Raw genomic sequence first — 80,928 nt, forward strand, 5'->3', positions numbered from 1 at the left:
GGTTGATACCACCACAAGTACGGACTATCGGTGCTGGCAGGTTGTAAAGGCGTTTCAGGCTGTTTCGACTTGTTCATCGCCTTATTCCTTGGTGAAAGAGTATTCAGTATAGAAGGTTTTTTCTTGCGGCGTTATCTGGTGGCCTTGATGTTGATGGGGATCATTCATATATGAGGCTGGATTGAATCTTGAATTAAAAATGGTTTTATTATTTTGTTATTGATGATGGGCGATGCCAGCCTTGGTCTGATTCTGTTGGCAGGCTGACAGCAGAATCTAGTCTTTATGGCTTTGCATAACTGGTTGATCGTGCTGGAAAGCCAGGAGCCTGCACCATTCTGGATCGCTTTGGTGTCCTGTCACAGCCAAGTCTAGATGCAGTCAGAGGTTCATGACAATTTTTTATAGCGCTTGGTTGATATGGGTCAATGTTTTTATCAATTTTCACATGAGGATTTTTGACAAGAGATATCATGCTATAACCATCAAGGTTCTGGTTCTTGTCGGGGGAGTGGAGCAGTCTCGACCAGGTGGGCACACGGTCGAGACTGTTCAGTGATATCAAGGCTCAGGAATGAACCACATGAAGGCCATGGTACTCGAGAGAAGAGGTGGGCCACTTCAAGAGCGGGAGCGACCTGTTCCTGTACCTGGCCCTGGGCAGGTGTTGCTCAAGGTTGAAGCCTGTGGAGTATGCCGCACCGACCTGCATTTGTTGGATGGTGAGCTACCGGACATTCTCTATCCTATCGTCCCTGGACACGAAATCATTGGCCGCGTTGCGGGTTGTGGCCCCGGCGTCACGCTCTCTCATGGGGTACGCCTGGGCGTTCCATGGCTGGGGTACAGCTGTGGTGAGTGCTGGTATTGTCTGCACGAGCAAGAAAACCTATGTGACCGGGCCCGCTTTACCGGTTATCAAATTGATGGTGGCTTTGCGGACTATACCCTGGCGGATCACCGCTTCTGCTTTCCTGTCAATCCTGATTGCGATGCAGCTGAAGCGGCACCGTTAATGTGTGCTGGCCTGATCGGCTACCGTGCTTTAAACATGTGCGGCAGTGGCCTGCAACGCCTGGGCATCTATGGCTTTGGTGCTGCAGCTCATATCGTGGCTCAAGTTGTTCTATGGCAGGGCGTCGAATTGTATGCCTTTACTCGACCGGGAGACGAGGAAGGGCAAGAATTTGCGCGCCACATGGGGGCAACCTGGGCAGGGGATTCCCACCAACTGCCCGATCTGCCATTGGATGCAGCGATCATATTTGCACCCGTAGGTGAGCTTGTACCCGCTGCGCTGCGCGCCGTGCGTAAAGGCGGGGTGGTCGTTTGTGGTGGCATTCATATGAGTGACATTCCCACCTTTCCCTATGCGTTGCTCTGGGGCGAGCGTCAGTTGCGCTCGGTCGCCAACCTGACCCGTAAGGACGGTGAAAACTTCCTTGGCCTGATCTCAAAAGTCGCAATCGACACCCATATAGAGCGGTATCCGCTTCATGCCGCCAACCAGGCACTCAGAGACCTCAAGGAGGGCAGGTTGCAGGGGGCTGCCGTGCTGGAAATGGCGGGAACTGCTGATTGAACAATCAGATAGTAACGACACTGTATTTCTTGATGATTTGCCATGGCGGTCAAGCTGAATGACGCAGCCTGCCGTGTGCCTGGCTGGCTCCATCTGCCACAGGGCGCGTCGTTGTGGGTCATTCGAGCTTCAGGCCGGCCGCGCGAAGGCGTCCTCTCAGATGGTCCACTTCCTCGAACAGGTCGGCCACCAGGGCGGCGAGTTCCGGTTCGGCGTCGAAGTCGAACTCCATCTGGCGTAGACGGCGGGCGCGGGTCAGGTCATGGCTGGTAAAGCGCCACTGGGAGAGGTAGCGTGTGCCGCCGCCAAGCATGCCGCTTTCCACGCGTTCCACGACCCATTGCCGCTCGACGGCGCAGGCACGCGCGAATTCTTCCAGCGTCAGGCGGGCGTCGTCGAGCACCTCGGCCTCGATTGCATTGTATTCAGCCATTGGCTTGTCTCGTCTGGCGTGGGTTGAACGGCATGTCGCGTGCCATGCTTTCGTAGAGGCGGCGGGCCTTGTCGGTATGGGCCGGCGGCAGCACGACCTCCAGCACGAAGTAGAGATCACCGGGTTCGTCGCCGGGGAGGCCACGTCCCTTCAAGCGTAGCTTGCGCCCGCCCTGCGAGCCCTTGGGGATCTTGAGGTGGACCTGACCCGAGGGCGTGGGCACGTCGATGGCGGCGCCGAGCGCCGCTTCCCAGGGAGCCACCCGCAACGTCGCGAAGACATCCCGACCTTCGACGCGGTAGTCCGGGTTCGGTGTGAAGTGCACTTCGAGATAGAGGTTGCCGGGCTCGCCGCCGCCAATGCCGGGTTGCCCCTGGCCTGCCAGCCGAATGTGCTGACCTTCCTTGATGCCTTTGGGAATGCGTACCTTGAGGTTGTGTTCGCGCACCGAGACGTGCCCCTGGGCATCGGTTTGCGGCACGTGCAGCGTCACGGTACGTACCGCGCCGCGGTAGGCATCCTCCAGGTCGACATAGATTCTGGCATGGCGGTCGCCGCCCTGCATGCGATGGCCACGATGCGTCCGCTGGCCTCCTCGACCGAACAAGTTGGCGAAGAAGTCACTGAACTCGCCCAGGTCGATATCCTCGAAACCGCCGCCCGAGAACTCGAAACCCGCATCCCAATCCGGCGGCGGCCGGAAGTCCTGCCCGGCATGATAGCGCTCGCCAAGCTGGTCGTAGGCGGCGCGTTTTTCGGGATCGGTGAGCACCGCCTTGGCCTCGTTGATCTCCTGCATGCGCAGGGCGGCATCGGGCTCCTTGCTGATGTCGGGATGGTACTTGCGCGCCAGCTTGCGATAGGCCTTCTTGATGTCGGGGATGGCCGCGTCCCGGTCGACTCCCAACGTCTGGTAGTAGTCTTTGAATTCCACGGAATCGTTCCACTCGATCAACGCTGCATGGGTGACATCGTCAAGAATAGTCCCCGTTGCCTTATCGGGTGACGCTTTCTTGCGCTCGATGTCATGTCGGTGACGTCGTCGGGGTGTTTTGGCGCCGGCGTCTGACCGGTATCAACCTTTCCGAACCCGCTGGTAACGGTGTTTTGTGGGGGATAGGTGAAGGCATGTATCGCTCTTGTCACGGGTTGCGACAAGTGCGCTGCGCTTGACCTGGGTCAACTTAGAAGAATGCGGATGAGCTATTTTTTTACAGCGCCAAGGGGCGCGTTTGTTGGGGCACATTCCACGGCTGGTTGACAGCAAGAGAGGTAAGTCATGTCTGATAAAAAGTTCAAGGAAGCCGCAACGAGTGTTCAGAGTACGCCGGCCGTCTCCGACGATCAGGTCGTCAGGTCTCGCGCCATGAGTCCGTTCGGCGAGCTGGATCGCATGTTCGATAGCCTGTTTGCTCGGGACTGGATGCTTCCCCATCGTTGGGAGCGTCTGACGGGACTGAAATCGACCATGCCCAGGGTCGATATACTCGACAAGGACGCGGAAGTGATATTGCGGGCGGAAATACCCGGGATCGAGCCGCAGGACGTCGATGTGTCGGTCACCGACAGGACGGTGACGATCAAGGGAGAAAGCCACCGGGAAAGCCGCAAGGAAGAAGGCGATTACTATCGTTGCGAAATATCGCAAGGCAGCGTGATGCGTACGGTGGATCTACCTTGTGACATCGATGCCGACAAGGCCGAAGCCACTTTCAAGAACGGCATTCTCGAGGTGACCTTGCCCAAGCTCAAGGAAGCCCACCGCAGAAAGCTGCATATCAAGGCTTGAGGCGTTCGCACGGCAAGGCAATGCCTTGCCGCGCTTTCATGGGGCCATCAGTCGCTTGCCGATTCGCGATGGCGGCAGGGCGACCTCAGCGGTCGGCGCACGCCTTGCAGCGCGTCGTGTAGGGCAGAGCCTCGAGTCGCTCGGGCGCGATCAAACCGCCACATATCTCGCAATGATCTCCGACGCCGGTATCGAGCCGTGCCAGGGCGCGTTCCACCTGGGCCAGCTCCGTCCTGGCCTCGTCTTCCAGTCGCGCGATGACTTCGTCGTTGCGGACCTCCAGCGCCTGGTCATCGAGATCCTTGTCCAAGGCACCACTCGTGCGGTGCTGGTGGGCCTCGTAGTGACGAATGCGCTCCAGCAACTCCAGTCGCAGCGTTTCCAGTCTCGTTTTTCGTTCTTGCATGGTCGTCAGGCACCTGGGGTATCTCTTGACAGGATAGTCGCGTTGAGTGGCATTCGGCTGGGTATTTCTTGATGTCGATCACGATCGGTGCCTGCCTGCTCATCCCAGCGACTTCCGCAGCCGGGAAAGGGCGAAGGTGAAAAATAGCGTGCCGATCGCCATCAGGGCTGCGAACTGGGGCCAGACGACCGATAACCCCGCGCCGCGAAAAAGGATGCCTTGACTCAGCATCACGAAATGGGTCGTCGGCGCGACTAGCATGATGTCCTGGATGAACGCCGGCATGCTCTCCCGGGGCGTGGTACCTCCGGAGAGCATCTGCAACGGGATCAGGGTGAGGATGATCAACAACCCGAGCTGCGGCATGGAGCGCGCCACGGTGCCGAAGAAGATGCCCATCGAGGTGGTGGCGAACAAATGCAGCATGGTGCCGAGCAGGAACAGGGCGAACGAGCCGGCCAGCGGCACCCCCAGCCAGCGATGGACCACGAGATGCAAGGCCAGCGTCGAGGCCACCAGTACCACCAGTCCCATCGACCAGACCTTGGCCAGCATGATCTCGAAGGGCGTGACCGGCATCACGAGCAGATGCTCGATGGTGCCATGCTCACGCTCGCGGATCAGCGCCGCGCCGGTGAGAATGATCGAGAGCATGGTGACATGATTGATGACGTCGTTCACTGCACCGAACCAGGACTCGATCAGGTTGGGGTTGTAGGCCGCGCGTATCACCGCCTGCACTGCCGGCTCGCCCGTGGCGCCCGGCCCATCGAGGAAGGCGGCGACCTCGCTGTGAATGATCTGCTGCAGGTGGCCGGCACCGGTGAATGCCTGGCTGATCTGGGTGGCATCGACGTTGAGCTGCAGCGTGACCGTTTCACCGTCGAGCAGGTCGCGCTGGAAGCCGGGCGGAATGTCGAGGGTGAAGGTGTAGCGACCCGCGTCCATGCCGGCGTCCATTTCCTCGTGCGCGACCCGTTGCGGGGCGAGGAAATAAGGGGCTTGCAACGCATCCAGGAGGCGCTCGGAGGCGGGCGAGCGGTCCTCGTCGACCACGGCGATGGCCGCCCGGTGTGGAATCTCCGGTACGCTGGTGGCGCTGGCATAGATGCTGAGGGTGAAGGCATAGACGATGAGCGTCATCATCGCCGGATCGCGCAACAGCGCGCGCAGTTCCTTGATGCCAAGATGCAGGACGTTGGCAGGCCTTGGCATGTCACTTCTCCTGTTTGCCGAGGGCAACGAGGCTGAGTCCGCCGAGCACGGGGAGCGTTGCCAGCAAGGCCAGAAAGTAGGGATACAAGTCAGCCAATCCCAGGGCCTTGGAGAACACGCCCCGGCAGATCAGCAGAAAATGGGTGGTGGGGTAGAGCTGTCCGATCACGGCAGAGGCGCCTTCCAGAGAGGCCACGGGGTTGAACATGCCCGAGAACTGCAGCGCCGGCACCAGGGTGCCGATCGTGGTGCCGAAGATGGCGGCGATCTGGCTGTTGAACAGCGTCGAGAACAAGAATCCCAGCCCCGTGGCGCACATCACGTACAACAATGCGCCCAGGGTCAGGGTCAGCAGGTTGCCCTTGAGGGGCACATCGAACACGAGGATCGACAGCAGCACCAGCAGCAGGAAATTGACCAGGCCCAGCGTCACGTAGGGCAGTTGCTTGCCGATCAGGAATTCCAGGCGTGTCACCGGCGTGACGTAGAAGTTGGTGATGGAGCCGAGCTCCTTCTCGCGCACCACCCCCAGCGCGGTCAGCATGGCCGGAATCATCATCAGCAACAGCGACATGATCGTCGGCACCATGGCCGGCAAGCTCTGCACGTCGGGGTTGTAGCGATAGCGCAGCGCAATGTCGACCTGCCCGCTATCGGCGCGCGTGCCCATGCCGTGCGCCAGCTCCTGCAGATAGGCATCGTGGATGCCCACCACGTACCCCCGGATGGTATTGGCGCGACTCGGCATGGCACCGTCGATCCAGTACGCCACCTGGGGCGAGTCGCCGCGTTTGAGCCGCCTCCCGAAATCGGGCGGTATTTCCACCGCGAGGCTGATGTCACCGCTGCGCAGGCGTGTTTCCAGATCCGCATAGCTCTGCAGCGGTGCCTTTTCCTGGAAGTAGCGCGAGCCGGACAGGTTGAGCGCATAGTGCTGGCTGGTCGTGGTCTGGTCACGGTCGAGCACGGCGAAGGCGAGACGATCGACGTCCATGTTGATGCCGTACCCCATGATGAACATCAACACGAGGGTGCCGATCATCGCCATGGTGGCCCGCACCGGGTCGCGGCGTAGCTCGATGCTCTCGCGCCGGGCGTAACTGAGCAGTCGCCGGCCACTGAAACGCGGTGGCGGCGTATCGTTCGTGGCCGAGTCGGGGGCGGAAAGCGCCATGGGGGCGGCGCCGGTCGAAGCGCCAGGCGAGGCGGCGTCGCGTAGATAGCCGATGAAGGCCTGTTCCAGTGTATCGCTGCCTCGGTTTGCGATCAGCGCCTGCGGGGTGTCGGTGGCGAGCACCCGGCCGGCATGCATCAGCGCGACGCGATCGCAGCGCATGGCCTCGTTCATGAAATGGGTGGAAATGAAAATGGTGACGCCGTCCTCCCGCGACATCTGCACCAACTGATGCCAGAAGTTGTCGCGGTTGATCGGGTCGACGCCGGAGGTGGGTTCGTCGAGAATCAGGATTTCCGGACGATGGAGCACCGCCACCGCCAGCGACAAACGCTGGCGGACGCCCAGTGGCAGGCGTCCGGGCAACCGGTCGACGACGTGCTCGAGGTCGAAACGGGTCAGCAGCGCAGGGCGGCGCTGGCGGTAGTCGTCTTCCGACAGCTGAAAGAGCCGAGCATGCAGGTCGAGGTTCTGGCCCACGCTGAGTTCGCTGTACAGCGAGAAGGCCTGCGACATGTAACCGATGCGCCGCCGGGGCGCGATGTCGTCGGGGGCCACCGGTTGGCCGAACAGCCGGGCCTGGCCTGCCTCGAAAGGCAGCAGTCCGGTGAGCATCTTCATGGTGGTCGACTTGCCGCAGCCGTTGGAACCCACAAAGCCGAAGATCTCGCCGCGGGCGATGCGAAAGTCGACGTGATCCACGGCGGTGAAATCGCCGAATCGCTTGGTCAGTCCATGGGCCTCGATGGCGGTCTCGTCGTTGGTGCGTCGCGGGGGAATGTCCAGCTGCTGATGCGTGCGGCGCTGGTCCTCGGGCAGCAACTGGATGAAGGCCGCTTCCAGCGTCGTGCAGCGGGTGCGTTCGAGCAGGGTCCGGGGCGTGCCGGTATCCAGTAGTCGGCCCTCGTTCATGACCACCAGCCAGTCGAAGCGCTGGGCCTCGTCCATGTAGGCGGTGGCGACGAGCACGCTCATGTGAGGACGTTGCTGGCGGAGACGGGCGATGAGCTCCCAGAACTGGCTGCGCGAGAGCGGATCGACCCCGGTCGTGGGTTCATCGAGGATCAGCAGGTCGGGATCGTGAATCAGCGCGCAGCACAGGCCCAGCTTCTGTTTCATGCCGCCGGAGAGCTTGCCGGCGGGGCGCTCGAGGAACTCGGCCAGTCCCGTGCTGCGGGTCAGGTCGAGAATGCGGCCTTCTCGCTCGACCTGGTTCTGGCCGAAGAGACGTGCGAAGAACTCGAGATTCTCGCGCACCGTCAGGGTCGCATACAGGTTCTTGCCGAGGCCCTGTGGCATGTAGGCGATACGCGGTCCCGTCAGGCGACGATGCCTGGCGTTCGCCATGTCGCCGCCGAGCACCTCGACGTTGCCTCGCTGGCGGCGTCGGGCACCGGCCACCAGCGCCAGCAGGCTCGACTTGCCGACGCCGTCGGGACCGATCAGGCCGACCATGCGCCGGGCCGGAACGTCCAGGTCCACGTCGGCCAGGGCCGTGGTCGCGGCATACCGCAGGCTGACGCCGCGCAGCCGGGCGATGAGGTCTTCACTCATGGCGGCAGGTTCACCTGCAAGGACGCGGGCCACGCGGCGTCGGGCGCCAGCTTGAGATAGGCCATGCCGGGAAGGCCGGTCTTGACCTGTTCGAGATGCTCCTTCAACAACTGCGGATCGACGCGTGCGCGAATCCGGAACATGAGCTTGTCCCGCTCGCTGGCGGTTTCCACCGTCTTGGGTGTGAACTGGGCGGCGCTGGCGACGAAGCTGACACGGGCGGGAATCACGTATTCCGGAGCGGCATCCAGCACCAGGCGCACGTCATCGCCCAGCGCCACGCGGCCGGCCTGCGAGGTGGGCAAAAAGAACGTCATGTAGACATCGGTCAGGTCGATCAGGTTGAGCACCTTGCCCCCGGGGGCGAGGACTTCGCCAGGTTCCGCCACGCGATATTGCACCCGGGCCAGCCGATCGGCCTGCAACCGACTGTCATCGAGATCCGCCTGGATTCTCGCCACATTGGCGTCGGCGGCGTCGATGGCGGACTGCGCCTCGATGACCTGGGAGCGGGCCGCGACGATGGCCGCCTGGGCCGCCGCGACCTGGGCCCGGGCCGCTGCCAGCGCGGCTTCCGCGCTTTGCATGACCGCCAGATCATCGTCGGCCTGCTGGCGGGAGATGGAATGACGCTGCACCAGCGCCTGGGAGCGTTCATGGCGCTTGCGTGCCGCCGTCAGCTCCGCCTGGCGTTGATGCACGACGGCTTCCGCGGCGGCCTTGGTGCTTTCGCTCTGAGCCACCTGAGCGTGGGCGGTCTGCAAGGCGTTGCGCATGCGCTGCAGTTCGGCCCGAGCCTGGCGCGATTCCGCCTCGAGCGCTCGCGTGTCCATGCGGGCCAGTATCTGGCCGGGGACGACGAATTCACCCTCGCCGACCCGTATCTCGGCGACCCTGCCACCCAGTTTGGTGGCGATGTCGATTTCGGTCGCCTCCATGCGGCCGTTGCCACGTGCGATGACGTTCTCATCGTCGCCGGGTCGCAGCGTCTGCCAGGCGGCAATCCCGGCGATGCCCGCCAGGGCGGCGAGCACCAGGGCTGAAAAAAGACGCTTGCGGTAGGGCATGTTCATGAGGCTCGCGGCTCCGTTCGCCAGGGCATGATTCGTGACGCCGTTGATGCGCATGCCGCTGCCGGAGGCGCGTCGAATCTGCAGCTAGTATAGGCGAGGGGGATCACGGCAATGACACGCGACCGTGTGGCGTGACAGCGCACCCCGGAAAGGCGCGCCAAGCCGGGGCTCGCTGCTCATCCGCTGCATGCAGACTCTGAATGCCAATAGCCTTGGCTAACGGATGTCTCAGGAGCTGCGATCAGAGTCATGCGGCTTATCGGTCATGCAGGTGGGCGACCAAAGCCTCGGCAAAGGTATCGGTAGTCCCGGTTCCGCCCATGTCAGGTGTCACTCGATCTCGAGCCGTTTCCAGCACCGTCCGGATCGTTCGACGAATCCGGGCTCCTTTATCCACCATGCCCAAGTGATCGAGCATATCCGCAGCGGCCAATAGCAGTGCACATGGATTGGCGAGCTTTTGCCCGGCGATATCCGGCGCCGAGCCATGCACTGCCTCGAAAATAGCGGCTTCTGTGCCAATGTTCGCGCCCGGTGCCAGCCCCAGGCCGCCGATCAGCCCGGCACAGAGATCCGAGAGGATGTCGCCAAAAAGGTTGGTCGTGACGATAACGTCGAACTGGTGAGGGTTCATCACCAGCTGCATACAGGCGTTATCGACAATCATTTCCTGGAACTCGATGTCCGGATATTCTTTCGCTACCTCACGGGCGACATCGAGGAAAAGTCCGGAACTGGTCTTGATGATGTTGGCCTTGTGAACGGCCGTGACTTTTTTCCGATTGCGTTGATGTGCCAGTTCGAAGGCATGGCGCACGATGCGCTCCGATCCCCGGCGAGTCACTCGGATGCTGGAGAGTGCCGTCTCGCCATCATCGGAGAGGCTCTGCCCGTCGGAGAGATACGCACCCTCGGTATTCTCGCGTACCGTGATCAGGTCAATATTGTCATAGCGTGAGCGAGTACCAGGGAAACTGATCGCAGGGCGAACATTGGCATAAAGATCGAATTCACGGCGCAGCTGGACATTCAGGGACGATATCCCGCTACCGATCGGCGTCGTCAAGGGGCCTTTCAGTGCTATGCGATGTTTTCTGATCGCTGCGATCGTGTCAGCGGGCATTGGCTGTCCATGCGTTTCCTGCGCAGTCAGGCCGGCATCCAGAAATTCATATTGCAGGCCACAGTCCAGTGCATTCAGGACGCTGAGGGTAGCCTCCATGATTTCGGGGCCTATGCCATCCCCCTTCAATACTGCAATCGTCTGACTCATTGTCATGCCTCAGTCGGTGTTGCGATCCATTTCGTGTCGCTCGTGATGCCAACGTAGCGCGACGGTTCTGGCCGATTGCAAGTCGCTACGGTAGGTCAGCATTCCAGCGACTTTTCGAATACCTGCACGGCGCAGCTTGACGATAATGCGTGTGGGTAACCCTACCAGGATCAGAGCCACTCCCTCGCGATGCATTTCGCCGATGAGCGACTGGAGGGCGACGATGGCCGTGCCATCCATGCTGGGAACCTTGCGCATGTCTATCAAGACGGTCTGGACCTGACGGTCCACTCGATGAAGGGATGTGAGGGCCTTCTCGGCCACTCCGAAGAACAAGGGACCATTGATTTCGTACACCGCCATTTCTGGAGGCAGCCCGGTGACGGCAGGGTGCCGTTCTGCCTCGAGGCGATCGGTCGTGGTCAGCAAGGCCATGCGGCGGATAAAGAGTGCTGCGGCCAACCCCATGCCGACTGCGACGGCCAGGACCATGTCAAACAGAACGGTCAGGCCGAAACAGGTGACAAGGATGGCGGCGTCGCCGGGAGGCGCCGAGCGCAAGGTGTGCAGGAAATGACGCGCTTCGCTCATGTTCCAGGCAATGATGAACAGCAGCGCCGCCAGTGCGGCCATGGGAACGAGGCCCAGCAATCCGGCGAGCGCGATGACGGCCAACAGTACCACGACGGAGTGCACCACCGCGGCGATGGGGGAGCGCCCGCCGCTGCGGATGTTGGTCGCCGTCCGGGCAATAGCCGCCGTGGCCGTTATGCCACCGAAGAGTGGCGCCACGATGTTGCCCAGCCCTTGGCCAACCAGCTCGGCGTTGGGGTCATGCTTGGTCTTGGTCAGTCCATCCGATACCACCGCGCATAGCAGTGATTCGATGGCGCCTAGCATGGCGATGGCGAAGGCGGGCCCCAGCAGCGCTCGAATCAGCTCGAAACTCAGCTCCAATGGAGCGCCATCGGGACCTGGTAGCAGCCAGGGAGCCGTGAAGGACGGCGCTATCGGGGGAATCCCCGTTCCCGTCTCGCCATTGGCCTCCCAGGTAAAGCGGGAGGCAATCGTCTCGACGGCCGGTGCGCTTTCGCTGGCGAACCACTGATTGGCTGCGTAAGCCGCGATAGCGCCCACGATCAACCCGACAAGAGGCGCGGGAATGGGGACATGCAAGCGTGGCCATAGCAACATGACAACCAGAGCCAATACCCCAATGCCGAATTCGAGAGGATCGAGCGTGGGCAGCGAGGCGACGATCCGTCCCAGGTTTTCGACGAAATGTTCACCGAGCTGTCCGACGCTCAACCCCAGGAAATCGGGAATCTGCAGGACCGCGATGACGACTGCAATCCCTGCCGTGAAGCCAAGGACCACAGGGTAAGGCACGAACTCGATCAGGCGGCCCATTCGGGTAATCCCCAGGACCACCAGGATGATGCCGGCCATCATCGAGGCGATGAGCAATCCGCCGAGACCGTATTGCTGGACAATCGGGAACAGAATGACGACGAAAGCGGCGGTCGGGCCTGACACATTGAAACGCGAGCCGCCGGTCAACGCGATGATGGCCCCGGCCACAATGGCTGTGTAAAGGCCGTGCTGAGGAGGAACACCTGTCGCGATCGCCAATGCCATCGAGAGTGGCACGGCCACGGTGCCGATGGTGAGGCCAGCCATCACATCTTTGCGTAAATCGGCGAGGCCGTACCCGCTCCGCCATGCCGTGCGAAGTCCTGAAGAGATGCTGGGCAAGTCCACGTAAAACCTTTGGCGTGACATACGATGCCCCTCGCTGTCATGCCCCTCACCATGGTGGTGTCGAGCGGAGCATTGGGTATGAGGAAGGATGATTATGTTAATGACATTAACATGCAATTATAATCAGGTGCAAACGTAGACGCATACCTGCTCTCGGAATAGCGCAGGGCATTGCGACATGAAGGCCATGGCATTAACATTTGATGTTAATAAAAGAGGAGAATGCTCATGGAAAAGAAAACGGCTCGCCTCACATTGCTGATAGACCCACAGAAGAAACGCGCCTTCGAGGAGTTGTGTGCCTTACAGGACCTGACGCCATCGCAAGTCGTGCGGCAGCTGATACGTGATTATCTACACAAGCATGGGGTGGAGTACGGCTCTCAGCTGCAGGAAGACGAAAAAAATCCCTCGACCTGATCCTCGAGCTTCTAGCAAGGCCCCGTTTGTCCTCCGCCACTCGGCATCTGTGGTCGAAAAGCTATGCCATGACGCCAGGTTCTACGCCTTTAACGGACACTGCTATGCACAATCTATGGATTCCAGTGGTTGCCATTCTCGCCGTTGCCGGCTTGATCTTCGGTGGTCAGGCCTATTCCGAGGCGCAACGTGATACTCACATCGCCACGGCCATAGCGGAAGAACACCAAAGTCAGACGCCTGCCGAGCTTTCACACTCGATTCGCGTCAACAAGGGCTATGGCGTATGCGGTGACTACACGCTTGCCAACGGCGAGTCCGGATCCTTCTATTACAACAGTGCCACCAAGCGATTGGCGTTGGACGCGAATGCCGATCTGTATCGCGACAATTGCGCGGGCGTCTCTGACTCGTGAGATGTTGATAAGACAGGATCGGCTCCTGAGGGCGGCGGTCTTGGGGGCATGGCGCGTCAGCCTGTGGCTTGGCGCCAGGAAAGCGGACACGTTCCGGTGTGGGATGACAGCGCACCCCGGGAAGGCGTTCTCTTGCTAAGCTGGGGCTCTGTCATCCCGGTCGTCGACCGGTCGTGTTCTTTTTGCGTACAAGGATTTCTCCATGCCGAACATGTTGTCTTTGCTCGAGGAAGTCGCGTCGCCGATCATCGGGCTCGGTTGCATGAATCTGTCCCATGGTTACGGGGCGCCGGTGCCGGAAGCCGAAGGCGTACGAGCGTTGCAGGCGGCGTTCGAGATGGGCTATCGGCATTTCGACACCGCGACCCTCTATGGCGCGACCGCCAACGAGTCGCTGGTGGGCAAGGCGCTCGAGGGGCGACGCGATCAGTTGCTGCTGGCCAGCAAATGCGGCATGGCGATCGACCCGGCGCTCGGCCGCAAGGTGATCGACGGTCGCCCCGAGACGCTGCGTCGCCAGTGCGAGGCGAGCCTGCAGCGTCTGCGGACCGATCGACTGGATCTCTATTACCTGCATCGCATGGACCGCCAGGTCCCCATCGAGGAGAGCGTCGGGGCACTGGGACGGCTGGTCGAAGAGGGCAAGCTTCGAGCCGTGGGGTTGTCCGAGGTCTCCGCCGAGACGCTGCGTCGTGCCCATGCCGAATATCCGGTGACAGCGGTGCAGTCGGAATATTCGCTGTGGACGCGCAATCCCGAGATCGCCCTGCTCGCGGCGTGTCGTGAACTGGGCACCACGCTGGTGGCGTTCAGCCCGTTGGGGCGCGGCTTTCTGGCAGGCGCGGTCGCGGATCCTGCGGACCTGGAAGAAGGTGACATGCGCCGTGACATGCCACGTTTCAGTGCCGAGCATTACCCGCATAACCAGCGCTTGCTGACGGATTTCACCGCGCTCGCCGAGGCGCTGTCGATGACGCCGGGGCAATTGGCGCTGGCGTGGGTGACGGCGCAGGGGGCCGATATCGTGCCCATTCCCGGCACGCGCGACATCGCGCACATGCGTGAGAACCTGGCGGCGGAAACGCGGCATCTGGACGACGCGTCGCTCGACCGGCTGAACGCGATGATGACCCCCGATCAGGTCAGGGGTGGGCGCTACAGCGAGGCCCAGCAGGCGGACATCGATACCGAGGAGTTCGTCTGACGGCCATTCTGCGCGTGCCGCGTTTCGCGCACAGTGCGTGTCGGCGATCTCTGACAGGCAAATGACCGAGCAGGCCCTAGTATGAAAGTGCGGCGAGGGATGCGCCGTGCAAACTCCCGGCTAGGATGGCCGGGGTTTTATTTCCCCCGACGTGTTCCGAATTTTTCCGTTGTCTGCTGGTCATGCCGCCGATGCTGTCGGCGGCATTTTTTTGTCACGACGTTCCTCTCATCACGACGTTCCTTCCATCTCGCGTGTCAGGCGCCGGCTGACATCGCTGGGCGAGCCGGTACGTCGGGCCAGAATGTCGTAGGCGACGGGTACCACCAGCAGCGTGAACAATGTGGCGGCGGCCACGCCGCTGAAGATGACCGTGCCGATGACGAGCCGCGTCTCGGCACCGGGACCGCTGGCGAAGATCAGCGGCACGGCGCCGGCCATGGTGGTGACGGCGGTCATCAGGATCGGACGCAGGCGCGTCACCGAGGCATCGATCAGGGCATCGCGGAAGGCGCGGCCCTCGTCGCGTAGCTGATTGGCGAACTCGACGATGAGAATGCCGTTCTTGGCGGCCAGCCCCACCAGCATCACCATGCCCACCTGACTGTAGATGTTCAGCGACTGGCCGGTCAGCCACAGGCCGAACAGGGCGCCGCTGATCGCCAGGGGCACGGTCAGCATGATGACCAGCGGATGCACGAAGCTTTCGAACTGCGCCGCGAGGACCAGGAAGACCACCAGCAGTCCCATGATCATCAAGAAGGTGGTGGCGCCGCTGGAATCCTGGTAATCCCGCGAGGGGCCCTTGTAGTCGATCATGGCATCGGCGGGCAGCACCTCGTCGGCGAGCGTGTTGAGATAGCCCAGGGCCTCGCCCATGGACGCGCCGTCGGCCAGGTTGGCTTCCAGGGTGATCGCGCGAACGCGGTTGAAACGATTGAGCTCGCTGGCGTCGGCGTAGTCGCTGAGCGTCACCAGGCTCGCCAGGGGGATGAGTTCGCCGCTGCGGTCGGAGCGGACCTGGATGTTGTCCAGCGCGCGGGGACTTCGTTGCGTGTCGCGCTCGCCCTCGAGGATGACGTCGTATTCCTCGCCGTCATCGACATAGCTGGTGACGCTGCGACCGCCGAGGAGCGTCTGCAGCGTGCGGCCGATGGTGTCGACGTTCACGCCCAGGGCGGCGGCGCGCTGGTAGTCGATCTCGATGCGCAACTGCGGCTGGGTTTCCTTGTAGTCGCTGTCCAGGGCGGTCAGGCCCGAGTCCTCGTCTGCGCGAATGCGTTCCAGCAGCTGGTCGCGCCAGGTGACCAGCGATTCGTAGGTACCACCGCCGATCACGAATTGCACCGGTTTTTGTATGCGCCCACCGAAGCCCTGCCGCATCACCGGTGCCGCCTCGACGCCGGGCAGGTCCGCGAGACGCCGGCGCACGTCGGCCATGATGTCCCAGGCCGAGCGCCGCTCGCCCCACGCCGCGAGGCTGACGATCACGATGCCGTCGTTGAAGTTCTCGATGTTGCCGTAGCCGCGCGGTGCGCGCACCGAGATGTTGCGAATCTCGCCTTCGTCGACCAGCGGCAGCAGGCGCGCCTCTATCTCGTCCATGTAATCCTGCATGTAGTCGAAGGTGGCGCCTTCGGGACCGTTGACGAGGATGAAGAAGTTGCCGCGGTCCTCCTGCGGGGTGTACTCGTTGGGCAGTTCGCCGAACAGCCACACGGTGGCGCCGAGCAGCGCGGCGAACGTCACCAGACATGCCCAGCGCCAGCGCAGCAGGGTGACCAGCACATGGCGATACAGACGCTGGGTGGCGTCGAGCAGGGTGTGCACGGCATGACTGATGCGGCTTTCATGCATGCGGGGGTCGAGCACCTTGGAGCACATCATCGGGGCCAGGGACAGCGCCAGCAGGCACGAGATCGCCACGGCGGCGGCCAGGGTCAGCGCGAATTCGGTGAACAGCCGGCCGATGTCGCCGCGCAGAAAGCTCAACGGCACGAACACCGCGATCAATACCAGCGTGGTGGCGATGACCGCGAAGCCGATCTGGCGCGTACCGCGAAACGCCGCGACGAGTGGCGTTTCGCCGTAGAGCTGCATGCGCCGGTGGACGTTCTCGAGCACCACGATGGCGTCATCGACGACCAGGCCGATCGCCAGCACCAGCGCCAGCAGCGTGAGCAGATTGAGGGTGAAGCCGAAGGCGTTCAGGGCGATGAAGGTGCCGATGATCGAGATCGGGACGGTGACCGCGGGTACCAGGGTGGTGCGCACATTGCCCAGGAACAGGAAGATCACCACGACGACCAGTCCCATGGCGATGAACAGCGTGGCCACGACCTCCGTCAACGCCCCGGAGACGAACACCGAGGAGTCGAAGTTGAGCCGCATCTGCATGCCGTCGGGCAGGGTCGACTCGAGGCGCGCCATCTCCGCCTTGACGCCCTGGGACACCTCCAGAATGTTGGCGGTGGACTGCTTCATGATGCCCAGGCCGACCATGGGCACGCCGTTGCCGCGAAACAGTGAGCGCTCCTCCACCGAGCCGACCTCGACGCCGGCCACATCGCTCAAGCGCGTGAGGTAGCCGTCGTCACCCTGGTCGATGACCAGGTCACGGAAGTCGGCGGCGGTTTCGAAGCTGCGCGGCAGGCGCAAGGTGAACTGCCGCGAGTCGGACTCCAGGAAGCCGGCGGGCAGTTCCACGTTCTCGGCGCGCAGCGCATCTTCCACATCGGTGACGGTGAGCCCGCGAGCGGCCAGGGCATTGCGCTTCAGCCAGACGCGCATGGCGTATTCCTTGCCGCCGCCGACGCGCACGCGTGACACCCCGGTTTGCGTGGCGAAACGATCGACCAGGTAGCGATTGGCGTAGTCGGTCAGCTCGGGCACCGTGTAGCCCTCCGCCGTGAGGCTCAGCCACATGATGACGTCGTCGCTGCTGTCGGCCTTTTCCACCTCCGGGGGCTCGGCTTCCTCGGGCAGATTGTCGCTCACGCCGGAGACGCGATCGCGAATGTCGTTGGCCGCTGCCTCGATATCGCGATCGAGGTTGAAGGTGATGTCGATTTCCGACTCGCCGTCGCTGCTGGTCGATTCGATGAGGTCGATGCCCTCGATGCCGGCGATGCGGTCCTCGAGCACCTGCGTGATGCGGGTTTCCACCACATCCGCCGAGGCCCCGGGGTAGTTCGTTTCGATGCTCACCACGGGCGGATCGATGGCCGGGTATTCCTGTACCGGGAGTCGTTCGAGGGCGATCAGGCCGAAGGCGATCAACAGCAGGGCGAAGACGGTCGCCAGCACCGGACGCTGAATGGCGGTATCGGAAAGACGCATCAGTCGCTTTCTCCGCCACGTGAGTCGTCGTCGCGGGCGGCTTCGAGGATGTCGCTGATCTCGCGGCTGCCATCGTCGAGGGCGAGGATATCGACGCGGTCGCCGTCGCGCACCTTGGTGGTGCCGTGACTGACGACCCAGTCGCCCGCCTGGAGTCCGCTGCGTATCTCGACCTCGCCGGCGCGACGCTCGCCGATTTCCACGCGGCGCCGTTGGATTCGATTGTCCGCGTCACGCGCGATGCGCATCACGTATTGACGCTCGCCGTTGGGCACGAGCACCGATTCCGGGACCACCAGCGTGTCGCGGGGGCGGCGTTCCAGGGTCACGATCATCAGCATGCCGGGGCGCAGCGTGCGTTCGGGATTGGGCAGCTGGGCGCGTACGCTGACGCTGCGCGACACAGGGTCGATGCGGGTGCCGATGCTGGTGACCTCACCGCGAAAGACCTGTTCGGGGTAACTGGCCGTGGTGGCGCTCAGCGACATGCCGGGCGCGAGCGCGCCGAGAAACGTCGCCGGGACGGTGAAATCGAGTTTCATGCGGTCGAGCTTGTCGAGGGTGACCAGCTCGGTGCCCGGGGTGACCAGGGCGCCGACGCTGAGGTCGCGCTGCCCCACGGTGCCGGCGAAGGGCGCGCGCAGCTGGTGGTCGGCGAGGCGCGACTGTATCTCGTCGATCTGGGCATTGACCTGCGCCAGCTGGGCCTGGGCATCTTCGACGTCGGCGCGGATACCGACGTTGCGATCCTGGAGTTGCCGGGCACGGCGCACGGCGTTCTCGCGTTCCTGGCGCAAGGCCCTGGCGGCACGCAGCTCGGCCTGCTCCGCACTATCGTCGAGACGGATCAGCAGGTCGCCCGCCGCGACGCGCTGACCATCGTCGAAGCTGAGCTCGGCGATGGTCTCGGTCACGGTGGCGGACAGCGTCACGCTCTCGTCGGCACGCAGCGTCCCCAGCGCTTCCAGCGGATCGCTCCACTCGGTGGTGGTGACGGGCGCGGCGATGACCGACGTACGGGCATCGGGGTCCTGTGCGTTGGCACTGCCCAGCATCGAAAGGCCAAGCAGCGCCACACCCAGGCGACGACGGCCGCGGGCGGCCACGGCAAGAAGCGAAAGTACGGGCATAATGTCTCGTTATTGTCTCGGTGCGATGATGACCGCGCGGCCAGCGCCTGCGTAACGCCTGACGTCTCTCGCCATTGAAGTGGCACGCTGGCATGTTTCGGAATGTCTCTCGTTGTATCCGACCCGGGCGCCGGATAAAAGTGCGCATTGGCTCGAGCGCCATGATGCACGCTTTTTACACGTTTGCGGATCCGGCGGCGTGGCCTGCGTTCAACGCGTTGCACCGGTGTCGGTGCGCCACGCTCGTCGAGGTGTCGCATAACGCTTAGAATGCCACCCTTTGCCTGGAACGAGACGCAACGATGGCACAGACGTATGACGTAGTGGTGATCGGTGCCGGCGCGGCGGGACTGATGTGCGCGTCGACCGCGGGATACGCGGGGCGCCGCGTCCTGGTGCTCGACCATGCCAACAAGGCGGGCAAGAAGATCCTCATGTCCGGCGGGGGGCGCTGCAACTTCACCAACCTGGCGACGGGGCCGGCGAATTTCTTCTCGGCCAACCCGCACTTCTGCATCTCCGCGCTCAAGCGGTATACGCCGGGTCACTTCGTCGAGCTCGTCGAGCGCCACGCCATCGAGTATGTCGAGAAGGCGCCGGGCCAGTTGTTCTGTGCCGACTCGGCCAAGCAGGTGGTGGCCATGCTGCTGACCGAGTGCGAGTGGGCCGGGGCGGAGGTGCGCCTCAAGACCCGGGTCGACTCGCTCGAACGCCATGGCGAAGGCATGCGTCTGGCCACGTCCAGTGGCCCGATCGACGCCGGCACGGTGGTCATCGCCACGGGTGGCCTGTCGATTCCCACCATGGGCGCGACCGGCTTCGGCTATGACGTGGCGCGCCAGTTCGGTCTATCGGTGTCCGAGACCCGGGCCGCGCTGGTGCCGTTCACGCTCACCTCGCAATGGCGCGAGCGTGCCGCGTCGCTGGCGGGAGTGAGTTGTCCGGTGACGGTCGAGGCCGGCGAAGGGCGCTATCACGAACCGATGCTGTTCACGCATCGCGGCGTCTCCGGGCCGGCCATGCTGCAAGCCTCCAGTCATTGGCAACCGGGCATGGCGTTGTCCATCGATCTGCTGCCGGAGGTCGATGTCGCCGGGGAACTGACCGCCATGCGACACGACGCGCCCAAGCGGCGGGTGGCGACGTGGCTGGGGGAGCGGCTGCCCAAGCGCCTGGCACAGGCCTGGTGCGAATGGCACGGCCTGGCGGATGTGCCGCTGGGGACGTTGTCCAACCGTGAGGTGGCGCGCCTGGAGGACGAGTTGAAGCGCTGGCAGCTCAAGCCCGCCGGCACCGAGGGCTGGCGCACCGCCGAGGTGACGCTGGGCGGCGTCGACACGCGAGCGATTTCCTCCAAGACCTTCGAGGTGGAGGGGCTGCCGGCTTTGCGTTTCATCGGCGAGGTGCTGGATGTCACCGGCCAGTTGGGCGGCTTCAATTTTCAGTGGGCCTGGGCGTCGGGCGTGGCCTGTGGGCAGGCGGTCTAGCACGGGCGGACGATAAGGGCGAGCGAGGAGGAGGGGAGGATGTCGCGACACCTCGGGGACAGAGTCGTCCAGGCGCTGCGTCGATGGCGTTGGCCTGGGCGCTCGCGCCAGGCGGAGCAGCGTCTGCCGGTGATCGTGTGCGGGCTCGATTATGCGCATTATCGTCTGCTCACGCGGCTTGCCCGGTCGCGCCGCTATGACGCGCTGGCGGCGGTCGATGACTATCCGTGGCATCACGGGACGCAAGTGGAGGGCGTGCGGGTCTACTACCCGAGCGAGGTGCCGTCGCTGGCGCGCCGTCATGGCGCGGTGGCGGTCGTCTACTGCCATGACGACGACCTGGCCGTCTTCGACGCGCAGACACGCGAGGCCCTGGACCAGGCCGGGGTGCCGTGCGTGCATGTCTCGCCGGGCGACGAGGATGTCGAGGACATTCTGGCACGTCAGCTGGCCTCGTGAGTGCCTGGCGTGACACGCTGCCAACGCAAAAAGCCCCCATGTCGGGGGCTTTTGACGGGCATGGCGAAAGGCGCTAGCGGCGTGCCAGCCGATACAGGGCGCGCGCGCGATTGGCCAGCAATACCGCCGAAAGGCCGCGTCGCAGCCAGGAGCGTGCGGTCTTCGGGCGTCGCGCGCCCTGGGCCGCGAGCAGGCCGAAGGTGCCGATCAACGGCACTTTCCATTGCATCACGCGCTGCCAGGCATGATCGATGGGCGCCGTGGCATCGCGCCATTCGTGCAGGGCGTGCCCCATGTCGAGCCGCTGCTGCAGAATGCGTGCCTCGAGATAGTCGAGTTCAGCGGCACGTTCACGACGATTCACGAGAACCCCCCAGCGCTTGGCGGTCTTGTGCCAAATGACTCAAGGTGGACTGCATCAGGCGCCGGCGCTTGGCGATACGCTTGGCGCCGTACAGGCAGAGGGCAGCAATCACGAAAAGCGCTGCCGAGCACAGCCCGATGGCCAGCAGGCGATGGTCTTCCCAGTACATGACCACCAGCAGCAGCAACAGCATGCCGATGGCGAACGAAAAGGTGATCAACGCCGCGCCGGCCATCAACAACAGGCTGAGCATGCGGTCGCGTTCGGCTTCCAGCTCGAGAACGGCGAGGCGCAAGCGCGTCTCGCCGGTCGCTACGAGAGTGGCAAGCAATCGACGCACCGAGGTGATGACGCGCTCCGCCGGTCCCTGGCGATCAGCCATTAGCGACGCCCGATGAGCATGCCGACGACGACCCCGAGCGCAGTGCCGATGCCGATGCTGGTCCAGGGGTTGTCGCGTACGTAGCGGTCGCAGTGATCGATCTGATCGCGTGCGTTGTCGTATACCTTCTCGCCGCGGGCTTCGAGCTTGGCGCGCGTCTCGGTGAGGCGCTGCTGGGCACGCTCACGCGCTTGCGTGATATGGCCGCGAGAATCGTCCGCTGTCGCCTTGACCAGCTCCTCCACGGTTTGCGACAGGTGGCGCAGATCGTCTTTGAGCTGCTCGGTGGAAGCGTCGCGTTCACGCTGGCCGGTGGGCTGCATGGTCATGTGTGTCTTCCTCTGACAAGTTAATGGCGTCCTAAGCATAGCAGGCAACGGCGCTGCATCAACAGCGCGCAACCGTATGCATTGTCAATCCAGTCCGGGAATGCCCGCCAGGAAGGTGTTGATGCTGAAGCCGAGCCCCAGGCGACGGTTGATGTGATCGTAGTCGATCAGGCTCTCGCCGTAGCCGTGGTAGTACTGAACGTAACCGCGCACCTTGCCGAATAGCGGAAACGAGTAGTCCAGTTGCGCCCCGTAATGACTCTTGCCGGGATTGCCGCGCATCAGCAGCGAAACTTCCTGGTCGCCGAAGGCGCGGACCAGCGTGACGTCGCCGTAGCCGATGTAGTCCTCGAGGTCCGGGTTATCGTCGTCTTCCTCGTTCTCGGGGACTCGCCAGTGGGGCGCCACGCTCACCGCCCATTCGCCGCGCTGGAACACCATGTCGGCGTAGACGCGGTTCCAGCTGCGCGATAACGGATCGGAACGGCCGTTGGACTGGTGCGCAAAGCCGAGACGATTGATGGTGTTGGTCCAGCCCAGCGCGCTCATGCTGTTGTCGAAACTGATGAACGCCTCGGGCTCGTAATTGGTCTCGCGGAAGGGGGCCGAGGCCTCGGAGTTGTAAGCCTGCCACCAGCTGCGCTGCGTGTAGGCGAAGTACACGTCGCCGTTGTCGTCGAAGAGATCTTCGATCAGGTTGACCTTGAAGCTCAGCTGATACTTGACTTCGGTGTTGTCGGCATCGGTGGCGTCGGTGACTTCGGCGAAGCGATCCTGGTCGGGGTTGGCGTTATAGGCCCACGGCAGCAGATAGTTGCGCCGGTAGGTGGTCACCGCCAGGGGATTGCGCGAAGACTCGCGCTCGAGCTCGCGACGCTTGTCGACGCGGGTTTCCAGATTCTGCGCCTCGCGTTCCGCCGGGCTGGCATCGGCTTCTGTCGCGCTGGCATCCTCGGCCAGCGTCTGACGCAGGTCGCGCAGTTCCGTCTCCAGCGTCTGCACGCGCGCCTCGATGGCCTGGCGCTCGCTGGCGCTCAGCTCGGTGGCGGCATGCACGGAGCTGGAAAGCGCCAGGGTGAGCAGCGCAATCATCGGCAAGAAGGGGCGTGGTGACTCCATGTCATTGAATACCTTGTCGATAGTGTAAAACGCTGTGGCCCAACCGCATGTCATGTCGAGGCGAGCGGAAAGACGCGTCGAGCCTGGCCGACCGGGCACATGGGTGATCGTGAATGTTTCTATCACGTCGAAAGGGCGAAGCAAATATCGGTGCGCAACATTGCCAAGGTCCTGTCACGCGCCGACAATCGGCGCATCGCTAGGTGACGAGGAAACAGCATGGCGTGCCGACGCAGGTGTCGTTTTTTGACGTGGCAAGGATTTCCCCGGCGATGCATGATCAGGGGCGCCAGGACACGTGTGGCCCATTATATCGCATTCGTGATGGTTTGCCTGCTGTGGGCGGTGGGCGACGCTGCCGCGCAGACGTCGTTGCCCGAGCGCGACGCCTTGCAGGCACGTCTGGAACGCCTGCAGGCCATCGAGCAGCCGGATGGCGATCAGCGCGCGGCACTGGAGGATACCCGGGCCGCGCTGGAAGGACTCAAGGAGCTCCGAACGCTCGACGACAAGCTGCGCGAACTCGAGCAGCGCGCGGCGCGGGCACCGCAGGAGTCGCAGGCATTGGCCGGCGAGCTGCAGCGCCTGGAGGGCGATACGGCGACACCGAGCGCGGACGACTTCGACGAGCTGTCGCTGACTGCCCTGCAGACCCGCACCGGCGACGCCCTGGAAGCCCTCGAGGCATTGCAGGGGCGTCTGGCCGACGTCAACGCGCAGTTGATCAGCGCCCAGACCTTGCCCGAACGCGCTCAGGCGGCGATCAGCGAGGCGCGCGAGCGCGCCGAGACCCGCAAGGCGCAGCTTGCCGCGCTCGACGCGGAGGGCGAGTCGGAGGCCGCCCAGGCCAAGCGTGACCGCTACCGGGTCGAGGTGGCGCTCGCCGAGCAGCGTGCGCAATGGAACCAGAGCGAACTCTCCCACAATACCCGCCTGCGTGAACTGGCGATGCAGCAGCGCGACGTGCTGGAAAAGCGCATCGCGCTCAAGGAACAGCAGCTGGCGGCACTGCAGGCGGCGCTCGACCGCCAGCGCCGTGCCGAGTCGGAAAAAGCCATTGCCGAGGTCGGCCGCGATGACGCCGAGGCCATCGCCGGGCATCCGGTGCTGTCCCAGGTGCAGCAGGTCAATCGTGACTTGAGTCGCGAACTTCTCGATATCACCGATCGCGCCAATGCCATGGTGCGCGAAGGCATCGAGACGCGCACCCAGCTCGACCGCGTGCGCCAGGTTCAGCGCACGCTCAACGAGCAGATCGAGGCGATTCGCGGCAGCCTGCTGTTGTCGCGCATCCTGCGCGAGCAGCGCGAATCCTTGCCTGAGGTGGAAGCGCTCGGCGGTCTTCAGGACGACATTGCCGACCTGCGCTTGCGCCAGTTCGACCTGTCCCAGCAGCGCGATGCCCTGCGCCGTCCCCAGCAGCTGGCCGACGACAGCCTCGCCGAGGCCGATATCGACGATGCGCCGGGACTGCGCGAGGCGCTGGTCAAGCTGTTCGAGTCGCGTCGCGAGCTGCTCGACCAGCTCGACGAGGAATATGGCAACCTGCTGACGATTGCCATCAACCTGCAGCTCAACCAGCAGCAGTTGCTGAAAATCAGCAAGGAGCTGCGCGCCACCATCGAAGAGCAATTGTTCTGGGTCGCCAACGGGCGTCCGCTGGATCTGGCATGGCTGCAGCAATTCCCCGCCACCCTGGGGCAACGCATGGCGGCCGCCGACTGGCGCACGGCGCTGGCTTCCTTGTGGCAACGCCCCGATGCCGGGGCGCTGGCCGTGCTGCCGCTGCTGCTGCTGGCCGGCGCGCTGCTGCTGTGGCGTCGGCGCATCAAGGCTTCGCTGTTGCGTCTGCACGAGGAAATCGGGCGACTGAAACGCGATACCCAGATGCACACGCCACGGGCGATCGGGCTCAACGCACTGCTCGCCGCCCACGGCCCCCTGACGATGGCGGCCGCCGGCGGGGCGCTCAATCTCGGCGGGCAGGGGTTCGCCGTCGTTCTCGGCGATGCGTTGCTGCAACTGGCACTGGCCTGGGGCGTCGTGGCCTGGGCGCGTCGCCTGCTGGTCTCCGACGGCGTGGCCGCACGCCACTTCCACTGGTCGCCGGCCTATGTACTGCGCCTGCGTCGTTTGCTGCTGTGGCTGGGCATGGCATTGATTCCGGTCATCCTGGTCAGCAATGTGGCGCCGTTCAACGAAGCCCGTCTGGCGGAGCGACCGCTGTCGCTGTCGTTTCTGCTGCTGGGACTGGTGGCGATGAGCGTGGTGCTGGTGCGTCTGATCCTCGCCCATGTGCCGTTTTTCGGCCTCAAGCTGTTCCGCTTGCTGCTGGGACTGGCGCTGGCGGCGGTGCCGCTGGTGCTGGCGGGACTGATCATCATGGGCTTCGAATACACCGCGTTGAGCCTGATCGGCCGCTTCATCACCTCGATCTACATTCTCGGCCTGTGGATTCTCGTCGAGGCGGCGGTGGTGCGCGGCCTGGCGGTGGCGGCACGGCGCCTGGCGTATCGGCGCGCGGTGGCCCGGCGTCGTGCCCAGGCCAAGGAGGACACCGAAAGCGGCCTCGAGGTGGTCGAGGAGCCGCCGCTGGACATGGAACAGGTCAATCAGCAGTCGCTGCGGCTTTCCAAGCTGATCCTGTTCTTGGGCTTCACGCTGGTGCTGTACGTCGTCTGGGCGGACCTGCTCGGCGTGTTGTCCTATCTCGACAACGTCACCGTGTGGCAGATCGAGCGTGGTCAGGGCGAGGCGATGACCACCAGCCCGATCACCGTGGCCGATGTGCTCATGGCACTGGCACTGGTGGCGCTGACCCTGGTGATGGCGCGCAACCTGCCGGGGCTGCTGGAAGTCATGGTGCTGTCGCGGCTGAGCCTCAAGCAGGGCAGTGCCTATGCCATTTCGTCGCTGCTTTCCTATACCATCGTGGGCACGGGAGTCGTGGTGTCGCTGGGCACACTGGGGGTGTCGTGGGACAAGCTGCAATGGCTGGTCGCGGCGCTCGGCGTGGGGCTGGGCTTCGGGCTGCAGGAAATCTTCGCCAATTTCATTTCCGGCCTGATCATCCTCTTCGAGCGGCCGGTGCGCATCGGCGACACCATCACGCTGGGCAACCTGCACGGTACGGTCAGCCGCATCCGCATTCGTGCCACCACGGTGACGGACTTCGACCGCAAGGAAATCATCATCCCCAACAAGACCTTCGTCACCGATCAACTGATCAACTGGTCGCTATCCGACAACATCACCCGGGTCGTGCTGACCTACGGCGTCTCGCACGGCTCCGATCTCGAGCTGGTGCATCGTCTGCTGCGCCAGGCCGCCGTGGAAAACCCGCGCGTCCTCAAGGACCCCGAGCCCCAGGTGTTCTGTCTCGAGTACGGGGCGACCGCGTTCAGCTTCGAGTTGCGCATCTTCGTCAACGACTTGATGGACCGACTGTACGCCAGCGACGAGATCAACCGGCGTCTCGATGCCCTGTTCCATCAGCATGGCATTCGCATTGCCTTCAACCAGATGGACGTCTGGCTGCACGATGCCTCGGGGCGGCAGGCCTGGGTGAGCTCCCGGCCCCAGGAGACGGCCACTCTGGGCGATGGTGCCGTATCGGCGAGGCCGGCACGGCGCGACGGCATCGAGGACGTCGATGTCGGACGCAGCCCGAGCGGCGACGGGACGGATGCCGACGGAGGCGGAGGTGACGGCGGCCGCTAGGGGCGGGGGATGACCGCGTGAAGCAGGAACTCGCGGTTGCCGTCGCCGCCGCGCAGAGGGCTTTCCTGCCAGTGACGAATCGCGAAGCCGGCATCGGCACAGCAGGTGCGAATGCGCGCCTCGACGTCCGCGAAGAGCGCCGGATCGCGGACGACGCCATGGGCGTCGACCTTGCCCGGGCCGACCTCGAACTGTGGCTTGACCAGCGAGATCAACTGGCCCCCGGGCGCCAGCACGGCGGCCAGCTCGGGCAGGATCAGCGTCTGCGAGATGAACGAGACATCCATGACCGCGGCGTGCAGTCCTTCGGGGGCGAGCGCGTCGAGCCGCTCGCGGGGCAGGGCGCGGGCGTTGACGCCTTCCAGGCAGGTGACGCGGGCATCCTCGCGCAGTGTCGGGGCGAGCTGGTCGTGTCCGACCTCGATACCGACCACGCGCGCGGCGCCGAAGCGCAACGCGCAGTCCGTGAAGCCGCCGGTGGACTGGCCCACGTCGAGTACCGTCATGCCGTCGAAACGCACGTTGAGCGCCTCCAGAACGCCTTCCAGCTTGAGCCCCGCTCGCGAGACATAGCGTTCCTCCGGGTCCTCGGCGACCGCGAAACGACTGGTGTCGGGCAACGTTTCGCCGGGCTTGGTCAGTACGCGTGGCGTCTGCGTGGACACCAGCGTGACACGGCCGTGGCGAATCAAGCGCTGCGCCCGGGTACGTGAACGCGCCCATCCTTGGGTGACCAGCAGTTGATCGAGGCGTGGCATGTCGGCTCCGGTGCGTCAGTCGGCAAAGGCGTCGCAGTATATCGCGAAGGCAGGCCCGCGTTCAGGGCGCATTGTCGCTCAAGCGCGTGTACTCGCGTTGCCAGCGCTCGAGCAGAGAGTGGCGCTTGAGAGCGTCGAGCGTTGCCAGCAGGCCGGGATCGATGGCGATCGGATGGATCGCGTCGCCCAGCGTGCGGCGCAGTCCATGGGCGGTCTCCGGCCCTTCGAGGTCGGGATGTACCGCGCCGAGCGGTGTCTTGTCGCGTATTGCCTGCTGTCCCTGGCGACTCAGCAGGTAATCGAGGAAGCGCCTGGCGGTCTCCGGATGCGGCGCCCGTTTGGGGATCAACGCCAGCCGCTGCATCACCAGGGCGTAATCGTCGGGAATGACCATCTCCAGCTGCGGGTGGCGCGCCACGACATCGCGGGCATAGGAACCGAGCAGGTTGTAGCCGATGTCGTAGCGTCCCGCGATCAGGCCGTCGAGCATGTCGCCGGTGGTATCGGCCAAGGCGGCCTTCACGCCGCCCAGCGCGGCCACCAGCTCCCAGTAGCGCGGCGACATGTGCGAATCCGCGGTGGCGTAGGTATAGCCCGCGCCGCTACGCCACGGATCGTAGGTGACGACACGTCCCGTGAGGCGCTGGCGCTGTTCGGTGAGCAGTCGCAGCAGTGCCTCGTGGCTGTCCGGCGACGCGTCGGACGCGATGGCGTCGCGCCGGTAGACGATGACCACCGGCTCGAAGGTGATGCCGAACAGCTCGCGTCGCCAGCGGGAGGCCTGAGGCCAGGCTCGAGCCTCGGCGGTGTCGAGCGATTGGGCGTAGCCGCGGTTGGCGAGCTGATATTGCCACGGCATCGCCGACGACATGACGACATCCGCCGAGGTGGCGTCCGCGGACATGAAGCGGCGGTAAAGCGCCAGTGTGGTCAGGTTGCGATAGACCAGTTCGATCTCGGGATGACGCGCCTGGAAGTCGGCCAGCAGCGGTGCCATCAGGTCGCTGTCCAGCGCACCGTGAATCTCCAGGGGCTGCGCGGGGGCCTGCGTGGCGGGGTAGTGCAGGACCTGCGGATCGGCATGGCAGGCCAGGGAGGCCGTGAGTCCGGCCCAGGCGAGCACGGCCAGTCCGCACAGACGGCGTAACGGCGTCATGATGTTCCCTCCTCGCTGAACTGCAGTCGCACGCACAGCCCGGGCGGCTCGGCGTGGGGATGGGCCGGCGCCAGGCTGAGCCGTGCCCCGTGCGTGCGGGCGATGCCGTCGACGATGGCCAGGCCGAGCCCCGAGCCCTGGCCGCCCTCGATGCCGCGATGGAAGGGCCGCAGCACCAGCAGACGCTGACTCTCGGGAATGCCGGGGCCGTCGTCCTCGACCTCGAGCCGCGTGGGACCTTCGGTCACGCGCACCGTGATGCGCCTGGCACCATAGCGTCGGGCGTTGTCGATCAAATTGGCCAGGGCCTCGGCGAGCTGCCATTCCACTGCCTGCTGCATCACCGGATGCGCGGGCACTTCCACGCCCAGGTCGATACCGTCGCGATGGCACTGGGTCCAGGCATCACGAACCGCCTGCCGGGCGGTGTGACAGAGGTCGATGGCCACCGCTTCGGGGGTCGCTTCGGGATTGTTGAGGCGTGTCAGCGAGAGCAGTTGCGATGCCAGGCGCGCGGTCTTGTCGGCACTGCCGCGCATGACGTCCAGGGCGGCATGCCAGGCGCGCGGGTCGTCCTGACGCAGGGCCAGCTCGGCGCGTGCCGAGAGCCCGGCCAGCGGAGTGCGCAGCTGGTGAGAGGCGTCGCCGATGAAGCGTTCCTGGTTGGCGCGGACACGACGCATGCGGGCCAGCAAGTCGTTGAGGGTTTCGCGCAGCTCGGCCAGCTCGCGGGGCAGTGCCAGATCGAGCGGCGCCAGGGTGCGCGGGTCGCGGGCCCGGATGGCGCGCCGCAGGCGGGTCAGCGGCATCAGCGCCATGCGAATCCCCAGCAGCACCACGCCGATGGCGAGCAGGGCCATGGCGACCAGACGCAGCATGCTGCCCTGGAACAGCGATTGGGTTAATGCCTCGCGTCCCTCACGGGTGTGGGCCACGCGCACCTCGAAGGGCTGGCGATTACGCCAGCCCTCGAGCTGCGACCGCCGTATGCCCAGGCGCAGGGCCATGTCATGCCACTCGATGTCGGCGAAGCGCATGTCGGCGGCGGTGTCGTCGAGCGCCGGCAACTCGGCGTTGCCGCTGATGAAATTGCCGTTGGCATCGTAGAGCGCGTAGAAGACGCGTTCCTCGGCCTGGGAAGCCAGCATCTTCAGGGCTGCCGGCGGCAGGTCCATCCACAGCTGGCCTTGCTGACGCTTGACCTGCTCGGCGATGGCCAGCGATGCCGCTTCCAGCAGGCGGTCGAATGCCCGATCGGCGGTATCGCGAGAGGCCATGTAGGCCTGGGCCAGCACCAGACTGCCGAGCAGCAGCATCGGCACCAGCAGCCAGACCAGCAGGCGGCGGTAGAGGCTCGGCAGGGTGGCCGACTCATTCACCGTCGCGCTCCTGCGTGTCGCTTTCCAGCACGTAGCCCAGGCCGCGTACGGTGCGCAATGTGAGCGGGGAGGCCGCCAGGCGGCGACGCAGGCGGTGGATATAGACCTCGATGGCGTTGTCGCCCAGCGTGTCGCCGCTGAAGACTTGCGTGAGCAGATGCCCCTTTTCCACCGGCTCGCCCGCGTGGCGCATCAGATAGACCAGCAGCCGTTGTTCGCGGGGTGGCAGCTCCAGGGGGGTGCCGTCGAGGGTGAAGCGTTGCGTCAGGCCATCGAAATGCAGCGGGCCGACGTGCAACTGGGGGCTGTCATCGTGCTGGCGCCGGCGCAGCAAAGCGCGAACCCGGGCTTCCAGCTCGTCCAGGGCGAAGGGCTTGGCCAGGTAGTCGTCGGCGCCGAGGTCGAGCCCCTTGACGCGATCCTCGATGGCTCCCCGCGCGGTGAGAATCAGCACCGGCGTATCGCGGTCGTGACGGCGCATGGCCTCGAGGATCTCCAGGCCGCCGCGCCCCGGCAGATTGAGGTCGAGCAAGACGAGCGCCTGGCCGTGTCCCGGGGCGGCCAGGCGCGCGTGGGCGCGGTCGCCGTCCTCGAGTGACTCGACGCGATAGCCGGCCAGGGCCAGCGCATCGTGCAGCGTGCCGGCGAGCAGGGCGTCGTCCTCGACGAGCAGCAGGGCAGGCATGGTATCGGATGTCATGGCGGATAATCCTGCAGTTCATGGCGGTGCAGCTGCGCCACGGCATCCTGCAATGCGCGACGCGCCTCGCGCGCGGGCAAGCGCCCCTGGGGGCCGGAAAGGCTCAACCAGTAAGCGGTGTCGGGCAGCGCCTGACACAGCATGCGCCCGCCGGGGAGCGTCAGGGAAGGCGTGTCGCCTTGACGTTGCCAATGCTGGCCGGGGCGCAGCGTGTGGCGCAGATCGCTTTCCGGCAGCACGCTCAGACGGCACTCGACGTCGTTTCCGACGAGCGCCAGCAGCGCGGCGGTCTCGCCGGTTTGCCGGCACAAGGCATCGAGCGTGGGCATGACCAGGTCGGCGAGCTGACGCGAGGGAGCATGACGTCTGCCCAGCCGCGCCGGTGTCGTGCCCAGGCGGTAGCGTCCTCGTCCGTCGCGTTGCACGTAGTCGAAGCGTTCCAGCGATCCCAGAAGACGCAGCAAGGTGCTCTTGTAGAGAGCCGTCGCGTCGGCCAGCTCGGCCAGGGATAGACTGTCGCGCGGTGTATCGAAGGCTTCCATGACCGTCAGCGCGCGTTCGACGGCTTCCACCCGATCCTGCGCCATGGCGGGACTCTCCAGCGATTCGTGCCGCCTGCACGGCAGCATTCAACTTTAGTCGCGAACGGCGTCTTGAGCGTTGACGCTCGTGTCCGACATGCCTAGTTTTCCGCTCAAGGGAACGATGTTCTGCCTTACAGAACTGTAAGGTAAATGTCAGGTTGCCCGCAACCCATTTCAATCTCGTGCAAGGGAGATAACAACAATGGCTTTCAAGACGCCGCTCAAACTGGTCATGGCCGCTGCGCTGACATTGGGTGCCAGCAGCGCCATGGCATTCGAACCGTCCGGCAAGGTCGAGTGCATCGCGCCCTCCGATCCGGGCGGCGGCTGGGATTTCACCTGCCGCAGCGTGGGTAACGTGATGGAAGAGCTCGACATGGTGCCGGGCAGCGTGCAGACCCTCAACATGGCGGGGGCAGGCGGCGGTGTCGCTTACGCGCACACCGTCAGCAAGCGTGCCGGCGACGACCATCTGCTGGTGGCGGCCTCCACGGCGACCACCACGCGCCTGGCGCAAGGTCAGTTCCAGGGGCTGGACGCCGACATGGTCAACTGGATCGGTGCTCTCGGCGCCGACTACGGTGTGATCGCCGTCTCCAAGGACTCGCCGTACCAGAACCTCAACGAGCTGATGGAAGCCCTGAAAGAAGACCCGCGCTCGGTGAAGTTCGCCGGTGGCAGCGCCAAGGGCGGCTGGGACCATCTCAAGGTGCTGATCGCGGCGCAGGCGGCGGATGTCGATAACCTGCCCCGGATTCCGTATCTGTCCTACAACAACGGTGGCGAGGCCATGACTCAAGTGGTCGGCGGTCATGTCGATGCCTTCACGGGCGACATCACCGAGGCTCAGGGCTTCATGGAATCCGGCGACCTGCGTGTGCTGGCCGTGCTGGCCGATGAGCGCCTGCCCGGCGAGTTCAGCGACATCCCCACCGCCAAGGAACAGGGCATCGATGCCGTAGGCCCGAACTGGCGCGGTTTCTACATGCCGGCGGACATCTCCGACGAGGCCAAGCAGTACTGGGTCGATGCCGTCGATGAGCTCTACGCCAGCGACGAATGGAAGAAGGTCATGAAGAACAATGGCCTGATGCCGTTCCATGTCAGCGGTGCCGAGTTCGAAGAATTCGTCCATCAGCAGATCCAGGACATTCAGTCGCTCTCCAAGGAAATCGGGCTGATCAAGCAATGACCCAACGCAACGACCGTATCTGCGGTGTGCTGCTGCTCGTCCTGGCCGTCGCGTACGGCTGGGGCGCCACGCAGTTTCCGGAACCGTTCGGTGGGGCCGAGTCGGTCGGCCCCGAGACTTTTCCCAAGGTACTCGCGGTAGTGCTGGCGCTTTCCAGTCTTTATCTGATCGTCAAGCCGGACCCGGACAACGCCTGGCCCAAGGGGCGTATCGTGCTGGAGCTGGTCATCGCCGTGGCCGTGCTGATCGCCTACACGCTGCTGCTCCAGCCGCTCGGGTTCATCATCGCGACGCTGCTGGCGGTGGGCACCTTGTGCTGGCGCATGGGGGCGGCACCGATGCGTGCCTACATGACCGGCGCGGTTGCCGGCGTGGTGGTCTACCTGCTTTTCACCTACGCCCTCAACCTGGCCTTGCCATTGGGCGTGTTTAGCGTCCTGGAGGGAAGCTGATGGAAACTCTGGGCTATCTGATCGACGGGTTCGGCGTCGCCCTGGCGCCGCACAACCTGATGTTCGCCCTGATCGGGGCCTTTCTCGGGACCCTGATCGGCGCATTGCCGGGGCTGGGGCCCGCCAACGGCGTGGCGATCCTGATTCCGCTGGCCTTCACGCTGGGGCTGCCGCCGGAAACCGCGCTGATCATGCTGACGTCGGTCTACGCCGGTGCCATGTACGGGGGGCGCATCTCGTCGATACTGCTCAACATTCCCGGCGACGAACCGGCGATGATGACCTGTCTCGACGGCTACCCGATGGCCCAGAAGGGCAAGGCCGCCGAGGCATTGGCGATTTCGGCGATCGCGTCGTTCATGGGCAGCTTGATCGCCACGATCGGCCTCATCCTGCTGGCGCCGCTGCTGGCCAAGTTCGCCCTGACCTTCGGGGCGGCGGAATATTTCGCGTTGTTCGTGCTGGCCTTCGCCACCCTGGGCGGCATCACCGGCAAGAATCCGATCAAGACGGTACTGGCCGCGGCCCTGGGCCTGATGATCGCCACGGTGGGCATCGACTCCACCGGCACGCAGCGCTACACCTTCGGCGTGCTGGAACTCTATGAAGGCGTCGACTTCATCATCGCCATCGTCGGTCTGTTCGCGATCTCCGAGTTGCTGTTCTTCATCGAGGACCGTGCCGGTGGCGGCAAGGGACCGATGAAGGTCAACAAGCTCACGCTGTCCTTCAAGGAAGTCCGCGAGATCATGCCGTCCAGCATCCGCGGCGGCATTCTCGGCTTCATTGCCGGTGTCCTGCCCGGCGCGGGCGCCTCGCTGGGCAGCTTCATCGGCTACACTCTCGAAAAGAAGGTGGTCGGCAAGAAGGGCTACTTCGGCGAGGGGGATCCGCGCGGCGTGGCCGGTCCCGAGGCCGGTAACAACGGGGCCTCGAGCGGTGCGCTGGTGCCCATGCTGACTCTCGGCGTGCCGGGCAGCGGCACGACCGCCGTGCTGCTGGCGCTGCTGATCTCGATGAACATCACGCCGGGCCCGCTGATGTTCACCCAGAATGCCGACATCGTCTGGGGCGTGATCGCGGCGCTGTTGATCGGCAACTTCCTGCTGCTGCTGCTCAACATTCCCCTGGTGGGCATCTTCGTCAAGCTGCTGTCGGTACCGCCCAAGTACCTGCTGCCGATCGTCACCATGGTGGCGTTCGTGGGCATCTACTCGATCAGCAACTCCGCGTTCGATCTGTACTTCATGGTGGCCTTCGGCGTGTTCGGCTACTTCCTGCGCAAGCTGGAAATTCCCATGGTGCCGATCATCCTCGGGTTGCTGCTGGGCCCGGAGATGGAGAAGAACCTGCGTCACACCCTGGACATCGCCGATGGCGACTGGACCGCGCTGTGGGGCAGTGGTCTGGCGATCGGTCTGTGGGTCGTGGCCTTCGTCGGCCTGGTGCTGCCGTACATCGTCGGCCCGATTCTGCGGCGGCGCATGAATGCCGCACAGCAAGGCGCCGAGTAAGCGCACAGCCGCGCGCATCACACCGCAAGCGAGATGTCAGCCGCCCCGGACGGATCCCCGTTCGGGGCGGCTGTCGTTGGTGGGGTCAGGACGGCGAGCAATGCGCCTGCAGTTCGGTGGCGGGGACCCGGTCGGCGCCCCAGCTGCGGTAGACGTGACCGATCACCCGGTCGAGTTCGGCCTGGGAGACGTTGGCCAGCTCGCCGTGTTCCAGCGGATCGTAGTGAAAGATGTACAGTCGCGAGGCGAATTGCTCGAAAGGTAGCGAGGCCTCGCCGAAGCGCTCGCCGCAACCGGCGGTACTGACCTTGACGCCGTCTCCCCAGTCCTGGCCGCTGTCGTTGTTGGGGTTGAAGAAATAGGCGCGCATCACGTCCTGGGGGTCCAGGTTGACTCGCAGCAGGGTGATGGCATGCCAGCCGATGAAGCGTGCCGCGCTGTCGGTCACCGCGATACCGGCGGGTTGCGGATGGATCAACGGCTGGTTGCCGTTGTAGTAGGGGTGATAGCTGGCATAGAAATGACGCAGGAACGCGTCGAGCTCGTGGAGCTGGCCGGTTTCCACGTCGACGTTGATGCGAAAGCCGCGCCCGGCCCACCAGCCATGGAACTCCGGATTGACCCAGCGGTGGGGATCGCCTTCGCGGCCCGCGCAGCGCCGCCCCATCTCGGCATAGATGCGATCGAGGTGCGGTACCACGATCAGCGAAACCGGATCGAGGTCCAGGGGCAGGGTCGTGGCCACGCCCGACAGGCTGGCCATCGACGACAGCGGCATGCCCTCGAAATGCATGACGATCTCGTCGTCGCGGGCCGCCCAGGTCACCATCTGCAACAGGTAGTCGGGATCGTTGTAGGCCCATATCGACAGCGCGCGCGCCGACTGGCAGGTCGGGTTGTTGCCCTGACCGACCCCCAGCGGGAGTCCGAGCATGCACAGCACTCCCTCCAGCAGGCGCGCGCGGGGCGACGCGGTGTCGCCATAGGCCATGCGGATGCGTTCCTGCGACCAGGACGAGATCGGCAGGCTGATCTGCCGCCACAGCGCGGGCGCGAGCGGCTGCTGATAAAGGATGCCCCGTTCGAGCATCAGCGCCAGCCCGTACACTGCCTGGGGCGTCTCGGGAAAGACGCTTTCCTCGATGAGCGCCTGCACCAGCTGCCGGTAGCAGAGCAGGCAGTCGCGCCCGGTGGCCGACAGCCCCAGCGCCTCGGCCAGCAGGTGGTCCCCCTGGTCGAGCAGGTGGCGCAGCAGTACCGCATGATAGGCCGAGACCAGCCCGGTATCGTGCATGGCGCGAGCGAAGCCGGTGGCTTCGTATTGGAGAGCGCCGCTGTCCATCGCTTGCAGGCGCTCCAGGTAGACCGCGACGCCGGGATCCTCGCGGGATGCCTGGGTCGCCCCGAACAGGCTGCTGACCAGGCGGTCGGCGCCCTGACCGCTGGCTCCGAGGTCGATGTCGGGGTCGGCCTGGCAGATGGCGATCTGCGTGATCATGCGCTTGATCGCATCGACCTGGATCGGGCGTTGCTGCAGGATGCGCCAGATCTCGTCGATCAACTGGTCGATCACATGTTCGTAGCCGATGGTCTCGGCCAGATGTGCGAACAGCGAGCGGGTCAACTGTGCCAGACGGCCCTGGGTTTCGCGCTCGGCCTCGCTGGGCGTGCTGAACAACAGCTCGAGATTGAGCGCCAGCACCTGGGTGAGGTAGTGGTGTGCCTGTTCCGCGGAGATCAGCGCATGGGCGTAACGGCCCTGGGCCACGGCGAGCAGGCGTAGTTCGCTGAGCGCCTCGAGCACCACGATGTCGCTCTCCGCGCTCTTCAGCGAATATACGGTCAGCGAGGGCACCAGGATCTGCGGCTTGGCCCAGTCGGAGCCGTCGAAGGTGCCGGCGGCCTCGATCGCCTGGGCGCGGGGCTCGATGGCCGCGGCACCGCCGGGTTGCAGCAGCACCTTGCGGGCGCCGTCGAAGACCCGGCGCAGCTTGCCGGGCTTGGCGAAATCGGGGGCATGGGCGAGAATCTCGACCGCTTCGTCGAGCTTGGCCAAGGCGGCCTCCAGCCTGGCGCCATCCGGTGCTTGTTCGTCGTGGCTCGTCACAAGGGCTCCTTTTGCCCAGGAGTACAGGCGCGATTATACATAGAAGTCCAGGTCTTCCTGACGCTTGAGCAGATCGCGCATGGTGTGGGGATCGTCGCCGAAGAAGTACAGAAGCCCCCAGTGCGTACCGAAGGCCGTCCGCTTGGTGACGGTTTCCTCGAGCGGCGCGGTCAATTCATGGGACTCGAAGTAGGGATGATCCTCGGTTTCCTCGGGCATCTGCAGGCGGCTGACCACGCGCCGGCGCGGATAGACCCCGAAACAGCCGGCGACCCCCTTGGCGTCGACCACTTCGCGGGGGAAGAAGTCGGTGATCTCCTGCTCGGTGGTCTTGGGGTCGAAGGCCAGGATCAGGCCCTGGTAGGCATTGAAGCCGTAGGCGCGCTCGAGCAGTTCGAAGACCTTGAAGCCGGGCGGGCGATAGGCGACCTCGCCGAAGTACATTTCCCCGTCGCTGGTGACGAAGTATTCCGGATGGACGAACCCGAAATCGATATCGAAGGTCTTGATCAGCTTCTCGATCTGACGGGTGATCGACTCGCGATACTGCTCGAGTTCCGGTGTCGCCGGGACGAACACCGAGTAGCCGAGGGTCACGTATTCGGAAATGTTGAGAAAGCGGATCTTGCCGTCATGGATCCAGGCCTCGACGGCGAACTCCCAACCATCGAGGTGGGATTCCATGAGCACCGGAAATTCTTCCTCGGGGATGGTATCGACTTCGTCCGGGGTGCGGATCACGCGATGCCCCAGGCACCCCGCCTTGTCGAAGGCCTTGAGGTGAATCGGGTCGTTGGGATCGCCGTCGAGCTTGAGCAGGGTCTGGTTGACGCGCTTGAGGAAGCGGATCACATCTTCCTTGTCGTGGGCTTCCTCGAAGATGCCCACGCGGATGCCGCCCAACTGGGCACGGCGCTTCATCAGCGCCTTGTCGCGCAGCAGCAGGGCCTGGCCGTAGAGGCGCGGATTGTCGAGCAGTACCGAGTTGATCGCCCCGGCCCACTCGACGGTTTCCTCGTACAGGGGAATGGCGACGTCGACGCCCATGTCCTTGAGCGTTTCGGCGATTTCCATCGAACGGTCGTTGAGGCGCTCGAAATTCCAGGGCACGTAGGGGATTGCGTGTTCCTTGCAGTAGTCTTCCGCCCACTCGGGGGCCACGACCACATAGCGGCGGTCGAAGTTCTCGGCGGCTTCGACGGCGTTGAGGCTCCAGCCCAGTAGCGCGATATGTCCCTTGTCGGGGGATTTTTCCATGGTCATTCTCCTTGAACGCGGGAAGGGGCCGTGCCTTTCCAGCCTAGCCTATAATGTCGAGTGGGCGTTGGATTGTTTGATGCCTTGCCGACCGGCGGACACGCTGTTATAGTGCTGCGGCGTTCGAGGCAAGTCATTGAAAGCGCATGGCGTTTTCCTCATGTTCGAACGTTTCGGTGGCGACCTTTGGCAAGACGCTCGTCAACCGGATGCACTGTGGTGGCCCCGTCGGTCCTCCCGCAACGCTAAGCCGCGAACCCCGCCAGGCCCGGAAGGGAGCAACGGTAGTGGTGGATGCGTGTGCCGGGATGTGGCTGGCGGGGCTGCCTCCATTCTGGGCCCGTGCCGGGTCATCTCCCGTCTCGCCTCCCGCCGTGTCGCCGCCAGTGATCCCATCTTGGCTCGCCCCTCGTCGAAGTCTCCGCTAGCCGCTAGAATGGACGTTTCAATGGGTTCCCTCCGTACCGAGCGTTCGGTGCTGCACGTGGGAATCGGCCCGATCTGCAAGGACATCCTCACGGTATGAGTTACCAGGTTCTGGCCCGTAAATGGCGCCCGCGCACGTTTCATGAACTGGTCGGCCAGGAGCACGTCTCGCGCGCGCTGGTCAACGCGCTCGATCAGGGGCGTCTTCACCATGCCTATCTGTTCACCGGCACGCGCGGCGTCGGCAAGACGACGCTGGCGCGGATTCTCGCCAAGTGCCTGAACTGCCGGCAGGGCGTGACCTCGGTGCCGTGCGGTGAGTGCGAAACCTGCCGGGAGATCGACGAGGGGCGTTTCGTCGACCTGATCGAGGTCGATGCCGCCTCCCGCACCAAGGTCGAGGATACCCGCGAGCTGCTCGACAACGTGCAGTACGCGCCGACCCAGGGGCGCTACAAGGTGTACCTCATCGACGAGGTGCACATGCTTTCCACGCACAGTTTCAACGCACTGCTCAAGACGCTCGAAGAGCCGCCGCCCCACGTCAAGTTCCTGCTGGCGACCACCGATCCGCAGAAACTGCCGGTGACGGTGCTTTCGCGTTGCCTGCAGTTCACGCTCAAGAACATGCCGCCCGAGCGCGTGGTGGGGCATCTGTCGCATATTCTGCAGGCCGAGTCGGTGGCCTACGACGAGCAGGCCTTGTGGCTGCTCGGCAAGGCGGCCGATGGGTCGATGCGCGATGCCATGAGCCTGACCGACCAGGCCATCGCCTTCGGGCAGGGCGAGGTGCGTCATGCCGATGTCGCCGCGATGCTGGGCACGCTCGATCACCGCCATCTGCTGGCGCTGGCCGAGGCGCTGGCCGAGGTCGATGCCGCGCGCGTGCTGCAGGAGGTCGCCAGCCTGGCCGAACAAGGGCCGGATTTCGGCGGCATTCTCGATGACCTGGCGGGCATCTTCCACCGCCTGGCGATCGCCCAGATGGTGCCGGATGCGCTGGACAACGGCCACGGCGACCGCGATACCCTGCTGCCCCTTGCCGCGCGCTTCACCGCGGAGGACGTGCAGCTCTACTACCAGATTGCCCTGCAGGGACGCGGCGACATGGAAAGCGCGCCGGACCCGCGCACCGCGCTGGAAATGACGCTGCTGCGCATGCTGGCGTTCCGCCCCCAGGGCGTGCCCAAGCCGCCGCAGACGCCGTTGCCGATTCGTGGCGCGGCGGAAGGCCAGGCCACAGCGAGCACCCCGACGGCGGACGCGCCCGGCCAGCCCGCGGCGGCGCCGAGCCAGCCGTCGCCTGCCGACACGCCGCCGCCCGCTGCCGATGCCGCGCCGGCCCACCCGCCGTCGCGTCCCGATACCCAGGCTCCCGTCGCCGAGGAAGAACATGGCGCCGCGGCAGGCGCCGATGCATCGTCTGCGTCGCCCGCAGACGAGCCAGCTGCCCCGGGGACGTTGGAATCCGAGTCGTTCGCAACGCAGGCATTTGACAACGAGCCGCTGGAAAGCGCACCGCCTGACATCGAATCGGCCGTTGCCGCTCCCCCCGAGCCTGCCGCGCCGGTGACGGAGGCGGTGCCGCCCGTGGCCGACGCCCAGGCGACCGCCGCCGAGGACGCGCTCGAGGACGCGCTCGAGGACGAGGCGCAGCGCCAGGCGGATGCCGATGGCGCCGTCGACGTGGACGACGCGCCCCCCTGGGTGCTCGACGATGCCCAGATGCCCGCCGACGAAATATCGGCTCCTCCCGAGCCGCCGAGCGCGCCCGACGCGCCGGCCACGGAGGTTGCCGAGGATGCCGACGCCCCGGCGCCCACGGCACAGGCGCCTGCCGTCGCCACGCCCGACACCGGGGCGTTCGATCATGCCCGCTGGCTGGCCAGCTTCGCGTCGCTGGGACTGGGCGGGCTGACACGCAACCTGGCGGCGCATTGCATCGTCGAGGAGGACGACGGCGATACCTTGACGTTGCGTCTGGACCCGTCGCAGTCGGCGATGCTGGCGGACGTGCACGTCGAGCGCATGACCAAGGCGCTGGCCGAGCAGGGCGTGGCCCGACGCTTGAACGTCACGGTGGCGGCGATTCCCGAGGGCTGGGAAACGCCGCGTGCGCAAGGCGAGCGGCTGGCGCAGGCACGTCATGCCCAGGCGGTTGAAGCCCTGCGCCGCGACCCGCATATTCAGATGCTGGAACAGGATTTCGGCGCTCAGCTGCTCGAGCGCAGCGTCACCCCGAGCGACGAGGCCGCCGCCCGGCGGTAGGCCGTGCCAGGCGTCATCGGCGACCTGGATATTGTCAAACCCCTTGAGGATACGATCATGATGAAGGGCGGAATGGGCAACTTGATGAAGCAAGCCCAGGAAATGCAGGAAAAGATGCAGAAGATCCAGGAGGAGATCGCCGAGACCGAGGTGACCGGCGAAGCCGGTGCCGGCATGATCAAGGTCACCATGAACGGCCGTCATGACGTCAGCCGCGTGAACGTCGATCCCTCGGTCATGGAAGAAGACAAGGAACTGCTCGAGGACTTGCTGGCCGCCGCCGTCAACGACGCGGTGCGCAAGGTCGAGGAAACCTCCAGGGGACGCATGGAAGAAGCCACCGAAGGCATGAACTTGCCGCCGGGCTTCAAGATGCCGTTCTAAGCGATGGCGTTTTCTCCTCTCGTCGATCAGTTGTTGGAGACGCTGCGCGTGTTGCCCGGGGTCGGCCCCAAGACCGCGCAGCGCATGGCATTGCATCTTCTGGAACGCGACCGTGACGGCGGTCGCCGCCTGGTCGCCGCGCTGGGCGAGGCACTGGAACACGTCGGCTATTGCCAGCGTTGCCGGACGCTGGCCGAGACGCCGCTATGCAGCATCTGCGAGGATGCGCGCCGCGATGAAGGCCTGCTGTGCGTGGTCGAGTCGCCCGCCGACATGCTGGCCATCGAGCAGGCCGGCGGGTTTCGCGGTCTCTATTTCGTCCTGCATGGCCACTTGTCGCCGCTGGACGGCATCGGCCCCGAGGACATCGGACTCGATCAGCTCGATGAGCGACTCGCGGGCGGCAGTGTCGAGGAAGTGATCCTGGCCACCAATCCGACCGTGGAAGGCGAAGCGACGGCGCATTACATCGCCGAGCAGCTGCGGGGCACCGGCGTACGGCTGTCGCGCCTGGCATACGGCGTGCCCATGGGGGGCGAGCTCGAATACGTGGATGGCGGCACCTTGAGCCGTGCCTTCAACGGCCGCCTGCCGTTTGCGCAAGAGTCGAGCTGATCGCGCCGTCGATAACCTTACCGTCAATAAAGGAAACGGGATGACCCCGAACTTCGAGATTCGCTGGGTGGCAACGCCCGGCGCGCTGGATGACGCGTGCGACGCACTGGCCGGCGCCGAGTGGCTGGCGGTGGACACCGAGTTTCACCGCGAATCGACCTTCTTTCCCATTGCCGCGCTCGTGCAGCTGTACGCAGGGGGCGATGCGGTCTACATGGTCGATCCACGGGCCGTTTCGGCCAGCCCGGCGCTGCAAGCGCTGCTGAGCGCATCCGGTCCTCTCAAGCTGCTGCACGCCAGCGGCGAGGATCTCGAAGTACTGGAAAGCTGGGCCGAGGTCGGTGTCGCACCTATCGCCGACACCCAGGTTGCGCAGAGCTTGCTGGGCACCCAGGCGTCACTGGGTTATCAGCGCTTGGTCGAGCATTGGACGGGCGATGTCCTGCCCAAGGAAGAAACGCGCTCGGACTGGTTGCAACGCCCGCTGTCGGACGCGCAGTTGCAATACGCCGCGCTGGACGTGGTCTACCTGCCGCGTATCTGGGAGGCGCAGCGTGACGCCCTGATGAGCGAGGGACGTCTGGCCTGGCTGGAAGAAGAATGCGCACGTCTTTGCGATGCCAATCGTCGCGACGTGAACGCCGACGAGCACTGGTACCGTCGCCACCGCCAGTTGTGGCGTCTCGAGCCGCGTCAGCTGGCGCTGTATCAGTCGCTGACGCGCTGGCGCGAAGGCGAGGTGCGTCGGCGCGACGTGCCACGTGGCTGGCTGGCGAGCGACAAGGTGCTGTTCGCGATCGCCATGGCGATGCCGCGCAACCGGCATCAACTGGCAGCCGTCGAAGGCGTCCGGCCGACCTTGATCAAGCATGACGGCGATGCCCTGCTGGAGATGGTGCAGACCGCCGCTCACCTGGAGGAAGATGCCTTGCCGCGTGCCTTGCCGGCACCGCAGTCGCCGGCCTTCAAGTCACGGCTCAAGGCGCTCAAGAGCGTCGTCAACCGCGAGGCCGAGCGTCTGGATATCGCCCCGGAAATGCTCGCCAATCGCCGTGATCTCGAGGCGCTGGTGATGGCCGACCTCGACGGGGTGCCGCTGTCGCTGCCCCAGGGATGGCGCGGCACGCTGCTCGGCGACGCATTCACCCAGGCCCTGGCGGACCACTGAGAGGCTGCGACGATGACGAGACGTCTGTGTGAAATCTTCAAGAGCCCGCGCCGCGACGAGATGTACCTGTATGTGGACCGTGCGCGTGGGCTGGCGGATGTGCCCGAGGCGCTGCTCGAGCGGTTCGGGAAGCCGGTGCCGGTGACCGTGTTGATGCTCAGCGAGGACAAGCCCCTGGCGCGTGCCAAGGCGAGCGACGTGCTGGCCGCCATCGAGGCGCAGGGGTTCTATCTGCAGATGCCGCCGGCGCGCGAGTCCTACCTGCTGGACCTGTATCGGGCGCCCACCGAGGGATGGTACTGATCGCCATGCGTGAACGTTTCTGGGAACGCCATACCCTCGACGAACTGGACGACGAAGAGTGGGAAGCGCTCTGCGACGGCTGCGGATTCTGCTGCCTGCTCAAGCTCGAGGATGACGAAAGCGGTGACATCGCCACGCTCAACGTCGCCTGTCAGCTGCTGGATACCGACACCTGCCGGTGCAGTGATTACGACAATCGCTTCCAGCACGTGCCCGGGTGCACCAAGCTGACGCGCGACAACCTGTCGGCATTTCGCTGGTTGCCGGCGTCATGCGCCTATCGTCGGCTGGCCGAAGGACGCAAGCTCGCCGCCTGGCATCCCTTGATCGCCGGGGACGCCACGCGCATGCATCGCAAGCAGAAGAGCGTGCGGCATTTCGCGGTCAGCGAGCGTGACGTGTCGGACGACGACCTCGAGGATCACATCATCGATATCATCCCCTGTCAGTAGGGCGCTCCGTGTCAAGGCACGAGCGTCCGTGCGCCAACGCCTTGCAAGAAAGTTGCCGGCCCCGCCTCCGCGGGGCCGGCGTCGTTCTGGCGTCAGGTGGCGGCAGTCTCGGCGAGGCCCAGTGCCCAGAGGATGAAGGCATCCTGGCGGGCATTGTCGTGCCAGGCCTTGAATCGGCCCGAAGCGCCGCCGTGCCCGGCCGCCATGTCGGTGCGCAGCATGATGGGACGGCGCTCGGCGGCGGGGAGCTGGGCGACGAGCTCGGTCAAGCGTGCGTACAGCTTGGCCGGCTCCCAGTAGGGAACGCGGGAATCGTGCCAGCTGCCCTGGAGGAAGAGAGTGGGGTAGGGCCGCGCGACGAGGTTGTCGAGCGGCGAGTAATCGCGAATGCGCCGGTGCGCCTCGGGCTCGCTGGGATTGCCCCACTCGCTGTACTCCGCCGTGGTCAAGGGCAGGTCCGGGTTTTCCATGGTGCGCAGCACGTCGACGAAGGGCACGTCGAGCACGGCGGCGCAGAACGCCGTGGGGTCGAGATTGAGGCTGGCGCTGACCAGCAGGCCGCCGGCGCTGGCGCCGTAGGCGGCGATGCGTTCGCCATCCGCGATGCCGTGTTCGACCAGTGCATGCCGTGCGGCCAGGAAATCGCGGAAGCTGTTTTCCTTGTGCTCCAGCTTGCCGGCGAGATACCAGGGTTCGCCGCGATCGCCGCCGCCGCGAACATGGGCGACGGCGAAGGCCACGCCGCGTGACAGCAACTCGAGACGTGCCACCGAGAACCACGGATCGAGCACTTCCCCGTAGGCGCCATAGCCGTAAAGCAGCGTGGGCATGGGCCCCTGTTCCCAGAGATCGTCTCGCGCCACCACGGAGACCGGAATTCGCTCGCCGTCGTGCGCCTCTGCCCACACGCGCCGGCAGACCAGCCGTTCGGGGGGCAGGTCGCCGTAGACCGGCTGAACCTTGAGCAGTCGGCGGGCGTCGCTGTCGAGATCGTGCTCGATCCAGCGTGACGGCAGGGTGAACGACTCTTCGTGCAGCCGCAGCAGGCGGGTATGGAAATCCGGTGTGTCGCCCAGCATCAGGCTGCACGGGGCCTCGGGCAGGGGCAGCCGGCGTCGGGTCGGCACCGGCGCGTCGAGGTCGAGCACGCTGAGATGGACCTGGGCTTCGCGATGATCGCGCTCGGTGATGACCAGTCCCCAGGCGAAGGCGTCGATGCTTTCCAGAGTCAACTGCGCATCGTGCGCCACCAGCGGATGCCAGGTATCGGGCGCCGTTTCGTCGGCGACATCGAGCCGGAAGTGCGGTGCGTCCTGGTTGTGCAGGATGTAAAAGTGCCCGGGACGGTGCTCGAGGGCGTATTCGATGCCCTTGATGCGCTCGCGAACGCAGCGCGGTGGCACATGCGGGTGCGCGGCAGGCACCAGATGGCATTCCGAGGTGTCCTTGGAGGCGGTTTCCAGCACCAGCCATTCACGCGAACGCGTCTTGCCCACGCCGACCCAGAACTCGGGGTCCGTCTCGCGGAAGACGCACGTAGTCTCGCCGCTTTCGATGTCCAGGCGCCAGACGCTGTCAGGGCGTTGGGTATCATCGTAGCGGGTGAAGAACAGGGTGCGATTGTCCTCGGCGCAGCACAGCTCGGGGCCGATGTCGGTCAGCAGGCGCCGTGGCGTGCCATCGGGCAGCGCACGATGAAAGAGCGTGAAATACTCGTCGCCACTGGTGTCCTCGGTCCAGGCGAGCCAGTGTTCATCGGGGGCGATGGCGATATCGCCTAGTTCCATGAAGGCCTGCTCGCTGGCGCGTGCCTGGAGGTCGAGCACGCATTCGCGGCGTGACGGTACCTGATTGGGGTGACGCCACCAGACGGGGTAGTCGGCGTCGCGGGCCGTCTCGCTCCAGTAGGTGTAATGGTCGAGCGGCGTGCCGAGTCCTTCGACGGCCAGTTCGCGTCGCGCGAGATGGCCGGAATAGAGCGCCTCGACCAGGGGCGCGAGGGGGGCGGACCATTGCGAAAATTCCTGGTTGGCCTGTTCGAGAAAGGCCACGACCTCGGGGTCGTCACGGTTTTCCAGCCAGTGCCAGTCCGGATCTTCCTTGCGTTGGAAGCGTGCCACCGGCGAGAGTTGTGTCGCGTCGTGAAGCGCAGGGATGTGCGGCTGTGCTTTCATGTGCAGCGGTGTACCATGTCGAGGAAAGATCGAACGCGAGAGGACGCGATGCTGATTTCTGATTCCCTGCCACAATTGTGGCTGAGTTACCTTGTATTATCGCTGCTGGTGCTGGTCACCGGCTACCTTGGCGTGGGCTTTTTGCCGCGCCTGCCGCGCTGGGTCGTCACCGGCGTGGTCGCGGGCATGCTGTGGGCCGTGGCGCCGTTCACGTCGCCCTTGCTGGAGGAAGGCGAGCATTATTCCGGCCTGGCGCCGGCCGTCGTCGTGACCGCCGTGGGCGTCTTGCAGGGCGATGGCGGCCAGCTCGCGGTGGCCACGCCGCTCCTGTTGATCGGCATGGCGCTGGGCGGCGTGCTGGGCGCATTGCTGTGGGTCTGGCGCCGGCGTCGCGACAACGGCGACAGCGGTGGCACCTCGCATGGCGGCGGGCGCGAGGCCTCGCGTGGCGACGACGCGCCGCAGCGTCGCGAGCCAGTGCTCAACTGAGGCAGGCACCGACAACGCCGTAGCTGACAACATAGCATCACCAAAAAAAGCGGTATTGAATAAGGAAGGGTCATGCGAGCGCTGTTCGCCTTATTGCTGGTATGCGTCGGCGGTCTGATGTCGTCGCCGGGATGGACGCAAGACGCGACGCCCCCGGATGTGCGCATGATTTTCGACGTCTCGGGCAGCATGAAGGCCAACGATCCCGCCAACCTGCGTGCCTCGGCGCTGCAGCTGGCGGCGGCGCTGCTGCCGTCTCAGGCGCGCGGTTCGGTCTGGACGTTCGGTACGCAGGTGCGCAACCCCTTGCCCGACGGCAAGGTGGATGCCGAGTGGCGGCGGCGTGCGCGCTCGCTGTCGCCGCAACTGGTCGATTACCAGCAGTTCACCGATATCGAGCAGGCGCTGCGCGAGGCCAGCCAGGCAGCGGGCGGCAAGCGCCACGTGATCCTGCTGACCGATGGCATGGTCGACCTGCCCGGAAGCGGCGAGGTGAAGCGCAAGCGTGATGCGGCCTCGCGCGAGACCTTGATTGCCTCGCTGGCGCCCGAGCTGGCCACTCAGGACGTGGTGGTGCATACCATTGCACTCTCGCGCAATGTGGACCGCGACCTGCTCGAGCGCATGTCGCAGTCCACCGACGGCCTGGCAGCAGTGGCCGAGACGCCGGAAGAACTGCTGCGCGCCTTTCTCGATGTCCTCGAGCGCATCGTGCCCAGCGACCGGGTGCCGCTGGAGGACGGCCGCTTCGACATCGACCCCGAGGTCGACGGTTTCAACGCCTTGCTGTTCCACGACCAGGACGCGCCCGGTGCCACGCTGGTGGGCCCGGATGGCGAGCGTTACACCCGCGACGATCATCCCGACGACATTCTCTGGCAGAGCATGCCGCGTTACGACCTGATCCGGGTGCCCGATCCCGCTGCGGGGGAATGGCATGTCGAAGGCCAGGTGGGCGGCGACAGTCGGGTCACCGTCGAGTCGCCGCTGACGTTGCGCACCGAGACCATGCCGACGTCCTTGTACCTCGGCTTCGACACGCCGCTCGAGGCCTGGTTGTCACGCGAGGGCGAGACACTCGTGGGCGATGCCATGCCCGAGGGCATGCGGATGCGCGCCGAGCTGCGCGATCTGGACGACGCGACGCTGTCGTCGACGACGCTGACCGCGGGAGAGGACGGCCATTTCACCGGGACCCTGCCGGCGCCCGAGCAGGAGGGCAACGCGCGTCTGGTGGTGACCGCCGAAGGCCCCACGCGCGTGCGCGAGCGCGTTCAGGGGGTCAATGTCATCCCTCCCTTGGCGGCTTCCCTGAACGACGATGCCACCACGGTCATCCTCGAGGCTCAGCACCCGCGACTCGACGCCGATAACACCCGGGTGTCGTCGAGCGTGCTGGGCGAGTCGCTGGACGTGGAACCGGTCGGGCCGAAGACATGGCACATTGCATTGCCCGACCTCGATCCGCATCAGTCGGTCCCGCTGGAACTTACGCTCGAGGTGACGCTGGATGGTCGTACCTGGTCGATTCGCCTTCCCGCGCTGCGCCTCAATCCCGATGCGCGCATCGGGCTTTCCGGCGCCGATGTCGGTGCCGCCCCGTCAGCGGAGGCCTTGCCGGACACCGGCGAGGAACGCACGGAAAGCGCCGAGGAGGGCGAGCGCAACCTGAGCGAGATGGCGGGTGCTTTATGGCACAAGGCCGGTGATGAATGGCAGGCGTTGAAGCCGCATGTCGCCCCTTATGCCAAGCGTCCGGCGACCTGGGCGGCGTTGGCCGCGCTGTTGCTGGCGGTAGTGGTACTGTCGGTCATGCGCCGGCGTGCCCGGCGCCGTCGGCGGCGTCGCCGCGAACCGCACGTCTAGGGCATGATGCACGTACCGCTGGTGACCCTCTCATGGCCCCGGTGACGATACCGGGGCGCATGCGTGCTGCACGAGCCATGCGGGGGCGTCAGGGGGTGAGCTCCTGCTCGGTGAACACGTTCTCGAACAGCGGGCCGCTCAGGTAGCGCTCGCCGCTGTCGGGCAGCACCACGGCGATGGCCTTGTCGGCGAAGGCGGGGTCGTCGGCCAGCCGCAGTGCCGCGACCATCGCGGCCCCGCAGGAAATGCCGCACAGAATCCCTTCCTCGCGCATCAGGCGTTGCGCCATGGCCATGGCGTCTTCGCTGGTGACGCCCTCGACCCGGTCGACGAGCCCCAGATCCAGATTGGCGGGAATGAAGTTGGCGCCGATGCCTTGGATCTTGTGCGGTGCGGGCTGGATTATCTCGCCGCGAAGCGCCTGGGCGATGATCGGTGACTCGGCGGGTTCCACCGCCACCGACAGCAACGGTCGGGCGCGGGTTTCCTCGAAGTAGCGCGATACACCGGTCAGCGTGCCGCCCGTGCCGACGCCGGCCACCAGGACGTCGAGCTTGCCGTCGGTGTCGTTCCACAGCTCGGGACCGGTGGTGTCCTCGTGAATGCTCGGGTTGGCAGGATTCTCGAACTGCTGTGGCATGTAATAACGCTCGGGCGCGGCGGCGAGCATGTCATTGGCCTTGTCGACGGCGCCCTGCATGCCTTTGGCGGGCTCGGTCAGGACGATCGTGGCGCCCAGTGCCTTGAGGACCTTGCGCCGCTCGAGGCTCATCGAGGCCGGCATGGTCAATGTCACCGGATAGCCTCGCGCCGCGCCGGCGAACGCCAGGGCGATGCCGGTATTGCCCGAGGTGGGCTCGAGAATTTCCTTGCCGGGCGTGAGCAAGCCGCGATGCTCGGCGTCCCAGATCAAGTTGGCGCCGACGCGGCATTTGACCGAAAACGCCGGATTGCGGGCCTCGATCTTGGCGTACAGACGCGGATGCGACGTGAGACGACGAATCCGTACCAGTGGCGTCTTGCCGATGCTGGCGCTGTTGTCTTCGAAAATGGCGGCCATGAGTGCTCCTGTGGCGCGGCGCCTTCTCACGAGGCACCTTGGTATTGAACGATAGTTTTAATCGTCTGTTTTAATGCGGGGCGTCCTGTTATAACGGGAACGTCCCGTCGAATACGATTGTCCGAATATTGTCGAACGGTCTTTCATGATGCACGTCAAGGGGCCTGGTGGATATGTCGACGTGGCCCTATCTTGTAAAGAGACGGATCGCGAACAGCGGTGAGGTTTCGATATCACCGCGGCTCGAGCATCAATAATAAATGTCGGCACCATGAAGTCGACCCCTGGTCAGCGGAGATACACGATGAGTCACGCCATGTCGCCGGTCGTTTCCGGTCCGCCTCTCGAAGGAATGGATGAGTTCTCCTCCGTCAACGAGGTATTCGCCGAGGCGTGCCGGCGCTTTGCCGACAAGCCGGCCTTCACGTGCATGGGGCGAACGCTGCGCTATGCGGAACTCGAGCGTTTGTCGCGGGATTTCGCGGCCTGGCTCAGTCACGAGACCGATCTCGAGCCGGGCGACCGGATCGCCATTCAGTTGCCCAACGTACTGCAATTTCCGGTGGCGATATTCGGCGCCATGCGTGCGGGGCTGGTGGTGGTCAACACCAATCCGCTGTATACCGAACGGGAAATGGCGCACCAATTTCAGGATGCGGGCGTCAAGGCCATTCTGATTCTCGCCAACATGGCCGACAAGCTCGAGCGCATTCTTCCCCGGACCGATATTCGTCATGTCCTGGTCACCGAGCTCGGCGACATGCACGGCTTCCCCAAGGGCGCGCTGATCAATGCCGCCGTCAAACACGTCAAGAAGATGGTACCGCGGTATTCATTGCCCGATGCCATCGGATTCCGCACGGCCTTGTCGCAGGGCCATGGCCGGACCAGCGAGGCCGTGACGTGCCACGGCGACGACATTGCCGTGTTGCAGTACACCGGCGGCACCACGGGGGTGGCCAAGGGCAGCATGCTCACGCATCGCAACTTGATCGCCAACATGCTGCAGACCCGGCAGATGATCGCCGGACTGATCGAGGAAGGCCGCGAGACGATCATCGCACCGTTGCCCGTCTACCATATCTATACGTTCACGGTGAATTGCCTGTTCACCATGGTGACGGGGAACCATACCGTACTGATTCCCAATCCCCGCGATATCGACGGCTTCATCAAGACGTTGCGCAAGACCGAGTACACCGGTTTCGTGGGGCTCAACACGCTCTTCAACGCGCTCTGTCAGCGCGAGGATTTCCGAGCGCTGGATTTCTCGCGCCTCAAGCTGACCATTTCCGGCGGCATGGCGCTGACCAAGGCCGTCGCCAAGCGCTGGGAGGAAGTCACCGGCTGCGCGGTGCTGGAAGGCTACGGGATGACCGAAACCTCGCCCATCGTGTGCGTCAACCCGCCGGACGGCATCCAGCTGGGCACCATCGGCAAGCCCGTGCCCGGCACCTCGATCAAGGTGATCGGCCCCGAGGGCGAGGACGTGCCGCGGGGTGAGCCGGGCGAGCTTTGCGTCAAGGGGCCTCAGGTGATGAAGGGCTATTGGCAGCGTCCCGAAGACACCGCCAGGGCGATGGATGACGAGGGCTGGATTCGTACCGGCGATATCGCCGTGATCCAGGAGGACGATTACGTGCGTATCGTCGATCGCAAGAAGGACATGATCATCGTCTCCGGCTTCAACGTCTATCCCAACGAAGTCGAGGATGTGGTGGCCGCCCACGAGGACGTGGTCGAAGTCGCGGCCATCGGTGTGCCCGATGACGCCACGGGCGAGGCGATCAAGCTCTTCGTGGTGAGCCGCAACGAGGCGCTGGACGCCGAAACGCTGCGCGGCTGGTGCAAGCGCGAACTGTCGGCCTACAAGGTGCCCAAGCTCATCGAGTTCCGCGACGAGTTGCCCAAGACCAACGTCGGCAAGGTGCTGCGTCGCGAATTGCGCGACTCGCAAGGTGCCCAGGCGCAGGTATCCGAGCAGGATACGACATAGGCGCGAGGTCGGCCTTGGCGTTACAATCATCGGCTCGCCTTCCCCGAGGGCGAGCCGTTTTGCTGATTCCATGAGGCGCCCTTGAGCACGACACCGACGAGCGATTCCCGCGATCAACTGGCGCGTCTGCGCGCGCAACTCGACGACTGCCTGCTGCGCGATGCCCACGAACAGGGGCGCCGCCTGGCCAAGCTGAACGGGCGCGCGCGCAGCGGTAAACCCATCGACCGCTCGTTGCGCGACATCGAAGCCCGTCTGGCGCGTTCGCGCGAGCAGCTGGCGGCGCGGCGCGCGCAACCGCTGACGTTGCGCTATCCCGATGACCTGCCCGTGGTCGAACGCCGTGAGGATCTGCTGGCGGCGCTCGACGCTCACCAGGTGGTCGTGGTCGCTGGCGAGACCGGCTCGGGCAAGACCACCCAGCTCCCCAAGCTGTGTCTCGAGCTGGGGCTGGGGCGCCGAGGGCTGATTGGCCACACCCAGCCACGGCGGCTGGCGGCGCGCACCGTCGCCACACGCCTCGCCGAGGAGCTGGACGTGCCGCTGGGGGCGCAGGTCGGCTACCAGGTGCGCTTCACCGATCAGACCGACGAGCGCACCCTGGTCAAGCTGATGACCGATGGCATCCTGCTCGCCGAGACGCAGAACGACCCGGATCTGATGCGCTACGAGGCGATCATCATCGACGAGGCGCACGAGCGCAGCCTCAACATCGATTTCCTGCTCGGCTATCTCAAGCGCCTCACCGAGCGGCGGCCCGACCTCAAGATCATCATTACCTCGGCGACCATCGACGTCGAGCGTTTCAGCCACCACTTCGGGCGCGACGGCAAGCCGGCGCCGGTGGTGGAAGTCTCGGGGCGCACCTATCCGGTGGACGTGTTCTATCGACCGCTGGTGCGCGATGCGGACGACGAGGAAGACCGCACCTTGCAGGAGGGCATTCTGCATGCGGTGGAAGAAGTCGAGACCATCGAGCGCGAGCGACGCTGGTACAGCGGGCCCCGCGACGTGCTGATCTTCCTGCCCGGCGAGCGGGAAATTCGCGAAACCGCGGACACGCTGCGCCGCGCCGACCTCAAGGGCACCGAGATCCTGCCGCTTTATGCGCGGCTCTCCAATGCCGAGCAGAATCGCGTGTTCCAGCCGCATGCCGGACGCCGCATCGTGCTGGCCACCAACGTGGCGGAAACCTCGCTGACCGTGCCGGGCATCCGCTACGTGATCGACCCCGGCCTGGTCCGCATGAGCCGCTACAGTTATCGCGCCAAGGTGCAGCGCCTGCCCATCGAGCCGATCAGTCAGGCCAGCGCCGACCAGCGCAAGGGGCGTTGCGGGCGCATCAGCGAGGGCGTGTGCATCCGCCTCTACAGCGAAGAGGACTTCCTGGCGCGGCCGACGTATACCGAGCCGGAGATTCAGCGTACCAACCTGGCCTCGGTGATTCTCTCCATGCTGGCGCTGAAGCTCGGCGACATCGAGGCTTTCCCCTTCGTCGACGTGCCGGATTCGCGCTTCATCAAGGACGGTTATCGTCTGCTCTATGAACTGGGGGCCGTGGGCGCCGACAATCGCCTGAGCGAGCTCGGGCGTCGCGTGGCCCGCCTGCCGATCGACCCGCGCCTGGCACGCATGGCACTCGCCGGTGCCGAGCAGGGCAGCCTGCGCGAGACACTGATCGTGGTCAGCGCCTTGTCGACGCAGGACCCGCGCGACCGTCCGGCGGACAAGCGCCAGGCGGCGGACGAGAAGCATCGCCAGTGGCAGGACCCCGAGTCGGACTTCATGGCCTGGCTCAATCTCTGGCATGGGGTCGAGCAGGCCCGCGAGACCCTCTCCGGCAACCAGCTGCGGCGCTGGTGCCGTGACAACTATCTCAGCTACCTGAGGCTGCGGGAGTGGCATGACACCTTCCGCCAGCTCAAGCAGCTGACGCGTGACATGGGACTCGAGCCCTCCAGCGCGGTATTGCCGCCCAAGGAGGACGATGCTGCGTCGGCGCGTCCGCGCGTCGATGGCGAGCGCTTGCACAAGGCGCTGTTGTCGGGGCTGCTCTCGCACCTGGGCACGCTGCAGGAAAACCGCGAATACCTCGGCGCGCGCAACCGCAAGTTCATGATTCATCCCGGCTCGGGGCTGGCCAAAAAGACGCCCAAGTGGGTCATGGCCGGCGAGCTGGTGGAAACCTCGCGCCTTTATGCGCGCGACGTGGCGCGCATCCAGCCGGCATGGGTAGAGCCCATGGCGTCGCACCTGGTCAAGCGCAGCTACAGCGAACCGCATTGGGAGATGAAGCGTGGCCAGGTCGTGGCGTTCGAGCAGGTGACGTTGTTCGGTCTGCCGATCGTCACCGGGCGGCGCATCGACTACGCCAAGGTGGCGCCGGAAGAAGCCCGGGAGCTTTTCATCCGGCGTGCGCTGGTGGAAGGGGAGTACCGCACCCAGGCGGCCTTCTTCCAGCACAATCGTGCCCTGATCGACGACGTGGAAGAACTCGAGGATCGTGCCCGCAAGCGCGATATCCTGGTCGACGAGGAGACGCTGTTCGCCTTCTACGATGCCCGGCTGCCGGCGGACGTGGCCGGCGCGCGCAGCTTCGAGCGCTGGCGCAAGCAAGCCGAACGGGAAGCGCCCGAGGTGCTCAAGCTCGAGCGTGCCACCCTGATGGCGCGCGATGCCGAGGAAGTCACCCAGCAGGCCTATCCCGACGAGCTGGTGCACAACGGCGTGCGCTATCCGCTGGATTATCATTTCGCACCGGGCGAGTCCGACGATGGCGTGACGCTGACGGTACCGGCCGCCATGCTGTCGCAGCTGCCCGAAGGACGGCTCGAGTGGCTGGTGCCGGGGCTGTTGCGAGAGAAGTGCATCGCACTGCTCAAGACGTTGCCCAAGGCGATCCGTCGGCAGGTGGTGCCGATTCCCGACTGGGTGGATGCGGCCCTGGCCACCCTGGTGCCCGACGAGCGCCCGTTGACCGAGGCCCTGGGCGAGTTCCTGCGCCGGCGCACGGGGGTGCGCCTGAGCGCCGACGATTGGCGCACGGATCAGCTCGAGCCGCACCTGATCATGAACCTGCGCGTGGTGGCGCACGATGGCGAGGTGCTTGGCGAAGGGCGCGACCTCGGTGCCCTCAAGCAGCGCTTCGACGAAGCGGCCAGCCAGGGTGCCAGGGCGTTGGCGGCGAGCGGTCCGACGGCGGAGGCGCTGGCCGAGCTGCCGGAGCAGGCGATTCCCGAATCGCGCTCCACCCAGCAGGCGGGCATTCGCGTCGAGGCCTACCCGGCGCTGGTCGACCGGGGTGACAGCCTGGCCATCGAGTCGTTCGATCATCCCGACAAGGCGCATGCCGCGCACCGCCATGGCGTCAAGCGTGCGGCCATGCTGCGCCTGCCCGAGCAGGTTCGTTACCTGTCGCGCGAACTCAAGGGACTGGATCGCTGCGCGTTGCTGTTCGCCAAGGTGGGGAGCAAGACGCAGCTCGTCGACGATCTGGTCGAGGCGGTGTTCCTGCAGGTCGTTGCCGTGGACCCGTTGCCGCGTGACCGCCAGTCCCTGGAAGCGCGTATCGAGGCCACGCGGAGCGAGCTGGTGGCGCACGCCGAGGAGCGGGTCGCGACCCTGCAGAAAGCGCTGGAAGGGCATCTCGAGGTCACCAAGGCCCTCAAGGGCAACCTGAACCTGTCCCTCGCCCTGGTCTACAGTGATTTGAAGGCCCAGATGGCGCGCCTGGTCTATCCCGGCTTCGTCAGCGATGCCGAGGAATGGCTCGAGCAGTATCCGCGCTACATGCAGGCGGCGTTGATCCGGCTCGAGAAGGCCCCGCGCGAGCGGGCCCGTGATCAAATGGCGATGCAGCAGGTGCATGCGTTCGAAGAGCGGTTGCGCGCGCGCCTCGAGGCCGATCAGCGTGAAGGGCGGCGTGACCCGCGCTTCGTCGAGTTCGGCTGGTGGCTGGAAGAGTTGCGTGTCTCGCTGTTCGCCCAGCAACTGGGCACGCTGGCGCCGGTCTCGGCCAAGCGCCTGGAGCGTCGCTGGACGGAACTCACGGGACGGTGACCTCGCGCGCCAGATGACCGCCCCGCGAACGGGGCATCGACGACACCATAACAAGCGCATCACGGAGCACGCTCATGACGCACGCGGTCATTACCGGTACCGGCCTTTACACGCCGCCACACGCCATCGACAACGCCACGCTGGTGGCCTCGTTCAATGCCTGGGTGGATCGCGAAAACGCGCGCTACCAGGAGGCGATCGAGGACGGATGGCGTCAGCCGCTGGAGCATTCCAGCAGCGAGTTCATCGCCAAGGCATCGGGCATCCAGAGTCGCTATGTGGTGGAGGCGTCGGGCATTCTCGACCCCGACCGCATGCGTCCGCACCTGGCGCCCCGGGCCGACGATGCACTCTCCCTGCAGGCCGAGATGGGACTCGACGCGGCGCGCCAGGCGCTGTCTGCCGCAGGGGTCGAACCCGGCGCGCTGGACATGGTGATCGTGGCCTGCTCCAACCTGCAGCGTCCTTATCCCGCGGTGGCGGTGGAGCTCCAGGCCGCGTTGGGCGCCGAGGGACATGCCTTCGACATGAACGTCGCGTGCTCGAGCGCCACCTTCGCCATCGACCAGGCCAACAACGCCATCCGTGCCGGCAGCGTCAAGCGAGTCCTGGTGGTGAGCCCGGAAATCTGCTCGGCGCACCTCAACTTCCGGGATCGCGATAGTCACTTCATCTTCGGCGATGCCTGCACGGCGGTGCTGCTGGAAGCCGACGACGTGGCCTGCGCCGAAGAGCGTTTCGACGTCGTGAGCACGCGCCTGGCGACACGCTTCTCGAACGCGATCCGCAACAATTTCGGCTTTCTCGACCGCGTGACCGACCATCCCGTCGACCGGGACCCGGCCTTCGTCTCCGACAAGCTGTTCGTGCAGGACGGGCGGCGCGTGTTCAAGGACGTCTGTCCACTGGTCGCGTCCCTGATCGGCGAACACCTCGACGCCGAGGGGCTGGCCCCCGACGACCTCAAGCGGCTATGGCTGCACCAGGCCAATCGTCACATGAACGATCTGATCGCGCGGCGTGTGCTGGGCCGCGAGCCGAGCCTGGCCGAGGCACCGGTGATTCTCGACCGCTATGCCAACACCAGTTCGGCGGGCTCGATCATCGCCTTCCATCTGCACCGGGAAAATCTGGTCGCAGGCGATGTGGGGGTGGTCTGTTCGTTCGGAGCGGGCTACAGTGCGGGCAATGTGATATTGCGTAAGGTGAAGGCTTGATGAAAACGACCAAGTGGCTGGCCGTGGCGTGCATGGCGGCGGCAGTGAGCGGCTGTGCCAGCCAGGGGCAGACGCAGGGCAATCCCGACGATCCGTGGGAAAGTTACAATCGCAAGGTGTTCGCTTTCAATGACACACTGGATCGTTATGCGTTGAAACCCGTCGCGCAGGGCTACGACTACGTGACGCCCGATCCGGTCCAGACCGGGGTGGGCAATTTCTTCAGCAACCTCGGCGAGGTCGGCACCACGATCAACAGTGTGCTGCAATGGAAGTGGGCCAATGCCGGCATCGCCTCCGGCCGTTTCGTGATCAACTCCATCCTCGGGGTGGGCGGCATCCTCGATCCGGCCTCGCGCATGGGCCTGGTGGAGCGCGAAGAGGACTTCGGGCAGACCCTGGCCACCTGGGGCGTCGCCGAAGGCCCCTACGTGGTGCTGCCGGTGCTCGGTGGTCGGACGCTGCGCCATACCTCGGGGCTGCCCGTGGACTGGTACACCGATCCGGTGACGTATGTCGAGGAGGACGAGGTACGCTATGGCCTGAGGTTCATCGATCTCATCGATACGCGGGCGGGGCTGCTCGACCGCGAGGAGCTGATTCGGGGCGACCGCTACAGCTTCATCCGCGATGCGTATCTGCAGAACCGGCGTTACGAGGTCAACGATGGCGAAACGGGAGCGGATCCCTTCGCCGACGGTGACTTCGGCGACGATTTCGAATACGACGAAGACGCCTTCGCCGAGTGACCCCGAGGCCCCGCATGGCCAACTCTCGTACCCTGATCGGTCTCCTCGACCAGCCCGGCGCATCGCGGGATGCGCTGGCCGGCCTCATTGGCCAGGGACATTTCGCCGTGCTGGCGGCGGCTCATGCCGAGGAGTTGCCTGCGGAGGTGGCCCTGGTGGTGGCGCATGTGCGCGCCGTGCCGCGCCAGGACTGGGCCGCGCTGGCGGCGCGCTGGCCGACCATCGTGATCAGCGAGACGCGTTTCGACGGCGATCTGCTGCAGGCGGTGGATGCCGGGCTGATCGACTATCTGGTCGAGCCGCAGTGTCATGGTGACGTGCTGCGACGCCTGATCGGACGCTCGATCGAGCATCATCGGCTGGCTCAGGAATACGCCCGGGATCGTCAGCGCCTGGCCGAACTCAACGAAAGCCTGGAAACCCACCTGGCCATGCTGCGTCTCGATCAGCAGGCCGGCTGGCAGATCCAGCGCAAGCTGCTGCCCGCCAATCCCGTGACGCGCCACGATGTCACCGCCGAGTACTGGCTGGCGCCTTCGCTGTATCTATCGGGTGACTTTCTCGACTTTCAGCGCTGCGATGCGCGTTACAGCTTCTTCTACTTCGTCGACGTCTCGGGGCACGGGGCGTCGTCGGCATTCGTCACCGTACTGCTCAAGTACCTCAGCAACCGCTGGTTGTCGCAATGGCGCGAGCAAAACGCCAGCGACTTCCCAGCGCAGTGCCTGACCGAGCTCAATCGTGAGCTGCTGGAGACGGGGATCGGCAAGCATGCCACGGTCTTCGCCGGGGTGCTTGACCATGAGCGTCACTATCTCCACTATTCGCTCGGCGCGCAGATGCCGATGCCGCTCTTGCAAGTGGGTCGCGAGGTCAGCGTGCTGTCGGGAGAAGGGCCGCCGGTGGGGTTGTTTCCGCATGTCGAATTCCCCACTTACGGTTATGCCTTGCCCGATGCATTTCGTCTGTGGCTGTGCTCGGACGGCATACTGGAATGTCTGGCGGGCGATACCCTCGATCAACGCCTCGTTGCGTTGAAGGAGCGCGTCGCCCAGTGCGCCCGTGTGGATGCGTTGAAAGATGCACTCGTATTGGGCGACGAACTGCCGGATGATCTCACCATCATGACTTTGAGCGGATTCGATCATGCATGAGGGGCGTATTCAGGCGGCGTTCAACGCCGGTGTATTCGTGCTCAAGCTGAGTGGTGACGTGCGTTTGACGCTGTGTGCCACGCTCGATCAGCAGGCGCAGCGCGTGGCCGACAGCCCCGGCCTGGCCGCGGTGATGATCGATCTGCGCGAGGCGACCAATGTCGACTCCACCGCCCTGGGCTTTCTGGCCAAGGTGGCCATGGCCGTGGAGGGGCGGCTCGAACAGCCGCCGACCATCGTCGCCGAGCATCCCGATGTGCGGCGCATGCTGGATGTCATGGGGTTTTCGCGTTACTTCACGTTGCTCGATGCACCGCTCACCGAGCCGGCGAGCCTGCGCGAGTTGCCGCAGGTGAGGGCGGATGAGCAGGGCATGCAGCAGCGCATCCTCGAGGCGCACCGGATTCTGATGCGCATGAGCGATCACAATCGCGATGAATTCCAGCCCCTGGTCGATCTGCTCGAAGCGCAGAAGCCCGGCGAGGATTGCTCCCGGACGCATCACTGAGCGTATCGGTCGCCGGACCGGGTGATGCGTCCTCGCTGATGATCACCTTCAGGTGGCGGCGGCCAGCGCTGGGGCCGGTGTCGCCTCGTCCTGCCACCGAGAGGCCGTTTCCGTCTCGTCTGACACCGGTTCGCGCGGTACGTATTCGCTGTCCTCGTCGAGGACGAACTCGCGCACCGAGGCATGCAGCCGTGTGGTTTCCTCACCCAGCGTAGTGGCGGCGTGTGTCGCCTGCGTGGCCATGGCGGCGTTGCCTTGGGTGAGTTGTTCCAGCTGCTCGATCGCCCGATCGATCTGTGCGATGCCTTGATGCTGTTCCTGGCTGGCGTCGGCGATGTCACGCATGAGCTGGGCCGTCTGCTCCACCGAGGCGACCAGTTCGCCGATGGTGGTTCCCGTTTCCTTGACGCGCTGGCTGCCGGCCTCGACATCCCGCCGGGCGTTGTCGGTGAGGGTGCGGATATCGCGCGCGGCCTCGGCGCTCTGGCTGGCGAGGCGCCTCACTTCATTGGCCACCACCGAGAAGCCTCGTCCATGCTGCCCGGCACGAGCCGCCTCGACCGAGGCATTGAGCGCCAGCAGGTTGGTCTGGAACGCCAGTGAATCGATCATGGCGACGATATCCTCGACCTGGCGCGAGCCGGCGCGAATGCTCTCTATGGTCGTGGTGACCTGCGAGACGGCTTCCTGCCCCCGCTCGGCAGAGTGCGAGGCGGTCGCGGCCAGGGTCACGGCACGTTCGGCATGCTCGGCGTTGCGCCCCACGGTCGCGGTCAGCTGTGCCATGCTCGCGGCGGTCTCTTCCAGGGCGGCGGCTTGTCGCTCGGTCCGCGAGGCCAGGGCCTGGCTGTCCTCGGCGATGCGCTGGGTATCGCGATGGATCGTCTGGCTGCTGGCGCGCACCTCGCCGACGTTGGCGGCAAGACGCTGTCGCATGCCGTCGAGGGCCTCGAACAGACGCCGGACGTCGCGTTGCCCGCGTGCGTGGACAGGGCGTTCCAGCCGCCCCTCGGCGATCCGCTCGAAATGCTCGAGCAGACCGTTGAGAGGGGTCACCACATGGCGTGTCATGCCCCACATGACCAGGGCGATGGCGATCAGCGAGGCGAGGATGGCTGCGCCGATCAGCATGCGCAGGCCATCGGCCATGACGCCGAAATCATCCACCAGGGTCGCGCCGCGCTGCTGGCTCGCGGTCATGAAGGCATCGGCGCTTTCCATGAACGCGGCGTTCATGTCGTGCAAGCGCGACTGCCCGGAGCGGTAGCCGCTCAGGTCGCGCGCCGTGCTGTCGCCGGCGGCGAGGCGCTCGTTGGCTTCCTGCAGTTGCATCAACTGCAGTGACATGCCGGTATTGACCAGCGAATGAAAGCGTTGGCTCAGCGTCTCGAGTGCCGGGGAGGCGGCGGCGGGCTCGAGTCGTTCGAAGGCTTCCTGCGCTCGGGTCATCAAGGCCTCGGCCTCATCGATGACCGGCCCCGGCGGATCGAACGACGGGCGCTCGAGTAGCGATGCGGCACGGTTCATGGCCAGTTGGGCACGCAATGTGTCGACATAGACGTCATCGAGAATGGTGGTGCGCTCGACGTTGAGGCGATCGAGCGTGTCGAAGGCGTTCTGGCCGACATGCAGCGCATATCCCCCCAGTAGCCCGACGGCAATCACCATCAGGCTGAATGCGCCCAGCACCAGCATGCTGATGCCGCGGATCGTCAAGGGCGGTAGGCGGCGAGGTAAAGAAACGCGCATGGTGTCAGTCCCTGTAGTCTTTTTTGAAGGCGACGAAAATCGGCCTCGCGATGTGGACGCACGAGGCGAGACGGCCGCCATGATGGCGCGCGATTGTTGCGATTTGTGGACACCGCCGCGACGCTCGGTCCCCAGAAAGGGCGTTATCGGCTATGATGAGCGCACTAGCCGTTAGCCTTCTTCATGTTGGCGTGCCGGCCCCGTCGGAGCCGGCACGACTCTGTACGTTCTTCAGGAGATGTCGTGACTCGACTCAATGCGCGACGTTTGGCGCTGCTGGTGGCGGCCAATACCGCCCTGGCGCCTTTCGCCATCGATGCCTATCTACCCGCCATGCCGACGCTCGCCGAGGCGGTGAACGCCAGCGTGCATCACACCGAGCTGTCGTTGAGCGTGTTCCTGTTCGGCTTCGCCATCGGCCAGCTGCTGTGCGGCCCGCTGTCGGATCGCTTTGGCCGGCGTCCGGTGCTGTTGACCGGGCTGGTGGTGTTTCTGGTCGCCAGTCTGGGCATCATGCAGGTGTCGTCGCTGGAAACGCTCTGGGGGCTGCGTTTCGTCCAGGCCCTGGGGGGCGGGGCCTGCGTGGTCAATTCCGCGGCCATCGTGCGCGACTGTTTCAGCGGACGCGAGGCCGCCAAGGTGATGTCGACCATGGCGATGATCCTGATGCTCGCCCCGCTGGTGGCGCCCACGGTGGGAAGCGTGCTGCTGGGATTCTTCAACTGGCAGTCGATCTTTCTGTTCCTGGCGCTGTATGCCGCCTTCCTGCTGTTCTTTCTGGGTACGCGCCTGCCCGAGACCCATGGGCGCGATCCCGACGCACCGTCGATGCGCCAGGTGTTGCGCAACTATGCCAGCGTCATTCGTCATCGCGAGGCGATGGGCTACATCTGCGCCGTGTCGATGTCGTTCGCGGGCATGTTTGCCTTCATCACCGGGTCGCCGTACCTGTACATGGAGCACTACGGCATTTCGGCGGCGGTCTATCCGTTCGTGTTCGGGGCCAACATCCTGGTCATGGCCTCTTCCAACCGTCTCAACATCTATCTGTTGAAGAGACGCACGCCGCAGCAGAATCTCGTGGTGGGGCTGGGCATTCAGTTATGTGCCGGGGTGGCCCTGGTGGCGTTGATCCTGTCGGGCATGGACTCGATCTACAGCGTCGCGCCGCTGATGGTGGTGTTCGTGGGCATGCAGGGGTTGATCGCGCCGAACGCGATGTCCTCGATGCTCGATCACTTCCCGAACATGAGCGCGACGGCCACGGCGCTGCAAGGGTGTCTGCAATTTTCCAGCGGCGCCTTCGCCGGCATGCTGGTGGGGGCCTTCGAGATCGCCAGTGCCTGGCCGACGGTACTGACGATGCTGGGCGCTTCCGTGCTGGGCAATATCGGCGTGCGGGTACTGGCCGGTCGAGCCTTGGGGGCTCAGGAGGAAGAAGGGGCAGTGACCGAACGGTAGACGGGGTGCAACGCGTCGGCGTAACTCGGAGTGACATTCGTCATCTTTTGTCATGAAGCTGTCATCTTCATTGGGCATCTTAGGTGTCGCGAAGGTTGAACACTCTCATCGACAGGAGTTACCCGCATGAACCGTATCCTCAAGACTACCGCGTTGGCCGCTGCCGTGATGAGCGTCGCAGGCGTTGCCCAGGCGCAGGACGAAACACGCGAGCAGCTACGCATCGTCGGTTCCAGCACCGTCTATCCGTTCGCCAGCTACGTCGTCGAGGAGTTCGGCGCGACCACCGATTACCCGACACCCGTCATCGAATCCACGGGGTCCGGCGGCGGTCTGCGCTTGTTCTGCAATGGGGTCGGGCTGGACACGCCGGACATCACCAACGCCTCGCGCCGCATGAAGCCCTCCGAGTTCGAGCGTTGCCAGGAAAACGGCGTGACCGACATCACCGAAGCCAAGATCGGTTACGACGGTATCGCGTTCGCCGAGTCCAACACCAACGAGCCGGTCAACTTCACGCGTGAGCAGCTGTTCCTCGCGCTGGCCGCCAAGGTGCCCCAGGACGGCGAACTGGTCGACAACCCCTACACCAAGTGGAGCGATATCGACTCCTCGCTGCCGGATCGTGAGATCATGGTGTATGGTCCGCCGACCACTTCCGGCACGCGTGATGCCTTCGAGGAGCTGGTGATGGAAGCCGCTTCCGAAGAGATGGACGCCTACGGCGGTGAAGGCTACACCGACATCCGTCAGGACGGCCCCTACGTCGACGCCGGCGAGAACGACAACCTCATCGTTCAGCGTCTCCAGGAGAACACCACGGCATTCGGTATCTTCGGGTATTCCTTCCTCGAAGAGAACGCCGACTCCCTGACCGCCGCGAGCATCGATGGTGTGGAACCCGAGCCCGAAGCCATCAGCTCCGGTGAATATCCGGTGTCGCGCTCACTTTTCTTCTACGTTAAGAACCAGCATGCCGATAGCGTGCCGGCCATGTACCCCTACGTCGACCTGTTCATGAGCGAGCAGATGATCAGCCCGATGGGCTACCTCAAGGGCCTGGGTCTGATCCCGCTGCCCGAGGACGCACGCGAGCAGGCGCGCAGCGATGTCGAAAATCGCGAGAGTCTCGAACTCAGCGACCTGAAGTAAGGCCGTAAGCGGTCCGATGAAGTGGCCGGCGGCTTTTGCTGCCGGCCCATTTGCGTGACGAGCCCTACGGGGTTGATGGCTCCCACCGGGAGCAACGTTATCCTGAGAGACCGACATGACGACGAATACCGTCTTCCTGCTGTTCTGCGCGGTACTCTTGGTGCTTGGGGGAGTTGCCTTCACCCTGAGCCGCGCCAAGGCCTCGCGCGTTCGTGCCACGGGCACGGCGATGCATGCACAGCCGGATCAATACGCCTGGTTCGCGGTCCTCGCCACCGCCGGACCAGCACTTCTGGTCAGCGCCCTGGGGGCGTTTGCCCTGTTGCTGATGGGGGCGGAGATCCCCACGCTCTATCTGTTGTCGGCGAGCCTGATCATTGCGACGATCGGCCTGGTCATGGGGCTGAGTCAAGTACGCCCCGACTTCCATGCGCGACGCGCCATCGAAGGGGTCATTCGCAAGCTGCTGGCAGCCGCGGCGATGATCTCGATTCTCACCACGCTGGGCATTCTACTGTCGATCATCACCGAGGCCCTGCGTTTCTTCCAGATGCATAGCTTCTGGGACTTCGTGACCGGCACTACCTGGAATCCCGGCGCGAGCTTCCTTTCCGCCGCCGGTCGCGGCGAAGAGGGGGGCAGTGCCGCGCAGTTCGGGTCGATCCCGCTTTTCGCCGGCACCTTCATGATCACCCTGATCGCCATGCTGGTGGCGATTCCCTTCGGTCTGGGCGCGGCCATCTACATGGTCGAGTTCGCGCCCATGCGCATTCGCAAGGCTGCCAAGCCGGTGATCGAAGTGCTGGCAGGGATCCCCACCGTGGTATACGGCGTCTTTGCGGCCTTGACCGTGGCGCCGCTGGTGGTGGATATCGCCGGGCTGTTCGGGCTCGATGCCTCGTACTCCAATGCCCTGGCACCGGGGCTGGTGATGGGCATCATGATCATCCCGTTCATCTCCTCGCTGTCCGACGATGTCATCAACTCCGTGCCCAACAGCCTGCGGGAAGGGGCCCTGGCGCTGGGCATCACCAAAGGGGAAATGGTGCGCAACGTGGTGGTGCCCGCCGCCGCGCCGGGGATTATCTCGGCCTCGCTGCTGGCGGTGTCCCGCGCGCTGGGGGAAACCATGATCGTGGTCATGGCGGCCGGCATGCGTCCCAACCTGACCGCCAATCCGCTGGAAGACATGACCACCGTGACGGTGAGCATCGTTGCGGCGCTGACCGGCGATCAGGAATTCGAAAGCGCCCAGACACTCTCGGCCTTTGCCCTGGGGCTGGTGCTGTTCGTCGTGACGCTGACGCTGAACGTGGTGTCGGTGTTCATGATTCGCCGCTTCCGCGAGAAGTACCGCGTCAACAACCTGTAATCCGATAGGTCGAGAGCATGAGCCAATCGTTCGAAGAAATTTCCGCGCAGCTCAAGAAACGCCATCGGCGTTCGGCGCGCATGAAATGGATGACCATGGGCGCCTTGATCCTGTCGGCGGCATTCCTCGTCGTGTTCATTTCCGACATGGTGGTGCGAGGGTGGCCCGCGTTTCAGCAGGCGCAGCTGCAGGTCGAGGTCAGCTACGACGAGCAGTCCCAGAAATTGCCGCTCGCGGCCGTCGATGAGGACGTGCGCCCGCTGATCTCGCGCGGCTTCTTCCGCTCCCTGCCGCGCGAGATGGAAAACAACCCGGAGTTGATGGGCACCACCCAGACCCGATGGGTGATCGCCGACAGCCGGGTGGATCAGTTCCTCAAGGGAAACGAGGATCGGCTGCGTCCCGCCGACAAGGAAACGCTCCAGGCCCTGGTCGAGGACGGGCGCGCGGCGCTGAAGTTCAACACCACCTTCTTCACCACCGGTGACTCCAAGATGCCGGAACTGGCGGGGATCGCCTCGGCGGCCATCGGCACGGTGATGACCATGCTGGTCACCATGGCGGTGTGCTTCCCGATCGGGGTGATGACGGCCGTCTATCTCGAGGAGTTCGCGCCCGACAACCGCCTGACGCAGCTCATCGAGATCAATATCAACAACCTGGCGGCCGTGCCGTCGATCCTGTTCGGTCTGCTGGGGCTGGCGATCTACATCAGCTTCTTCGGGGTGCCGCGCTCCTCGCCACTGGTGGGCGGGTTGACCCTGGCACTGATGACGCTGCCGGTGATCATCATTTCGACACGCGCTGCCTTGCGCAGTGTGCCGGACAGCATTCGTCATGCCGCCTTCGGCGTGGGCTGCTCACGCTGGCAGGTCGTGCGCGATCACGTGTTGCCTGTCTCGCTGCCGGGCATCCTGACCGGTTCGATCATCGGTCTGGCACAGGCCATGGGGGAAACCGCGCCACTGATCATCGTGGGCATGGTGGCGTTCATTCCCGATGCCTCGATATCGATCACGGACGCCTCGACGGTGATGCCGGCGCAGATCTTCACCTGGGCCAGCGAGCCGAACAGCGCCTTTGCCGAGAAGACGGCGGGCGGCATCCTGGTGCTTCTGGCGGTGCTGATCTTTCTCAATGCTCTCGCCGTCTGGCTACGCAACAAATTCGAACGCCGCTGGTAAGCGACTTCAGACAGGACATCATCGCCATGAACGACACGACCCTGCAGAACTTTCAGACTCAGCAAGATCCGCCCACGGCTTCCAAGGATGCCGCGCGTGATCCTTATACCCAGGCGCCGACGCCCGACAAGGGGCAGCCGGTGACGCGCAACGAGAACGTCGAGGAAAACCTGAGCGTGCGCGTGCGCGACCTCAACCTGTGGTACGGCGACCACCAGGCGCTCAAGGACATCAGCATCGACATCTTCGCCAATACCGTCACGGCCCTGATCGGCCCTTCGGGGTGCGGCAAGTCGACCTTCCTGCGTTGCCTCAATCGCATGAACGACTTGATCAACTCGGTGAGCATCAAGGGACTGGTGGAAATGGACGGTCACGACGTCAATGCCCGCGGCATGGATGAAGTGGCCCTGCGCCGTCGCGTGGGCATGGTGTTCCAGAAGCCGAACCCGTTTCCCAAGTCGATCTACGAGAACGTCGCCTACGCGCCGCGCATGCACGACATGGTCAGCCGCAAGGCCGATCAGGACGAGCTGGTGGAGCGTGCATTGCGCGATGCAGGGCTGTGGAACGAGGTCAAGGACAAGCTGCACGAGCCGGGCACGTCGCTATCCGGCGGTCAGCAGCAGCGCTTGTGCATCGCGCGCGCCATCGCCGTGCGCCCCGACGTGATCCTGATGGACGAGCCGACCTCGGCACTCGACCCCATCTCCACGGCGACCATCGAAGACCTGATGGACAAGCTGAAGAAGGACTTCACCATCGTGACCGTCACCCACAACATGCAGCAGGCAGCACGCGTGGCGGATTACACGGCGTTCTTCCATCTCGGCGAGATGATCGAGTACAACGCCACCAAGCAGATGTTCTCCAACCCGCATACCAAGAAGGCGGAGGATTACATCACCGGGCGTTACGGCTGATGGTCTGACAACGCGAATGACCTCAAGGGCGCTTCGGCGCCCTTTTGCGTGTCGCGGCCTGGTTTTCGGGGCTTTCCGAACACCAGGTGTCTGGCAAGTCGCGCTTATGAGGTGATGCGCTGATACCCGCCGAGCACGCCAGGCTTGGCGAGCACCCATTGCCACAGCTGGATGTCGCGGGCCCGGAAGGCCGCCGCGCAGGACAGCAGGTAGTAGCGCCACATGCGGTAGAACTCGTCGCCGAAGCGAGCCCGGAACTGCGGCCAGTGGTGCTCGAAGTTCTCCCACCAGGCCATCAGCGTCTTGTCGTAATCGGCGCCGAAGTTGTGGAGGTCCTCGGTGACGAACAACCCGCCGGCCGCGTCGCCGATCTGGCCGATGGACGGCAGGTCACCGTTGGGGAAGATGTACTTGTCGACCCACGGGTCCGGCGTGCTTTCGCGGACATTCTTGCCGATGGTATGCAGCAGGAAGAGGCCGCCTTCCTTGAGGCAACGGTGGGCGACCTCCATGTACTCGCGGTGGTTCTTGCGACCCACGTGCTCGAACATGCCGATGCTGATGACGGCGTCGAACTGCTCGTCGATCTCGCGATAGTCCTGAAGCCGAAATTCCACGGGAAGCCCCTTCTTCATCAAGGACTTCCCGTAGTCGGCCTGCTCGCGCGAGATGGTGAGACCCACGCATTCCACGCCATAGTGCTCGGCGGCGTAGGCCATGAAACTGCCCCAGCCGCAGCCGATGTCGAGAATGCGCATCCCGGGCTTGAGATCCAGCTTGCGACAGATCAGGTCGAGCTTGGCTTCCTGCGCGGCATCCAGAGTCTCGGCGTCGTGCCAGTAGCCACAGGTATAGGTCATGCGCTGATCGAGCATGGCAGCGTAGAAGTCGTTGCCCAGGTCGTAGTGCGCTTCGCCGACTTTCCAGGCGCGCTTGACGCTTTGCAGGTTGGTGAGCTTGGCACGCAGGGCGTGAAAGACCAGCTTCGATGGCTGTACCGCCTTGTTGATGTTGGCACGCAATAGCCGAAAGAAGAATTCGTCGAGGCGTTCGGCGTCCCAGAGGCCGGCCATGTAGGTTTCGCCGAGCCCGAGATTGCCTTCGGCGAGCGCCCGGTCGAAGACCTCGGGGGTATGAACGCGCATGTCCCACGGACGTGTGCCATTGATCTGGATATCGGCGCGGGCCAGGAGGTCGGTGACGAAGCGGTAGCTCTTGTGCTGTTCGAGCACGTTGGTGGTGTCGGTTTCCTTGAGTGGAGCGTTCACTGCAATTCTTCCTCTTGCTCGTGCCTCCAGTGGGGGGTGGAAGCTTATTTTGGCTTTTTCGCTCTGCTATTAGGCTAGTCGAACATTATACGTTATCGACACCGTTTGCACGCTACCGAGTTGATAGTTTTTATAGATGGCAAAACCCATGAAAAATCTATCGTGTGGTGTGCTGTCGACCAGGTCAGGCGAACCGCCGGCCATGCCTCCCCCCGGTCTCTGAACGGGATCACTGCCTTTGTCGAGGCAGACCCATCGCCAGGACGGCGCTGGCGGCGACCAGCGCCGCGGACACCGCCAGACAGGGCGCCAAGCCATGGGCCTGATAGACCCAGCCGGAGAGGACCGTGCCGACGAGACGTCCCATGGCATTGGCCATGTAGTAGAAGCCCACGTCCATGGAGACGCCCTCGGCGCGTGCGAAGCGCACGATCAGATAGCTGTGCCAGCTCGAGTTGATGGCGAAGAGAATGCCGAAGGCCAGCAGCCCCGCGATCAGCCAGGTGACGGTGGTCGCCAGCGGCGTGAGGGCGAGCAGGGCCGGGAGCAGGGCGAGCGCCGCGGCCAGGATGACGGTGGTGCTGCGCGTATCGCCGTGCAGGTGTCGCGTGATGCGCGGGGCCTGGGTCTGAACGCCACCGTAGCCGATCACCCAGACGGCCATCAGAATGCCGACGCTCCAGAAGTTCCAGCCGTGCTGATCGTAGAGGAACACCGGCAATGCCACCACGAACCAGATGTCGCGTGAAGCGAACAGGCACAGGCGTGCCGCCGCGAGAACGTTGACCGCGCGCGACGTGGAGAAGACCTCGCGGAACCTGGGCTTGGCTTTCTGGCGGCCCAGGTCGGCACGCAAACGCCATAGCGAAAGCCCCAGCACCACGGCCAGCATCACCCACATGGCGAGTATCGCGCCCTGGAAACCGATCAGCGTCAGCAACAGGCCGCCGGCGAAGAAGCCGGCCCCCTTGAGGGCATTCTTGGACCCCGTGAGGATGGCCACCCAGCGGTACAGCGCGCCCTGGGCGTTGCTGCTGTCCTTGGGGACCAGCACCTTGACCGCACTCTTGGCGCTCATCTTGTTGAGGTCCTTGGCGACCCCCGAGAGCGCCTGGGCGGCCATGACCCAGGGCACCGTCAAGGCCGAGGCCGGCACCAGCAGCATGCCCAGGGCGACCAGCTGCAGCCCCAGACCGAGGTTCATGGTGCGGTTGAGTCCCAGGCGGGCGCCGAGCCAGCCACCGACGAAGTTGGTGACCACGCCGAAGGCCTCGTAGAACAGAAACAGCAGGGCGATTTCCAGCGGCGAATAGCCAAGCTGATGGAAATGCAGCACCACCAGCATGCGCAAGGCGCCGTCGGTCAGCGTGAAGGCCCAATAATTGCCCGTGACCAGCAGATACTGGCGTATTTCGAAGGGCAGGGCGCGCAGGCGTTGCAGGGTCGTCATCGTGCCGGTTCCCGGGCGTTGCCGACTTTCAAGGCCAGTTCGGCGGTACGATTGGCATAGCCCCACTCATTGTCGTACCACGCGTAGAGTTTTACCTGGGTCTCGTTGATCACCATCGTCGACGGAGCATCGATGATCGCGCTGCGTGGATCGGTACGGTAGTCGATGGAGACCAGCGGGCGTGCCTCGTAACCCAGGATGCCGGCCAGCTCGCCTTCGGCCGCGGCTTCGAGCGCGCCGTTGACCGCGTCGACCGTGACCGCTCGTTCCAGCTCGAAGACCATGTCGGTGAGCGAGGCGTTGGCCAGCGGCACGCGCACGGCGTGGCCGTTGAGCTTGCCTTCCAGCTCGGGAAAGATCGCCGTGATCGCCTTGGCCGAGCCCGTGGTGGTGGGGATCAGGCTCATGCCACAGGCGCGAGCACGGCGTAGATCCTTATGCGGCGCATCGAGGATCGTCTGGGTATTGGTGATGTCGTGTACCGTGGTCATCGAGCCATGGCGGATGCCGAAGGTTTCGTGAATCACCTTGACCACCGGTGCCAGGCAGTTGGTGGTGCAACTGGCCGCGGTGACGATGCGGTGTCGCGCCGGAGCGAAATCGCCATCGTTGACGCCCATCACCACGTTGAGCACCTCGGGGTCCTTGACCGGCGCCGAGACCACGACGCGCGGCACGCCTTGATCGAGGTAGGGCTGCAGCTTGGCGGCCTTGGTCATGGCGCCCGAGGCTTCGATCACCACGTCGCATCGGGACCAGTCGCTGTCGGCGAGATCGCGATGGGTGCTGAAGATGATCGGGGTGTCGTCGATGACGAGCGAATCCGTCTCGGCGCGAATGCCCGTGCCGGGAGACCAGTGGCCGTGGACCGAGTCGAATTCCAGCAGATGGGCGAAGGTCGCCGCATCGCCGCCGGGATCGTTGATGCGAACGATCTCCAGCGGTTGCGTCGCGCGCGACGCCCACAGGACGCGCAGGGCAAGGCGGCCGATGCGCCCGAAGCCGTTGATGCCGATGCGTAATGTCATGCGATGTCTCCTGACGTGGAGGAAAAGAGAGCCGGCCTGGGCTCGGCGTGGCAAGCCGCCTGACGCCGGCTGGGGGTGCCGGCGTCGGCGAGTCGTCGGTGAGCCGTGATGACCTCCGGCGGCGCGGCGTCGCGCGAGGCCTCGAGAATGGTCGAGACCCATTCGGGCAGCGTCGGCTCGAGGCGATAGTAGATCCAGGCACCCCGGCGGCGACCGCGCAGCAGGCCGGCACGACGCAGGTAGGCCAGATGGCGCGATACCCTGGGCTGCGGGGCCGCCAGGGCCTCGGTCATTTCGCAGACGCACAGCTCGGGTTCGGTGCAGAGCAGCAGCGTCAGCGTCAAGCGCGTCTCGTCGGCGAGACAGCGGTGCAAGGCCGCCGGGGTCAGCACTGCCGTGGTCACTGGCTCAGGCCTCCCGGGACTGAACGCTCAACCATAGCCGCAGACGGCCACGAATCTCTTCGAGGGTCTGGGTGTAGGCGCCGTCACGCGGATTGAGGCGCGGGTCCAGGATATCCCAGAACAGCAGCTCGTCGGTGTTGCCTTCCCAGTCGCGGCAGCGCTGCTGGGCTTTTTCGCAGAGGATGATCACGCTGTCGAAATGCTCGCCGGCATAGGCCTCCAGCGATTTGCTGGCCAGCCCCGTGGTATCGATGCCCAGCTCTGCGAGAGCCTGCAGCGCCGCCTGCTGCGGCTCATCGGGCTCGACGCCGGCGCTGTAGGCCTCGAAGCGCTGTCCGGCCATGTGACGCAGCAGGGCTTCGGCCATCAACGAGCGGGCCGAGTTGGCGTTGCAGAGAAAGAGAACGCGTTTTTTGCTCATGGGTCAGCCTCGTGGGATATATGGCTAGACGAATATGCCCGAGATCCATGTCATTTCGATGAACGTGCCGGGCTACATGCCACGCTGATTGACGCGCCGAGATACCTCTTCGGCACTCTCCTTGCGTTCGGAGTAGCGGTCGGTGAGCAGGTCGCTGCGGTCGCGTGTCAGCAAGGTGAACTTCATCAGCTCTTCCATCACGTCGACGATACGGTCGTAGAGCGGCGAGGGCTGCATGCGGTCGTCGTCGCCGAATTCCAGGAACGCCTTGGGCACCGACGACTGGTTGGGGATGGTCAGCATGCGCATCCAGCGACCGAGAATGCGTAGCTGGTTGACCGTATTGAAGGACTGCGAGCCGCCGCAGACCTGCATGACCGCCAGGGTCTTGCCCTGGGTCGGGCGGACACCGCCCAGCGCCAGCGGAATCCAGTCGATCTGCGCCTTCATGATGCCGGTCATCGCGCCGTGACGCTCCGGGGAGCACCACACCATGCCTTCCGCCCACTGCGCCAGCTCGCGGAGCTCCTGAACCTTGGGGTGCGAGGCGTCCTCGCTGTCCGGCAAGGGCAGGCCGCGCGGATCGAAGCAACGTGTCTCGGCACCCATGGCAGCGAGCAAACGCGCGGCTTCCTCGCTGACCAGACGACTGAACGAGCGTTCACGCAGCGAGCCATGCAGCAGCAGGATGCGCGGCGGATGCGTGCTGAGTCGGGGCGCCATCAGCGCATCGCCGTCGGGGACGGCGAAAGATGCGGTGTCGAGATTGGGAAGGTCGTGCATGAACGACTCCTGTGTGGGATAGTCGGGTCAACGTAACTTCTACCGTTGTGCAAATATGGAAACGAATGACGCTCTCAAGGCCTTGTCGGCGCTGGCGCAGCGCACGCGACTGGCGATCTTTCGGCACCTGGTGGGGGTCGGCCCCGACGGTGCCTTCGCCGGCGATATCGCCGAGGCCCTCGGGGTCTCGCCCTCGACGCTCTCCTTCCATCTCAAGGAGCTCGCGCACGCCGGTCTGGTACATGGCGAGGCACATGGCCGGCATGTCCACTACCGTGCCGATTTCTCCCGGATGCGCGGCCTGGTGGATTACCTGACCGCGCACTGCTGTGACGATCGCCCCGAGCAGTGCCGATTGCCGGACGACACCGGCCGCTGCTGATCCCGGGGCTGGCGCTTCATGCCGCGAGAAACTGTAGCCAGGCAGCCAGTGCCAGCAGGGTGACCGTCAGCACGGGGACGGTGAGCACGATGCCCACGCGGAAATAATAGCCCCAACCGATGGTCATGCCCTTGCGCGCCAGGACGTGCAGCCACAGCAGGGTGGCGAGGCTGCCGATGGGCGTGATCTTGGGGCCCAGGTCGCTGCCGATGACGTTGGCATAGACCATCGCCTGCTGGGTCAGGTCGGTGACGTCGCTGGCATCGATCGACAAGGCGACCACCAGTACGGTGGGCATGTTGTTCATCACCGAGGAAAGCCCGGCGGCGATGAAGCCTGTCCCCAGCGTGGCGATCCAGGGGCCATGCCCGCCCAGCCATTCCAGACCGCCGGCGATCATGTCGGTCAGTCCGGCGTTGCGCAGGCCATACACCACCAGGTACATGCCCAGCGAAAACACCACGATGTTCCAGGGGGCGTCGCGCAGCACCTTGCGGGTGTGGATGTGATGACCGCGCTGGGCGATCACGAACAGGATCGACGCACCGATGGCGGCGATCACGCAGACCGGTACGCCCAGCGGTTCGGCCACGAAGAAGCCCACCAGCAAGAGCCCCAGTACCCACCAGCCGGCCTTGAAGACCGCCGGATCGCGGATGGCCTCGCGTGGCTTGCGCAGGTCGCCGAGGGCATAGGTCGAGGGCACCGCACGTCGAAAGAACAGGTACAGCATGCCGAGCGAGGCAAGTACCGAGACGATGTCCACGAGCACCATGACGCCCGCGTATTCGCCGAAGGCGATATCGAAGTAGTCCGCCGAGACGATATTGACCAGGTTGGAAATCACCAGCGGCAGGCTGGCGGTATCGGCGATGAAGCCGGCGGCCATCACGAACGCCAGTGTCGCACCGGCGCTGAAGCCCAGGGCGACGAGCATCTCGAAGACGATCGGGGTGAGGATCAAGGCCGCGCCATCGTTGGCGAACACCGCCGCGACCACGGCACCGAGCAGTACCACCAGGACGAACAGGCGACGCCCCCGGCCGTTGCCCCAGCGGCCGATATGCAAGGCCGCCCATTCGAAGAAGCCGGCCTCGTCGAGCAGCAGGCTGGTGATGATGATGGCAATGAAGGTGAAGGTGGCGTTCCAGACGATCGACCACACGGCGGGAATGTCCGCGGGGTGGATGACCCCGGTGAGTAGCGCGATCAACGCGCCCGCGCTTGCGCTCCAGCCGATCCCCAGGCCACGCGGCTGCCAGATGACGAGAATGAGCGTGGCGATGAAGATGGGCAGGGCAAGCAGCATGAGGCGTCCGTCGCGACTATCGAAAAATGACGCTTCTATATTTGAACAATCATGGAAATATTGCAACCGTTCGCCTGCCGTCGCCCGCGTGCGGGCAACGACAGTGGTACCACGAGCCGGTACCTCAGCCGATCTGGATGTGGCCCTCGGCGTAGCGCATTCCCCGCGTGCGCCGCGTGGCCAGGAAGTACCCCAGCGACAGCGGTCCGACACGGCCGAGCAGCATGGTGAGCATCAGCATCCATTGGCCGGGCAGCGACAGTTCATTGGTGATGCCGCGCGACAATCCCACCGTGCCGAAGGCGGAGACGCTCTCGAAGGCCAGATCGAGGAACGCGAGGCGGCCATCGGTGATGCACAGCACCAGCAGCGTCACGAACACCAGCGCCACCCCGGCCAGCGCCACGGCGACGGCCTTCATCACCGTCTGTTCGCCGATGGCGCGCCCGTAGGCCGTGGGCTGCGTGCCGCGCAGGAAGGCCCGGGCCACCAACAGCAGCACGATGAAGGTGGTGAGCTTGATGCCGCTGGCGGTGGAGCTCGCGCCGCCACCGATGAACATCAGCAGCATGGTGAGCAGCGATGAGGCGTCGGACATGGCCGCGGTATCGACGCTGTTGAAACCGGCGGTACGTGGTGTCACGGCCTGGAACCAGGCCGCCTGCAGCTTGTCGCCGAGGCTTTCCAGCCCGCCCAGTGTCGCGGGATTGTGCCATTCGAGCGCTGCCATCGCCGCCATGGCGACCAGGTTGATGGCCAGGGTCGCGCACAGCACGATCTTGGTCTGCATGGAGAACCGTCCCCAGTGCCGCTTTTCGCGAATGTCGCTGATCACCACGAAACCCAGGCCGCCGACGATGAAAAGGCTGCTGACGACCAGCGTGACCAGCGGCGTGCCGACGTCGCGCGTCAGGCTGTCGGGCCACAGCGAGAAACCGGCATTGTTGAAGGCGGATACCGCATGAAACAGGCTGGCCCACAAACCGCGCGACCAGCCGAGCTCGGGGACCCAGTGCAGCGCGAGAAGTCCCGCCCCCACTGCCTCGACCAGGACGGCGAAGGCTACCACCAGGCGCACGAGTTGCGAGAGTTCACCCAACGAGGTTTCACCGAGGGCTTCTCGCACCAGGTTCTGCTGCTGCAGGGGGAGGCGGGCCCCCAGGAGCAGCAGGGTCAGAGCCCCGAAGGTCATGAACCCCAGTCCGCCGATCTGGATCAAGGCCAGCAGCACGACCTGGCCGAACGGTGTGAAAGCGCTGGTATCGACGACCGCCAGCCCGGTGACCGTCACCGCCGAGGTGGCGGTGAACAGCGCCTCCTGCCAGTCGAGCGTTACCGTCGCGGCCATGGGCAGGCGCAACAAGCCGCCGCCGATCAGGCAGAGCAGGGTAAAGCCCAGCAATAGCGTTTCCGGCGGCGAAAGCCTAAGTACGCGGCCGTGTGGCGTATGTCGCCAGGGGCGTGACAGGCGTTGCCAGAAACTCATGAGCACGCCCCGTGGAGCCGTGCGTCGCTCGGGGCGCGGTGGCGAAGTGGTGTCATAGCTTGTTGCCCAGCTCGCGCAGCGCGGCGAGATCCCCCATCAGAACCAGGTGGTCGCCGCGTGCCAGCTCGGTAGTGCGCTCGGGCGCGCGGATTACCTCGTCGCCTCGCTTGATGGCCACCAGACACAGGGCGCGTTCGTCGATATCGAGCTGCGCGACGGTGGCGCAGTGCTCGGTGAGGCGTTCGGTTGCCTCGATCTCGACGATGAACTCGCGTTCGCCGAGACGGATGAAATCGACCATGGCATGATAATTGAGGCTTTCGGCGACGCGGATGCCGGTGTCGTATTCGGGGTACACGATATGGTCCGCGCCGAGGCGGTCGAGCAGCTTGTAGTGAGCGTCCGAGTGGGCCTTGGCCCAGATTTCGCGGGCCCCCAGTTCCTTGGCGTGCAGGGTGCAGATCACGCTGGCCTCGAGGTTGCCGTCGACGTCGATGACCACGGCGTCGTAGTCCTCCAGCGACAGCTCGGCGAGTGCCTTTTCGTCGGTGACGTCGGCGATGACGGCGTGATCGAGGTGCTCGGCCATGGCGTCGACACGAGACTCGTCGCGATCGACGCCAAGTAGCTGATTGTTATGCCGCTTGAGCTCGCGAGCGACCGTGCTGCCGAAATAGCCGAGTCCGAGAATGGCGAATTGGCGTGTCATGCGACCTCCAGGGCTGTCGATGCAAGTGATGCGCCGGGTCCGGGAGTCAGCTTCGCATAAGCCGGCAATCGGCTCCAGCGATTGCCTCGCCGTCGCGGTTCGGGCGGACGCGGTTCGCGAAATGTCGATGGAAAACGGTAGAATCGCCCGGTGGCAAGTGCTCGCGCCGCGCTGCATGAACCACAAAAATAACCCTTCAGGTGAACCATGACGGCAAGACAGCAACCCAAAAATCTTTGGATCGGCCGCTGGGGCTTCGTGCTGGCGGCGACGGGCTCGGCAGTGGGCCTTGGCAATATCTGGAAGTTTCCCTACATGACTGGCGAGTACGGCGGCGGCGCCTTCGTGCTCGTCTACCTGGCCTGCATTCTGTGCATCGGGATCCCCGCGATGATGACCGAGATCGCCTTCGGGCGGCGCGGGCGCGGGAGTCCCATCGATGCCGTCAAGCGCGTGGCGCAGGAGTCCGGTCGCGGCAAGATCTGGTCCGGGTTCGGCTGGATGTCGATGCTCGCCGGGTTCATGATCCTGTCCTTCTACGTGGTCGTCGCCGGCTGGTCGCTTGCCTACCTGTGGAAGGCGATCAGCGGCGGCCTGCAGGGTGGCAGCGTCGAGGACATGGCGGCCATCTTCGGCGCCAACAACGCCAATCCGCTGACGCTGGGGGCGTGGAGCACGCTGGTGACGGTGGTGACCATGTTCATCGTCGGCAAGGGGGTGCAGGAAGGCATCGAGCGCAGCATGCGCTGGATGATGCCGGGCATGGTGCTGTTGCTGTTGGCCATGATCGTCTATGCCATGTTCTCCGGCGGCTTCGGCGAGGCGGTGACGTTCCTGTTCTCCTTCGAGGTGGGCAAGCTGTCCAGCGCTGGCCTGCTGGCGGCGATGGGGCATGCCTTCTTCACGCTGTCGCTGTCGGCGGGGGCGATCATGGCCTACGGGGCCTACCTGCCCGACAGCAAGTCCATCGCGCGCACCACCTTCACCGTGGCGATCTGCGATACGCTGATCGCGCTGATGGCCGGTCTGGCGATCTTTCCGGCGATCTTCGCCAACGGCATGGATCCGGCCAGCGGGCCGGGGCTGATCTTCATGAGCCTGCCGCTGGCCTTCCAGCAGATGCCGCTGGGCAATGTGCTGCAGGTGATCTTCTTCGTGATGCTCAGCGTGGCGGCCCTGACCTCCGCCGTGTCGATGATCGAGGCCACCGTAGCCTGGCTGACCGAGCGCAAGGGCATGAGTCGCAAGCGTGCGGCATGGAGCAGTGGCATCGTGCTCTGGTTGCTGAGCACGCTGGCCATGCTGTCCTTCAACCTGGGTGCCGACTGGACGCTCGCCGGGAAGACCGTCTTCGACTGGCTCGATTACCTGACCTCGCGCTGGATGATGCCGCTGGGCGGTCTGGGGCTCTGCCTGATGGCCGGCTTCCTGCTGCGCGACGAGATCTTCCGCGACGAACTGCGGCTCTCCAGGCGCCAGCATGCCTTGTGGCTGCTGATGGTCCGCTACGTCAGTCCTCTGGGCATCGTGCTGATCTTCATCGATGCGCTGGGAGTGATGAGCATCGATATCGGCAGCCAGTGGCCGTGGTTCCTCGCGGTGCTGGTGGCCATCACCGTGCTCGGTGAGATGCTGAGCCCGCGCGTCAGGCGCCAGGTGGTTGGCTGAACGCGGCCCCACAGACAGGCACGACAGATGAAGAAGCCCGGCCAAGGCCGGGCTTCTGCGTGTCGAGAACTGACGCGCGCCTCGTCAGGATCCGTCTTCGATAGTCCAGGTGACGCTGACGCCGGCGTCGATGCCGATCTCGCCGGCCCGATACTGCGGCGCGGCCTTGGCGTCGGCGGACTCGGCCCGCATCATCATGGGGCGAGGCGTGTAGTCGGGTGCCTGGGTTTCCTCGACGCGCACCACACGACCGAGCTTGACCTCGAGGGTGTCGGCCATCAATCGGGCCTTCTGCCGGGCGCGCTCGAGTGCCTGGGTCAGCGCCTTGTCGCTGGCGGCATCGCGGTCGGCGAGGTCGTATTCCACGCCGTCCAGCGCGTCCACGCCCGCGGCGGTCAGCGCATCGAGAATGCGTGGCAGGTGTTCCAGGTCGCGAATCGTCACGCTCACGGGACGCTCGACCTGGGTGCGTACCCGGGGCTCGGCGTCGTCGTCGCCCTGGGGCTGGATCATGATCTCGGGGCGCACGTTGAGCGAACCGGCCTGGATGTCGCGGCTTTCGACGCCGGCGTCCTCCAGGGCGTCAATCAGATCACCGGTGCGCGATTCCAGTCGCTCGCGCGCATCGCCCAGCGCCTGGGCGTCGTTGCCGGCCTCGCTCTGCGCCACGGCGGGGGTCCGCTCCCAGAGGCGCGCATTGAGGCGGGCCATGTCCGGCGCCACGTTGAGGGTCGACTGGGCCTGCACGTGCAGCTCGTGCGGTGCCTGCGGCCCCGGTTTGGCCTGCGCCTGGGTGGCGACCAGCAGCGTGCCGAGAAGCGCGGTGGCCACGAGGGGGAGACGGAATTCCTTGCGTGTCATACGAACCTCCTGTCGCGGTGAGAAATCGGGCCGCTGCCCGGGCGAGCGACCCATCGGGACATGCTATCCTGCGCGTTCGTCAGTGGCTAATGGAGTCGTGAGATTGCCGCGTCTTTCCCCGTTTCTTGCACATGTCGTGATGCTCGCATGGTTCAGCGTCGCGTCGCTTTTCAGCGCGTCGGCGATGGCAGCGCTCGAAGTCGACGACGACGCGGGCCGTACGGTGGCGTTGACGGCGCCCGCCGAGCGTGTCGTGGCACTGGCGCCGCACATCGTGGAGCTGCTGTACGCGGTGGGGGCCGGCGAGCGCGTGGTGGGGGCCCTCGAGGGCAGCGATTTTCCACGCGCCGCGCGGGACATCCCTCGGGTGGGCAGTTACCGAGGCATCGCCCTGGAAGCCATCATGGCGCGCGAGCCGGACCTGGTGGTGACCTGGCGCAGTGGCACGCCGCGCAGCGTGGTGACGCGTCTCGAGGCGCTGGGCGTGCCGGTCTACGCCAGCGAGCCGCGGCGACTCGCCGACGTGGCTGGCGACCTGCGCGACCTGGGGCGTCTGACCGGTCACGCCGAGGCAGGCGCGCGTGCGGCCGAGGCGTTCGAGGCACGCCTCGCGGCCGCTCGGCAACGCCTGCCCGAAACGCCGCGCGTGTTCTATCAACTGGGGCGCCACCCGCTGACCACGCTGGGCGACGGCCACATCGTCACCCGGGCGATTCGCCATTGCGGCGGGGAGCCGCTGTTCGCGGACCGCCGGGTCCTGGTGCCTGAAATCGGTCGCGAAGCCTTGATCGAGGCGCGCCCTGACGTGATTCTCGCGGCCGCGCCGGACGATGACTGGCAGCAGGCCTGGCAGGACGACACCCTGCTGCCGGCGGTGCGCGAGGGCCATCTGTACACTCTCGATCCCGATGCCATCAGTCGCCCCGGACCGCGCCTGATCCAGGGCGTCGAGCAGGTCTGCCGGGCGCTCGAGCGGGCGACGCCACCGTCCTGACCGGGCGGCTCAGTAGTCGATGCCGCGACGTGCCTGAACGCCGGCATTGAAGGCGTGGCGCACTTCCTGCATCTCGGTGACGGTATCGGCCATGTCGAGCAGTTCGCGATGCGCATTGCGGCCGGTGACGATCACCGTCTGTTCGCTCGGTCGATTGGCGATGGCCTCGCGCACCGAGGCGATGTCGAGATAGCCGAACTTGAGCATGTAGGTGATCTCGTCGAGGACCACGAGATAGACATCGGGGTCTTGCAGCAAGGTCAGGGCGTCACGCCATACCGCCTGGCAGGCGGCGGTGTCGGCCTCGCGGTTCTGGGTGTCCCAGGTGAAGCCGGTGGCCATGACGTGCACGCTCAAGTTGGCGTCATCCGCCAGGCGTTCGCGCTCGCCGCACTCCCACATGCCCTTGATGAACTGTACCACGCCGACGCGATAGCCGTAGCCGAGTGACCGGGTGACCGTTCCCCAGGCGGCGGTGGTCTTGCCCTTGCCGTTGCCGGTGAAGACCAGCAGCAGGCCGCGCTGCTCGGTGGCGGCGGCGACTTTCTCGTCGACATGCGACTTGAGCTTGCGCATGGCGTTGCGGTGGCGGGTCTGGCGATCGTCGGTCATGGTGATGTCCTTGGCAAAACCCGCAACGTACCGCGCTCGCGGCCGTAATGCGACCGCTCATGGGCCCGATGTGCGAGCCCCTGAAGGACGAGCGTGCTTACAGGCGCTGTTCGAGTTCCTGCCAGAGGCCGCGGTACGCTCGCGCAGCGGCGGAGCTGCGGGCGAACTGCGTGACGGGGGCGCGTTCGAGGCCCATGCGCTCGACGGCGCTGGCGTAGGGAATGGTCGTCGTCATCATCAAGGGCCAGTCTTCACTCAGGGTGGCCATGACGTCGAGATGCAGCTTCTTGCGCCGGTCGGCGAGGGTGAAAAAGGGCCACACGGGGCAAGCGTGGTCGACGTCGTCGAGGTGCTCCCGCAACTGCTCCAGGGTACGCAGCGAAAGCGTCGTCGGGATCACCGGCACCAGCAGGGCGTCGGCGCTCGAGAAGACGTGCTCGGAAAGCGTGGAAATGCTCGGTGGGCAGTCGAGGATCACCAGGTCATAGTCGTCGTGAACGGGCTTGAGAATCTTGCGCAACCGGCTGAGCTTGCGGTCTTCCAGCAGGTGATCCAGCTCCCGCGAGCCGAAGGATGCCGGCAACAGGTCGAGCCCGGGCGTTTCGCTGGTGCGAATGACCTTGTCGAAGGAGGCCTTGCCTTTCACCAGCTTGTCCACGCCGCCCCGCACCTTGGGCTTGGCACGCAGGTAGAAGGTCGTGGCCGCCTGCGGATCGAGGTCCCAGAGCAGCACGCGATAGCCGGCCTGGCTCGCCAGGGCGGCCAGGTTGACGGCGGAGGCAGTCTTGCCCACGCCACCCTTGATACTGTAGATGGCTAGCATTTTCATCGAGGCATCTCCCGGCAAGTGGCGCGTGGGGCACCTTGGCAGCGAGGTGTGACGGTTGCGTGTCAGCGACATGACAGTGGCGCCTGGGACGGGCCGATACCCCGCCTGGCGCAAGACATGACGCCATGCTCCACTATACCCTAGTGTGGTGTTTTCAAAGTTCGTACAATTAATCTGGCTTGTCGGTGCGTCGCTCAAGGGCTGATGCTGCTCGACCCACCGACGCCACTATCTCGTCAGCAGTTTTCCGCCATTGGAAAGGCTTGG

70 protein-coding genes and 1 other RNA gene (1 of these 71 cut by a window edge) are annotated in these 80,928 nt (G+C 64.9%); 34 read left to right on the top strand and 37 right to left on the bottom strand.

Features of this window, described 5'->3' with window-relative positions:
- Window positions 1-77, bottom strand: partial view of a hypothetical protein gene (locus ABGX75_RS13525; RefSeq protein ID WP_179152125.1) — the 5' end (the start) only. Its footprint begins 283 nt before the window's first position; 77 of the gene's 360 nt are visible here — the first part of the coding sequence; it begins with the start codon at window positions 75-77; the stop codon falls past the left edge of the window.
- A gap of 506 nt (window positions 78-583) precedes the next feature.
- On the opposite strand from ABGX75_RS13525, the gene ABGX75_RS13530 reads away from it, so the two are divergent.
- Window positions 584-1,582 carry a zinc-dependent alcohol dehydrogenase family protein gene (locus tag ABGX75_RS13530; RefSeq protein WP_224114409.1) on the top strand — a complete coding sequence of 333 codons (999 nt, stop codon included), beginning with the start codon at window positions 584-586 and terminating at the stop codon, window positions 1,580-1,582.
- Between the two features lie 118 nt (window positions 1,583-1,700).
- Here the strand turns inward: ABGX75_RS13530 and ABGX75_RS13535 are convergent, their stop codons facing one another.
- The gene (locus tag ABGX75_RS13535; RefSeq protein ID WP_224114408.1) at window positions 1,701-2,015 is read right to left on the bottom strand and encodes a chaperone modulator CbpM; all 315 of its coding nucleotides are present in this window, start codon (window positions 2,013-2,015) and stop codon (window positions 1,701-1,703) included.
- Window positions 2,008-2,949, bottom strand: a complete 942-nt coding sequence (locus tag ABGX75_RS13540; protein ID WP_110062404.1) for a DnaJ C-terminal domain-containing protein — start codon at window positions 2,947-2,949, stop codon at window positions 2,008-2,010. Before ABGX75_RS13540 ends, ABGX75_RS13535 begins: the two co-directional genes overlap by 8 nt.
- 345 nt (window positions 2,950-3,294) lie before the next feature.
- Between ABGX75_RS13540 and ABGX75_RS13545 the strand changes: the two genes are divergently transcribed.
- Window positions 3,295-3,804, top strand: coding sequence for an Hsp20/alpha crystallin family protein (locus tag ABGX75_RS13545; RefSeq protein ID WP_011506729.1), 510 nt, complete (start codon window positions 3,295-3,297; stop codon window positions 3,802-3,804).
- A gap of 85 nt (window positions 3,805-3,889) precedes the next feature.
- Here ABGX75_RS13545 and ABGX75_RS13550 read toward each other — a convergent pair whose 3' ends face one another.
- The 6 genes from ABGX75_RS13550 to dauA form a co-directional block, all read right to left on the bottom strand.
- Window positions 3,890-4,210, bottom strand: a complete 321-nt coding sequence (locus ABGX75_RS13550) for a TraR/DksA C4-type zinc finger protein (protein WP_011506730.1) — start codon at window positions 4,208-4,210, stop codon at window positions 3,890-3,892.
- 99 nt (window positions 4,211-4,309) lie between these two features.
- Window positions 4,310-5,425: an ABC transporter permease gene (locus tag ABGX75_RS13555; RefSeq protein WP_011506731.1), complete on the bottom strand. Its 1,116-nt coding sequence runs from the start codon at window positions 5,423-5,425 to the stop codon at window positions 4,310-4,312.
- A gap of 1 nt (window position 5,426) precedes the next feature.
- Entirely contained in the window at window positions 5,427-8,153 is a 2,727-nt protein-coding gene (gene rbbA, locus ABGX75_RS13560; RefSeq protein ID WP_035410210.1) for a ribosome-associated ATPase/putative transporter RbbA, read from the bottom strand.
- Window positions 8,150-9,226: an HlyD family efflux transporter periplasmic adaptor subunit gene (locus tag ABGX75_RS13565; RefSeq protein ID WP_347410499.1), complete on the bottom strand. Its 1,077-nt coding sequence runs from the start codon at window positions 9,224-9,226 to the stop codon at window positions 8,150-8,152. Before ABGX75_RS13565 ends, rbbA begins: the two co-directional genes overlap by 4 nt.
- 256 nt (window positions 9,227-9,482) lie before the next feature.
- Window positions 9,483-10,499, bottom strand: coding sequence for an isocitrate dehydrogenase (locus tag ABGX75_RS13570; RefSeq protein WP_128690456.1), 1,017 nt, complete (start codon window positions 10,497-10,499; stop codon window positions 9,483-9,485).
- A gap of 9 nt (window positions 10,500-10,508) precedes the next feature.
- Window positions 10,509-12,281, bottom strand: coding sequence for a C4-dicarboxylic acid transporter DauA (gene dauA / locus ABGX75_RS13575; protein ID WP_347410498.1), 1,773 nt, complete (start codon window positions 12,279-12,281; stop codon window positions 10,509-10,511).
- A 207-nt stretch (window positions 12,282-12,488) separates the two neighbouring features.
- Here dauA and ABGX75_RS13580 point away from each other — a divergent pair, with 207 nt between their 5' ends.
- From ABGX75_RS13580 to ABGX75_RS13590, 3 genes are all read left to right on the top strand, one after another.
- The gene (locus ABGX75_RS13580; protein WP_035411504.1) at window positions 12,489-12,680 is read left to right on the top strand and encodes a hypothetical protein; all 192 of its coding nucleotides are present in this window, start codon (window positions 12,489-12,491) and stop codon (window positions 12,678-12,680) included.
- Window positions 12,681-12,784: 104 nt separating this feature from the next.
- Window positions 12,785-13,096 carry a hypothetical protein gene (locus tag ABGX75_RS13585; protein WP_035410205.1) on the top strand — a complete coding sequence of 104 codons (312 nt, stop codon included), beginning with the start codon at window positions 12,785-12,787 and terminating at the stop codon, window positions 13,094-13,096.
- Between the two features lie 202 nt (window positions 13,097-13,298).
- Window positions 13,299-14,300, top strand: a complete 1,002-nt coding sequence (locus ABGX75_RS13590; protein ID WP_110062395.1) for an aldo/keto reductase — start codon at window positions 13,299-13,301, stop codon at window positions 14,298-14,300.
- 231 nt (window positions 14,301-14,531) lie between these two features.
- Here the strand turns inward: ABGX75_RS13590 and ABGX75_RS13595 are convergent, their stop codons facing one another.
- Window positions 14,532-17,639, bottom strand: a complete 3,108-nt coding sequence (locus ABGX75_RS13595) for an efflux RND transporter permease subunit (RefSeq protein WP_110062394.1) — start codon at window positions 17,637-17,639, stop codon at window positions 14,532-14,534.
- On the bottom strand, window positions 17,639-18,769 hold the full coding sequence (locus ABGX75_RS13600) for an efflux RND transporter periplasmic adaptor subunit (RefSeq protein WP_110062393.1): 1,131 nt from the start codon (window positions 18,767-18,769) through the stop codon (window positions 17,639-17,641). The genes ABGX75_RS13595 and ABGX75_RS13600 overlap by 1 nt, the downstream gene beginning before the upstream one ends.
- A gap of 302 nt (window positions 18,770-19,071) precedes the next feature.
- On the opposite strand from ABGX75_RS13600, the gene ABGX75_RS13605 reads away from it, so the two are divergent.
- Both ABGX75_RS13605 and ABGX75_RS13610 read left to right on the top strand, forming a co-directional pair.
- Window positions 19,072-20,256, top strand: a complete 1,185-nt coding sequence (locus ABGX75_RS13605; RefSeq protein WP_287124045.1) for an NAD(P)/FAD-dependent oxidoreductase — start codon at window positions 19,072-19,074, stop codon at window positions 20,254-20,256.
- A gap of 39 nt (window positions 20,257-20,295) precedes the next feature.
- Entirely contained in the window at window positions 20,296-20,715 is a 420-nt protein-coding gene (locus ABGX75_RS13610) for a hypothetical protein (RefSeq protein WP_287124044.1), read from the top strand.
- A gap of 73 nt (window positions 20,716-20,788) precedes the next feature.
- Here ABGX75_RS13610 and ABGX75_RS13615 read toward each other — a convergent pair whose 3' ends face one another.
- From ABGX75_RS13615 to ABGX75_RS13630, 4 genes are all read right to left on the bottom strand, one after another.
- Complete coding sequence (locus ABGX75_RS13615; protein WP_011506742.1) at window positions 20,789-21,079, bottom strand: YqjK-like family protein; 291 nt, start codon at window positions 21,077-21,079, stop codon at window positions 20,789-20,791.
- A complete protein-coding gene (locus tag ABGX75_RS13620) occupies window positions 21,066-21,461 on the bottom strand; it encodes a phage holin family protein (protein ID WP_011506743.1) in 396 nt (131 codons plus the stop codon). The genes ABGX75_RS13615 and ABGX75_RS13620 overlap by 14 nt, the downstream gene beginning before the upstream one ends.
- Window positions 21,461-21,790, bottom strand: coding sequence for a DUF883 family protein (locus ABGX75_RS13625; protein WP_011506744.1), 330 nt, complete (start codon window positions 21,788-21,790; stop codon window positions 21,461-21,463). Before ABGX75_RS13625 ends, ABGX75_RS13620 begins: the two co-directional genes overlap by 1 nt.
- An 84-nt stretch (window positions 21,791-21,874) precedes the next feature.
- A complete protein-coding gene (locus tag ABGX75_RS13630; RefSeq protein ID WP_110062390.1) occupies window positions 21,875-22,909 on the bottom strand; it encodes a phospholipase A in 1,035 nt (344 codons plus the stop codon).
- Between the two features lie 300 nt (window positions 22,910-23,209).
- Between ABGX75_RS13630 and mscK the strand changes: the two genes are divergently transcribed.
- A complete protein-coding gene (mscK, locus tag ABGX75_RS13635; RefSeq protein WP_258305858.1) occupies window positions 23,210-26,629 on the top strand; it encodes a mechanosensitive channel MscK in 3,420 nt (1,139 codons plus the stop codon).
- Here mscK and ABGX75_RS13640 read toward each other — a convergent pair.
- The 5 genes from ABGX75_RS13640 to ABGX75_RS13660 form a co-directional block, all read right to left on the bottom strand.
- Window positions 26,626-27,387 carry a TlyA family RNA methyltransferase gene (locus tag ABGX75_RS13640; RefSeq protein ID WP_347410497.1) on the bottom strand — a complete coding sequence of 254 codons (762 nt, stop codon included), beginning with the start codon at window positions 27,385-27,387 and terminating at the stop codon, window positions 26,626-26,628. The genes mscK and ABGX75_RS13640 overlap by 4 nt on opposite strands.
- A gap of 61 nt (window positions 27,388-27,448) precedes the next feature.
- Entirely contained in the window at window positions 27,449-28,543 is a 1,095-nt protein-coding gene (locus tag ABGX75_RS13645) for an ABC transporter substrate-binding protein (protein WP_347410496.1), read from the bottom strand.
- Window positions 28,540-29,922 (bottom strand): sensor histidine kinase N-terminal domain-containing protein, encoded by a 1,383-nt coding sequence (locus ABGX75_RS13650; protein ID WP_347410495.1) that lies wholly within the window; start codon window positions 29,920-29,922, stop codon window positions 28,540-28,542. The genes ABGX75_RS13645 and ABGX75_RS13650 overlap by 4 nt, the downstream gene beginning before the upstream one ends.
- Window positions 29,915-30,622 carry a response regulator transcription factor gene (locus tag ABGX75_RS13655; RefSeq protein WP_347410494.1) on the bottom strand — a complete coding sequence of 236 codons (708 nt, stop codon included), beginning with the start codon at window positions 30,620-30,622 and terminating at the stop codon, window positions 29,915-29,917. Before ABGX75_RS13655 ends, ABGX75_RS13650 begins: the two co-directional genes overlap by 8 nt.
- Window positions 30,619-31,209, bottom strand: a complete 591-nt coding sequence (locus ABGX75_RS13660; RefSeq protein ID WP_110062385.1) for a helix-turn-helix domain-containing protein — start codon at window positions 31,207-31,209, stop codon at window positions 30,619-30,621. The genes ABGX75_RS13655 and ABGX75_RS13660 overlap by 4 nt, the downstream gene beginning before the upstream one ends.
- 199 nt (window positions 31,210-31,408) lie before the next feature.
- On the opposite strand from ABGX75_RS13660, the gene ABGX75_RS13665 reads away from it, so the two are divergent.
- Genes ABGX75_RS13665 through ABGX75_RS13675 form a run of 3 tightly spaced genes read left to right on the top strand, consistent with a single transcriptional unit; the run spans window position 31,409 to window position 34,364 of the window.
- Complete coding sequence (locus ABGX75_RS13665) at window positions 31,409-32,398, top strand: tripartite tricarboxylate transporter substrate-binding protein (RefSeq protein WP_011506752.1); 990 nt, start codon at window positions 31,409-31,411, stop codon at window positions 32,396-32,398.
- Window positions 32,395-32,850, top strand: a complete 456-nt coding sequence (locus ABGX75_RS13670) for a tripartite tricarboxylate transporter TctB family protein (protein WP_011506753.1) — start codon at window positions 32,395-32,397, stop codon at window positions 32,848-32,850. Before ABGX75_RS13665 ends, ABGX75_RS13670 begins: the two co-directional genes overlap by 4 nt.
- Window positions 32,850-34,364 carry a tripartite tricarboxylate transporter permease gene (locus ABGX75_RS13675; RefSeq protein WP_035410177.1) on the top strand — a complete coding sequence of 505 codons (1,515 nt, stop codon included), beginning with the start codon at window positions 32,850-32,852 and terminating at the stop codon, window positions 34,362-34,364. Before ABGX75_RS13670 ends, ABGX75_RS13675 begins: the two co-directional genes overlap by 1 nt.
- Window positions 34,365-34,449: 85 nt before the next feature.
- Here the strand turns inward: ABGX75_RS13675 and ABGX75_RS13680 are convergent, their stop codons facing one another.
- Window positions 34,450-36,471 carry a hypothetical protein gene (locus ABGX75_RS13680; RefSeq protein ID WP_011506755.1) on the bottom strand — a complete coding sequence of 674 codons (2,022 nt, stop codon included), beginning with the start codon at window positions 36,469-36,471 and terminating at the stop codon, window positions 34,450-34,452.
- Between the two features lie 33 nt (window positions 36,472-36,504).
- Window positions 36,505-37,728, bottom strand: coding sequence for a carboxylate--amine ligase (locus ABGX75_RS13685; RefSeq protein ID WP_035410173.1), 1,224 nt, complete (start codon window positions 37,726-37,728; stop codon window positions 36,505-36,507).
- 226 nt (window positions 37,729-37,954) lie between these two features.
- On the opposite strand from ABGX75_RS13685, the gene ffs reads away from it, so the two are divergent.
- The 7 genes from ffs (at window position 37,955) to ABGX75_RS13720 (ending at window position 43,344) form a co-directional block, all read left to right on the top strand.
- Window positions 37,955-38,051, top strand: an RNA gene (gene ffs, locus ABGX75_RS13690) — signal recognition particle sRNA small type.
- 199 nt (window positions 38,052-38,250) lie between these two features.
- Entirely contained in the window at window positions 38,251-40,422 is a 2,172-nt protein-coding gene (gene dnaX / locus ABGX75_RS13695) for a DNA polymerase III subunit gamma/tau (protein ID WP_110062377.1), read from the top strand.
- Window positions 40,423-40,479: 57 nt separating this feature from the next.
- On the top strand, window positions 40,480-40,806 hold the full coding sequence (locus tag ABGX75_RS13700; RefSeq protein WP_011506758.1) for a YbaB/EbfC family nucleoid-associated protein: 327 nt from the start codon (window positions 40,480-40,482) through the stop codon (window positions 40,804-40,806).
- Between the two features lie 3 nt (window positions 40,807-40,809).
- Window positions 40,810-41,421, top strand: a complete 612-nt coding sequence (gene recR, locus ABGX75_RS13705; protein ID WP_011506759.1) for a recombination mediator RecR — start codon at window positions 40,810-40,812, stop codon at window positions 41,419-41,421.
- Window positions 41,422-41,461: 40 nt separating this feature from the next.
- Window positions 41,462-42,589, top strand: a complete 1,128-nt coding sequence (rnd, locus tag ABGX75_RS13710; protein WP_347410493.1) for a ribonuclease D — start codon at window positions 41,462-41,464, stop codon at window positions 42,587-42,589.
- 12 nt (window positions 42,590-42,601) lie between these two features.
- The gene (locus ABGX75_RS13715; RefSeq protein WP_110062375.1) at window positions 42,602-42,892 is read left to right on the top strand and encodes a YcgL domain-containing protein; all 291 of its coding nucleotides are present in this window, start codon (window positions 42,602-42,604) and stop codon (window positions 42,890-42,892) included.
- Window positions 42,893-42,897: 5 nt separating this feature from the next.
- Window positions 42,898-43,344, top strand: a complete 447-nt coding sequence (locus tag ABGX75_RS13720; RefSeq protein ID WP_011506762.1) for a YcgN family cysteine cluster protein — start codon at window positions 42,898-42,900, stop codon at window positions 43,342-43,344.
- 92 nt (window positions 43,345-43,436) lie between these two features.
- Here ABGX75_RS13720 and ABGX75_RS13725 read toward each other — a convergent pair whose 3' ends face one another.
- Window positions 43,437-45,518 (bottom strand): prolyl oligopeptidase family serine peptidase, encoded by a 2,082-nt coding sequence (locus tag ABGX75_RS13725; RefSeq protein WP_110062374.1) that lies wholly within the window; start codon window positions 45,516-45,518, stop codon window positions 43,437-43,439.
- 48 nt (window positions 45,519-45,566) lie between these two features.
- Here ABGX75_RS13725 and ABGX75_RS13730 point away from each other — a divergent pair, with 48 nt between their 5' ends.
- Together ABGX75_RS13730 and ABGX75_RS13735 are read left to right on the top strand one after the other, a co-directional pair.
- Window positions 45,567-46,007 carry a hypothetical protein gene (locus tag ABGX75_RS13730; protein WP_110062373.1) on the top strand — a complete coding sequence of 147 codons (441 nt, stop codon included), beginning with the start codon at window positions 45,567-45,569 and terminating at the stop codon, window positions 46,005-46,007.
- Window positions 46,008-46,079: 72 nt separating this feature from the next.
- Entirely contained in the window at window positions 46,080-47,873 is a 1,794-nt protein-coding gene (locus tag ABGX75_RS13735) for a vWA domain-containing protein (protein WP_110062372.1), read from the top strand.
- Window positions 47,874-47,961: 88 nt separating this feature from the next.
- On the opposite strand, the gene cysK is transcribed toward ABGX75_RS13735, so the two are convergent.
- The gene (cysK, locus tag ABGX75_RS13740) at window positions 47,962-48,933 is read right to left on the bottom strand and encodes a cysteine synthase A (protein ID WP_011506766.1); all 972 of its coding nucleotides are present in this window, start codon (window positions 48,931-48,933) and stop codon (window positions 47,962-47,964) included.
- A gap of 304 nt (window positions 48,934-49,237) precedes the next feature.
- On the opposite strand from cysK, the gene ABGX75_RS13745 reads away from it, so the two are divergent.
- From ABGX75_RS13745 to ABGX75_RS13770, 6 genes are all read left to right on the top strand, one after another.
- Window positions 49,238-50,929: a long-chain fatty acid--CoA ligase gene (locus tag ABGX75_RS13745; RefSeq protein ID WP_110062371.1), complete on the top strand. Its 1,692-nt coding sequence runs from the start codon at window positions 49,238-49,240 to the stop codon at window positions 50,927-50,929.
- A gap of 81 nt (window positions 50,930-51,010) precedes the next feature.
- Entirely contained in the window at window positions 51,011-54,988 is a 3,978-nt protein-coding gene (gene hrpA / locus ABGX75_RS13750) for an ATP-dependent RNA helicase HrpA (RefSeq protein WP_347410492.1), read from the top strand.
- Between the two features lie 74 nt (window positions 54,989-55,062).
- Window positions 55,063-56,205, top strand: coding sequence for a beta-ketoacyl-ACP synthase III (locus ABGX75_RS13755; protein ID WP_110062369.1), 1,143 nt, complete (start codon window positions 55,063-55,065; stop codon window positions 56,203-56,205).
- Window positions 56,205-56,954 (top strand): VacJ family lipoprotein, encoded by a 750-nt coding sequence (locus ABGX75_RS13760; RefSeq protein WP_011506770.1) that lies wholly within the window; start codon window positions 56,205-56,207, stop codon window positions 56,952-56,954. The genes ABGX75_RS13755 and ABGX75_RS13760 overlap by 1 nt, the downstream gene beginning before the upstream one ends.
- A 14-nt stretch (window positions 56,955-56,968) precedes the next feature.
- Window positions 56,969-58,108, top strand: a complete 1,140-nt coding sequence (locus ABGX75_RS13765) for a PP2C family protein-serine/threonine phosphatase (protein ID WP_011506771.1) — start codon at window positions 56,969-56,971, stop codon at window positions 58,106-58,108.
- Complete coding sequence (locus tag ABGX75_RS13770) at window positions 58,101-58,616, top strand: STAS domain-containing protein (protein WP_011506772.1); 516 nt, start codon at window positions 58,101-58,103, stop codon at window positions 58,614-58,616. Before ABGX75_RS13765 ends, ABGX75_RS13770 begins: the two co-directional genes overlap by 8 nt.
- Before the next feature lie 48 nt (window positions 58,617-58,664).
- On the opposite strand, the gene ABGX75_RS13775 is transcribed toward ABGX75_RS13770, so the two are convergent.
- Window positions 58,665-60,365, bottom strand: coding sequence for a methyl-accepting chemotaxis protein (locus ABGX75_RS13775; RefSeq protein ID WP_287124042.1), 1,701 nt, complete (start codon window positions 60,363-60,365; stop codon window positions 58,665-58,667).
- Between the two features lie 243 nt (window positions 60,366-60,608).
- On the opposite strand from ABGX75_RS13775, the gene ABGX75_RS13780 reads away from it, so the two are divergent.
- From ABGX75_RS13780 to pstB, 5 genes are all read left to right on the top strand, one after another.
- Window positions 60,609-61,826, top strand: a complete 1,218-nt coding sequence (locus ABGX75_RS13780; RefSeq protein ID WP_128690477.1) for a Bcr/CflA family multidrug efflux MFS transporter — start codon at window positions 60,609-60,611, stop codon at window positions 61,824-61,826.
- Window positions 61,827-61,952: 126 nt separating this feature from the next.
- Window positions 61,953-62,978: a PstS family phosphate ABC transporter substrate-binding protein gene (locus tag ABGX75_RS13785; protein WP_011506775.1), complete on the top strand. Its 1,026-nt coding sequence runs from the start codon at window positions 61,953-61,955 to the stop codon at window positions 62,976-62,978.
- Between the two features lie 115 nt (window positions 62,979-63,093).
- Window positions 63,094-64,350, top strand: coding sequence for a phosphate ABC transporter permease subunit PstC (gene pstC / locus ABGX75_RS13790; protein ID WP_011506776.1), 1,257 nt, complete (start codon window positions 63,094-63,096; stop codon window positions 64,348-64,350).
- Window positions 64,351-64,367: 17 nt separating this feature from the next.
- On the top strand, window positions 64,368-65,534 hold the full coding sequence (gene pstA / locus ABGX75_RS13795; RefSeq protein WP_011506777.1) for a phosphate ABC transporter permease PstA: 1,167 nt from the start codon (window positions 64,368-64,370) through the stop codon (window positions 65,532-65,534).
- Between the two features lie 140 nt (window positions 65,535-65,674).
- Window positions 65,675-66,457 carry a phosphate ABC transporter ATP-binding protein PstB gene (gene pstB, locus ABGX75_RS13800; protein ID WP_011506778.1) on the top strand — a complete coding sequence of 261 codons (783 nt, stop codon included), beginning with the start codon at window positions 65,675-65,677 and terminating at the stop codon, window positions 66,455-66,457.
- Between the two features lie 104 nt (window positions 66,458-66,561).
- Here the strand turns inward: pstB and cfa are convergent, their stop codons facing one another.
- From cfa to arsH, 6 genes are all read right to left on the bottom strand, one after another.
- Window positions 66,562-67,725 (bottom strand): cyclopropane fatty acyl phospholipid synthase, encoded by a 1,164-nt coding sequence (gene cfa / locus ABGX75_RS13805; protein ID WP_011506779.1) that lies wholly within the window; start codon window positions 67,723-67,725, stop codon window positions 66,562-66,564.
- 229 nt (window positions 67,726-67,954) lie between these two features.
- On the bottom strand, window positions 67,955-69,175 hold the full coding sequence (gene arsJ / locus ABGX75_RS13810) for an organoarsenical effux MFS transporter ArsJ (protein WP_287124041.1): 1,221 nt from the start codon (window positions 69,173-69,175) through the stop codon (window positions 67,955-67,957).
- Window positions 69,172-70,203 carry an ArsJ-associated glyceraldehyde-3-phosphate dehydrogenase gene (locus ABGX75_RS13815; protein WP_287124040.1) on the bottom strand — a complete coding sequence of 344 codons (1,032 nt, stop codon included), beginning with the start codon at window positions 70,201-70,203 and terminating at the stop codon, window positions 69,172-69,174. The genes arsJ and ABGX75_RS13815 overlap by 4 nt, the downstream gene beginning before the upstream one ends.
- Complete coding sequence (locus tag ABGX75_RS13820) at window positions 70,200-70,607, bottom strand: metalloregulator ArsR/SmtB family transcription factor (RefSeq protein ID WP_287124039.1); 408 nt, start codon at window positions 70,605-70,607, stop codon at window positions 70,200-70,202. Before ABGX75_RS13820 ends, ABGX75_RS13815 begins: the two co-directional genes overlap by 4 nt.
- A 4-nt stretch (window positions 70,608-70,611) precedes the next feature.
- Window positions 70,612-71,028: an arsenate reductase ArsC gene (locus ABGX75_RS13825; protein WP_011506783.1), complete on the bottom strand. Its 417-nt coding sequence runs from the start codon at window positions 71,026-71,028 to the stop codon at window positions 70,612-70,614.
- A gap of 72 nt (window positions 71,029-71,100) precedes the next feature.
- Window positions 71,101-71,811 carry an arsenical resistance protein ArsH gene (arsH, locus tag ABGX75_RS13830; RefSeq protein ID WP_287124038.1) on the bottom strand — a complete coding sequence of 237 codons (711 nt, stop codon included), beginning with the start codon at window positions 71,809-71,811 and terminating at the stop codon, window positions 71,101-71,103.
- 55 nt (window positions 71,812-71,866) lie between these two features.
- On the opposite strand from arsH, the gene ABGX75_RS13835 reads away from it, so the two are divergent.
- Entirely contained in the window at window positions 71,867-72,193 is a 327-nt protein-coding gene (locus ABGX75_RS13835; RefSeq protein ID WP_035410123.1) for a metalloregulator ArsR/SmtB family transcription factor, read from the top strand.
- A gap of 16 nt (window positions 72,194-72,209) precedes the next feature.
- On the opposite strand, the gene ABGX75_RS13840 is transcribed toward ABGX75_RS13835, so the two are convergent.
- The 3 genes from ABGX75_RS13840 to ABGX75_RS13850 all read right to left on the bottom strand — a co-directional run bounded on the left by ABGX75_RS13840 (window position 72,210) and on the right by ABGX75_RS13850 (window position 75,697).
- Window positions 72,210-73,502, bottom strand: a complete 1,293-nt coding sequence (locus ABGX75_RS13840) for an arsenic transporter (RefSeq protein WP_011506786.1) — start codon at window positions 73,500-73,502, stop codon at window positions 72,210-72,212.
- 124 nt (window positions 73,503-73,626) lie between these two features.
- Window positions 73,627-74,988, bottom strand: coding sequence for a TrkH family potassium uptake protein (locus ABGX75_RS13845; RefSeq protein ID WP_287124036.1), 1,362 nt, complete (start codon window positions 74,986-74,988; stop codon window positions 73,627-73,629).
- A 52-nt stretch (window positions 74,989-75,040) separates the two neighbouring features.
- The gene (locus ABGX75_RS13850; RefSeq protein WP_043558175.1) at window positions 75,041-75,697 is read right to left on the bottom strand and encodes a TrkA family potassium uptake protein; all 657 of its coding nucleotides are present in this window, start codon (window positions 75,695-75,697) and stop codon (window positions 75,041-75,043) included.
- Window positions 75,698-75,904: 207 nt separating this feature from the next.
- Between ABGX75_RS13850 and ABGX75_RS13855 the strand changes: the two genes are divergently transcribed.
- Window positions 75,905-77,365, top strand: a complete 1,461-nt coding sequence (locus ABGX75_RS13855) for a sodium-dependent transporter (protein ID WP_347410491.1) — start codon at window positions 75,905-75,907, stop codon at window positions 77,363-77,365.
- A gap of 84 nt (window positions 77,366-77,449) precedes the next feature.
- Here the strand turns inward: ABGX75_RS13855 and ABGX75_RS13860 are convergent, their stop codons facing one another.
- Window positions 77,450-78,226, bottom strand: a complete 777-nt coding sequence (locus tag ABGX75_RS13860) for an SIMPL domain-containing protein (RefSeq protein ID WP_035410114.1) — start codon at window positions 78,224-78,226, stop codon at window positions 77,450-77,452.
- Window positions 78,227-78,410: 184 nt separating this feature from the next.
- Between ABGX75_RS13860 and ABGX75_RS13865 the strand changes: the two genes are divergently transcribed.
- The gene (locus ABGX75_RS13865; RefSeq protein WP_179152083.1) at window positions 78,411-79,220 is read left to right on the top strand and encodes a helical backbone metal receptor; all 810 of its coding nucleotides are present in this window, start codon (window positions 78,411-78,413) and stop codon (window positions 79,218-79,220) included.
- Window positions 79,221-79,229: 9 nt separating this feature from the next.
- On the opposite strand, the gene cobO is transcribed toward ABGX75_RS13865, so the two are convergent.
- Window positions 79,230-79,832 carry a cob(I)yrinic acid a,c-diamide adenosyltransferase gene (gene cobO, locus ABGX75_RS13870; RefSeq protein WP_011506792.1) on the bottom strand — a complete coding sequence of 201 codons (603 nt, stop codon included), beginning with the start codon at window positions 79,830-79,832 and terminating at the stop codon, window positions 79,230-79,232.
- A 97-nt stretch (window positions 79,833-79,929) separates the two neighbouring features.
- The gene (locus tag ABGX75_RS13875; protein ID WP_011506793.1) at window positions 79,930-80,661 is read right to left on the bottom strand and encodes a ParA family protein; all 732 of its coding nucleotides are present in this window, start codon (window positions 80,659-80,661) and stop codon (window positions 79,930-79,932) included.
- Window positions 80,662-80,928 lie beyond the last annotated feature (267 nt).

Source organism: Chromohalobacter sp. (assembly GCF_039830575.1).
Classification (GTDB): Bacteria; Pseudomonadota; Gammaproteobacteria; order Pseudomonadales; family Halomonadaceae; genus Chromohalobacter; species Chromohalobacter israelensis.

What these genes read in the sequence shown, in the direction of transcription:
- ABGX75_RS13660 (WP_110062385.1), bottom strand. Translation starts at nt 31,209, where the DNA reads ATGGCGCAGGATCGGGTGGAAGCCGTCGAACGCGCGCTGACGGTCATG.
- ABGX75_RS13715 (WP_110062375.1), top strand. Translation starts at nt 42,602, where the DNA reads ATGACGAGACGTCTGTGTGAAATCTTCAAGAGCCCGCGCCGCGACGAG.
- ABGX75_RS13665 (WP_011506752.1), top strand. Translation starts at nt 31,409, where the DNA reads ATGGCTTTCAAGACGCCGCTCAAACTGGTCATGGCCGCTGCGCTGACA.
- ABGX75_RS13670 (WP_011506753.1), top strand. Translation starts at nt 32,395, where the DNA reads ATGACCCAACGCAACGACCGTATCTGCGGTGTGCTGCTGCTCGTCCTG.
- ABGX75_RS13720 (WP_011506762.1), top strand. Translation starts at nt 42,898, where the DNA reads ATGCGTGAACGTTTCTGGGAACGCCATACCCTCGACGAACTGGACGAC.
- ABGX75_RS13855 (WP_347410491.1), top strand. Translation starts at nt 75,905, where the DNA reads ATGACGGCAAGACAGCAACCCAAAAATCTTTGGATCGGCCGCTGGGGC.
- ABGX75_RS13580 (WP_035411504.1), top strand. Translation starts at nt 12,489, where the DNA reads ATGGAAAAGAAAACGGCTCGCCTCACATTGCTGATAGACCCACAGAAG.
- ABGX75_RS13555 (WP_011506731.1), bottom strand. Translation starts at nt 5,425, where the DNA reads ATGCCAAGGCCTGCCAACGTCCTGCATCTTGGCATCAAGGAACTGCGC.
- ABGX75_RS13865 (WP_179152083.1), top strand. Translation starts at nt 78,411, where the DNA reads ATGGCAGCGCTCGAAGTCGACGACGACGCGGGCCGTACGGTGGCGTTG.
- ABGX75_RS13875 (WP_011506793.1), bottom strand. Translation starts at nt 80,661, where the DNA reads ATGAAAATGCTAGCCATCTACAGTATCAAGGGTGGCGTGGGCAAGACT.
- recR (WP_011506759.1), top strand. Translation starts at nt 40,810, where the DNA reads ATGGCGTTTTCTCCTCTCGTCGATCAGTTGTTGGAGACGCTGCGCGTG.
- ABGX75_RS13815 (WP_287124040.1), bottom strand. Translation starts at nt 70,203, where the DNA reads ATGACATTACGCATCGGCATCAACGGCTTCGGGCGCATCGGCCGCCTT.
- ABGX75_RS13625 (WP_011506744.1), bottom strand. Translation starts at nt 21,790, where the DNA reads ATGACCATGCAGCCCACCGGCCAGCGTGAACGCGACGCTTCCACCGAG.
- rbbA (WP_035410210.1), bottom strand. Translation starts at nt 8,153, where the DNA reads ATGAGTGAAGACCTCATCGCCCGGCTGCGCGGCGTCAGCCTGCGGTAT.
- ABGX75_RS13840 (WP_011506786.1), bottom strand. Translation starts at nt 73,502, where the DNA reads ATGCTGCTTGCCCTGCCCATCTTCATCGCCACGCTCATTCTCGTCATC.
- arsH (WP_287124038.1), bottom strand. Translation starts at nt 71,811, where the DNA reads ATGCACGACCTTCCCAATCTCGACACCGCATCTTTCGCCGTCCCCGAC.
- ABGX75_RS13745 (WP_110062371.1), top strand. Translation starts at nt 49,238, where the DNA reads ATGAGTCACGCCATGTCGCCGGTCGTTTCCGGTCCGCCTCTCGAAGGA.
- ABGX75_RS13600 (WP_110062393.1), bottom strand. Translation starts at nt 18,769, where the DNA reads ATGCCCGTACTTTCGCTTCTTGCCGTGGCCGCCCGCGGCCGTCGTCGC.
- ABGX75_RS13850 (WP_043558175.1), bottom strand. Translation starts at nt 75,697, where the DNA reads ATGACACGCCAATTCGCCATTCTCGGACTCGGCTATTTCGGCAGCACG.
- ABGX75_RS13535 (WP_224114408.1), bottom strand. Translation starts at nt 2,015, where the DNA reads ATGGCTGAATACAATGCAATCGAGGCCGAGGTGCTCGACGACGCCCGC.
- ABGX75_RS13760 (WP_011506770.1), top strand. Translation starts at nt 56,205, where the DNA reads ATGAAAACGACCAAGTGGCTGGCCGTGGCGTGCATGGCGGCGGCAGTG.
- ABGX75_RS13645 (WP_347410496.1), bottom strand. Translation starts at nt 28,543, where the DNA reads ATGACGCCGTTACGCCGTCTGTGCGGACTGGCCGTGCTCGCCTGGGCC.
- ABGX75_RS13775 (WP_287124042.1), bottom strand. Translation starts at nt 60,365, where the DNA reads ATGCGCGTTTCTTTACCTCGCCGCCTACCGCCCTTGACGATCCGCGGC.
- ABGX75_RS13595 (WP_110062394.1), bottom strand. Translation starts at nt 17,639, where the DNA reads ATGCGTCTTTCCGATACCGCCATTCAGCGTCCGGTGCTGGCGACCGTC.
- ABGX75_RS13785 (WP_011506775.1), top strand. Translation starts at nt 61,953, where the DNA reads ATGAACCGTATCCTCAAGACTACCGCGTTGGCCGCTGCCGTGATGAGC.
- ABGX75_RS13835 (WP_035410123.1), top strand. Translation starts at nt 71,867, where the DNA reads ATGGAAACGAATGACGCTCTCAAGGCCTTGTCGGCGCTGGCGCAGCGC.
- ABGX75_RS13655 (WP_347410494.1), bottom strand. Translation starts at nt 30,622, where the DNA reads ATGACATCCGATACCATGCCTGCCCTGCTGCTCGTCGAGGACGACGCC.
- rnd (WP_347410493.1), top strand. Translation starts at nt 41,462, where the DNA reads ATGACCCCGAACTTCGAGATTCGCTGGGTGGCAACGCCCGGCGCGCTG.
- dauA (WP_347410498.1), bottom strand. Translation starts at nt 12,281, where the DNA reads ATGTCACGCCAAAGGTTTTACGTGGACTTGCCCAGCATCTCTTCAGGA.
- ABGX75_RS13755 (WP_110062369.1), top strand. Translation starts at nt 55,063, where the DNA reads ATGACGCACGCGGTCATTACCGGTACCGGCCTTTACACGCCGCCACAC.
- ABGX75_RS13590 (WP_110062395.1), top strand. Translation starts at nt 13,299, where the DNA reads ATGCCGAACATGTTGTCTTTGCTCGAGGAAGTCGCGTCGCCGATCATC.
- cysK (WP_011506766.1), bottom strand. Translation starts at nt 48,933, where the DNA reads ATGGCCGCCATTTTCGAAGACAACAGCGCCAGCATCGGCAAGACGCCA.
- pstA (WP_011506777.1), top strand. Translation starts at nt 64,368, where the DNA reads ATGAGCCAATCGTTCGAAGAAATTTCCGCGCAGCTCAAGAAACGCCAT.
- ABGX75_RS13825 (WP_011506783.1), bottom strand. Translation starts at nt 71,028, where the DNA reads ATGAGCAAAAAACGCGTTCTCTTTCTCTGCAACGCCAACTCGGCCCGC.
- ABGX75_RS13640 (WP_347410497.1), bottom strand. Translation starts at nt 27,387, where the DNA reads ATGCCACGCCTCGATCAACTGCTGGTCACCCAAGGATGGGCGCGTTCA.
- ABGX75_RS13570 (WP_128690456.1), bottom strand. Translation starts at nt 10,499, where the DNA reads ATGAGTCAGACGATTGCAGTATTGAAGGGGGATGGCATAGGCCCCGAA.
- ABGX75_RS13565 (WP_347410499.1), bottom strand. Translation starts at nt 9,226, where the DNA reads ATGAACATGCCCTACCGCAAGCGTCTTTTTTCAGCCCTGGTGCTCGCC.
- ABGX75_RS13630 (WP_110062390.1), bottom strand. Translation starts at nt 22,909, where the DNA reads ATGGAGTCACCACGCCCCTTCTTGCCGATGATTGCGCTGCTCACCCTG.
- ABGX75_RS13620 (WP_011506743.1), bottom strand. Translation starts at nt 21,461, where the DNA reads ATGGCTGATCGCCAGGGACCGGCGGAGCGCGTCATCACCTCGGTGCGT.
- ABGX75_RS13605 (WP_287124045.1), top strand. Translation starts at nt 19,072, where the DNA reads ATGGCACAGACGTATGACGTAGTGGTGATCGGTGCCGGCGCGGCGGGA.
- ABGX75_RS13530 (WP_224114409.1), top strand. Translation starts at nt 584, where the DNA reads ATGAAGGCCATGGTACTCGAGAGAAGAGGTGGGCCACTTCAAGAGCGG.
- dnaX (WP_110062377.1), top strand. Translation starts at nt 38,251, where the DNA reads ATGAGTTACCAGGTTCTGGCCCGTAAATGGCGCCCGCGCACGTTTCAT.
- ABGX75_RS13685 (WP_035410173.1), bottom strand. Translation starts at nt 37,728, where the DNA reads ATGGAAAAATCCCCCGACAAGGGACATATCGCGCTACTGGGCTGGAGC.
- ABGX75_RS13675 (WP_035410177.1), top strand. Translation starts at nt 32,850, where the DNA reads ATGGAAACTCTGGGCTATCTGATCGACGGGTTCGGCGTCGCCCTGGCG.
- ABGX75_RS13610 (WP_287124044.1), top strand. Translation starts at nt 20,296, where the DNA reads ATGTCGCGACACCTCGGGGACAGAGTCGTCCAGGCGCTGCGTCGATGG.
- arsJ (WP_287124041.1), bottom strand. Translation starts at nt 69,175, where the DNA reads ATGACGACCCTGCAACGCCTGCGCGCCCTGCCCTTCGAAATACGCCAG.
- ABGX75_RS13545 (WP_011506729.1), top strand. Translation starts at nt 3,295, where the DNA reads ATGTCTGATAAAAAGTTCAAGGAAGCCGCAACGAGTGTTCAGAGTACG.
- ABGX75_RS13700 (WP_011506758.1), top strand. Translation starts at nt 40,480, where the DNA reads ATGATGAAGGGCGGAATGGGCAACTTGATGAAGCAAGCCCAGGAAATG.
- ABGX75_RS13725 (WP_110062374.1), bottom strand. Translation starts at nt 45,518, where the DNA reads ATGAAAGCACAGCCGCACATCCCTGCGCTTCACGACGCGACACAACTC.
- ABGX75_RS13765 (WP_011506771.1), top strand. Translation starts at nt 56,969, where the DNA reads ATGGCCAACTCTCGTACCCTGATCGGTCTCCTCGACCAGCCCGGCGCA.
- ABGX75_RS13730 (WP_110062373.1), top strand. Translation starts at nt 45,567, where the DNA reads ATGCTGATTTCTGATTCCCTGCCACAATTGTGGCTGAGTTACCTTGTA.
- ABGX75_RS13735 (WP_110062372.1), top strand. Translation starts at nt 46,080, where the DNA reads ATGCGAGCGCTGTTCGCCTTATTGCTGGTATGCGTCGGCGGTCTGATG.
- pstC (WP_011506776.1), top strand. Translation starts at nt 63,094, where the DNA reads ATGACGACGAATACCGTCTTCCTGCTGTTCTGCGCGGTACTCTTGGTG.
- ABGX75_RS13550 (WP_011506730.1), bottom strand. Translation starts at nt 4,210, where the DNA reads ATGCAAGAACGAAAAACGAGACTGGAAACGCTGCGACTGGAGTTGCTG.
- ABGX75_RS13770 (WP_011506772.1), top strand. Translation starts at nt 58,101, where the DNA reads ATGCATGAGGGGCGTATTCAGGCGGCGTTCAACGCCGGTGTATTCGTG.
- ABGX75_RS13585 (WP_035410205.1), top strand. Translation starts at nt 12,785, where the DNA reads ATGCACAATCTATGGATTCCAGTGGTTGCCATTCTCGCCGTTGCCGGC.
- ABGX75_RS13860 (WP_035410114.1), bottom strand. Translation starts at nt 78,226, where the DNA reads ATGACACGCAAGGAATTCCGTCTCCCCCTCGTGGCCACCGCGCTTCTC.
- ABGX75_RS13845 (WP_287124036.1), bottom strand. Translation starts at nt 74,988, where the DNA reads ATGAGTTTCTGGCAACGCCTGTCACGCCCCTGGCGACATACGCCACAC.
- cobO (WP_011506792.1), bottom strand. Translation starts at nt 79,832, where the DNA reads ATGACCGACGATCGCCAGACCCGCCACCGCAACGCCATGCGCAAGCTC.